Raw genomic sequence first — 115,343 nt, forward strand, 5'->3', positions numbered from 1 at the left:
AAAAACGACGAGGTCCCGGTGCTGGCAAAGGTCGCGGCCATCTTCCGGCCAATATGACCAGATTTGCCCATCCCTTACAAGAAATTGTACACGAGCTTGATGTGGGTTGCCAACACCGTAACAGCATCCGGACACGACTTCATGGAGTCAGATGTTCGCATGAAACTGCGTGTGAACAAGCAGTACGCAGATTACGCGGCAACGGGTAATTATGGCGGACGTCCGACTTACGGTTGGTCAATGAATGATCTTCAAACAACGACAGCGAGCAGAGATGTACTGGCAAGTGCATTGGATCTGATCAATGTGGTTCCGAATCCATACTATGCGTTCTCTGAATATGAGCGTAACCGTATCGATACACGAGTGAAGATTGTGAACTTACCAGACCAGTGTACGGTAACCATCTATAACGTGAGCGGAAAATTGATCCGCCAGTTCAAGAAAGACAACCAGGTGACTTACATCGATTGGGATTTGAAGAACACAATTGGGGTTCCGATCGCAAGTGGTGTTTACCTGATCCACGTAGAAGTACCTGGAGTTGGTGAACGCATTGTGAAGTTCTTCGGAGGAATGCGTCAGGTTGACCTTGAAACAATTTAATCATCCTGTTAAGCAAAACGTATGAAATCGATTAATAAATTAATTAAATATACAGCGGTTGCTGGAGTAGTGTTAAGCTGCTCCAGTGCATTCGCTGGAAATGAAGATCGCGTTGGTTCTGCCGGAGCTACTCAATTATTGGTGAATCCATGGGCAAGAAGTATCGGTATCGGAGATGCAGGTGTATCTCACGTGAACGGGCTTGAAGCTACATTTACCAACATTGCTGGTTTGGCTTTTACAGATAAGACTCAAATCAAGTTTAACCGCACAAACTGGATGGGAAGTGCCGGAATTGCATTGAATTCTGCCGGGATTGCTCAGCGAATTTCTGCTTCTACGGTAATCGCCGTTTCAGTTCAGTCGATGAATTTCGGTGATATTGACAAAACAACTGTCGAGTTGCCGGAGCCTACACAGGGGACTTTCTCTCCTCGTTTGAATGTATTCAACGTAGGTTTTGCACATAGCTTTTCATCAAGTATCTACGGAGGGGTAAACTTCAAAGTGATCTCTGAAAGTATCTCCAACCTGAAAGCGAACGGAGTTGCATTTGATGCAGGTATCCGTTACGTGACAGGAGAACAGGATCAGATCAAATTTGGTATCGCCCTGAAAAACGTAGGACCGGTAATGAAATACAAAGGTGACGGATTGTCTGACCAGGTAAATTACCTGGTGAATGGTAACCTGGCAACTTTGGAGCAGCGTGCTGCAACTTTCGAATTGCCGTCATTGCTGAACATCGGTGCTTCTTACGACTTCAACTTCAATGAGAAGAACAAGTTGATCTGGAGTGCTGCTTTCACTGCAAACTCTTTCCAGAAAGACCAGTACCGTATGGGATTGGATTACGGATTGACAATCGAAAAAGCAGCATTTAACCTGCGTGTTGGATATGTAGCTGAAAAGGGAATCTTCAAAACAGAGAACCGTTCAAATGCATTGGTAGGACTTACTGCTGGTTTCTCAGCTGACGCTTTAGTTGGTAAAAAGAAATCTGCTTTAGGACTGGAATACGCCATGAGATTGGCAGGTCAGTTTGGTGTGATTCACACATTCGGAGCTACAATCAGCTTGAAATAAAAGCATCGTTGCTTCAGGCAACACCATATTTTGGAAAGGAGGACTGAAAAGTCCTCCTTTTTTTTGTTTTGGACATTTTATTTGTTGATTGTCAATTTATTACCAACCTTTTCTTAGCGGTTTTCGTTCATTCTTTTATACTACTTAAAGGACCACCTCATTTCATTCTTATTGAAGTGACCACCCGGGAGTCGGATCAATTGAAGGAAGAGTTTGAGCTTTTTTTTACGATTAAAAATAAAAGTATGAGACGAATAGTAAACTACTTATCTCTCACACTCGCGATGTGTTGCGCCGGCCATGCCAGTGCCTACAATCATGATTTTGAGAAAAGTGGAAAATCGGGAGGAAAACCGAAACCCACAACAACGACCAAGGCGGCAAACTGTGCGCCTGCGAATTACCGGTTGACCATGGACTTCAATGACGTAAGTTGCCAGTTGGAAACGGGGGGACTGCTGTTCCTTGACCGGGCGAACGGTTTGGCAACATACACCGTTCCGAAGAAAAAAGGAAGCGAAACCGCCGTAACAGCAATTTATGCAGGAGCGCTTTGGATGGGAGGAACCGACGTGAACGGCCAGCTGAAACTGGCGGCAGTTAAATTCCGGGAAGGAAATGATTTCTGGCCCGGCCCATTGACAGTAGACTACCAGACATCCATCTACGATCCCAACGTTCCGCAGGGAGACGATACACACCGTGCTTACGGATCTGCAAACATCAACCCGGATCAGTGTTTGTTGTATGACAACATTTTCACGATTTCCAAAGCGGGAGTTATTTCATTTATTATCTACAATGAATGTACGACCGGAGACTGCCCGGTACCAAGTAATGAAACCATGGCACAGATCAATGCCTGGCCCGGAAACGCAATTGTCGGGCAGGGGCAGGATCAGTTTCTGGCTCCGTTTTACGACAATGACCAGGACATGATTTACGAGCCGGAAGATGGAGATTACCCCTGGTATGATGACATCTTAGGTCGTGATGATGTTCAGTGTGGCAGCGATCGCCGGGTGACCTTGTTTGGTGACCAGACTTACTGGTGGGTTTTCAACGATAAAGGGAACATCCACACAGAATCCCAGGGTGAACCGATCGGGATGGAAATCCATGCGCAGGCTTTTGCTTTTGCAACGGATGACGAGATCAACAAAATGACATTTTACAACTACGAGTTGATCAACCGTGGCACACAGACCTTGTACAATACCTACTTCTCACAGTACATCGATGCCGATTTAGGGAATCCCAATGACGATTATGCCGGCTGTGACGTTACCCGCGGATTGAGCTACATGTATAATGGAAACCTGGTCGATCAATCAAATGCCGGACATGTGGGCTTTGGCCCGAATCCGCCGGCTATCGGTGTTGACTTCTTCGAGGGCCCTTACCAGGATGCAGATGGAATCGATAACCCGGGGCCGGTTTGGGACACGCTGACAGGAGAATGGATCATTCCTGCGGTGGCAACTGCTATTGCAAACAAGGGAATTGTGTACAAAGGTCTGGGGATCGGTTACCAGGACGAAATCGTGGATAACGAACGCTACGGGATGCGTAACTTTACGATCTATAGTGGAAACGAAGGCGCTCCTGATCCGCAGAAAGACCCGACAACAACTGTTCAGTTCTACAATTATATGCGTGGATTGTGGCGCTACGGCGATCAGCTTTATTATGGCGGACCTGGCTTCTCCGGTTTTCAATATGCCACTTCGATTGAAACGAACTACATGTTTCCCGGAGATTCCGATTCCCTGCATTGGGCAACGGATGGAACTGATCCGGGGTTCAACTGGTCGGAGTTTGAACCGGGAGGTTTGGGAACAACACCAACTCCTGCAGGCGACCGTCGTTTTGTGCAGTCAGCAGGGCCGTTTACCTTACGTCCCGGAGCGGTAAACAACATCACAGTAGGGATTGTTTACGCAAGAAGCTATGAAGGACAGGTCTTGTCTTCGGTCAACATGCTGAAATCCGCAGATACGAAAGCTCAGGCATTGTTTGACAAGTGTTTCCGGATTCTCAACCCTCCTAACGCTCCCGTGATGACCATCCAGGAATTGGGGAATGAATTGATCATTATGCTGGACAATCCCGGAAATTCAAACAACAAGAACGAAACCTATGAGGAGGAAGACGATATTAACATCATCGACCCGACAGGCCCGGGAGACACATTGGATAACGGAGACCCGATCATTTACGACAAATACTACCGTTTTGAAGGATACCAGATTTTCCAGATGAAAGATGCTTCAGTCAGCGTTGCGGATCTGGACGATCAAACAGTTGCCCGATTGGTAGCGCAATGTGATATCAAAAACGGAGTGAAGCGTTTGGTCAACTTCGAATTCGATGAAGAATTGGGATATTCCTTCCCGGTTGAAAAAGTGAAAGGAGCCGATGAAGGAATCAAGCACACATTCCGCGTAACGGAAGATTTGTTTGCAACGGGAGACCGTCGCCTGGTCAATTTTAAAACATATTATTACATCGCGGTGGCTTATGGTTACAATAACTACAAAACGTACGACCCGACTGAAGCAAACAGCTTAGACGGACAAAAGAAACCGTATTTGCGTTCCCGTATCAATGCCGATGGATCTCCGCTGATTGCATTGTCGGCTATTCCACACAACATTTCACCGGAATTGGGCGGATCTCAGGCAAATTCAATTTACGGACAAACTCCGCGCATTACCCGCCTGGACGGAACTGGAAACGGTGGTCGTGAACTAAAACTGACCACAGCATCGGAAAATGCCATTGTCGCAAACGGATTCCAGGGAGAATTGGAATATGACTACAATGGTGGGCCGATTAACGTGAAAGTGGTGGATCCGCTGAATGTGGTGGGCGGTTATTTCGAATGCGAATTCAAGAACTATGCGGGGCCATCCGGAAACGGAACAGCTGCAACCGAATACAAGGGAATTGATACGGCTGGCTGGGTGGTTTACCACTACGATTCCAAAGGCCCGGGAGCGAATCTCATTGATTTTGTAACCTCGAACATGACGATCAGGCAAGGAAACGAGCAAGTCGTGCCGAAATGGGGTGTTTCGATTGAAATCATGCAAGAGAAATACTATTTCCCTTCTGCACCGGCGTCACAGGTCTATTTGTATACCGATCCGCTGTCGGCAAGTATTTCCTATACGGATTCGTCCAAACAGTGGCTCGACTTTGTCAAAGACGATGCTTCCTTTACACCGCGGAACTGGATTCGTTCAGGAACCTATGTTCCGGATGCATTGGCAGAATGCAGCACTTTTGTAGGACCTCAGTATTTGAGTCCGTGTGCTTACCCGGATGAGATCGGTCGTGATCCGAAAGAACAATACAACAAATTGCTGGGAGGGGGAATTGCGCCGCATAAGCTGACCGGTTACCAGAAAGATTTCATGCCTTTGGCTTATCCGTCTAATTACACCGGAATGTCAGTGGCTCGTTTGAATGCGTCGATCAAATCGCTGCCGAGCGTTGATATTGTCATCACCAATGATCCGTCGAAATGGACACGTTGCGTTGTCATTGAACTGGGGCGTGATGCGAACCTGAACCAGGGTGGAGGACAACCCGGGCGTTTGAGAGCAGCACAGTCTGTCGACAAGAACGGTAACCCTGACGGAACAGGAACAACCGGTATGGGATGGTTCCCGGGATATGCCATCGACCTGGAAACAGGAGCACGTTTGCATATGGCATTCGGTGAAAACTCATTTCTTGGAGGAGATAAGGGAGCCGATATGATTTGGAATCCGACCGATCGCCAGTATGACGGCAACGGCCTTCCGGTATTTGGAGGAAATCAGCCGATCTGGGTGTTCGGTGTAAACATCAACAACGAAGGTTGTCCGTACTACGACGGAGTGAACAATTGGGTATACGATCAATTCCAGCTTGGAACATCTGCTTCCTACAAGAAATTGTACACCAGTTTGATGTGGATTGCGAATACTGTAACGGCTGCGGGACACGAATTGCGCGAAACAGATGTGCGGATTAAACTCCGGGTGAAGAAACAGTATGCGGAGTTTGCTGCAACCGGAACAAACGGAGGTCGTCCGAAATATGGCTGGTCGATGAATGATTTGCAGACCACAACTGCAAGCCGCGATGTACTGGCGAGTGCTCTGGATCTGATCAATGTGGTTCCGAATCCATACTATGCGTTCTCTGAATACGAACGAAACCGTGTCGACACCCGCGTGAAGATTGTGAACCTTCCGGATCAATGTACGATCACGATTTACAACGTGAGTGGAAAACTGATCCGGCAATTCAAGAAAGACAGCGAAGTGACTCATGTGGACTGGGATTTGAAGAATACGATCGGTGTTCCGGTGGCCAGCGGTGTGTACCTGATTCACGTGGAAGTACCGGGGGTGGGCGAACGCATTGTGAAGTTCTTCGGAGGAATGCGCCAGGTTGATCTTGAAACCTTTTAGTCTGTTAATCCATTGAAAAAAGGGTTGTTTCGAACACCGGTTCTACCGATTTGAATCGGATCAATCTGCGGGTAAAGACACCGAAATAAGCGGTTTACACTTGTTTCGATGGATTAAAAAACATATATTTGTTGCAACAGGAGAGTCCTATGGGCTCTCTTGTTGTTATTTATAGCTTACAACAACAAAAAGAATTATGTCAGATTTCGCATATTATACAGAAGAAGGACTGAAGAAGTTGAAAGATGATTTGCATGAAATGAAAACGGTGCAGCGCCCAAGAATATCCGAGCAGATTGCTGAAGCACGTGACAAGGGAGATTTGTCTGAAAATGCGGAGTACGATGCAGCAAAGGAAGCTCAGGGCTTATTGGAAATGAAAATCGCCAAGATGGAAGAATTGGTTTCCAAAGCACGAATCATTGACAATACCCTGATGGATAACTCCAAGGTGTTCATTTTATCACGCGTAAAGATCAAGAACGTGACCAACAACATGGAAATGGAGTACACGCTGGTAGCGGAAAGTGAAGCGGATCTGAAAGCAAAAAAGATCTCCGTTGATTCCCCGATCGGAAAAGGATTGTTGGGTAAGAAAGTCGGAGAGATTGCAGATGTTCAGACTCCTAACGGAATCATGAAGTTCGAAGTAATTGATATTGCAAGATAATGGCAACCATTTTTTCAAAGATTATTGCCGGAGAAATCCCGTGTCACAAGATCGCTGAAAACGATGATTTTCTGGCGTTCCTGGATATTATGCCTTTGAGAAAAGGACATGCCCTGGTGATTCCTAAAAAGGAAACGGACTATATCTTTGACATGGAAGATGAGGAACTGGCTGCGATGATGATTTTCGCCAAAGCGGTTTCCCATAAAATCAAAAAAGTATTTCCATGCCGTAAAATCGGTGTAACTGTAATCGGATTGGAAGTGCCTCATGCGCACATTCACCTGATTCCGATCAACGGGATCGCTGATATGAATTTCGCACAGGAAAAATTGAGTTTAAGCCATGAAGAACTGGCTCAAATCGCAGAAGAGATTCAACAAGCATAATCAAGGAATGAGTAAAGCAGTTTTAGGCTGTTTTACTCTTCTTTTAGCCTTATGTCTTTTCTCCTGCTCCGAAAGCAGGAAAACAACCCGCATTTTATTTGTCGGTAACAGTTATACCTACCGGAATAACATGCCGAAACTATTCGAACAGATTGCCAAATCGAAAGGCGAGAAACTTCGTGTTACGCACATTACCCGCGGAAAATATACCTTTTACCTGCAGTCGAAACGACAAAAGCTCTACCGGGCACTGAAAAGCGCGGATTGGGATGTGATCGTGCTGCAAGGTTCTTCGAGAGACATGCTCCGGGATTCGACCCGTTTCAAAAAACGCACGTATCCGGCTTTGGACAAAATGCTGGGAATGATCCGGGAAAACCAGAAGCATGCGAAGGTCTATTTCTACATGACCTGGCCCTACCGAAAGGGAGACCGGATGCATCAACAGTTTTCCAATCCAGATACGATGTTACGTGCTGTGGCTTCGGGCTACCGGAATTTGAAAAAACGCTATAAAGTTCCTGTCATTCCCGTAGGAAAGGTTTGGCGGAATTATGCGCTCACTTACCCGGAAACCGATCTGTACACGGCAGATAATTCCCATCCGTCGTTTGAAGGCTCCTATCTCGTTGCGTGTACGATGTATTCGGCGATTTATGGAAAAACTCCTGTAGGAGCAGACCGATTGGCGATCTTTAACCCCGGAGAATCCACCCGGATTCAGCAGTTCACTGGGAAGCAAATCGGGAAGAAGTACTTCCGGGATTTGGTGAGGGATTCGATTTGACAGACAAACAAAATACCTGTTTCAAAGGTTCAATGGAATTTTTGAACCTTTTTGCTTATTTCTTCTGATTGGCTTTCTTGACCTTATTGGAAACCGTGACGAGCTTCTTCAGTTTGAAATTGTTACAGTTTTGCTTCATGTGCAGTGTAACAGTATACGTTCCCGAGGTTTTGTAATAATGCTTCGGATTCTTTTGCGTAGAAGTCGTTCCGTCTCCGAAATCCCAGTAATAATCACCGGCATTTTTGCTTTGATTATTGAACTGTGCCGCCAGCCAGGTTTCTTTGATTTTAAAATCCAGAACCGGTGTTTCCTTGATGTCGAACACACGTGTTTGGTTCAGTTTATACAGATTCAGGTTTTTGAGTACCACGTTTGCCGCAGCTTGTTCGATGATCGTCCAGTAAGTACTGTCAACGCGTTTCGGAGCTGTTCCGCCAACCGGTGATTCTTTGTAAATGGAAGCAAAAGCAGTACACGCAGCGGTGAAACTTCCCAGTGCATTCGGATGGTAACGGTCGGTGAAATACAAATCAATTTCAGGGTGTGTTTCGCGGATCGTTTTCCAAACCATTCCAACAGGGATCACCGGGTAGTGCAGGGAATCGCTCATCAGCATGTAGCCGTTCCAGATGCGTTGCTGCATTTTGGGGTACGTATCATTTGCAGGCTGTTCCGGGTATCCTTTTTCATATCCCCAGGTCATGTAGAAATAAATCTGTGCACAAGGACTCGTTTTCAGTACGCTGTCGATCAAAATTTTGGCATACGGAATAGATTGCGTCAGAATCACGCTGCTGTCTTCCGCAAATTCGCGGGAAAATCCCTGGATGAGTACATAGTCCCACTGGCGGGTTTTCATTTTCTTGTAGGTACTCGGACGCTCGCTGTGCGCCTTCAGTGTACTACCACTTACTGCAATGGAATCCGCAAACACGTTTTTACCTTTTGACTTCGCCAGGTGCTCGAAAATCTTCGGCATGTTGTTCATGTGGGTAAAGCTATTCCCGATAAACAACACATTGGTGGGCTGTTGAGCAAAAGAGATTCCGGTGATAAAAGAAAGCAACAGGGCTAATTTATTCATTGCGCAATTTTTTTCGTTTAGGATAGAAAATTCCGAATACTTTGTAATACAATTCTGTTAATGGCTCGATGTATTTCACCATGATCACAAACACGGTAATGAAGAATGCTGAAATGGAAATCGCGCCCCATGGTGAAAACTGGTGATGGTACCATGGTTCCGGATCAAGTCCTATGCCAATAATTCCGGCGTAGAGAATAATGACGTGAACGATGTATACCGGGAAAGTCGTTTGTCCCATTTTGAGGAACAACGGCGCGTTGATTTTAAAGTTGGCATCTACCAGCATCAACGTTCCCAAAAGCATGGCGACCTGACCCATGCGGGCAAAACCGGTAGTATTGTTTTCAAAGCATCCCTGAGCCGTTAACCCGATCCAGTCGGTGAATTTATCCAGTTCGTGGAACATCATTTGTCCGGCTACATTGAACAACAACCCAACCAGGATAAAGGTTACCCCGAACCACCACTTGCGCACATTGCGTTCGTAGAGGCGGATAATGGCTCCGATCATACCTCCCATCAGGACGTAACCTGAATAACGCACGAAACTAAAATCGGAGAATTGCCCGTAGATCATGTTCTGGATAAACTTCGGTGCTCCCTGCGGAACAAATGCTGCCGGATCTTTGATGGTAACACCTCCCTGAACCACTTCATGTAGTTTGATGTGTTGTTTTAGGTACGCGTAGAATACAAAAACGATCAGTGCCGCAACCAGGTAATAGAGGTAAAGCGGTCCTTTTTTGATGAGTTTGTAGACTCCGAAAGTCATGAGCAATAAGAAAATCCCGACTCCGATGGATTGCAGGACGTGAAACGCCTGAAACCAGTCGAGGTGATACACGAAACCACGGTCTCCGCCTTTGAATAAATCTTCAAAGCCGTAATACGTATCGCGAACAAAGGTGATCAAATCAAACTGGATCAAATATCCCCAGAACAAAAGCATGCGCACACGCCCGAATCCTTTTTTGACGCGTTCGTTCCCGAAATAGGACCCGTCCGTATTTCTGCTGAGCAGGTAAACAAACACCACACCGGTTACGGCAAAGAATAAAGGGGAGGTCAAACCGTGCAGGTTGTGCCAGAAGCTAAAGAGCCAATTGTTGTCATCCCGGTATTGATCAGCAAGTGCCGAACCGGTGAAATGGCCTTCAAGCATCATCAGAATGGCTATCGAACGAGCCATGTCTATAAACTTCAATCTGGGACGAGCCGCTAGCGGCACCCCAGCATTTTCTCCTGACATAGTTTGATTTTAATCACACAAAGATACATTTTCTCCCGATTCCGTTCAATAAATTCTAATGAGGTGTTTCTCCTAACATCATCAGGCGGATGGGGGTAGGATATCCGTCAAAATAAATCAGGATCGGGAAGGAGAAGATCCCGTCCGGAAGTTTCTTCCCGGTAGTTGCCTGAACCAGCACATTTCCTTTAGCTGAGAGATTGCTCCCGAAGCTGAAATTGACCAAATCTCCTTCTGTTTTGATCGCTGCAATTTTCAGATTTTTGTCGTGGTTGTTGTGAATCGAAAACTGGAAGTGCGTTTCTCCCTGTGGAATTTTTCCCAGGGTAATAACATTCGGAACGCAGTCGACGAAGAAGAAAATGGAATCGGTTTCGAGGTAACTCACGCTTTGAATCTCGATTTTACGTTCCCGTGCCGCTGCACGAGAGAAAATGGAATTTTTGATGTCGTTCGGATTGTCGCTCGTAATCTGGTTTGCGGTATATTCTCCGTATGGAATTCCTACCAATTCCAGCTTTCCGCCATTTTTTGAAGTTCCGTCCAGGTAAGGAGCAAAGACACCGTTGTCGAAAGCGCGCAGGTAATTGCTGAGCGACATGATCCGGCGCTGGGTCAGTGCCACGTTGTATTCCGTTTTTGCAAGCGGTGAAGCAAAACCGCGCACATTCAAACGAATTTGAAATCCTTTTTGTAATTCTTCCAGTAAGAGGGTTTGAAATAACACCAGGTCTTTCACTCCCTGTTCGACGTATTGAAGGAAGAAACTTTCAATGTCTTCCTCCGCTTCAACGGCTTTTTCTCCGCTCAGGCCTTTGGCGTATTCCTTTTTGTATTCCGGTAACATGGCGATGTAATCGCTGTAGCTGTTGATGTAATTGACTTTGGTGGTCGTTTCTTTCGATCGCGGATCGGGAATGTCGTTGTGGAAGTAGAGTGTTACCGGCAGGCGCTTGTTCAGTTCTGCCAGCGTTTCTTTCTTGGTTTCGGGAATCACGATGCGCGGATGCTTGAATCCGAAAATATCGCTGCAACAGGTGGGGTTTTTCACATACTGCACTCCAAGCCGGTTGCTGGACACATACATGCTGTCGCGATCCTGGAAATAATACAGGTCGTTTGCCGGGCTGTTGATCGGGAGTCCCGCATTTTTAGGTTCTTCAAAACGCCCGTTTTTGAGTTCGGAGTAGAACACATCGTACCCGCCGAACCCGTCGAACCAGGAAGAGGAGAAGTAGAGGCGTTTCTTTTCCGCGTCATAGAACGGACTGATATCGTTGTCGAGGGAATTGGCAGCATTCAGCGGACGGACTTTGGAAAACTGGTTTCCGTTGTTTTTGATCACGGTGAAATACAAATCCATCGCGCCTTTTCCGTCTTCCCGGTTGGAAGAAAAAATCAGCCATTCTTCGCCTTCAATCACTGCGATGGTCGGGGTAGTGGTGTTTGTTCCCGGTTCGTTGACAATTTCTCCGAGTGGGTTCGGGCCCGACCACTTTCCGTTTTGGTAAGCAGCAACCCAGATTTGACAATTGAACTGAGCTTCCGTTCCACCACAACGACTGTAGTAAAAACGTTTGCCATCCGGAGAAAAACATCCGTTCCCGGTGTTGAAGGCTGGATCATTCAATGCTTCAAGGAGTGCAGGAGAAACTTCTGGCACGCTGTCTTTCCAGGGGGTATAATACAAACGGTTTTTGTAATTGTCGTCGAGCATTTCTTCGCCCACGTTTTCTTTTTTGCTCCGCATGGAAGATAATACAAACTGACCCTGCGAAATGGTGTGCCCGAATTCCGAATTGACGGTGTTTAGACCTTTCGGTAATTCGACCTTTTCGAGATTAGCCGTGTCTTTGAGTGCCGCCTGTGCCCACAAACACGATTCCAGTTCGCGTTTGGATTTCAGGTAATTGTAGGTGCGTTTGTCTTTCGAATATTTCTTCTTGGCGCGTTTGAATAGTTCGATGGCTTCGTTGTAGTTTCCGTTTTGCTTCTCCATGAGCGCCCACTGTAATAAACTGGAAGGGAACATCGACGTTTCTTCCTTTTCATATACTTTCCGATAGTAGTAAGCGGCTCTCCGGTAATCTTTGTAACTGCGGAGTGCTTCGGCATATTTCCAGAGAATGCTCACGCTGTTGGAATCCAGTTCCATCGCTTTTTCATAATACTGGAGTGCATAGATGTAATCTCCCTTGGCGTATTGTTCGTCTGCAAAGTCCAGGTATTTCCCCAACAGGTTCTGGCTGAAACCTGCAGATGAAATCAACAGAAAGAAGATCAGATATAGTCTGGGCATATGCGGTGAATGACTTTTTTGGGTTTGAAACGCGTGATGATGTATTCGGCAGAAATTTCCAATCCGCCTCGCGCGGAACTAGCCGGGATCAATTTCGAAATGTTGGTGTCGTAGCTGGCCGCCACCGACCAGTTCTGCATCGCTAATCCGAGCCGCACAACGACTGCATCTTTGGAACGGAACCACAAACCGCCGTCTACTGCGCGGTAGGTTCCCAGTTTGTTGATGAGGGTATAGCGAACCTGCGATCCGAGGATCAACTCACGGTACTTTCCCTGGAAATTCAGTCCGATTCCGGGAATGACGGCAATTTCCTTGTTGATGGCGTGATCCAGTTGGGAAAAGAAGCTTAGGCGGATATCGCGCAACACTTTCTCCCCGTAAAACCCCTGGTTGGGGCGGTTGAGGTTGTGTCCGCTGATCCCTGTTTTGAGTGAATTTCCTTTTCCGTAGTAATAACAATGCACGATTCCTGCTGCGCTGGTGAGATTGGCCCGGCTGTCGTTCTGATAGGCTTCATTGGTTGGGAGTCCGGCATCGAAGATGAGTCCGTTGAACTGGTTGTCGAAATAGAATTTGTCCATGTTCACTTTCCGGTAGTTGAGTCCGACCTGCACGCCCACACTGATCGTGTGTGAGGAATCCGATGTCAGTTTCAGGTTTTTGGCAATGCTTCCGAGGAATTCGAGCGTCTGATAAAAACCGTCTCCTACGTTGTCGTGAAACAGCATGGCTCCGAAATTGATTCCTTTGGCTTTCCATTTGGCATCTCCTGCGATGGCAAAAGTCTGGAAGGGAACAGTCACACTGCGCCACTGATCTTTGTAATTTCCTGTCAGGCGAATATCTCCGTTGAATAAGCCTGTATTGGCAGGGTTTTGGTAGAGTGGTTGACGGTTGAGGTGAGAGAAATGGATATCCTGAGCAGTCACACGAAAGGTGCAGCTTACCGCAAAAAGAAAAATCAGCAGGAAGTAGTCCGGTTTTCTCATTGAATCAAATATACAATAAAATCAATCATTCGTGAACTTCCCTCAGCCCCGGATGAAAGATGGAATAAATTGGGTATTTTCGTTTTATGAAGCAAAAGCGTTTTTTAGTCATCGGCCTCGTGGTGTTTCTCTGTTCGTTTAAAAGCGACGGATTGATCGAACGTGTCTATCCGCAGTTATTAGGAGACTACAAATACTACAAATCGGTTGCAGACCGTTCTGTTTCTTATGCCAAAGACGGCAAAGATGCGTTTTCGGTGACGATCAACCGGAAAGACCAAATTCTGTTTTTTAAAAACGGGAAGAAGGAACGGAAAATGACGTTTACGGAAATGACGATGCCTTTCCTGGAGGATGAAAATCATGTGCTGTTCGGTACGAAGAATAATTATGAACCGATGTTCTACCGGGGAGATACAATTGTGATTCAGAGTTATCCGGTGGAGTATCAGGAGAATTATTTTGTGAAGAAAAAAGAATGATTCGGATCCCGGTTTGAAACACAAATTTATAAAATGGTGTGAAAAGCCTGTTTTTAGTGGGGGCAGCCCGATTTAAAACACTCAGGGCCGCTCAACGGTAAGCGCCCGCTCCGGACTAAACACCACATATTCCCCGTTCCGGGATGAAGCGGTCATCCGCTTGATTCCCTTCGCAGTCACAACCTTCACTTTTTGTTCTTTCCCTACATATTTTTCAGGAATGATGAATACGTGTTCCGTTTGGTTGATGATGAAATATCCGGGGATCATTTTCGGATTGATCTTCTGTTTCAGGTTCAGGACGTACCGGATTTGTTGTGGTGTCCGTTTGATGATGCGCAAGCTATCACCGGGAAGCCGTACAACGAAATTGGTTTCCAGTTGGCTTTGAATCTTTTTAGTCAGTTTAAATGAAGCATCGGCCGTTACGTTGACCTTTTTCGAATGGTAACTGATCAAAGGCTGATTTTTTCGAACATAATCGCCCGATTTTGCGAAAGATTCCACTATAAAACCACTTTCGGTGCTCATCTGGAAATAATTCCGGATTTCAGATTCCTTTTTCAGCAAGGCGTTGTATTTGTCTGCCAGGTGGATTTCTTCCAAAGCTCCGGCTTCTTCCTTGTATTGGTAGGCAGGTAGGGCAGGAAGGAGATTGCCCGGCCCGATTTTATTGGCAAATTCCCGCCATTTTTTATCCACCGGACGAAGAGCAGGGGAAAACTGATCGATTTTGTTGAGCAGTTCTTCCTTCAGACTTTCCTTTTCGCCGCTTAGGGCAACAAACACGTCGTAGTCGTCAAATTGCACCAGCAGACTGTTGCGGGAAAATTCCGGTTTTTCGACCAGGCGTTCCAGTTTTCCGGTGCGCTGTGCACGGATTGTTTTTAGTTTGAGATCGAAATGCAGAAAAACGGTGTCGCGTTGCTGGATTCCGGCAATGGTAATGGTTTGGGGCAATTGATCGGAAGGATCCTTCTCATTTTCAGCTGAACAGGAAGTGGCCAGAATGAATAAAATGGCTAAAAAGACAACGAGTTGAATCTGCTTCATAGGGCGCTTTTCATAAAGGTACAATCAAAAAGGGAATTCGTTGAAATTTTGTGAATACTTGAACTTAGAATGTTAATAACTTAGTTAACATTTAAATAACATGACTTAAAAATAACAAGTGCCTACCACCTAAATTTGTAAGAACGAATAATGCAGGCCTATGCTAGGGACACTATTAAAAAAGAGATTGTCGGACACTCAGTTGGCGAATGTTTTCCTGAACGGAATCTTCGAGATTGTGGACAATGGCTTCGTGGAGGTTGTAGACCTGATCAACGAAGATTTAGCTTTCGTTTCTTCGCCTTCCATTCCTGCGGATCGCAACGGAGAATTTACAATGATTGTAGTGGTTGCCAATATTTCCACGTTGGAAACCACGTTTGAAACCGTTCAGGCAAGTCGAATCGAAAAGATCATTTTTGAGCAATTGGGCTCATTGATGGGGGTATCTGCTGTGGATGCAGAAGCAAAAGTGAGAGAATACCAGAAATTTATGCAGCGGATCAATCATCCTTCCAAGAATATGATTTATGCGATGTCTAAAGCTGTTTTCCAGAAATACAACCTGAACGATTGCCAGGACGAATATTTCAAACGTCTGCAGTCGCCGAATCCCTTGTTCCTGAAACGCATGGATCAGGTCATGAACAACTTCCTCTGGGATTGGGATTCATTCTTTAAGAAATACAAAATCGATGAATAACTGAAAACCCTGGCAAACGTCAGGGTTTTTTATTTCCTTCTCCTGAGGGCTGAGCGGAGTCGAAGCCCGGGATTGTTGTAAAGAAGTCTGAGCGGAGCCGAAGATTGATTTTTGCTAAATTAATATAGCTTTACAAAAAATGTATATTCTGTAATAATTCCTTTGTTTTAAATTGTTTTAGTGTATGCATCTTTTCAATTCTAAAATTTTTCATTCTCAATTTTCAATGGAATGATTGTTAAATAAGGAAAATATACCTTGACCAATTAACTATATCCATTTTTGAAATACCTGAGCTTTTTCGTCTCTTAGCTGAGCTATCCCGGTTATTAACGAAAACTCAAAAAAAGATGAAACATCTACTACTTTTTGGAGCTATCTCATTATGCGTGAGTAAGGTTATTGGTCAAGGATACCCCAATTACGACATTGGGTTGAAAATTAAATTGAACGAAGACGGATCCAAATACATCCGCTTCATTACCTGGCACCAGGTCTGGATTAAATACAATCAAAACAACGACGGAAGTACACTGGCTGGAAAACCGATCAACGAATCATACGATATTTCACTGCGAAGATCCCGTTTCCTGACCTATTCCCAGCTGGGAGACCGCTTCCTGATCCTGACACACTTCGGGATCAACAATCAGAATACGTTTAGCGGTGGTGTTTCTTCTGCAAACGGTAAGAAACCGCAGATGTTCCTGCATGATGCATACGTGGATTACACCGTGTTCAAGCGTTACCTGAATATCGGAGCGGGGCTGCATTACTGGAACGGAGTGTCCCGGATGGCGAATGCGAGTACGTTGAACTTCATGTCGCAGGATGCGCCGATTTTCAACTGGTACAACATTGATAAAAGCGATCAGTTTGCGCGTTACCTCGGAATCTTTGCAAAAGGAAAAATCGGGAAACTGGATTACCGTCTGGCTGCAAACGATCCGTTCCAGGCAAACGAAGCAAAAGCGATTGCAACAGATGTGTCGGATTATAACCCTTATTGCCGCACCTGGAGCACGGCAGGATACATCCATTACGAATTCTGGGACGAGGAAAGCAACCTGCTTCCGTACATGGTGGGAACGTATGTAGGAACGAAGAAAGTTTTCAATATCGGTGTTGGTTTTGATCACTGGAAAAATGGAATGTGGCACCGCACGGCTGCCGGAGATACTGTGACACAGGATCAATTGCAGTTGGGAGCAGATGTCTTCCTGGATATGCCTTTGAGCGCGAAAAAAGATGCGATCACCTTCTACGGAAGTTACATGAATTACAACTTCGGGAAAAACTACGTGCGCAGCATCGGGATTCTGAATACGGCTGACGGAGGTGGAGCGCTGCGCGGAAATGCCGTACCGACAATCGGAACGGGACAAATTTTCTACGGACAGCTGGGGTATTTATTGCCAAATTTCGGATTGACAACGCGTTTCCAGGTTTACGGAGCATACTCGCATTCGCGTTTTGAAGGATTGCGCAACGCAGCTGATCGTTTGGTTCCTGTGAATACAATCGATGCGGGTTTGAACGTGTTCCTGGCGGGACATCACTCCAAAATTACATTGAACTATCGGGCACGTCCTGATTTCACCAATATTGAACGAATTAATTATAAAAACGAACTGACGCTCCAATTTATGATCTACTTATAAATTGGTATCTTTCAGATTAAAAGACAACATGGATAAACGTAAAATACAAACGAGTTACTTTTTGCTTGGGTTACTTGGCTTCGTTTTATTTAACTATCCGGTCATAAATCTGATGGAAGGACAGGTTTGGTTGGGAATTCCGGCTTTGCTGATTTATTTCTCTGGGGTAGTGTTATGCATCAGTGTGGTCGGTTTTCTCATTGCCAAACGAAACAAGGAATGAAAGAGGATTAAAAGTGAAAAGAGTTCAAAAGTTCAAATGCGATGTGAATGGATTCTCGGACCTTTTAAACTCTTGAACTATTTTGGAAAAGGATAGAATGGAATGTTGAATGAAATCAAGCGTTCATCCGGCATTCGTAATTCGCAATTAAAAGAATGAGTGGCTTAATTGTTTTGGTCATAGTGGCTTACCTGGCGATGCTGTTTTTCGTGGCATACAGGATTGATGCGTCCACCCGACTGAGATTAAGAGTAGCCAATTCTCCTACGATTTATGCGCTTTCGCTGGCGGTTTACTGTACTGCATGGACCTTCTTCGGAAGTGTCGGCGGAGCTTCTGCATACAACATCCAATTTCTGACAATCTACATCGGGCCGGTGATCTTAATGCCGTTCCTGTGGATCATTTACCGCAAATTCATCCGGATTACCCGTGCACAGGGAATTTCGTCGTTTTCAGATTTTATTGCCAACCGGTACGATAAAAGTATCGGGTTGAACCGCCTGGTGGCTGTGCTGTTAATGTTTGGGATTATTCCGTACATCGCGCTTCAGATTACCGGTATCGACAAAGCGATCGAAACAATTGTGACGCACAACGGAACAGAGCAAAACGACTGGTTGAGTTACATCGATACGAGCTTGCTGGTGACGCTTGGTTTGGGGTATTTCATCATCATTTTTACCACCAAGCGTTTCCAGGAAAAAGAACAAAACACCGGATTGGTCGGAGCAATAGCCATTGAATCGGTGGTGAAGTTGCTGGTGTTCCTGCTTTTTGGATTGTACATCGTATTGTATGCGAATGACAAACCGGAACTGTATGCCGATTTCGATCCGCAAAAAATCAAATTGAATCCGAATAACGATTTCGGACAGTGGTTCGGGATGATTTTCCTTTCTGCTTTGGCGTTCTTGTTTTTACCGCGCCAGTTTGAATTGGGGGTAGTAACCGGAGCGAATGAACAGAAGGTGAAACGCGCCATCTGGTTGTTTCCGTTGTACCTGTTGCTGATCAATCTTTTTGTGATCCCGATTGCAATTATCGGGAACAACATGTTTGCCGGACATAAAATGAACCCGGATATGTACATGCTTTCCATCCCGATCCAGATGGATAAAGGATGGATGGCGCTTCTCGTCTTGCTTGGAGGATTTTCTGCAGCCAGTGGAATGATCATCGTGGCAACGCACGCTTTGAGTAAAATGGTGTCGAATGCGATCCTGATGCCGAGTTTTATCAATAACCGGTTTGTCTTGAACCGCTTCAAGGACCGGAACCACCGTATTCCGGTGTTCTTTCGTCGTCTGAGTATTTTCGTGGTGTTGTTGCTGGCATACCTGTATCACAAATTTGTGGTTGCAGATTTCACCCTGATTTCCATCGGGTTGGTTTCATTTGTGGCGGTTGCCCAGTTTGCGCCGGCTATTTTGGGTGGAATCTTTTGGAAGTTGGGAAACAAATACGGAGCTATTTTGGGAATTTCGCTTGGCTTCTTCGTGTGGCTTGTTTTCCTGATCGGTCCCACTATTTTAAACGTGGATTTGCACAGCCTGTTTTCGGGCGGTGTTTCCAGGTCCGGTAAGAGTCCGGAAGGAGATTTGATCACGACTGTTTTGTTCTGGAGTTTATTTGCAAATATCCTGGGGTACATCGTTGGGTCCTTATTTACGAATCAAACGGCATTGGAGCAAAACCAGGCTACGATTTATGTCGACATCATGAAATACTCCGCGGAAATGGATTCCGGAGTGGTGTGGAAGGGAAAAGCATTCTTCCCGGATATCAAATCGCTGCTTTCGCGTTTCCTGGGAGAGCGCAGGGTGACGGCAGAGTTGAATCATTTCGCGCAGAAACAGGGAATCAACCTCGATAATCACGACGAGCTGGATCCGCGTTTGATCGGTTACTCGGAAAAAATGCTGAGTCCGATCGTGGGAGCTTCTTCGGCAAAAATCCTGATCTCTTCCGTGGTAAAAGAAGAAAAGCTATCGATGGAAGATGTGGTAAACATCCTCGAAGAATCACAGAAAATCATTGCGGTCAACAAGGAATTGCAACAGCGCACCGATGAATTGAAACGCGTTTCGGAAGCCTTGAAACTGGCTAATGCACGGATGAAGGAAAATGACCTGTTAAAAGACGAGTTTTTGTATACCGTGACGCATGAAATGCGTACGCCGCTCACTTCGATCAAAGCGCTCAGCGAGTTGCTTTCGGATGAAGAAGACGCGATGCCGGAAGAAATCAAAAAAGAATTTCTAAATACCATTCTGAAAGAGTCGAATCGCATGACGCGACTCATTTCACAGGTGCTGGACCTGGAGAATTTCGAATCCGGAAAGCATCAGCTGATTATTGATCAAGTAGATATTTCAGAATTGATTCAGCACTGTTTACAATCGCTCGACGGAGTGTTTAAGCAGCGGAATATCAATGTGTGCATCGACATCGAAGAGCGCCTTCCGAAACTGGAGGCTGATTCGGACCGGATCACGCAGGTGGTATTGAACTTATTGGCAAATGCTGCCAAATATTGCGATAAAGAAAGTGGGAAAGTGTGGGTGGATGTCAACCGCGTGGGAACGATGCTGCAGGTGAAAATTGCAGACAACGGGCCAGGAGTCATTCCGGAACTGCGGGAGATCATTTTTGAGAAATTTTTCCAGGCTAAAAACCAAACGATGAGAAAACCGAAAGGAAGTGGTTTAGGATTGGCAATTTCAAAAAAAATTATCCAACTTCACGAAGGGAAAATAGGAGTGAGTAACAATGATCCGGAAGGATCGGTTTTCACGTTTAGCATTCCCTTCACCCAGAACAGAACTTAATTATGACAGGAAAGAAGATTTTAATAGTGGACGATGAGCCGAATATTGTGCTGTCGTTAGACTATTTGGTGAGGCGGAAAGGGTTTGTTCCATTGATAGCCAGAAATGGAACCGAAGCATTGAGTGCGGCAAATGAGCATGTTCCGGATTTAATTATCCTGGATATCATGATGCCGGATATCGACGGGTATGATGTGTGTCAAACCATCAAGTCCGATCCGCGTTTTGCGCACACCAAAATTATCTTTCTTTCTGCAAAATCGCGACCGGAAGATATTTCGAAAGGTCTTAAGATGGGGGCTGACAAATACGTCACCAAACCATTCAGCACAAAGCAATTGCTGGTAGAAATATTGGAATTGTTATAACTAAAAACTGTATAAAACTGGAACTATGAATAAGATGCAAATTAAAACCCTGGAAGAGTATCATGAAAAATACGCACAAAGCGTTTCTGATCCGGAAGGGTTTTGGGAAGAGGTTGCCAATGAATTTCAATGGATGAAAAAGTGGGATAAAGTTCTTGAGTGGAACTTTACCGAGCCGGATGTGAAGTGGTTCAAAGGTGCACAGCTCAATATCACAGAGAACATGCTGGATCGCCACCTGGAAAAGCGCGGAAACAAACTGGCGCTGATCTGGGAACCAAATGATCCGAAACAACGCTTTGTGCGCTATACCTACCGCGAATTGTATGAACACGTATGCGTGTTTGCGAATGCCTTGAAAGCTCAGGGAGTGAAAAAAGGAGACCGTGTGTGTATCTACATGCCGATGATCCCTGAACTGGCTATTTCGGTGATGGCTTGTGCGCGTATCGGTGCAATTCACTCGGTTGTTTTTGCCGGATTCTCAGCAAATGCATTGTCAGACCGGATTGAAGATGCTCAGGCAAAAGTGGTGATCACAGCCGACGGATTAAACCGCGGGCCGAAGCAGATTCCGTTGAAACGGGTAATCGATGAAGCATTGGAAGATAACACCTGCGTGGAAAAAGTAATCGTTTATGACTGCCTGGGCTGGCTTCCGTATATGAAAGAAGGCCGCGATATCTGGTGGGCAGATGCCATTGCCGGACAAGAGAAAAAATGCGAACCGGAACCGATGGATTCGGAAGATCCGTTGTTCATTCTGTATACATCCGGATCAACCGGAAAACCAAAAGGAGTGGTGCATACCTGTGGTGGCTACATGGTTTATACAACCTATTCCTTCCAGAATGTATACCAGTACCAGGAAAGCGATGTGTTCTGGTGTACGGCTGATGTGGGCTGGATTACCGGCCACTCATACATCGTTTACGGACCTTTGCTGAGCGGAGCAACCACGGTGATGTTTGAAGGAATCCCGACTTACCCGGATGCGGGACGTTTCTGGCAGGTAGTTGATAAATATGGCGTGAACCAGTTTTTGACTGCGCCTACAGCAATTCGTTCCCTGATGGCTTGTGGAGAAGATCACGTACTTTCATACAGTTTGGATTCCCTGAAGGTCATCGGAACGGTAGGTGAACCGATCAATGAAGAAGCGTGGAAATGGTATTACCAGCACGTTGGAAAAGGACGTTGTCCGGTGGTAGACAACTGGTGGCAGACAGAAACCGGTGGGATCATGATTTCCGGGATCGGGAATATTTCTCCGTTGAAACCGACCTTTGCGGGATATCCGCTGCCGGGAATTCAGCCGGTATTGCTCAACCAGGAAGGAAAAGAGATTGAAGGGGCAAACGAAGAAGGGTACCTGTGTATCAAATTCCCGTGGCCTTCTATTTTGCGCACAACTTATGGTGATCACGAACGTTGCCGCATCAACTACTTCTCGCATTACGATGGATATTACTTTACCGGTGACGGGGCGAAACGCGATGAAAACGGCATGTACCGCATTATCGGACGTATTGATGACGTCATCAACGTGTCGGGACACCGTTTCGGAACAGCGGAAATCGAAAATGCGATCAATACGAGCAACCTGGTAGTGGAATCTGCGGTGGTAGGTTATCCGCACCCGGTAAAAGGACAATCGATCTATGCTTTTGTGGTGTGTGAGCACGAAATCTCGGAAGAGAACAGGGATTTTACCCGCGGAGAAATCGTTGAAGCAGTGGTCGCTGAGATCGGCAAGATTGCCATTCCGGAGAAAATCCAGTTTGTTTCCGGCTTGCCGAAGACACGTTCCGGGAAGATCATGCGCCGAATTTTGCGAAAAGTAGCAGAAGGAGATGTTTCCAACCTGGGAGATACTTCGACCTTGCTGGATCCGCTGGTAGTGGATGAGATCGTTGAGAATGCGTTGTAGGAATTAAGCCTGCTAATCCCGCTAATTGCGCGGATCATGGTTTGATTGATGAAATGTTATACTATGTGTTCTATGTGGTTAAATTTTTCCTGCAGACCGGTTCTGTGTTCAGCCGAATGATCTCGCAGAAGAACGCAGATAAATCATAAAATCATTCGATAAAAGAAGGGCTCGCTTTTAAAGCGGGTCTTTTTTTTGTTGGCAGTCAGATTGGAGGCTCTGCACGCTCAGCTCCTTTGCGTTTCCAAAAAATCTCAGTTACTTAAACTTGTTCATTAATTCGAGTACCACCTGATCCGTTTTTGCAAAGCGTTGTTCCCGTTCCAGTAGAGTGGGGGCTGCTGCGCGTTCCTGGCAGTCGGCAATCGCACATTTCTCACAGTTCACGCCAACCAGTTTGGATGGAATTCCGGGGTCGCCCAGGAATGAAATCCGGTTTTGTGCCTGGTTCGAGATCAGGATTCCCAATGCAATGCTACGGTAAAATCCGCCGCGAATCGGGTCTTTGGTTGCAGAACTCAAAACGAGGTATTGGTGGTTCGAATCAACATACGAAGAAATCTGTGCTTCGATGAGGTGTTTGCTTTGGGTTTCAGGAATTTCAGAAAGTGTTTTAATCGCAACCCATCTTCTGCAATAATGCAGGTTATTCTCGTTTCCATGTGGTTCCTGCGATGAAGTGATGTGCAGTTCTTTCGTCATCTGGAAACCTCTTCCCGGTTTGTGCCGGAAGCGGAGAAAGAATAAGTTTTTCAGGTTGAAATCTTTTGGAAGCACGTTGGTGAGTCGCTGGTAGAATGTTTCCGGCGAATCGGTGAACCGGTTGATAATCCGGCGCAGCTCCTCGGAATCGAACTGTTTCTTGTCAAAGAAAGCCTTCAGTTCTTCAACGAGTATTTTGCGCGGAATGATCATGGCTCCTGCAAAATAAGAAGCGTAGAAATTGTTCAATACCTGGTCGAAAGTGTCGAACTTGATCCACGAAAACGTATACAAGCGATCTGTGATATTCAGGAAATTGTATGCAATTTCTTTCGCGTAAATAAAGGTGCGCTGTGATTGATCCGTTTGCTTGGAAATCAGCAGCGTTTTGCTGTTTGGAATAAAAACCGAACGCAGGTTGGTCAATTCTTCGTGCTGGCTCAGTTCGTCATTATTAATCGTGTAGCCGTATTCTTCGATTAATATTTCCTCCAGATCCTGAGCCGACACTTTTTTATTCTGGTCAATGGAATAGGCCTTGCAGAATTTTTCCGCAGCCACTTCAATTTCTTCGAAATAGTTGTTGTTCGCTTCCTGGTAAGAACGCAAAGCGGCGAGGTAAAAACTTTCCTTGCTCAGGTTGTAATGCTTGGAGATCTCGATCAGTGTCGAAATGAAAGCATTCACCTTAACCGGCGCTTCGGCAATGATATCGATCAGGTCGCTTTCCCGGATTCCGAATAATTCCAATGGAATTTCCTTTAAAAGACGGGATTGCAGGATTTCCCCGATTGGAGCCAGGTTCTTGTCTAGTTTCAGGGAAACCAACTGATCGTAACTCGTTTCCAGGGCTTCGGCCAGGGCAATGATTTTATCGCGCTTCGGGTATTTCTTTCCCTTTTCAATCTCGTTCAGGTACGATTTGGACAATCCGGTGGCTTTTGCCAGTCCGAAAAGGGAGAGGTTTCTTTCGGTTCGGATTTGTTTCATCTTCAAACCAAAAATCAACCGGATGTAATCTTCTTCGATCATTTGTAAACGCGTTTCAAGGGTGATAAAACCTGCAAGATACAAAGTTGCGGAAACTTTGCGGAAATGGGTTAAATAAATTTATTTAAAAAAATAGCGAACGTTCGCTGAAATTGTAAAATTTAATTTGTAATATTGTTCCGAAACAACAGCTAAGCTATTCAGCATGACAACGATTACGAGAAACAAGATGATTGAAGTACGGAATTCCATGAATCCGGAAGAAGTACTTACAAAGGAAGCATTGCTCTTCCTGTTTTCACTTCATAAAGAATTTAATCAGCGGCGAAAAGTCTTGCTTGAAAACCGGCAGCTGGAACAGCAGGTTTTTGATAAGGGAGGTTCTCCTGATTTTCCGAAAGAAACACGGTTGATCAGGGAAAGTGACTGGGTGGTGGAATCCATTCCGGCAGATTTACAGGACCGCCGCGTGGAAATTACCGGGCCGGTAGACCGCAAAATGGTCATCAACGGATTGAATTCGGGAGCGAAAGTGTTCATGGCTGATTTTGAAGATGCCTGCAGTCCGTCGTGGAGCAACCTGATGAACGGTCAGCAGAACCTGAAAGAGGCGGTCGACCAAACCATTTCACTGGAACAAAATGGAAAACACTACCGCTTGAATGAGCAAACAGCTGTTTTGGTCGTGCGGCCCAGAGGGTTGCATTTGGAAGAGCAAAACCTGGAGTTTGAAGGTGTTTCTGCTTCCGGATCCCTGGTCGATTTCGGATTGTATTTTTTTCATAACTGGAAAACACTCATTCAGCGTGGAACCGCTCCGTATTTCTACCTGCCAAAACTCGAGCATTACCGCGAAGCGGCCTGGTGGAACGAGGTGTTTAACTATGCGCAGGAATACGTCGGATTGCCAAAGGGGACCATCAAAGCTACCGTTCTGATCGAAACGATTACGGCAAGTTTTCAGCTGGATGAAATCATTTACGAATTGAAAGATCATATTGCCGGACTGAATTGCGGGCGCTGGGATTATATTTTTTCCTATATCAAGAAAATGAAAAACCATTCGGGATTTATGGTTCCGGATCGCGACCAGATTACGATGACGAGTCCGTTTATGGATGCCTATTCGAAGCGGGTGATCGAGGTGTGTCACCGGAGAAATATCCTGGCGATCGGCGGAATGGCGGCTCAAATCCCGGTTAGAAATGATGAAGCGGCAAATGACCGTGCTTTTGCGAAGGTCAAAGAAGATAAACTCCGGGAGGTGAAAAACGGACATGACGGAACCTGGGTGGCTCATCCGGCATTGGTTCCGCTGGCGAAAGCCGTTTTTGATGAATTTATGCCGACGAGTAACCAGCTGCACCTGCACCGCATGGCGGAAGTCGTTACGCAGGAGCAGTTGCTGGAACTTCCGCAGGGAGCAATTACGGAAGCAGGTGTGCGAAAAAATCTGAATGTAGGCGTTTTGTATTTGGAATCCTGGCTGAACGGAACGGGAGCGGCTGCTTTGTATCACTTGATGGAAGATGCGGCTACGGCTGAAATTTCCAGGGCGCAATTGTGGTTGTGGCTGCAACGGTCGGTGGTTTTGGAAAACCGGCGTGCCTGCACGGCTGAATTGTACCGGGAGTACCTCGCTGAAGAGTTGATGAAGATCAAATCGTATGTGGGGCCGGAGCGATTTGTTTCCGGGAAGTTTGACCTGGCGGCGGATTTGTTCCTGCAGATGGTAAGCGCTGCTCAGCTGGACGATTTCCTGACGCTGATTGTCTATCCGTATATCGCGCAGGAATAAAAAATGGAAAAATCCCGAAAAGGGACAATTATAAAAAGGGAATTGCCGAACGCTGCAACATCCGGCAATTCAGTTAAAAACAATTATCGAGTAACTATTTAAAACAGTGTAAAGTTATGAAAACACAAGAAAGAATCAATGCTTTGGTAGCGGATTGGGTATCGAATCCGCGTTGGAAAGGTGTCGTGAGACCATATACGGCCGAAAAAGTAGTAGAGCTTCAGGGATCGTATGTGATTGAGTATTCGGTTGCGCGTCGCGGAGCTGAAATTCTTTGGAATAAATTAAATAATCAGTCCTGGGTGGCCGGATTGGGGGCGTTGACAGGAAACCAGGCGATCCAGGAAGTGGAAGCCGGTTTGGAAGCGATTTACCTGAGTGGTTGGCAAGTGGCGGCAGATGCGAATCTTGCCGGGGAAATGTACCCGGATCAGTCGCTTTACCCGGCAAATAGTGTGCCGCAGGTTGTGAAGCGGATCAACAATGCCTTGCTTCGTGCGGATCAGATTCAAAGTGTAAATAAAGTTGAAAACAAGAAAGATTACCTGGTTCCGATTGTAGCAGATGCCGAGGCGGGATTTGGGGGAAACCTGAATGCATTTGAGTTGATGAAAGGAATGATCGAGGCTGGTGCATCCGGTGTTCATTTTGAAGATCAGCTTTCTTCAGCTAAAAAGTGTGGTCACTTGGGTGGAAAAGTACTGGTTCCTACACAGGAAGCGATCAATAAACTGATTGCGGCTCGCTTGGCGGCAGATGTGATGGGCGTTCCGACTTTAATTGTTGCCCGTACAGATGCAGATGCGGCAAACTTGCTGACAAGTGATATCGATGAGCGTGACAGACGGTTTGTAACAGGCGAGCGTTCTCCGGAAGGATTCTTTTATGTAAAGAACGGCATTGAGCAGGGAATTGACCGGGGACTGTCTTATGCTCCGTATGCAGACTTGATCTGGATGGAAACTTCAACTCCGGATTTGGAGCAGGCACGCCAGTTTGCACAAGCGATTCATGCAAAATACCCGGGAAAACTACTGGCATACAATTGTTCGCCTTCATTTAATTGGGCTGCAAAATTATCAAAGCAGGAAATGGAAACCTTCCGTGAGGAATTGGCTGAAATGGGGTATCGGTTCCAGTTCATTACACTGGCTGGTTTCCATGCTTTGAATACGTCGATGTTTGAGTTGTCGCTGGCGTACAAGCGTCGCGGAATGGCTGGATATTCTGAATTGCAGGAGCGCGAATTTGCACTGCAGTCGGAAGGATTTAAGGCCGTGAAACACCAGGCTTTTGTTGGTACAACCTATTTTGATGCAGTTCAGAATACGGTGATGGACGGTGTTTCATCAACAGTTGCGATGAAAGATTCGACGGAAACGGCTCAGTTTTAAGTGTTGATTTGTTTAAGAGTTGCCACCTTCGTGAAAAGCGGAGGTGGCTTTTTATTACTTGCCTTTTGAAGTGGATTGACTATCTTGCTGCTGTAATTCCTGAAATCATGCATGTTCAATGTTTCCTTTCCATCGCGTTAACACTTTTTTCTTGTAATCTTTTTGCGCAGCAGGAAACGGATTCACTTCGGTTAAAAGGTCATTTTACCAATACGGCTGAACGACCTTTTGTAGGTAAGAGTCGGGGGGATACGCTGTCGAAGGTTTCATTTTCAAGATATTTGATTGGTAAGCCGGATATTTCGAAAATCCGATCCGATTACAATGGTTTGGTCGTGCTGAAAATAAAAGTAGATTCCTCCGGCAAAATTGTCGGGGTGCCGGTGGTAGATAAGAGTCGGTCAACCATTGCGGATAGCCGGGTGGTTGATGATGTTGTCCGGGTGGTTGTGGAAGGGTGTTTGTATAATTCTTCCGAGAAAGCGTTAGAAGAGTTGAGCATCACTGTTCGCATCATTGCGAATTAGGGAACCGGTTTTTTTATACCATTTTACAAATCTATAAAATGGTATAAAAAGCCTGCTGTCGCTGGGCTAATAGATGGATGTCTATCCATGTTTTTCTGCCGAAATCCCCTAAAACCAAAAAGCACTTCCGTTTCCGAAAGTGCTTCCTGTTAAACAGTATAAAAATAAACTACTCGTCGTCGTATTCTCCCTTGATGGCGTAATATCCGAAGATCGCCAGACCAAGAACAATTAACGGAGTAAGAATAAAGAGGATGATGATTCCAAATACCAGGTCATCCTGGCTTCCTGTTGAAAACTTCGGAATTCCGAACTTCACTACACAGAAGTATGCTGACAGCGCGGCAAGCAAAAGCCATAAAACGCCTAAAACTCTTTTAATGATATTCATGTCGCTGTTTTTTTAATTGTTAATAACGTTGGTCGGTTTCTTGTCCTTCACATAGATCAGTCCGATGACAAAGCTCACGGCTGCAATAATAATCGGATACCACAAACCGTCCAGGTAGAATTCCGAATTGCCACTGTCTTTCGACTGGGTTACGAGATAAGTAGAAATGGCAGGTAAAAGCCCTCCGAAGATTCCGTTTCCGATGTGGTATGGAAGCGACATCGAAGTGTAGCGGATTTGTACCGGGAACATTTCGACCAGGAAGGCTGCAATCGGGCCGTAAACCATCGTTACGAAAATCACCTGGATGAATACAAGGAATGTCAGGAACCACTTATCCGAACTTGGAATGCTGATCGAAATCTTGTTGTCGATGCGCGGTTTCCCTGCTGCTACGATCACTTTTTGATCTTTGTCCAGGTGAACCGTTTTCTTCTGAGTCCAAACCGTTCCGTCTGAATAGGTGTTCACAGTCGTGTAAAGTGAATCCGTTCCGGCTGCTACGGCTGTTGCTGAAAGATCGGTTTTCGTCGAAACCAGGAGTTCTTTTTTATGTTCTACATTGGTTCGTTCGTACATGATGCGGTAGATTGGCCGGTAGCATACAATGGCCAGCAACATTCCGGCAAGCATGATTTTCTTTCTGCCAATTTTGTCCGACATCCAGCCGAAGACCACGAAAAACGGAGTTCCCATCAGAAGGGCAATTCCCATCAGGGTGTCGACCTGCTGTGCGTCAATGTTCATCACGGTTTTAATGAAGCTCATGGCGTAGAACTGTCCGGTGTACCAGACAACACCCTGTCCCATCGCAACTCCGAAAAGTGCAAGCAAAACGAATTTGAAATTCAGTTTGTTTCCGAAGCTCTCTTTCAACGGATTTTTAGAGATTTTTCCTTCGCTTTTTGCTTTTGCAAACTCAGGAGATTCGTGCATTTTCTTACGGATAAGGTATGAAACGGCTACCATCAGGATGGAAACCCAGAACGGTACGCGCCATCCCCAGGTATCGAATTGTTCTTCTGTTAAACTTCCGCGTGTGATCAGGATGACAACCAGGGAGACAAACAAACCGAAGGTGGCAGTTGTCTGAATCCAGGAAGTCCAGTATCCGCGTTGTCCTTCCGGAGAGTGTTCTGCGACATACGTTGCAGCACCACCGTATTCACCTCCGAGAGCAAGTCCCTGGAGTAAGCGGAGTAATAAAATGAGGATTGGGGCAAAGACCCCGATGCTTTCGTAGGAAGGAACACATCCGATCAGGAATGTGGCTCCACCCATTAAAAGCAAGGTGACCATGAAGGTGTATTTTCGTCCGATCAAATCACCCAGGCGTCCGAAGAACAAAGCTCCGAAGGGTCTGACAACGAAACCGGCAGCAAATGTTGCCAGGGTGGATAAGAATGCGGCTACAGGATTGTCTGCCGGGAAAAATTTGGTCGAGATGACAACGGCCAAACTTCCGAAAATGTAAAAGTCGTACCACTCGATTAATGTTCCGACGGAGGAGGCGGAAATGACTTTCCAGATTCCTTTTGATGATGTATTGTTACTCATGTCCTTTCGAATTACGTTTTATAAGTTCGTAGCAAAACGACTGCTGAGTTCCGGAAGCTCGTGAGCCGTTTTCGTTTCTCCAATATTCCGTAATTCAGGTTAAAGAGTAAAAAGAGTTATATATTTTTGTAAATGATATAGCTAATCCCTGAATCGTTCCCATTTAATGAGCATAAATTTATCGCCGAGTTCCGTGATAATCATTCCTGCTCCGGTAAGAAAATCCTTGTTTTTAAGTTGTTCCACCAATTCATGATGTGTGATGATGCGGTAGGTGGGATGGTAGTTTCCGTCGTTCAGCCGCTTGATTTTGTAGTGTCTGACCCAGTTGGAGACTGTTACGTGCGAGACCCCGATAATGCGTTCGATCTCCCGGTAACTCAATCCTTCCAGGTAAAGCTGAAGCGCTTTGGTGATGTAGTAATCGTCAATTTTCTTCCCGATTTTGTCTACGGTGAAGTTGTAAGAGCATTGTTTGCAGGTATAACGCTGCCGGTTGTTGACAATACCGCTTTTAATGATTTTGGGGCTTCTGCATTTGGGACAGCTTTCAATTTTCATCAGATGCTATTTTATTTTTGCATAAATATAGTATTTTAGCGATATGATCAGTCGTTTTTCAGAAATTTTCCTTGAAAACCAGTGAAATAACCGGATTTCTTCTGAGAAAAAGCGGTTCTCAAAATGGAATTACCGGAAGATCCGGTCAATTTCCCAGCGATTCCCTGTCCTGGAAAGTTCATAGGTTAGGATGTTTCCATGCGGGAAACGAATCTTAATATAAGCTCGTTTTTCAAACACGAATTGTATGAGCACTTTGGCTTGGTCGAGGTCTTTCAAATCATCTTCATAGTCCTGCGAGAGCATTATGAAATCGTATTCGAATCCTTCCGGAGGGCCGTCGTTTGCAGGATTTTTCCGAAGTGCCTGTGTGCAGGTTTTGAAATAGGCTCTCCAGTGATCCCGATATTTTTCTGAAACGAATCCTGTTGCTTTCAAAGCGCCAAGGTATTTTTCCGTTTCCGTAAAATTAACTGCGTAGAATCTGGTGGAATCGAAAGGTGTGTTATCGGTATTGTCGACCAGTTCGAACGTGTTGATTGTTTGGTCAGTCCGGTACCAATGGAGAAAATCAATGATTGTTTTAGCCGGTTGTTTCCGGATTGAAGGGTTTTCGCTGTTCAGCACGTCGCTGGTATGTGGTTTTTTGTGCCAAATACAGGAGCTTCGGAAATTCCGGCTATGAGGATGAGTGCAATGCATTGGAAGATGAACAGATAAAAATATTCCCGGGTTCCGGTTCGTTTTTCCACTTTTCGTTCAATCAGGAAATTAATTCCTGTTAAAATGAGGAGCAACAACAGGTAAAATGGAAGTAATCTGTTGATGTTGGATGCAATAACATCACCCACATAAGAGCAGTCCGGAATATACGCAATGAGCTCATAAGAAAACACGGTGAGATACAGCATCCAGGTTAATCCCAGCAGGTTTAAAGCGTATTTGATGATACGAAGACCAATACTTCCTTTCATGTGTTGATCATATTGTACAGGTGGATGAAAACGTCGTCGGGAAAGATTGAAACTTTCTGTGAACCTTTTCAATTTGTTGAAAGTTACGGCTGAAAAATCAGCCGTAACGTTTGATTATCCTCTTCTTCTTTCCAGCAAAATCATCATCATCAGCGAAAGCACGATGCATTCGTCTTCACTGGTATTGTTTGTGGGGCCGATTTTATCGAGGGTGAATTTTCTTCCGAACATAGATGGGTTTTTCTTCAGGCGCATCACTTTTGAACCGTCCGGTCTCCCGACAATGTATTTCGGGTTGAAAACATACCCGGTAAAGATTCCCAAAATCGGAATTTCGCTAAACATGCTGTCAAAAACCTTGGTCCAGGCATTTTCTTCCATGATGTGGAAAGCCAGGTGCTGATTCTGATCGTAGACATCATAGCGTGCTTTCCAGATCGAGGCCCAGCCTTTTCTGGCAACACGGCCTTTTTCGATCCCGTTCTTATCGGTGAAAACATAGGTTGCCGAAAAATCAATCCACTTGTTTGCTTTGATCGTGAATTCCAGGTTGGTTTTACTGGTATCTGTAAATACCTGGATTTCATCAATGAATTTGAACATCTTCTGGCGAACATAAGCCAGTGTGGAAGATCCGGAGTCTTCAATCACAAAGTCATTCGACATGGTTCCGATCTTGAATGTAAACTTCAACGGGTAATTCAAGTTCTTCAAATCCACGTTTTTCTGAGCAAAAAAGCTCATGTTGTCAAGAATATCACTCATAGTTTATTTTGTTGATTTAAGGTTCTTTTCGTACAAAGCAATCCACTCTTCTGCACTTATTTTAGAGACCAGTTCCCCGATAAGACCGAACGGAATCTGATCCGGTTTTTTGAAGCGGACACAGCTTTTTCCCATGTCCAGTTTGGTTTTACTGACTTTTGTATACTCGGAAACAAACCAGTTCAGTAGTTCCTGGTTGGCATACAAGCCCATGTGGTAAAACGCAATGAAGTTCTTCTGAGAAGCAAAACTCATGAAAGGAAGCGGAAGTTTGGGATCGCAGTGATACCCTGCCGGATAGATCGTATGCGGAACCACGTAGCCAACCATTCCGTAATTAAGACACTCCTTAAAACCTCCGGGAAGATTGTCCAGGATCGTCTTTCTCAACTTGTTTAATGCCGCTTTTCGCTCTTCAGGAGCGTTGTTAATCAATTCATCTGGAGTTGTACCCGGGTTTTGCATGGATTAAAATTTTCTCCAAGTTAAAGGTTTTTACTGAAAAGTGTGATTGGAACAATCTTCTTTTTATCGTTGACTGCTCAGCTTGTAATGATGTTGACTGAGCGGCCTGTAGTAATGTTGACTGAACGGAGTCGAAGGCAACGTTAAAGGCAACGATAAAAAAGGCCGGCAAAATTTGCCGGCCCCCAAAACTGATTCTCATTAAAGAAAATCACTCGATGACGATCTTATGCGTCGCAATATTTTTTCCGTTCTGAGAAACCGTGAGCAGGTAGAACCCGTTCCGGAAATCAGAAACGTTGATAGAAGCGTATGTTAATCCTTTCTGAACCGTTTGATTTCCCTTGAAAACCTGCTGTCCGTTCAGGTTGGAAAGTGAGAGTTCGTAGGAAGCATCTGTTTTGGAAGCCAGGATAATATTCAAATCCTCAGAAGCCGGATTCGGATAGGTCTTAACGATTTCCACATCTTTGGAATACTGGCGTTCCAGTGTCAGCGTATTGGAGCTGGATGAACTTCCGTTTTCGCGGATCAGTCTGACACGATAATAAGAAAGGTTATTGGCAGGTTGCAGGTCTTCAAACTGGTAAGTAAGTGATTCCATGCTCAAACCTTGTGCTTCAACCGTTCCGATTTCCGTATAATTCATTCCGTCGTCACTGCGTTCAACAAGGTATTTGTCTGCATTGAATTCGCTGGAACTAACCCATTCGAGTGCATTGTACCCGGCTTCGTTTTTTCCGGTCAAACTCACGTTCTCCATTCCCAACGGCGAACAGCTGACTACTGCCGTTCCTCCGAAAGACAACGGAACAGTGGTGATTGCCGAAGAGTAGTTGGACAAACAGATCAGGTATTGAGTATAAGAACCTACGGTAATCGGAGATTCCCAGTTGGTCATGGAAGTTGCTCCTGTAGGAAGAGCGCTTGCCAAACCGGTGAATTGCTCACAGGAACCGTTATAGTTACAACGAACAGGGGCCTGGGTTCCGGCCAGGATACTGGCACAGGTTGTTGCGGTATAACTCCACATCGACCAGTCGAGGCAGTTGAAAGTTCCCGAATTCGGTGTTCCCATCTGGAATGTCAATGTTCCTCCTGTCAATACGTTTACGATCATCCAGGTACTGTTCAGCTCTCCGGAAAGCAGGCAGCCGGGGTTTGAGCTAGAAACGTTTGTACTTGGGTTTGCAGCACAGGTTCCGGCGGTACAAATCTCATTGGTTGCTCCATAGCCGTTAGGCTGGATCGAAAAAGATGCATTGGAACAAACGTTTGCTGCTATCCCGCAGTCTCCCGCCACGGTTGGCCCGCCGGAAGGACAGGTCAGTGAGAAGGTAATCCCGGAAGCGGCGGTTGAAGTGGCATCCATAATAAAATAATAAGTTGTTCCGGAAGTGAGAGCGATTGTTCCCACAGATCCCGGAGCAGTTGCTATTCCCGCACAAGTCCATCCGGTCGCAGAACATCCCCCGGAGCTGGCTTTCCACCCGATGGCGTAACCGCCTCCTGTTACGGAGGTTACGTTGAACGAATAGTTCCCGGTAGACGTTGCTGTGTAGGTATAAACCTGTTCCAGTCCCGGAGTGGAAGTCGAACAAAAGGTTGAGATAAAAGATGAGGCTCCTGTCGTTGTTAAGTTAAATGACTGACCGCAACCCGGGATGTTGGAGACACTGGCGCAAGGTCCTGTTCCGCAGGAGTTGCAGGTAATGGTTGTTGTGAGACAGGTAGTTCCCGTTCCACACCCGGTACAGTTTGCATTCAGTGTCATGTAATACGTTCCGGATGAGGGAGCGGTGAATGAAACAGATGAGCTTCCGTAAGCAACCACAGTTCCGGTCGGAGAACCACTGTGAATGGTGATACATGCAGCCGGGCTGGTGGTGAGTGTATAAGTACTTCCCGAAACAACCCCGGTAATGGTGTTGTAATCCCCGGCCCAGTTGCAACTGCTGATAGTCGTAGATGCTGTTCCTGTTGGAGCAGCTACTGATGCAAATGAACTTCCTCCCGAACATTGTCCGAAGCTGCTTTGAGTAAAAGAGGTGAGGGTGAAAGCGAGTATAAGAATGTTGTTGGATTTCATAGCCGGCAGTTTAATCGATGATTAAATAATTCATTCCATTCAGAATCTGTGTGCGTCTGGTATCTTCCAGGTTCTGCCACTCATGAAAGCGAATATGCATCCGGTTGGTGTCCGCTGTCAACTCCAGGTAAGCTTCGGGATAATCTCTTGCCCAGTCCCAGACTTGTTTTTTGTAGTTCTCGAAATCAGATTCTGTAAAATTGACGGCTGTCCATTCCGGGAAAGGTCGTAGTGGAAGCTCGTGCAGCAAAGCATCAAGGTCGTAACCCTGAAGCAGTGCATTCAGTTCCTGCCCGGATTTGAGCGTAATGTGAATACTTCCTCTGAAGATAAACTGGACAGGTGCATTGTCTTGCCTCAGGTGCTCGTATTCCGAGACATCAAAATGCTGGATATTGAGCAACTCTTCAATCGTGAAATTGGATTCCGGTGCGGAAAATGAGAAGCTATTGCTGAAATAATTCCACAAAACCTGGAGTCTTGCAGGGTCAATCTGAGCAATTTTGGCAACGGTTGCCGGAAGGTGGTGTTTTTGAATGATCCTATTGGAGGCTATGGTTGAGTAGTTCGTTTGTGCAAACAAGTTGCCGGAAATGCCTGCTGACAGGCATAGTAGTAGGTACAACGACTTCATAAGCAATAGGGTTTATACACAAGTATACTAAATAACAGTTGGTTAGGAGAAAAACCAACGACTCAATGTATAAATCGCGACTTTCGTCGATTATTTAACAGCGTTCGGCGAATATTTAATGTAAAATTAACAGATGGTGAAATTTATGGTTTGTTAAGTAGCTGTTTCGTAGTGAATTGCAGAATTACACCTTCATTTTTACGTAAACTACGGCTTTCGTTTCGAAAAATTCTCCCGGGAAAATCGGTTGAAGCGGGTGGATGGTGTAAGCTTGTTTGACAGAAGCAAACTCTTCAGTCAGATCGCCGCCTTTCAGGTAGAGAATTCCGTTTGGAAGCGGGTTTTTGTTTTCGGAAAGAAACTTTCCTTTGGTCCATGGAAGGAACGCCGGCATCGCGGTCACGGCGCGGCTTACGATAAAATCGAACTGCTCTTTGATTTCTTCCGCCCGGGCGTGTGTTGCGCGAACGTTTTGGAGGTTCAGAGCTGCTGCAACTTCTTTGACGACTTTGATTTTTTTTCCGATGGAATCTACCAGGTGGAACTGAACTTCCGGAAACAGGATTGCCAGCGGAATACCCGGGAATCCTCCGCCGGTACCGATGTCAAGTACGTGTGATCCGGGAGCAAACGCCATGATTTTGGCAATTCCCAATGAATGCAGTACGTGGCGTTCGTAAAACTCATCCATATCCTTTCTCGAAATCACATTGATTTGTGCATTCCAGTGTTCATACAAATCCTTCAACTGCCCGAATTGAGCGCGTTGCACATCAGTAAGATCCGGGAAGTATTTTGAGATGAGTTCCATTTATTTTATACTTTAATTAACAATTATAAATTATCAAGGGGTTTACTCGTTAACCGGAAACCCCTTGATCATTAAATCAATGTATAATTGATAATTATTTTTTATCCTTCAATGAGTTTTCCTAAAGCATTATCGTAAATCTCTTTTGCTTCAGAGATGAATCCGAAATGCTCGTCGTCAACCATCATTTTTCCTTTTGTTACATGGCCAAGCAAGGTGTAATTCACGCCGCTTCCCATCATGTATTCGATGAATTCTTCTTCGGTTTCTTCCGGAACGGTTACGACTACACGGCTTTGAGCTTCTCCGAACAAGAAAGCATCTTCACGTACTTCAGAATCCGTCACGATGTCGAATCCAAGTCCGCGCGGCATAGACATCTCAACCAGGGTTACAAACAAACCTCCGTCAGCACAGTCGTGTGCCGCATTGATCAGTTCCAGCCCGATCAATCCTTTGATGGATTGCTGCAGGTCGTATTCTTTGTCCAAATCGAAGTGTGGAGCCGGTGAGGCATCAATTTTGTGGTATTTCGCCAGGTATTCGGAAGAAGAAATACAGTCAACTGAATCTCCCAAAACGAAGATCAAATCTCCTTTTTGTTTGAAATCCAAAGACATGATTTTTGATTTATCTTCCACCAAACCGATCATTCCGATGGTTGGAGTTGGGAAAACCGGAATCTCTTTTCCGCCGATATTACTTTGGTTGTAGAAGGAAACGTTTCCTCCCGTTACCGGAGTTTCAAATTTCAAACATGCTTTTGACATTCCCTTGATCGCTCCGACAAACTGCCAGTAGGATTCCGGGTTGTACGGGTTCCCGAAGTTCAGACAGTTCGTGATTGCACTTGGAATACCGCCGGACACAACAATGTTTCTTGCTGCTTCAGATACTGCGATTGCCGTTCCCACTTCCGGGTCAGCGTTTACGTAGCGTGAATTACAGTCAACAGTCATCGCTAATGCTTTCTCGGTTCCCTTCAGGTTCACGATCCCTGCATCTGTAGGACGGTTTGTCGACATCGTTTTTGTCCCGACCATGGAGTCGTACTGTTCGTAGACCCAACGCTTGGAAGCGATATTCGGCTGTCCCAACAGGAAGAACCCTACTTCTTTCAGGTTTTCAGGTTGTTCTACCGAATGGATATCGAATTTTTTGTATTCCTGGAAGTAAGCAGGCTCGGAATACTCACGCTGGTATTGCGGTGCTCCGCCTCCCAGTACCAAAGACTCAGCAGGAACGTCTCCTACCAATTCTCCGTTCATGTAGTAACGGATGCGGCCATCGTCTGTTACCGTTCCGATTTCTTCTGCATGCAAATCCCATTTCGTGAAAATATCTTTTACGATCTGCTCTTTTCCTTTGTGAATCACCACCAGCATACGCTCCTGGGATTCGGAAAGCAGAATTTCGTATGGAAGCATATTTTCCTGGCGGGTTGGTACACGGTCCAGGTGGATTTCCATTCCTACACCACCTCCGGCACTCATTTCACAGGTAGAGCAAGTGATTCCTGCTGCTCCCATGTCTTGCATTCCGACAATAGCATCGGTGTTTGCCAGCTCCATGGTTGCTTCCAAAAGCAATTTTTCCATGAACGGGTCACCCACCTGAACGGATGGAAGATCCTGTGCAGATTCTTCCGTAATATCTTTCGATGCAAATGCTGCTCCGGCAATTCCGTCTTTACCTGTTGCAGAACCAACAATGTAAACCGGGTTCCCCGGACCTTTCGCTTTTGCGGAAATCACTTTTTTCGTATCGATGATTCCTGCAGAGAATGCATTCACCAACGGGTTTTGGTTGTAAGATTTATCGAAGAATACTTCACCTCCTACGATCGGAATACCGAATGCGTTCCCGTAATCCCCGATTCCTTTTACCACTCCTTTTACGAGCCATTTGGTACGCGCTTCTTCAATGTCTCCGAAACGCAATGAGTTCAATTGAGCAACGGGGCGAGCACCCATCGTGAAAATATCACGGTTGATACCCCCAACACCTGTTGCAGCTCCCTGGTATGGCTCCAGAGCAGAAGGGTGGTTGTGAGATTCGATTTTGAACACACATCCGATTCCGTCACCCAGGTCAACCAATCCGGCATTTTCTTCTCCTGCTTTTACCAACATGTGAGGTCCGTCTTTTGGAAGTTGTTTCAGCCAGTAGATGGAGTTCTTGTACGAACAGTGTTCAGACCACATCACAGAATAAACAGCAGTTTCGGTGAAGTTTGGTGTGCGGCCCAGAATGCCTTTGATCATTTCAAATTCATCTGCGCGCAGTCCTAGTTCAACTGCCTGTTCAAGTGTCGCTTCTTGCTTAAGGGAAGTACTCATTTTATAAAAACTTTGACGCAAAAGTAATCATTCCTGTCTAATTCCGAATGCCTAATTCTGAATTCCGTATTGAAAATTCGGAGGAAAAAAGTTCAAAGAGTTCCCGTTTTTTTTAACACAGATTCAAACTGGCAGATGAGGATTAAAGATTCATGCTGTTCAGAAAGTTCAATAGTTTGAAAAGTTCGAAAAAACAGCTGATTGAACTTTTGAACTATTTCTAACCATTTGAACGGAGAAAATAGGAGCCTTCGATGAAAAAAACGAATGACCCGTAGTCTGTGATAAAGCTTAAACCCGGAAACGTGCTGAAACATTTTTTAAATTCGTTTCTTCGTGGCTGACGGCATTCGTAATTTATGAATTAACTTAGAGCCCGCATGGTATTCTCGCTTGTTTTCATTGCTTTGACCTGGTGTGTCTGGAAATTCAGAACGGAAGGGCTGTCGCGAACCAATCTGCTGATTGGCTGGGGGGTGAAACTGCTTTTCGGGATTTTGTTCATGGTAATCCACACCAAAATTTACGGAGTTGGAGAAATCACAGTCGATTGGGAGGAATACATGGACGACAGCGTGACGCTCAACAAAGTGGCCTGGCAGTCGGTCGGTGATTACCTGAAGTTTTTAACCGGCCTGAATTCCGAGTGGGATGTGCAGCATTACCTGGCTAATACACATCACTGGTCGGCGGGAGACCTGGATTTGATGAATGATTCCCGCAATGTACTCCGGATCAACAGCCTGATTGTGTTCCTGTCGGGAGGAAATGTTTATGTGCACGTACTTTTCTTTTCCTTCTTCTCTTTTGTCGGATTGCGGGAAATATTCATGGCTTTCAAAGAGCGGATTTTTTACGATAAACGCCTGTTCTGGTACGCACTCATTTTCTTTCCGAGTCTCAGTTTCTGGACCAGTTCGGTATTGAAAGAACCGCTGATGATTACCGGTTTTGCGTTTATTCTTCATGCCATGCTGGGGAATCTTTCCGGGAAAAGCAGGTTGTGGCGTTACGTATTGGGTTTTGTACTGATGCTTGCTTTCAAGCCGTATGTTTTGGGATGTTTGTTACTGGCTGTTCCCGTATATTTACTGGGGAAATATGTCTTCCGGAAACACGTTTTGCTGGCCCCTTTGAGCGCATTGGTTGCTGTTCTGATCATTTTTACGGTTTTCACCGATTTCCGGAAAACAGTGACACACCGGCTCACGCGCATGCAGTTTGATTTCGTCAATGTGGGACGGGGAGGAATTCACGCCTACGCCGATTCGTGTTTTTATTATTTCCGGAGGGATCAATACCCGGACATCCGGTTTTTGGCTTACGATACCATTCAACTGAGAAAACCGCTGGTGGCGAAGAAAGTAACCTTCGGGATGAATTATCCTTTTGACGATATCCGGCTGAAACCGGCCGATGGCCCCTGGTATGTGGTGTTTAAAGGAGAGTCCTGCGGAAGTTATGTTGAACTCACCCCGATCGGGAATGATTTTGGTCAGTTGGTGCGGAATATTCCCGAGGCGTTGATCAATGCATCATTCAGGCCGTCACCGTGGGATCCGGGAGGAAAACTGAAGATTGTCAACTTTGTAGAAGCCTGTGGTTTGTTCGGATTGCTGGTATTCGGCTTGTGGTACAACCGCGGAAGAAGAACACCGGAAGAGAAGAATATCCGGGTGTTTCTGTTCACCTTTGCACTTATTTTGCTGGTACTGATTGGCTGGACAACTCCCGTTTTGGGGGCGCTTGTCCGCTACCGGATGCCGGCTTACCTGGCTTTATTTTTAATAGCGGTAATGGGTTCCAGGCCGTTCAAATTTAAATTATGAAAAAGTACGTTTTAATCACAGGAGCAACAGCAGGTTTTGGAGAGGCAACTGCACGCATTTTTGCCGATAATGGATGGAATTTGGTGCTAACGGGCCGAAGAAATGAGCGTTTGGAAGCGCTTAAAGGAGAATTGAGCGCGAAGCAGGTAGACATCGTGTTGCTGAATTTTGATGTGCGCTCGGAAGAAGCAGTCAACAGGGCGGTGGCTTCCCTTTCGGAAGAAGTGAAGGCAAACCTGACAATCCTGATCAATAATGCGGGGTTGGCAGTTGGCCGCGGGCCGATTGATTCGGGAGATACCGATGACTGGAACCGCATGATCGATACAAATATCAAAGGATTGCTGTATGTGACACGCGCAGTTTCACCGATCCTGAAACAGAATGGCGGCGGACACATTGTGAATATTGCCAGTATTGCAGGAAAGGAAGTCTATGCAGGCGGAAACGTATATTGCGCTACCAAACACGCGGTGGATGCACTTTCACGCGCCATGCGTATCGACCTGGTTCACGATCACATCAAAGTAACGAATATTGCTCCGGGTGCGGCAGAAACCGAATTTTCACTGGTTCGTTTCAAAGGAAACGAGGAAACAGCGAAATTGGTTTACGACGGATATGATGCGCTGATGGCAGAAGACATTGCCGATGCGGTTTATTATGTCTGCTCCCGCCCGAAACACGTATGCATCAACGATTTGGTAATTATGCCGACAGCTCAGGCAAATTCAACAACATTTCACAAAACACATTAATTCAAAGCGATGAAAAAAGTTCTGTTCTTCTGTTTGGCGATACTGCTTTCGGTGTCCTGCATGAAAGGAAAGTCGGTTGATCTGGTGATCCACAATGCCAAAATCCATACGATGGATGATCAAAATACCATTGCCCAGGCCATTGCAATTAAAGATGGAAAAGTAGTGGAAGTAGGTCCCGACAGGCAGATCATGAATAAATATGCAGCCGATGAATTTATCGATGCGCAAGGGAAAGATATTTTTCCGGGTTTTGCCGATGCACACGGTCATCTGATGAGCCTGGCACGGATGAAACTCTCTGCCGACCTCACCGGAACCGGGTCGATGGATGAACTGCTGGTGCGGGTAGAGAAATACGCTCAGAAGAAAGAACGTCCGGTGATAGTGGGTCGTGGCTGGGATCAAAGCTTGTGGGGAAGTAAAGAACTTCCTACGAATGAAGAACTGAACAAACGCTTTCCGGATAAACCGGTGGTGCTTTACCGGATCGACGGACATGCGGTTTTGGTCAACGACGCAGCATTGAAAAAGTACGGCGTAAACGAAACAACCCACGTTGAGGGAGGCGAAGTATTGAAAAAAGCAGATGGAAAACCATCGGGTATTCTATTGGATAATGCGATTCCATTGATTGGAGAGAAACTGCCCGATTTTCCGGATGCAGAATTGTCGCAGGCGCTGCTGGAAATTCAAAACGAATTGTTTGGATATGGAATCACCGATGTGCATGAAGCCGGTTTAACCCCGCATGATTTTAAACTGCTTCGGAAATTGGTTCAGACCAACAAACTGACGCTCGGAATTTATGGAATGCTTTATCCTGTGAAAGAAAATGCGGATTTTGCGAAGAAACACGGTTTTTTGAAAGAGAAAAACCTGTTGGTGCGCTCGTTTAAAGTAATCGGAGACGGAGCGCTCGGGTCACGCGGAGCTTTGCTGAAACAGGCTTATTCGGATGATGTGCACAATCACGGGTTGCTCACCACTTCACTGGCAGATATGAAACGCTATTCGGCTTTGGCTGAATTAACCGGGTATCAGCTGAATATTCATGCGATCGGAGATTCGACAAACCGCCTGGTACTCGATCTGATTACGGAATATGCAAAACGGAATCCGGACCACCGTTGGAGAATCGAGCATGCGCAAGTGGTCGATGTAGCCGATTTTGATCTGCTGGCAGCTTCGGGAGCATTTCCGTCCGTACAACCGACACATGCGGTGAGTGATCAGCGCTGGGCCGAAGCGCGTTTGGGGAAAGACCGCCTGAAAGGAGCTTATGCCTACAATTCCCTGTTGCATAAAGCCGGAATGCTGGCAATCGGTACGGATTTCCCGGTAGAAGGGATGAACCCGTTCCTGACCATCCACGCGGCAGTGAACCGTAAAAATGCAGAGGGCAACCCGATTGAGGGTTTTTTGGTAGAAGAAGCGTTGACGGAAGAAGCCTGTCTGAGAGGAATGACAATCTGGGCGGCTTTTGCAAGTTTCCAGGAAGAAACGAAAGGAAGCCTGGAGAAAGGAAAAGATGCAACGCTGGTAATCCTGGATCGTCCGTTTCGCTCGAAAGGAACCTATCAGCCCAATTTCTCCTTTATGACCTTTATCAAAGGGAAGTCTGTTTTCTCAATGGAGTGACTTGGTTGCTCCCGTAGACTTCATAGGTAAATACGATGTGCTCTCTGTGTACTATGTGGTTTGTTTTCTCCCGCAGACCCATTGGTGTATTTATTCTGTAATGATCATCGGGTAATATATCTCTTCGCATCCTTTGCGGTTTTTACCGTTTGGCTTCTCATTTGTCTGATAGCCCGTATTTTCGGTTGTGAAGAGTGCTAAAATAAAAAAGGGCTCGCCGGCAAACGAACCCTACAAACCAAAAAACCAAAAACGATCAAACGCAAGTCATTTTTTTTCGTAACTTTCCAACTAGTTCATGAATTGCACTTGATCGAAGTTAGAAACTATATTCCCACAACATAAATGTAGGAACTAGATTCTTAACAGATGGGTGTGAAAAAACAAACAAGGGTTTTGGATGAACATTTTTGCACTATTGCTTAATTTTTAATACATATAATTGTGAGTGCTATTACAACTGATATGAATGAAGTAAGACGACTGTTTGACGTGCCTACTTATCAATTGAAAAATTTTCCGAATGCCTCCATGTTTGTAACGAAAATGGACGGTGTCTGGACACCTATGACGACCGAAGAGTTTGTAGCACTTACAAATCAGATTTCCAAAGGACTAGTGGAAATCGGCGTTTCAATTGGTGAGCGTGTGGCTCTTGTTTCACCCAACCGCGTAGAGTGGAATGTCATGGACATTGCCATCCAGCAGGTAGGTGCAATCGTAGTTCCTGTTTATCCGAATATTTCGGAACACGACTACGCGTATATCTTTAACGATGCCGGGATCAGGCACGCTTTTGTGAGCGGAGCGGATCTGGCTCATAAGATCCAGGGAGTTTCCTCCCAGATCAAAAGTCTGAAGAAGATATACACTTTTGATAAACTGGATGAATTTCCCCATTACCGCGATCTGATCGATCTGGGGGCAGATGTTCCCCAGAACAAAATCACGGAATTAAAAGCCAATGTCCGAAATGAGGATCTGGCAACAATCATTTACACTTCCGGAACCACCGGGAACCCGAAAGGGGTGATGCTTTCGCATAACAACCTCTTGTCGAATGTACTTTCCTGTAAATACAGTATTCCTGCGGATGAGCATTCACGCGTGCTGACCTTCTTACCAGTCTGTCACGTGTACGAACGCATGCTGCACTACCTGTATATGTATTGTGGTTCGGCAATCTATTTTGCGGAATCGATGGATACGATCGGGCCGAACCTGGTGGAAGTGAAACCGCACGTGTTTACAGCTGTTCCGCGTTTGCTGGAGAAGGTATTCGACCGGATTATGCTCAAAGGGGAAGAACTGACCGGGTTCAAACGCCGCATTTTCTTCTGGTCTGTTTCCGTTGCAGAAAAATACGATACAGGAAAATTGGGATTCTGGTATAAAATCAAACTGGGAATTGCGCGTAAACTGGTATTCTCCAAATGGCAGGAAGCTTTAGGAGGAGAAGTAAAAGCTATTGCTTCCGGCTCAGCTGCGTTGCAGCCGCGTTTGGCTCAAATCTTCCTGGCGGCAGGAGTAAATGTACTGGAAGGTTACGGATTGACGGAAACGTCGCCGGTGATTTCGGTAAACTGTCTGAAGAAAGGAATTAAGATCGGAACAGTAGGTCCGTTGATTGACGGAGTAAAAGTAAAAATCGCAGAAGACGGTGAAATCCTGGTGAAAGGTCCGAATGTCATGATGGGGTATTACAACCTTCCGGATAAAACGGCCGAAGCGATTGACGCTCAGGGATGGTTCCATACGGGAGATATCGGGATGTTTGTAGATGACATTTTCCTGAAGATCACAGACCGCAAAAAGGAGATTTTCAAAACGTCGGGAGGAAAGTATATCATTCCTCAGGCGATGGAAAATACCTTCAAGGAATCACGTTTTATTGAACAGATTATGGTGTTGGGAGAAGGACAGAAATTCCCGGCAGCACTCATCGTTCCTGCTTTCCCGTTTGTGAAAGAATGGGCGAGTCGTAAAGGGATCAAGATCGGTGATTCTCCGGAGGAAATTGCGAAAAACGCAGATGTGATTGCCCGTATTCAGCAAGAAGTAGACCGAATCAACACCGGTTACGGAAACTGGGAGAAGATCAAGAAATTTGCCTTGCTAGCAAAAGAATTCGGAATCGAATCAGGAGAATTGACTCCGACGTTGAAACTGAAGCGGAAAATCATCCTGGAGAAATACAAAACAGTCGTGGATGGCTTTTATGAAGAGCATCACCACGAGTAAAGTGAAAATTGATAATGGAAAATTGAAAAGCCGGGATGATTCCGGCTTTTTTGTTTATGCGAAATTCTTTGAGTTCATGCCGAAGTCTGCGCCTTGGCGTTGAAAGCAAATAAAATCTCAGGTATCTTTTTCTTCGTAAGGAAGCTTTGCTCGTAATTAGCGTTTAAATCGCGTCTTTCGTCTGCTCCATCATTTGAGCGAGAAAATCCCGTGCGCGGAATAACTGCGCTTTGACCGTTCCCAAAGGAAGGTTCAGTTCATCCGCAATCTCTTCGTAGCTCAATTCTTCGAAATAGCGCTTCTCGATCAGTTCGCGGTAACGTGGTTTCAATTTGCTCACCAGCTGGCGCATGTGCTTCACCTTTTGGTTGTGGATGATGTTTTCTTCCGGGTCGCGGGTTTCCGAACGGGCATCAATACCAATTGCTTCACCGTCTTCGTTGGTGTAGCCACTATCCATCGAAGTGAGCTTGATACGCTTTTTGCGGATAAAATCGATACAGTTATTGGATGCAATTTTGAATAGCCAGGTCGAAAATGCAAAGCTTGGAGAATATTGATCCAAACGGCTGAAGGCCTTTCCGAATGCTTCAATCGTGAGATCGTCCGCGTCATCGGTATTCCGTACCATTTTCATCATCATGAAGTAGATGGATTCACGGTAACGGTCCATTAACTGCGCGTAGGCACTCTGGTCGCCGTTTCGGGCCTGATCCACCAAAATAAGGTCGATGCGGGCCTTGTCCGATAAGTGATCTCCAACTACTTCCATCTCGAAGAATTTTTTTGCAATGCTGAGTAATAAAAAAATGGAAGTACCAAAACATATGCCAGGTCGGTCAGAGGCAGTAAAGCAATAAATCCGGGCGACTTGAGTTTTTTAAAACAAACTCCGAGCAGCCACCACTTTATCAGTGTTACGAAACCAAATCCGGCCAGGGCATGTATCCACCATCCACTTTGTAAGATCAAAAGAACGAAAGATATCAGCATTAAAATCAAGCTCGCCGGATATATTCCTAACATTACTTTCTTGAAAACCTTGTAGCGCGGAGAAGTGGTGTAATGACGCGATTTTTGTAAAACAAATGATTCCCAGTTGTCTTTGGCTTCGCTGTATTGAAACGATTCCGGGTCGAGCTGGATCGTGTAATTGTTTTTACGTGCCGCTTCCTGGATGAACAGGTCATCATCTCCCGACATGAGTGAATAATGCGATTTGAACCCATTGGTGGATTGAAAAACGCTTTTGGTGTAAGCCATGTTACGACCTACTCCCATGTATGGTACGCGGTTGATTGCCATCGAGAAGTAATTCACAGCAATCATTGTGGTATCGAAACGGATAATTTTATTGAGGAAGCCTTTGCGCTTGTTGTAGGGCCCGTAACCCAAAACAATCTGCTTTTTGTCGCTGAATTTCTCCACGATTTTACGGAGCCACAGGTCGCTTGCCGGCACACAGTCTGCATCGGTGAATACCAAATGTTCGTAGCGGGCCTTCTTGATTCCCATCGTGAGTGGAAATTTCTTGCTTGGAGCCAAATGTTTGCTTCGTTCCACTTCCATGACCACCAGGTTGGGGTATTGACGGCTCAGGGCATCAAGCAGGTACTTCGAATCATCCATCGACTGGTTGTTGATCACCACCACTTCAAACGGAGCCGGGTAGTCCTGTTCCAGGATTTTCGGGAGATTCTGATACAAATTGTCCGACTCATTCCGTGCGGCGATTACGATGGAAACCGGTGGTAAATCCGAAGAAACGGATTTGTTTTTCCAAAAAGCCAGTCGTCCGAAGAAGAGTATGCTGTAGAGTAATTGTATGAATGCCAGACCGGCAAAAATCCAATAGATGTAAAATACGACGCTGTCCTGTAATTCGGGGATTATTTTCATTAATGTGTCTTCTTCGCGTACAAAGATGGGGCACTTTCCGAAATCCCCGTTATCTTTGCAGCGTTTATTTTTCAACAGAATTATGCACTTCGAATTAAAGCATACCGATCCGCAGTCCAAGGCAAGAGCCGGATTGATTCATACTGACCACGGTACGATTGAAACCCCGATTTTTATGCCGGTAGGAACGCAGGGAACGGTAAAAGGAGTGCACCAGCAGGAATTGCGGGATGATGTTGAAGCTCAGATTATCCTGGGAAACACCTTTCATTTATACCTGCGTCCGGGACTGGAAGTACTTGAGGGAGCGGGAGGATTGCACCAGTTTATCGGCTGGGAACGCCCGATTCTGACCGATAGCGGCGGCTACCAGGTGTATTCACTGGCAAAAAGCCGGAAAATCACCGAAGAAGGTGTGCGTTTTCAATCGCACCACGACGGAAGTTACCATTTCTTTTCCCCGGAACGTGCCATCGATATTCAGCGTACGATCGGGGCAGATATCATTATGGCATTCGACGAGTGTACACCGTACCCGTGTGATTACAACTATGCGAAGCGCTCCATGCACATGACGCACCGCTGGTTGAAGCGTTGTATTTCCCAGATGGATGCTACGGAGCCGAAATACGGTTATTCCCAGGCCTTGTTCCCGATTGTTCAGGGAAGTGTTTACCCGGATTTGCGAAAAGAATCTGCGGAGTTTATCGCTGCGCAAGGGGCCGTAGGAAACGCAATCGGTGGATTGTCTGTCGGAGAACCGGATGAAGACATGTACAGTATGACGGATTTGGTTTGTTCCATTCTGCCTGCTGATAAACCGCGTTATTTGATGGGAGTTGGAACACCGGTGAATATTCTTGAAGGAATTGCGCTGGGTGTAGATATGTTCGACTGTGTGATGCCGTCGCGCAATGCACGCCACGGAATGTTGTTCACTTCCGAAGGAACGATTAATATCAAAAACCAGAAGTGGAGTATGGATTTTTCTCCACTGGATACAAACGGCACGGCTTATGTAGACCAGGTTTACACGAAGGCTTACCTGCACCATTTGATCAAGGCGAAAGAAAATCTGGCGATTCAAATTGCGACCATTCACAATTTAGCCTTTTATTTGGCGTTGGTTAAGGAAGCCCGCAGACGCATCCTGGACGGAACTTTCAGAACCTGGAAGGACGAGCAGGTGAAAAAACTGGGAAGAAGGATTTAATGCTCAAAATTTTAGACCGATATATCATCCGGAAGTTCCTCTCGACATTCTTTTTTATGTTGGGGGTGATTATGCTTTTGGCGATGGTTTTCGATGTGGCGGAGCGCTTACCTGAATTTATTCATAACCAGGCTCCTTTGCGGGCAATTGTGTTCGATTATTACTTCAATTTCCTGTTGTATTACGGGAATACCTTTTCGTCGATGATCATCTTCATTTCGGTGATCTGGTTTACGGCAAAAATGGCCCAGGAAGCGGAAATCATCCCGATGCTCAACAGCGGAAGGCCATTTACGCGGATTCTGCGTCCGTACATGATCGCTGCAACAATCCTCATGCTGATGTCGTTGGTTCTGAACCATTTTGTGTTGCCGCGTGCAAACCGGGTGCGCCTGGATTTTGAGGAATCATTCTATCGCGACCGTTTATTGGTAGAGAATTATCATGCCGAATTTCCGGGGAATGAGCTGGTTCATTATGGAAGTTACAGTTCGACCGAATCGATTATCAATGATTTTGTGATTGAACGCTACGATAACAAAAACCGCCTGATTCATTTCCTGAAAGCACGTACGGCAGAAGTGGATTCCGGGACAACAAACTGGCATCTGACAGATGTCTTTGAACGGAAAATCACGTATCTCGACACGCTAAAGCCGGATTTGAAATTGCACACCAAGGCCTTTGATCAGAAAATCCAGCTCATTGAAGAACACAAAAAAGACACCGTTCTGCCGTATCATATCGATGACATGGCGATTCGCGAGAATATTGCCGAAGCGATGACCTATACGGAGCTGCGGGCCTTTATCCGCAAGGAGAAAGAGAAAGGAAATTCGAATGTGCCGTCATTTGAGATAGAACTCTACCAGCGAACCAGCTACCCCTTTGCAACTTACGTCCTGACATTGATTGGGGTGAGTGTTTCGAGCAGGAAAAAGCGCGGCGGAATCGGGATTAACATTGCGATCGGGCTTTTGTTCGTGTTCATTTATATCTTTGCAATGAAAGTGACCACGGTTGCTGCTACGACAGTTGGTTTTCCTCCGGTTGCAGCTGTTTGGCTCCCGAATGTTATTTTTGGCATTTTAGCCATATTCTTATACCGTATTGCTCCAAAGTAACGAAATGAAGCAGATCATCAGCTTACTTCTTTTCTCCCTGATTGTTTTCGGTGCGCATGCGCAGATCGTGAACATTGAAAACCGCCGAATCTACGAAGATACTTCGGGGTGGAGCGGTTCGTTGGATGCCGGGATGTCGGTGACACAAAACTCTTCCGATGTATTGTATTCCGGGAATTTCCGTCCGCGGGCGCAGTATAAGACGCGGAAGAATTTCTACCTGATGATCGCTGATCTGAACTATACCGCTTCGAATAAAACGACGTATGCCAATTCGGGGATGGCGCATTTCAGGTATGCCCGGCGGATTCATAACAGTCCGTGGAAGTGGGAGGCTTATACACAGATTCAATACAATCAACTGCTGAATCAGCGGGTTCGCTACCTGATCGGAACGGGGCCGCGCTGGAAGTTTATCGATACGAATAACGTGCGTTTTTTTGTAGGAACATCGACTTTTTGGGAATACGAAGAACTGACGCAGGATGGGATTATCAACAGTAATTTCCGCTGGAGTAATTACCTGAGTTGGTTTATCCGTACGAAAACCGGGTTTAGTTTTTCTGCAACTACTTACTACCAGCCGCGCTGGGACAAAATAAAGGATTTTCGTTTCTCCGGACAGTATCAAATTGCCCAGGCAATCACCAAAAGATTGGATATGCGGATTGAATTTAACCTTTTTTACGATAGTGCTCCACCGGTCAATGTGCGCAAAACGGTATTCAGTTCTTCAGCCGGGTTTCGCGTGCGGTTGGGCGAATAAAAGGCGCTTGTTTTTTTAGTGAATTTCACCGGACTTTTGAAATTGTTAATACTTTTTTAACAAAAAATGATGCCTGCTTTGATTTATTTCTGTTTATATTGATTGAAGTTAAAACACAAAAGTAAGTAATATGAAGAAGTTAGTTTTAGGAGTTTCAGCAATGGCATTGCTGTCCCTGGCATCGTGTAAGAAGGATTACAATTGTGAATGTACCTACCAGGATACTGGCAATACCACTATTACCGAGAACAAAACAATTAAGAACGCAACGCTCAGTGATGCGAAAAAAACATGTGATAGCTATGAATCACAAGGTACTGTCACTAAGACCTGTACACTTTTATAGTGTGGAAGGTTTTTTATAAACAAACTGGCTAAAGGCTGTCTTCGGGCAGCCTTTTTGTTGGGGGATGAGTTTTGGATTTGTTCGGAAGCCTCTGGAAATGGACTTTTTACACATTTCGATAGACTTCGGCGTGAGCTCAGTCGAACGTCAGCGGGATTATAAATTTGTAAAATGGTATCTAAAACTCGTCCAGATGATTGTGAACCGCATCCTTCTTCCGCGTCAGCAAGAATAAAATCAACACGGTGAGTGTGCAGAAAAAGAAACCGGCCCCTGACACAATCGCCATCACCAGGTAGTTTCCGTCTCCGATTTCATCAAAGAGTTTATTCCCGATAAACATGGACAGAAAGCCGTATGCCGACAAAGCGAGCCCGCTGAATGTTCCCATGAGTTTCTGCGGTGAATACTGAAGGATAAGGCTCAGCAGGGTAGGCACGATCATGATTTCTCCGAGGAAATTCAGAATGATGAACGTACTCATGAAAACCGGGCTGTCGGTTTGGCTGTTTTCCAGCGTTAAAATCGCTGCGAAGATGGAGATTGTTGCGAACCCGAACCCGATAACCACTTTCAGCAGAGAAGGAAACTTGAAGCGGTTCCAGAGGATTCCGAAAATCAGGTATCCGACCAATGGGATCAGCGCGGGGATCAGGGAGACAAACAAGTTGACACTTCCGGATCGGAAACCGCTGTAAGTGGAGTAGGTCATGGAGCGGTTGGTAAGCTGAATGAACAGCCAGTAGAGGAATAACCCGAAAATCGAAAGGAAAATGGTTTCGTTGACGCGGTTGTTTCCGGTGTCTTGCACGGAATCGTCTATCGCAGAGTCAGGGCCTGCTTTTTTCACAAGGAAACTCAATCCGGCAATGACCGCAAAGCAAATGATGCAGGAAATGAATCCGGCACGGAAGGTTGATGCCAGCTCCAGGTAGTGGAATGCGAGCGGGGCCAGGAAAGATCCGAGATTGATTGCAAAGGTGTTGAGACTTACTGCGCCGTCTAGTTTATGTTTCCGGCTACTGTATAACAAACCGATCGATTTGAGTATAGCGGGCGAAAAGAGCGATTGTCCGGCGATAAACACAAACATTCCGAGATAGAACAAGCCCAACTTTTCCTGCATGAACAGGACGATTCCCAGGATTTGCAGACCACAGCTGACCAGGAATGCAATCTTGTTTCCGAAAAGAAAATCGACCATCAAACCGCCGAAAATGCGTGCAAATAGCAGGGCAGACGAAAACGTGAAGAGCAATTCCGTTGCATCATCACCATACAGGTTCATAGCTTCGCTGATGAGGTAGCTGTAAGCAAAAGTCTGCAATCCGTAATAAACGAAACGCTCAAGGAAAAGCATGCTGTTGAGCACGCTTGCCTGTTCTAAGAAGTAGTATTTATTGTTTGTTGGCATAGTTGTTATTTCAGTCTTTAGGGTTTTCAGTAAAATGAAGGTGTTCAGAAAGTTCAATGAATAGCATTCGATTCAAAAATTGAACGTTTGAACCATTTTAACTTACTTAATCCACATCAGTTTTTCGCGTTCCACTTTTAGGCGCATAAATCCGAATACCACGGTTAGCAGATGTCCTTTGATTTCTTCAACGGTTCCGCTTTGCTTGGTTTCAATCATTTTAACGGTTGAACCGACCACAATTTTATCCCGTTGGTAAAGATCTTCTTCCTGCTTTTGAGTTTTTCGCTTTTTGGCAACGGGTTTCTGAGGTTTTTGCTGCATCAGTTCCACCTTGCGTTTTGCTTCCTCGATTTTTGATTTTTCAACCATCAGGTATTTACGCACATCTTCCATCAACGCGCTGTTCGCTTCTTTCTTGCGGGTTTTGGTCTGGTACCGGTCGATGAAGGCCTTCATCTTTTTCCCCGAGTTGATATACACGTTGTTCTTTTCGGCCAAATCTTGCTGCGCGCGCAGGCGTTCGTCAATGCGTTTCTTCTTCTCAATGAATTCTTCACGTGCCGAATTAGCCAGTTCCTGTGCTTCGATGTGTTCCTTGTTCAGGCGTTGCAGGTACATTTTTTCGCGGTTCAGCTCATTCAGCAAGTGATCCATTTTTACCCGGTTCTGATCCAGTTTTCCTTTGGCCTGTTCAATCAGATCCATTGGGATACCATTCATTTGGGCAACTTCGAACGTAAAGGAACTTCCCGGTTGTCCCATAGAGAAACGATATAGAGGTTCCAGTGTTTCGGTATTGAAGAGCATACAGCCGTTTACCGCATTCGGAAGCCGGTCTGCCTTGAGTTTGATATTAGCGTAATGTGTCGTGATGACCCCATACGATTTCTTGTTGTACAATTCCTCGAAAAAGACTTCAGCCAGCGCTCCTCCGAGTTCCGGATCCGATCCTGTTCCGAATTCATCCAGTAACAAAAGGGTTCGTTTATTGGAAACCTTCAGGAAGAACTTCATGCGTTTCAGGCGGTAGGAATAGGTGCTCAACTCGTTCTCGATAGACTGATTGTCGCCAATATCGGTTAATACCTGCTGGAAGAAACAGAATTTGCTGTTTTCGTGCACCGGTATGAGCAAACCTGCCTGCAACATGATTTGCAGCAAACCGATCGTTTTCAGCGTAATGGATTTTCCCCCGGCATTTGGCCCGGAAATAACCAGCATGCGGCTGTTCGGATCCAGGATCAGGCTTTGCGGAAGCGTTGTTTTTCCTAATGCCTTATTGGTTTTCCAGAGAATCGGGTGGAAGGCATCAATCAGTTCGATGCGCGTATTCCGCACAATTCCAGGTAAATTTGCGTTTAAATCAAGTGCCAGTTTGGTTTTGGCATTGATGAAGTCGAATTCGGTGAGCAAATGCTGGTATGCTTCGATCAATGGAAGATGATGCGCAATTTCGCGGGTCAACTCCTGCAAAATCCGGAAAATCTCCTTGCGCTCATCGTCGAGTGTCATCTCCAGTTCGTTATTCAGTGGAATATTGATTGCAGGTTCAATAAAGGTCAGACTTCCCGTTTTGGAAGAACCCATAACCATTCCGCCTACTTTCCGCTTGTGACTCGATTGAACGGTCAATACCCGCCGCTCGTTGACGAAGGTTTCCTTGGTGTCGCCTAAAAGTCCTTCTTTCAGGTAGCGACGCATTTCTTTATCGAAATTGCGGTTAATCTGGTTGCGCAGTTTGTTGATCTGCTGGCGAATGACAAACAATTCCGGTGAAGCATCGTCTTTGATCTGTCCGCGCCGGTCGAATACTTTATCGATAGCCTCGATCAGTTCCCGGGTAAAATAGACCTGTCCCAGCAGGGCAAAGAGATTCGGATAATCCTGTGAACGCTTGTCGAAAAAATGGAGGATTTGATTCACCAGGTCTGAAGCACGCGTAATACGAACAAAGCCTTCCTGCTGTAAAACGGCATTGCGGATCGGGAGCAGGCGAATTTCAGTCAAGAGCTCTTCAAAATCCAGCGCAGGAAACGATTCGCCTTCCACACGAATGCTTTTGAACTCGTTGAGGCGGTGTAATTCAAATTCGATGGCACTGAAGTCGTTGTTCGGTGCCAGGTTCTCCAGGCGGTTTTTCGCCGTGTCTCCAATACTGAATGCAGCCAGCCATTCTCTGATCTGGTTAAACTCCAGGTCGCGAAGTGTTTGCTGATCAAATCCTTTCATGATGTAAAAATAAGGGCAATTTGGAAGCTGGCAAGAGACTACTTCGGATTAATTCAAAATGAGACGTAAAATAATGGAAGTCGTTAGTGAATGTCATGGGGTAAAATCAGAAGAATCATATCAATCACCAAATGATCGTTCGTAAAAAACGCAAAGGCGAGCCGAAGCCCGCCTCTGTGTTTTGAAGATTCAAAAAGAGTTAATCCTGTTTAATAAACTGTACCATTTCCACGGTTTCGTTGTCTTCTACTGCGATGAAATATGCTGCAGAAGGAAGGTTTGAAACAGTCACTTTGTTGTCTGTGATTTTTCCTTTGGAAATCATTTTTCCGTAAAGATCATAGATGGTGTATGTGGCTTGGGTAGAGACGTTAGAAATGTTTAGTGTTTCCATTGTTGGGTTTGGATAAACTACCAATTTCTGTTTTGCACTATCCGTAAGGCCCAAATCCGTATGACTGATCACATTCGAACTCCCTTCGCAGCCACTTGTATTTGTAACACGAACAGAATAATCGCCGTTTTGTGTTGGGGTGTAAGTGTTAGAAGTTGCTCCGGGAAGATCCGTTCCGTTTCGCATCCATTGATACGTTGCAAAACCGGCGTCCGCAGAGAATACATTTCCGCTTACTGTAATGATTGGTTCAGGAAGTGCATTCACTGTTACCGTCATGGTTTCCGTTGTGGCACATTCTCCCGCAGCTGGCGTAAAGGTGTAAGTCGTTGTTGCCGTTGTGTTAATCGCTGGCGACCATGTTCCTGAGATTCCGTTGCTGGAAGTCGTTGGCAATGTAAACGCTGTTCCTTCACAAACCGCTGCTACTTGCGTAAACGTTGGCATTGTTTGCGGATTCACCGTTACGGTCATTTGTGCGGTTGTGGCACATTCTCCCGCAGCTGGTGTAAAGGTGTAAGTCGTTGTTGCCGTTGTATTAATTGCTGGCGACCAGGTTCCTGAGATTCCGTTGCCGGAAGTTGTCGGCAATGTAAACGCTGTTCCTTCACAAACCGCTGCTACTTGCGTAAACGTTGGTGTTGTTGGCGCATTCACCGTTACGGTCATTTGTGCGGTTGCAGCACATTGTCCCGCAGCTGGTGTAAAGGTGTAAGTCGTTGTTGCTGTTGTGTTAATCGCCGGCGACCATGTTCCGGAGATTCCGTTGCCGGAAGTTGTTGGCAATGTAAATGCTGTTCCTTCGCAAACCGCTGCTAATTGTGTAAAGGTTGGAGTTGTTGGCGCATTCACCGTTACGGTCATTTGCGCGGTTGTAGCGCATGCTCCCGCAGCTGGTGTAAAGGTATAAGTCGTTGTTGCGGTGTTGTTAATCGCCGGCGACCAGGTTCCGGAGATTCCGTTGCCGGAAGTTGTTGGCAATGTAAACGCTGTTCCTTCGCAAACCGCTGCCACTTGCGTAAACGTTGGTGTTGTTGGCGCATTCACCGTTACGGTCATTTGTGCTGTTGCAGCACATTGTCCCGCAGCTGGTGTAAAGGTGTAAGTCGTTGTTGCCGTTGTATTAATTGCTGGCGACCATGTTCCGGAGATTCCGTTGCCGGAAGTCGTTGGCAATGTAAACGCTGTTCCTTCGCAAACCGCTGCTACTTGCGTAAACGTTGGTGTTGTTGGCGCATTCACCGTTACGGTCATTTGTGCGGTTGTAGCACATTGTCCCGCAGCTGGTGTAAAGGTGTAAGTCGTTGTTGCTGTTGTGTTAATCGCCGGTGACCAGGTTCCGGAGATTCCGTTGCCGGAAGTTGTTGGCAATGTAAATGCTGTTCCTTCACAAACCGCTGCTACTTGCGTAAATGTTGGTGTTGTTGGCGCATTCACCGTTACGGTCATTTGTGCTGTTGCAGCACATTGTCCCGCAGCTGGTGTAAAGGTGTAAGTTGTTGTTGCGGTGTTGTTGATTGCAGGTGACCAGGTTCCGGAGATTCCGTTGCTGGAAGTTGTTGGCAATGTAAACGCTGTTCCTTCACAAACCGCTGCTACTTGCGTAAACGTTGGTGTTGTTGGCGGATTCACCGTTACGGTCATTGATGCGGTTGTAGCACATTGTCCCGCAGCTGGTGTAAAGGTGTAAGTCGTTGTTGCTGTTGTGTTAATCGCCGGTGACCAGGTTCCGGAGATTCCGTTGCCGGAAGTTGTCGGCAATGTAAACGCTGTTCCTTCACAAACCGCTGCTACTTGTGTAAACGTTGGTGTTGCCGGAGATGTATTTACATTCATCGTAATGCTGTTGCTGGTAATTGGCGATCCTGATACAGTCATCACACACGTAACCACATCGCCGTTTGCAGGCGTGTAAGTATAAGTAGTGCTGTTGGTTCCAACATCGGCGCCGTTTACTTTCCATTGGTAAGAGGGGCTGGTAGCTCCTGTAGGTGTTGCGGTAAAGGTTATAGTTGTTCCGGTACATAGATTATTTTCTGATGCAGCAATGTTAACCGACACCTCCGAAAGTTTTACTAAGAAAATATCGTCACCGCCGTTAGAATATAAATTAGTGCTTCCATTCGGATTAAAATTTGCCAGCCCTGCAAACGATCCGGTTAGGTAAATATTTCCTGAGGCATCCAGGGCAATACCCTGTCCGTAATCATGACTTGCCCCTCCGATGTTTTTTGCCCATACGTAATTTCCGTTGTTGTCGAGCTTACTCACAAAAATGTCGTTAGCTCCGGCAGATGTTAAATTGGCGGTTCCGGCAGGGTTGAAATTTGCGGTTCCTGGAAAATATCCTGTAGTATACACATTTCCGGTAGCGTCTAAGGCCATGGAAGTTACATAATCAATGCCTGTTCCTCCCATTCCTTTTGCCCATAGGTAACTTCCGTTGTTGTCTAATTTGCTCACAAAAATATCATTAATTCCCGCAGAGGTTAAATTGGCTACTCCCGATCCGGGATCAAAGTCACGGGTTCCTGAAAAAAAACCGGTGGTATGCACATTTCCTGCGGCATCGATGGCAATAGAACTGCCTTTAGTTCCTCCCATTCCTTTTGCCCAAACATAATCTCCATTGTTGTCCAGTTTGCTCACAAAAACATTGGCACCTCCGGCAGAAGTTAAATTGGTTGCACCTGATCCGGGATCAAAGTCAACGGTTCCTATAAAAGCTCCGGTAGTATAAATATTTCCGGCAGCATCGATAGCTATCGAATTGCCCTGATCATTAGCTGTTCCGCCGATGTTTTTTGCCCATACGTAATTTCCGTTGTTGTCGAGTTTGCTCACAAAAATATCGGTCCCTCCGGTCGATGTTAAATTGGCTACTCCGGCTCCGGGGTCAAAGTCCACCGTATTCTCAAAATATCCGGTGGTGTACACATTTCCAGCGGCATCCAGGGTTATAGAATTGCCATAGTCATCTTTCGTCCCCGTTCCAATCATACTTTTAGCCCAAACGTAATTTCCATTACTGTCCAATTTACTCACAAAAATATCTGAGTATCCTCCGGAAGTTAAATTGACTACTCCGGCTCCGGGGTCAAAGTCTACCGTATTCCAAAAATATCCGGTGGTATACACATTTCCTGCGGCATCTACGGCTATGGAGTTACCTACGTCAGAGCCAGCTCCACCCATGCGTTTTGCCCAAACGTAATTTCCGTTGCTGTCATATTTGGCTACAAAAATATCACCCAGGTCGGCAGATGTTAAATTGGCTACTCCGGCTCCGGGATCAAAATCAGCAGTTCCGTAAAAAGTTCCGGTTATATAAATATTTCCGGCAGTATCTACGACGGTAGCTTGGCCCAGGTCAGCACTCGTTCCCCCCATGTTTTTTACCCATTGCAGATTCACCTGGGCATTTGCTGTTGCTGAGGTTATCAACAGTGCACCACCCGCTAATGCGCTTTTTAGAAGGCTTCTGAATGTTCTTTTTTTCGCGGCATGCGTGCTGCCTTTTGTATGATTCATAGATTTATATGTGTTAAAATGTATCTTGTTAAGTGAAGTGATTTTCAGGTAATTTGAGGCCGCTTTTTGTGGTATATATTGGGTTGTTCTTAAGTGGGGGGCTGTTTTTTTGGTGCAAAATTAAGCAATTTGCCTGTTCTGTAATTCGCCGAATTCATATCCGCCAATACTTAATTGATAAGCGTTTTATATCCAGATACCTCCGAATTTTGGCGCGAATAAATTGTATGAAACAAGCCTTGCTGTTCCCGCGCGTTTCAAGCCCGAATTCTCCTCCATCAAATACTCTTTTTTACATTGAATCATCCCGTAAAATTCTATTTTTACAATCGGGTAAACTGAAAACGCATATCTGGCAAAATCCGGTCGCTATTCCAGTTTTACCCGCATAAATAAAACGCAGATATGAAACTTCTTTCTTTTAATGTAAACGGAATCCGTGCCATTGCCGGAAAATCATTTATTACGGACATGCAGCAGGTGGATGCCGATGTCATTTGTTTGCAGGAAACCAAAGCAACGGTGGATCAGGTGAAAGATACCGTGGCTCCTTTGGGATATGGGTATGTGTATGCCAATGAAGCCGGAAGAAAAGGGTATTCCGGGACGGCTTTGATTTCAAAAATAGAACCGCTTTCCGTGGTGTACGATATGGGAATTCCGGAGCACGACGAAGAAGGGCGCGTGATTTGCGCCGAGTACGATCGTTTTTTCCTGGTAACGGTGTATGTACCGAATTCGGGAAGCGAACTGTTGCGTCTTCCATACCGCCAAACCTGGGATGCTGATTTCCTGGCTTACCTGAAAGGATTGGAGGCGAAGAAACCGGTCATTGTTTGCGGAGACTTCAATGTGGCGCATAAAGCAATCGATTTGGCACGTCCGAAAGAAAACTACAACAAATCCGCTGGATTCATGCAGGAAGAAATCGACGGAATGGATGCGTTTGTTGGAAGCGGACTGGTTGACTCCTGGCGCGTTTTGAATGGTGAAGAAGTAAAATACACCTGGTGGAGCTACCGTGCGGGAGCAAGAGGGAAGAATATCGGCTGGAGAATCGACTATTTCCTGGTTTCCGAAAGTTTCATTCCGCAATTGAAAGCAGCAACCATTCACAACGAGATTATGGGATCAGACCATTGTCCGGTTGGATTGGAACTGGCGTTGTAGTCCCGGAGTAAGAATAATAGATCTTGAAGAGAGCCGTATTGATTTCAATGCGGCTTTTTGTTGTTTGTAAGAATCGGATGTAAGTAGTTATATAAAAATCCCTCTGTGCCTTTTGCATCTTTGAAGGAAAGAAGCGATTTAAAATCTTTGCGTTTATAACACGATACTCCATTCAAAATGGATAAATATTTCCAAAATGAAAAGCTGTTTTTCAAAATGAAATAAAATAGCCTTTTTTGGCATTTTGCCTGTTTTTAAGGATCCCTCCTGAATCCCTTGCTATTTCTCGTGTTTAAGTTTTTTTAAGAAGTTGAAAACCCTCCCGGGGCATGGATTTGGGCATATGGTTTTCGAATACAAACTATCAATCATGAAAAAATTATCGACATTGCTTTTAGCAGCTTGTTCATTGTTCGGGATGAATGTGAACGCACAGGAAGACTTTAGAGAGAATTTGAAATTCGGAATCAAGGCCGGGGTAAACTACTCGAATGTGTGGGATGAAAAACAGGAAGATTTTCAGGCAAATGGGAAGGCCGGATTCGCGGGCGGAGTATTCCTGCACATTCCGATCGGGAAATATTTGGGAGTGCAGCCCGAAGTGTTGTTTTCTCAGAAAGGTTTCCAGGGATCGGGAGTACTTTTAGGACAATCTTACGCTTTCAAACGTACAACCAATTACCTTGATGTACCGTTGTTATTCACTTTCAAGCCGGCATCATTCTTCACAATCGTAGCTGGTCCGCAATATTCCTTTTTGATGAGTCAGCAGGATGATTTTACTTCCGGGCCTTACACATCTTCTGAATTCAGGGAATATGAAAACGACAATATCCGCAAAAACACCTTGGGTGCAGTAGTCGGATTCGATGTAAATGTTAATCACTTCGTAGTGTCTCCGAGAGTTGGATGGGATTTTCAAACAAACCATGGTGACGGATCCTCATCCACTCCACGCTATAAAAATCAATGGATTCAATTGACATTGGGTTACAGATTCTAGTTGTCAAATTTGGATTTGAAAAGAGCTTGTCTTCGGATGAGCTTTTTTTTGAATCAATTACGAATGTTTTGTTTAGCAGTTTTCATTTTGTTTTCTGTTGATTTGATGATGGCAGTCAGAATTTTTAATAGTTCCTCACATAATATAATTAATTTTTGAGTCCTTTCTGCTGACAGGTAGTCGGTTACTTCAAGAAGTTTTATCCAATAAAGTGTTTCATTTGCTTCTTTTCTGGAGATCTGAAGTTTGTGAATGAAATCTTTGGTAGATTGTCCGCGAACGGCTTCAGAGATATTTGCACCGATTGATGTTCCGGAACGCAAAAGTTGTTTTGAAAGAATAAACTCTTTTTTCTCTGAAATGAGTAGTTTGTATGTTTTAATGATTTGAACGGCAAACTCGAAACTTTTAGTTTGAATAGTATTTTCTGACATAATGAATAGCGTTTCTTATTTAAGATAATAAAAATGATCAAAGATTTAACAACGAGTACCGGATTAAAAAAGATTTTGTTTAGGAATTAGGAATTAGGAATTAGGAATTAGGAATTAGGAATTAGGAATTAGGAATTAGGAATTAGGAATTAGGAATTAGGAATTAGGATGATGTTTATAACCTGTTCATTAACTCTTCGTAACTAAATCTTTGCATTTCGTTTTAAGGGCATGCTTTGATTCCCTATCTTTGTTACATGGAAGAACAACAACCAGGCAATTCCCGCCGAGTAGGTGCGCGCACCAGAAATACCATTTCACCGCTGGCAAACGAAATGGGGAAAATTCCTCCCCAGGCTGTTGATGTGGAGCAGGCGGTTCTCGGGGCGATGATGCTGGATAAGAATGCCGTAACAGATACCATCGATATGCTTTCGGAAGAGAGCTTTTACGATCCGAAACACACCTATATTTATGGGGTTATCCGTGAATTGTTCGGTACTTCGAATCCGATCGACTTGCTGACCGTTGCTGAAAAGCTCAAACAAAAAGGAGAACTTGAAGCTGCGGGCGGAGTGGTTTACCTGTCTTCCCTGACCCAGCGTGTAGGTTCGGTGGCACACATTGAATACCATGCGCGGATCATTGCCCAAAAACACATTCAGCGCGAAATCATCCGCATGTGTTCCGAAACCTTGCGTGATGCTTACGACGAAACAACAGACGTATTCGAATTGTTGACCAAAGCGGAAGGGCAATTGTTCGGAATTGCTGAAAATAACATGAAGAAATCGGTTGCAACGATGAACATTGTTGTGAGTGAAGCAATCAAGGAAATTGAACAAGCAGCTAAAAACAGCGACGGACTTTCCGGAGTTCCTACGGGATTCCGAAAACTGGACGAATTGACTTCCGGCTGGCAGCGTTCGGATATGATTGTTATCGCGGCACGTCCGGCGATGGGAAAAACGGCATTCGTACTATCCATGGCCAGAAACACGGCCGTAGATTTCAACATGGGAGTAGCAATCTTCTCCCTGGAGATGTCCTCGGTACAGCTGGTAAAACGTTTGATTTCGGCAGAAAGTATGATCTCTGCTGAAAAATTGAGAAAAGGAAAACTGGAAGAATATGAATTCCAGCAATTATATTCCCGCGTAACGAAACTGGCGGAAGCACCGATTTACATTGACGATACTCCCGGTTTGAGCGTATTTGACCTGCGGGCAAAATGCCGCCGTTTGAAAATGCAGTATGATATCCAGATGGTTATCATCGATTACTTGCAGCTGATGTCGGCCGGAGGTGGAAAAGGAACCGGAAACCGGGAACAGGAAATCTCCACGATCTCGCGATCCATCAAGGAAATTGCCAAAGAGCTGAACGTACCGATTATCGCACTTTCCCAGCTTTCCCGTTCGGTAGAAACGCGTGGAGGAGATAAACGCCCGGTGCTATCGGATTTGCGTGAATCCGGAGCGATTGAGCAGGATGCCGATATCGTAGGCTTCCTTTACCGTCCGGAATATTACGGAATCACCACGGCGGAAGATGGTTCGTCGAATGAAGGAGTCGGTGAGATCATCATTGCAAAACACCGGAATGGTGGATTGGAAAACGTGCGGATGCGCTTCGTTGGAAAATATGCGCGTTTCGAAAACATGGAAGATCAGTACAATTCCTTTGGCGGCGGTGGCGGAGCGGATTTCAATCCGAATTCCATGAGTGCCGGAATGTCTATGAACCGTGGATTTGACGATATGCCGCGAACAATCACCCTGGGAAGTAACATGAACAACGTGCCGGATGAAGATTTTAACGGACCGGATGAAACGCCGTTCTAGACAGATTCACAATTTATGTTGTAAATCAGGCGTTATTTGTAAAATGAATTACTTTTAATGTCTATCACAAGATTACTATGAGATTTTTCCTTGCCCTTGCATTTTTGTTCCTGGCTCGATCAGTTTCAGCCTCTTCTATCCTCGTTCCGATGGATGAAAGACAAACCAATCACCTGAAAGCATACGGAGTTTCTTTCTGGGTGCTCGAAAACGGCATCGTGATGGAATGGCTGTTGAACTACCGTGGAGGTTCTTTTTTGTTCCCGCATTTGCAGGGGATTGAAGAAGAATTGATTATCCGCGGCGTGAGCTACGAAATTGTTGCAGACGGACAAGTTAACGCGATCCGGACAGAAATTGCCAACCCGGAAGTCAATATGGAAGTGGTGCAGCTGGAAAAAGCGCCGAAAATCGCAGTATATACCCCAAACAGTGCCCTGCCATGGGATGATGCGGTGACCATGGTACTTGACTATGCGGAAATTCCCTACGATAAAATTTACGATTCAGCCATTGTTATGGGCGTTTTGCCGAAATACGACTGGCTGCATTTGCACCACGAAGATTTTACCGGGCAATACGGGAAATTCTATGCTTCGTTTCACCGGGAAGCCTGGTACATCAACCAGGTAGCCGATGCGGAAAGAGATGCATCCAACCTGGGATTTGCCAAAGTATCGCAGTTGAAACTGGCAGTTGCAAATAACATCCGCAACTTCGTCATGGGTGGCGGCTTTTTGTTTACGATGTGTAGCGGAACCGACAGCTTCGATATTGCCCTGGCGGCACACGATACGGATATTTGTGAACGGATGTTTGATGGCGATCCGCGTGATCCGAATTGCCAGAATAAACTCGACTTTAATCTCACTTTTGCATTCAAGGATTTCACACTCTACCAGGACCCGATGGTCTACGAATATTCCAATATCGACGGAACGGATTTGCACCTGAGAACCCCGGAAAACCAGGATAAATTTACCTTGTTTGAGTTTTCGGCCAAATGGGATATTGTTCCTGCCATGCTGACACAGTGCCACACCGATGTTATTGACGGATTCATGGGGCAGACAACCGATTTCCGCCGTGATTTGATTAAATCCAACGTGCTGGTGATGGGAGAAAACAAAGCACTGAACACAGCGCGCTACATTCACGGGGAAATGGGACAGGGAACCTGGACATTTTATGGTGGTCACGATCCGGAAGATTACCAGCACCGCGTTGGAGATCCACCCACGGATTTGAACCTGCATCCGAATTCTCCGGGATACCGTTTGATCCTGAATAACATCTTATTTCCGGCAGCGAAAAAACAAAAACGGAAGACCTAGGTTTGCGCAGAGCTGTGACTGCTTTTTGAAAATTCATTCCTGATTTTTGAATGCTGCAGGCTCGTTTATCCCATTATCTTTGTAGTATGTGGAGAATTCTTGCTCTTATACTGGTTCCTGTCAGCGTGCAGTCTCAAACCAATTCGTTAAAGAATTGCATGCAATGGTTTGATCATCAACAAACGGATTCACTCGTAACGATGTGCCAGAAGAACGGGTATACCCTGTCCGGACAAAAAGACTCTGCCAATTATCATTTTCGTTCACTGTTTGCTCAGACAAGCGATGGGATTGCACGAAACTACCAGTTCGCTGCAAATGATTCGGCGCTGATGTTCATCTCCTGGGATAACTTCGGACATGCGGAGCAGGGGGCAATGGAGGCACAGTTACAGACACTTCGCTTCAAAAGACTGGATGCCCGTGTAGACGGGAATTTTATCACGACCACGTTCGACAATGGGACTTTTATCGTTGAACAGCAGTATGAAGCAGTCGAGATTCCCGGAACCAATAAGCATGCGTCACTTTTTCGCCACCGGTTGTATCGAAAATTCGGACCTTTCGATCACCTCAACGGGATCAAAGAACGGTATGAATCTGATTCGAATGGAAACCGCTTTTTAGCCTGGAAAGAAACGGTTCGAAATGGCGTGCTGGATGGCCCTAGAACCGGGTATTATCCCTCCGGGAAAATTCGTTTGGAAGAACATTATGCAAACGGAAGATTGTCGGGTAAACAACATGAATATACCGAATCCGGGATGTTGAGCCATTCGGCGACGTATAGCTATAACTGGCATTACGGTCCGGAGAAATGGTACAATAAAGACGGCGAAGTGATCCGCAGTGTCAACTGGCAGCGCGATTTAAAGACAGGACAGGAAATAGAGAAGAAAAACGGAAAAACAGTTCGTTTAATCACCTACAAACAGGGAGTGGCGAATGGAAAAGCCATCCTGCCGGTCTACGGCTATAAACAGGATTCGTTGAATGATTTTCCGGAAATGCTGGAAGAAACCAACTTCGTGAAAGGGCAAAAGAACGGTCCTTTTATCCGGTATATTTCCGATACAAAAGTTACGATTCTTGCGGGAACGTATGTGAATAACCAATTGCATGGCCCCATTCGAATGTATGGTACTGACGGGAATTTATGGCTTTTGGAAAACTACGCCAATGGATTGAAAGACGGAGAGTCTTTCAGATATGAAAATAGTGGAGATACTAAAGGGATCATGCTGTACAAACAACATTGGAAGCATGGTGCGCAAGACAGCGTTCAACTGGTTTTTGTAACGACGGGAGAACATGCCGGTGACACTGCAAAAATCCAATACTATCAAAACAACAAACCTCACGGCCCTTCCAGGGGATATTATTATCCCGTATACGAACGGAATCATGCCGTAACCTGGTTTCCATATACGCAACGGGCAAACTACAATGAATATGGCTTGACCGGAAACTACCTCTTGGATTACCCGGATTCGCTACATGTGGAAGGTGAATACAACCTCAATAATAAACAGGGATTGTGGACTTCGGTTCGGAAGCTGCAGGATCACACGGACAGCACCATCAGTAACTATGAACGTGGCGCATTGAATGGCGCCTTCGAACGACGGATCGGGAATCGTTATTCAGAAAAAGGACATTATGTTAATGGATTCCGGGAAGGAAGTTGGGAAACGGCCGGCGATACCCTGGAACATTCGGAATTACAGCTGAAAATGAATTACCGCAAGGGAATGTTAGACGGAATTCGTACGTATACTATCGGTGGTAACTGTGTCCGGGAAGATTCCTTGTCACGCGATGAATTGGTTCGGGTCAGGTTTAAAAATGATTCCATTCAAACAACCTACCAGTTGACGGAACTTAACCTTGAGCATCAGAAGGCCTTTTTTACGTTTCAGCTACAAGGGCATGACTCCCTGATTTCGTGCAGGCTTAAGGTGGAAACGTATGAAACGTTAAATTATCCTGTTTTTTTCAAACACTGGATCGATTACTTTTCTCCGGATGTGTTGCCACAGGCATTCGTATGGGGGCCGGTGACGATTGAAACGGATTCAGTGATTTATACCGCGGATAGAATCGCTTCGCCCCGGGCAATCTCTTCGATTAAATACAAACAATCCGGGATTGTTCAGGAGATCGAAACCCGTAACGGAGCACCATATTATTATTTTAGCTTGAATGATCAGCCGTTTTCCGGGAAATTGTATTCCGAAATGGAGCATTGTGAATACCAGGTGAAGAATGGTTTGCTGAATGGGTGGATCCTATACTCAGATACCGGCGGGAAGCCTGTTAAACGAGCCAAATTTAAGGCGGGAATTTGCAAAAAGACTGAAAAACAGGATTGATTGGATTCGGGAGCAATGAGGATGAAGCCTGGCTGAATGTTTTTTTTTGGTTTTCGAAATCCGGAAATCCAGATCAAACGTATATGTAATTGAGATTCATTTCAGACAAAGTGTTGTAGCGACATGATGTGATAAATTTTAGGGTTTAGGTTTAGAATGTGGACTCCGGGTGCTGAAAATACGTATCCGGAGTTTTTTATTCGTGGAAACAGGAAATCCGTTTGATGGAAATGGGGTAAAACCAGGACTTGTCTTTTGTTCCGCGCTCTTCGGTATTCCATCTTTTTACTATCTTTGTGCAACTTTTTACAAAAACAAACATAGCATGCAACTGTGGAATACATTTAGTAAAGAGGAATTGGAGCAAAAATTGCGTGAAGCGGGTCATGAGTTTGTGACCATTTCGTTCTATAAATACGCAAACATTGCCAATCCTCCCATTTTCAGAGATTATTTATATCAAATGCTGGACAATCTTCGGGTTGTAGGCCGGATTTATGTGGCAAATGAAGGAATCAATGCGCAAATTTCCGTTCCGACGGATCGTCTGAATGATTTCCGTAATGACTTGTACTCGATCGACTTCCTGGATGGTGTTCGCCTGAACATTGCCGTGGAAGAAGAAGGAGCAGAGTTTCCGTTCCTGAAATTGAAGGTCAAAGTGAGAAACAAGATTCTGGCCGACGGACTTTCGGATGAATCATTTGACGTGACCAATATCGGGAAACACCTGAAAGCGGAAGAATTCAACGAACTGACAAACGATCCGGATACGATCCTGATCGATTTCCGCAATCACTACGAGCACGAAGTAGGTCATTTCAAAGGAGCTATTTTGCCGGATGTAGATACGTTCCGCGAGTCCCTTCCGATGATCGAAGAAACCTACCTCAAAGGAAACGAGGATAAAAACATCGTGATGTATTGCACCGGGGGAATCCGTTGTGAGAAAGCATCTGCCTGGTTCAAACACCGTGGCTTCAGAAATGTACACCAGCTGGAAGGCGGGATTATCAAATACGCGAACGAATGCCGTGAAAAAGGGCTTGACAATAAGTTTGTAGGAAAAAACTTCGTGTTCGATGAACGCCGTGGAGAACGTATCACGGATGATATTGTTTCTCACTGCCACCAGTGCGGAGAGCCTGCAGACGAGCACACAAACTGTGCAAACGAAGCATGTCATCTGCTCTTCATCCAGTGCGAAAAGTGTAAGGCGAAATACGAAAATTGCTGTACACCGGAATGCCAGTCGGTGATTCACTTGTCATTTGAAGAACAAAAAGCGCTGCGAAAAGGATTGAACAACAGCAATAAAATCTTCAAAAAAGGACGGGCAGGACATTTGTTCGAGACTTTGAATAAGTAAGCATGTACAACTAAATAAGAAAAAGCGCCGGTATTAGCCGGCGCTTTTTGCTTTTATCTGTTTTTGATTGAGTCCAAATCAAAAAACGTTCGAAGCTTTAAAATACAAGTGATTTAGCGTTTCCGATATGGAAGCCCATTGCTTTAACATCGTCTTCATTGTATTTGACAGCCACCACGTGGTGGCTAAAGGCATATTCCGGTAATGCTTCCGTACTAACGATCCCCGAAATTTTATACACCGGGATCAGTGCCCGCTGCAATTCCGTTGGAGACAAGGCAAAATATCCCAGTTCCATTTTCTTGATCGTTACTTTTGCTGCGCCTTCTTTTAAACTGGCAAAGCGGAAATTTTTTGCATGGATTTCCAATGCCAGTTCCGGATCAATCAAATCCCTGGAGGTTTTCTCTTGTTTGACTTCTCTCCAAAAATGGTATACACCTGAGTTGATCCGGTCTGTCACAAAACTGACCCTCGTTTTTGCTCCCGGCCCGAATACGGGCAAACCGTCGAGCGAATACCGAAAATTCACGTGTACCTCGGTATTGTATTCCTCAGCCCTTTTGTCATCAGGTTTTGCCGCAACGATGGTTGTGTGTGTAACAGAATGAACAGCAGCGTTATCCAGCAGTAATCCGTTTTCTTTTAAAAATTTCTGAGCTTTTTCCTGAGCGGTTTTTGCATCGGGTAGTTTCTGACTGAATTTTTTCTCTTCCCGTGCGAAATAATCATCGTCCTGGAACCAGAAAGAATTGCTTGCCTGGTAAATAGAGACTGATTTGCTTTTTGAAGTCAGGATCTTTTTTTCACCGTCATCGGCAGCTTGTCCGTCTATGCCGAATAGTTTGCTCAATGATCGAAGGCTTTCAGCAGTTTTTCGTTCCCGGGTTTCCGCATCGGTTGCAGAAGTGAAGATGCTGATCTGTTTTCCTACTTTGGGCAATTTTGCCTCCATTTTAAAAAGTTTCGTATTCATAGTCATTTGTGTTAGCTGTTAACAGGATGTTTTTAAGTAAATAAGACTCACAGATCCGGTAGGATCGGCACTTACAAAGCCTTTTCCGTGCCAGTGGTCGGAAAATGTATCTGTGCCGCTGCTGTCGGCCCGGAGGTAAGCACATTCGGTGCTGCTGTCTTCTGTTTCTGCACAGGCATTGATCCAGGCGTTGCGTACAGTTTGGCTGTTGTTCAGCTTGGCTGCAAATTTTTCTCCCCGGTCCTTCACGTCCAGGCAGGTGGTATGAAACCCGAGAATATAATGTAAGCCTTTAAATGCACCGCGTAAGCGATTCGTCACATTGGATTGTGTTAGAAATTCACAGGCATCTACGACCAGCCATTCACACTCTTTGTTTCCAAGCCCCAATTCGGAAGGCCCGGCCCAGCCGTTATCCTTATCACTTCTCCCAAAAAACATTCCTGAGCTTGAACCGTGACCCGAGAAAAAAACGATGTCAACGTTGTCTGCAAAACTGGAGTCCGTTCCGGTCGACGGAGAGCCGGAACCGGATTGTTCAAAGTCCTGATCCCATGCGAGGTCATTTCCGTATTCAAACCGCTTTGTTCCGCTGAGACGGTTGTAAAAACCCTGGGCGTTGTTGTCGTTGTTGGAAAGATCAGAAGCCCTTCCGTGGTACTCATTGACCCATTCAATTCCTTTTGTTGCCATAACATAACATTTATTCATTAAAGCCTACTCTGTTTTGGATTTTTGGCTGACTCCGTTTTTAGTATGTTCTAGCTATTTTTTTCATTCAAACCGAAGAAGGCACATCGTGGTTTTAAAACGCGATGACGCACAACTTTTCCCGGTCGCAAAAACACCTAAACGTTTCGCAACCAGTTGATTGGTTTTAGTTCTGAAAATCAACAAGAAAAATGTTTGAAGGTTTTCAGTGAATAGCTATGGGGTTAACCCCGGCAATGTTACATAAAATTTCACTACTTCATTTGTTTATGTGAATAAATTTGATAATCAATGATTTACAGTGTGTGATGTGCGGAAATTTACCTGTGATTTACATCCGTCAGGTGTAGCCGGATGAGATTTTTTTCGAATCAACCGGAAGACCTGGTTGATTTCAGTTTCGTTCCGATCCGTTTCATATAAAATTCTATCTTTGGGCAACAAAATCAATACGCGTGAAATTAGCAATCGACTGGCATATAGACTCACAAATCATCGACGGATGGTCAACCCCAAATCTTTACGGTTTACTCTTTGTAGGAGGAATGATTCTCGGATACTATGTGATTCGAAAAATGTTCCGTTCCGAAGCGATTCCCGAAAAATACCTCGATAGATTGCTGTTTTATGTGGTTCCGGCAACCATTATCGGTGCGCGTTTGGGACATGTATTCTTTTATGGGCCATATCACGACGGATTCAATGCAAAAGGTGTATGGGAACGAGGCTACCTGGATCATCCGATGGACATTTTTAAAGTGTGGGAAGGTGGTTTGGCCAGTCACGGAGCTGCAATTGTGATCCTGATTATGTTGTACGTTTATTCCCAAAAAGTGGTGAAACGCCCGATGTTGTGGATTTTGGACCGCATTGTTGCACCGATTGCCATTGCCGGATGTTTTATCCGTTTGGGGAACCTGGTGAATCATGAAATTATCGGGATTCCGACAGATCTTCCATGGGGATTCCGGTTCTTTAATGCCGACCCGGAATATTTGGTGAACGGGGAAGTGGTTCCACGCCACCCAAGCCAGTTGTATGAAGCAATTTGCTACTTCATTTCATTCATCATATTGTACCGCATGTATTGGAAAACGAAAGCGAAATTGTCGCCGGGAAAACTGTTCGGAGCGTTTATGATCCTGATCTGGAGTGCGCGTTTCTTTATCGAGTTTATTAAAGTGGGGCAGAACGACAACGACGATATCTGGATGCTGAAAACCGGCCAGTGGCTGAGTATTCCGTTTGTATTGATCGGATTGTATCTTACTTTCCGCAAGGTGCCTGCAAAAGAACAGGAGAAGTTTGATGAAGCAGTGGCAAAGCCGCTTCCGTAATTTTTCTCGCAAGATAGAGTAGAAGTCCGTCGCCTGGCGGACTTTTTTGTTGCGAATAACCAGTGAGAACTTTGTAACCAAAACGGGATGTATCACTTAATGAGCATGAATGATGAAAACCACATGCTTCTTATTGGGCTTTTTTCCGGTGTTCCTTTTTTCTCAAACTAAGGCGGGAAACGTATCGGGAGAACTCATCCAGGCGGATGGTTCCAAATTTTCAGTACGTGTTATCTCCCGGAGTCAGCTGCAAATTACAGGCTGCAGCAACCCGCATGTTGACACACTTTTAAGGACATTGCTGCTTACCCGGATCAGTAGAAAATACCTGCGGCATTTGATTACTTCTGCTTCTGAGACCAGGCTAAACGTTTCAGACAAGATCGGGATTATGCTCCGGGATGGAAAATACCGTTTGATTGCAGGAATTACTGGCCCGGAAAACGATGAATTGACACCATTAATACCTGAAGTATCCAATCTCAGGTTAATTAGCAAAAGAAAAAACAAGGTGTTTTCAAAAAATACCATTGAATTATTTCGCGGATCGATTTTCTATTTTCAAGATTCAACCATGAAGCTGGATTCGACAAATGTGGCATTGTTTGATTTTGAAAGAAACGAACTCATCACCGACTTTTCGATGGATACCATACCAATCGAGCCAATCATGTATCCTGACAAGATGTATCAAAACATGACGGAACTCTATTATTTTGCAGGGATTCATGAAATTCGTCACACCACGCCGTCAAATATTTTTTTGCAGAGAGTCAAAAAAGACCCGGAGGAAGATGCTTTTTTGCTTGAACGGAAGGTATTCCGGAAAAGAAAACAGATTCAGAAGAAAGGCGTTAAGTATCCCGGGTAAAAATACACAGGTGAACCTCTTTCATATTGAGTACGAGTGATGAGCTTGTTGAATTGTATGGAAGTATCAATTAAACAACGTATCTTTGTGCCCCTTTTAGTATTGAATCGAGTTCATGAAAACAAAAACACTTCGAAAAAATAAAGTCAACGTTGTAACGCTTGGATGTGCAAAGAATACCTTTGATTCAGAGGTCATGATGGCGCAGTTGAAAGCCAATAAATTCGAAGTGGAACATGAAGCCGCGCAGGATGATTCCGAAATCGTGATCATCAATACCTGCGGGTTTATCGACAATGCGAAACAGGAATCCATTGAAACCATTCTCCGGTATGCGGAAGCTAAAAAAGACGGATTGGTGGATAAGGTTTACGTGACGGGTTGTTTGGCACAGCGCTACAAAGACGACCTGGAGCAGGAAATTCCTGAAGTGGATGCATTTTTCGGAACAAGAGAATTGCCCCGTTTGCTGAAAACGCTGAAGGCAGATTACAAACACGAATTGGTAGGAGAACGTTTGCTGACAACTCCGTCGCACTACGCATATTTTAAGATTGCGGAAGGTTGTGACCGTCCGTGTTCGTTTTGTGCCATTCCGCTGATGCGTGGAAAACACGTGTCTACACCGATCGATCAATTGGTAGCATCGGCGAAAAGCCTGGCGGCACAGGGAGTGAAGGAAATTTTGCTCATCGCCCAGGATTTGACCTATTACGGACTGGATATCTACAAGAAACGCAACCTGGCAGAATTGCTGGATCAGTTGGCAGCAGTAGAAGGAATCGAATGGATTCGCCTGCATTACGCGTTCCCGGCAGGTTTCCCGATGGATGTGCTGGATGCGATGGTGAAATACCCGAATGTGTGCCTGTACCTCGATATGCCGCTGCAGCACGGATCAACGAAAATTCTTCAGTCGATGCGTCGTGGAATCACACGTGAGAAAACGGAAGCGTTGGTCAATACGATTCGCGAGAAAGTTCCCGGAGTAGCCATCCGTACCACCCTGATCGCCGGATATCCCGGAGAAACAGAAGACGACTTCGAAGAAATGTATGAGTTCGTTGAGCGCATGCGTTTCGACCGTTTGGGAATCTTTACCTATTCACACGAAGAAAATACACACGCCTACAACCTGGAAGACGATGTTCCGGACGAAGTGAAGCGCGAGCGCGCCGATGCGATCATGGAACTGCAGTCGGGAATCAGCTACGAGTTGAACCAGGAGAAAATAGGAAAAACCTTTAAAGTGTTATTCGACCGTATCGAAGGCGATTATTTCATCGGTCGTACCGAGTTCGATTCGCCGGAAGTTGATAATGAGGTGCTTGTAAAGAAGACCGAAGGGTATGTGCGAATCGGTGATTTCGCGATGGTCGAAATTACCTCCGCAGATCATTACGATTTATACGGCAAACTGGTCTGATTCATTGCCTTGTCAACTACATTTTTCAATACAGGGGGAAACCCCTGAATCCCCCCGGGATTTAGCATTTTTTTAGTAAAACTGGTTCTAATGGCTTATTTTTGAGCTTATTAAACCTTTACTATGAAAAGACATTTACTATTCGTAGGGTTGTTCTTAGCAACAACTGTCTCAATTACTTACGGGCAAAATCAGACTAAAAATCTCAGTGAACCTGTGCCTTTCGTTGTATCTTCCAACTCCGGGTTGAGTGCTCAAAGAGCGAAGCTGGATGCCAAAGAAAACCAGATGAAAGAAGCAGCCACTGCTTCGCGTGCGGTCATGAATCAATTGAATGAAGAATTCAGAGTCTTGAAAGAAGAATACCTGAAGATGCTTTCATCCGAAATGCAGAAAACGACCGATTCTCAATTACTCACTCAATTGAAAGAGGAAGCTGCGCGCTATAGTCAAACGACAGGTACCCTAACACGCTAAACTAATTTACTAACAATGAAAACAAGCATTTTAAAAGCGGCTGTTTTATGCGGCCTGTTTGTGTTCGGAGGGATTTCCGGGTACAAAGCGCAATCGTATACTGAAAACTTTGATGATGTCAGCACGCTGGCCGGTAACGGTTGGTTCCAGCAAAATAATAGTTCCGCTATTGGATCTAACCCCAATTGGATCCAGGGAGTGAATACCCCGACCGGTCCATTTGATGCATATAATGGTGCGGCGAATGCATATATCTGCGCAAACTACAACAGTACCACTGGTGCAAGCACGATCAGCAATTGGTTGGTAACACCAAACAGAACCCTCAGAAACGGAGATGTATTTACGTTCTATACCAGAAGACCAACTGCAAACCCAACGGAATATCCGGATCGTTTGGAAGTGCGTCTAAGCACGAACGGAGCGAGTACGAATGTTGGCACCGGTCCCACTGCAGTAGGAGATTTTTCGACCCTATTGCTAAGCGTAAACCCGAACCTGGTAACGGGGGTGTATCCTGCGGTATGGACTCAATTCACCATTACCATTTCAGGTCTTTCCGCACCAACATCCGGGCGTATCGCATTTCGTTACTTTGTGACAAATGGTGGGCCCACGGGAACGAATTCCGATTATATTGGAATTGATAATGTGGTATATACACCCTACGTTTGTCCGGCATTTACGATGACACCGGGAGGAGCCTTGACAAGTGGATCAGCAGGAAATGCTTATTCTACGAGTTTAACACAAACCGGGGCTTTGGGAGCTCCAAGTTATGCCATTACAGCAGGAGCAGTGCCTCCGGGCGTAACCTTGTCCTCAGGCGGAACTATTTCAGGAACACCGACAGCAACCGGAACATTCAACTTCACGGTAACAGTAAGTGATGCAAGCGGTTGTTCAGGTTCTCAAAACTACTCCATTACCGTTGTGTGTCCGTCAAACCCGATTTCGATCGGAACAGCTTCAACTTTGTGTACCAATCAGGGAATAAATTATACCCTTGCAGAAGGATCTCCGGCAGGGGGAACTTACTCCGGAACGGGAGTTTCAGGAGGGGAATTTGATCCGGCATCCGGAACACAAACAATCACCTACGATTACACAGATCCGTACGGTTGTGCTTTCTCTTCCAGCTATACACTTGTAGTTAATGATCCTCCGATCGTAACCATGAGTTTTTTCGCGCCGGTATGTGAAGACGCTGCGCCGGTGACATTGACGCAAGGAAGTCCGGCAGGTGGAATTTACTCCGGAATAGGAGTGAACGCAGGGGAATTTGATCCTGCTCTCGGAAGCCAGCTCATTACCTATACCTACACGGATGCAAACGGTTGTTCGAACGAAGATACAGCGACATTCCTGGTGCATTCGCTTCCAACGGTTACTCAAAGTACTCTCGCAGCAGTTTGTGCTGATGCAGGAGCAGTGACACTGACAGGTGGAAGTCCGGCAGGAGGAACCTACTCCGGAACAGGAGTTACGGGAACCAGCTTCAACCCGGCAGCCGGAACACAGGTAATCACGTATACTTACACAGATGGAAACGGATGTGCAAATTACGATACTACGGTAATGATGGTGAACGACCTTCCGAACGTAACATTTACTTCTCCGGTTTCTACCCTGTGTGAAAACCATGCACCACTGACATTGTCAGGAGGAAGCCCTGCGGGAGGAACCTATTCCGGAACAGGAGTTAGCGGTGGAGTCTTGAACCCTGCAACAGCAGGTGCAGGAAACCACGCAATTGTGTACACATACACCGATCCGAATGGATGTCAAAATGATGCATCATACACGATCGTTGTAGATGATTGTCTTGGATTGAACGAAAACACCATCTCCGGACTGGAAGTTTACCCGAACCCTACAAACGGTAAGTTTGTGATGAATGTAAGCGGAGTGGCAGACTTCTCAATCCTGACTGTGTTTGACATTCAAGGAAAAGAGGTGCGTGTAAATACATCCGGTCTTTCAGCACAAACTATTGAAGTAGATTTGAGCGAACAAGTTCCGGGGATCTATTTTGTAAGTGGTTCTGTAGACGGACAGCGCTTTACAATCCGCGTTCAGAAATATTAATAGAATACCATATTCTATCCTAAATTAAGCCGAATCTGATATCTCCCGGCACGACCAATCTTGCCGGGAGATTTGTTTTAGAGTACAAGCGGAGTTGCAAATGCGTAAGATGGAAGCGCCCCGTTTTGTTAAATAAAAAACAGATAATCAGATTATTGAGTTTGAAGAATTCCATTTTATCCGCAGTCTAATCACTGATTTTCGATGAGATCAATAGTTTATTGATTGAATCCTGCTAAATAGTCATTTTGCTAATGATATATCTAGTTGGAAACTAACTTTATAGAGCTACAACAAACTGAAACAAAATGAATCATTCACTGAAGACGATACAAGTCGTCCTACTACTACTGATTACTACAACTGCTGCCTTTGCTCAAAAAGCTATCCGATATAAGGTTACCGTGCCGCAGATGTATGTTACGAAAGATTATCTTTCCCTTGCAACAGATAATATTTCAAACAAAGGAAGGTATTTGATTCCTGATGGATTCGAATTAATCCTGATGCAGGAAGATGCAGACAACTACGTCCGATCCGTATTTGAATCCGTCGGGATTCCGGTACTGGGTGTCACCAATTCGAAGTATATGGCTTCTTTTGCCGGAGCATATGAGAAAGCGGGAGGAGTAGATTGTGAAGCAGCCAGCTTGCTTTGTTCGAATGGTTCACAGACTGCAAACAGCGGCGGATCAGGAGTTCAGGAGCTAACGACGGCTAACAGGGGGTGTCTGAGTACAGAACACCAATCTTCCTGGTATTATCTCAATGTACAAACGGGAGGAACCCTCACGATGACGATCTCACCATCCAATTCGGGTGATGATTACGACTTTGCAATCTGGGGACCTTTCACGGCTGCAAATGCAGGAGCAAACTGTCCGCCAACTACCGCACCGATTCGATGCAGCTGGTCGGCAGTGACCGGAAACACCGGGATGATGATTCCGTATACCGGGCAAAGTAGTTCGTTCGGTTGTGGATTCCTGGGCTTGTTCTCCTGTACCGGCTTGATCACGTCGACCAATAACCCGGCAGATGTGAGTGAAGGTTCCGGGGGAGACAGCTGGGTCAGCAATTTAACGACTACAGCCAACCAGGTGTACATCTTGCTGGTGGATAATTTCAATAACTCAGGACAGCCGTATACCATGTCATTCGGAGGAACGTCCGTTTTGGGATGTACTCCTGTCGTACTACCGGTTGAACTGACCGCTTTTTCTTCGAAGAAAACATCGAAAGGAAACCTGCTCAACTGGACTACGCAGACGGAACAAAGATCCAATTACTTCACTATCGACTGGACAACAGATCCGGCTTCCGGAAACTGGCAGGAAGTGGCACATGTGGCAGCGCAGGGATTCTCACAGGAAATTTACAATTACAACGCGCTACACGCCAATCCGTCTCCGACAGCGGTGAATTACTACCGCCTGACTTCCACCGACTTGGATGGAACATCCAAAGTGTATGATTCTTACATCGTAAGTGTCAATAATGCACAGGAAGCGAAGAAGGTAGAGAAGATGTATAACCTGATGGGACAGGAAGTCAATGACAGCTGGCAGGGAGTCGTGATATACTATTATTCCGACGGTACAACGGAGAAAGTATACCGTTAACAGAATCACAATAAACGTAAAGAAATCACTACAAAAGCCGTTCTGTTCAAGGGCGGCTTTATTTTTTTGTTATTTTTCCGGCATGGATATTCAAAACCGACTACTTGAACAGTTAAAGGCAAAGTTACCACCTGACACCTCGCTGGGGAAGCTGCTGATGGATGATCTGGAGTTATCCAGGGATTCTGCCTACAGAAGGGCAAGGGGAGAAACGGCATTGAAGCCGGAGGAGATCCACCTGCTTTGTCAGAAATACGAACTGTCTATCGATAAAATTATTGGCGTTTCAGGAAAAAGCGTCACTTTTCAATACAACCCGATTCAGCGCTCCGAATTTTCGTTCGATTCCTATCTCAATGGAATTATGGACGGCTTCAAACGGATGACTGCTCAGCGGAGCCAGGAATTATTCATGTCGACACTGGATTTTATTCTTTTCCAGTTATTGAATTCTCCGCCCCTGATCCGGTTTAAACTGCTTTATTTTGGGAAATGCTACCTGAAACTGCCGCAGCTGGATGATGTGAAATACCACAAAGGGTGGAAAGGTGGAATCCCGGACGATCAGCTTCAGATGATGTCGAATTTTTACATCCGTACCAAAACCACGGAAGTGATCGGGATTGATGCCGGAAAAGGATTGATCCGTGAGATTGTATCGTTTTACGAACTGGGTTATTTCGAATCACAGGAAGATGCTCTGTTCCTGATTGATGAGGTAGTTGCATTACAGGAACACCTAATGAAACAAGCAGAAATCGGCCGGAAATTCATCAAGGGGCAACCCGTTATTTCAGACGAAGGAAACCTGGAAATGTACCTGCATCAGACCTATATCCAGGACAATACCATCATTTCGGAAACGAACGCTTACCGGATGCTGTACATTACGCATAATATGCTTAATTACCTGTATACCATCGACCAGGATTACGTCAATAAATCCTATGCGGTCTTCCATTCGATGCTCAAAAGCTGCATTAAGATCAGTGGCGAAAATCAGCGTCAGCGCACCATTTTCCTCGATCAGTTTAAGCAGTTTGTACAGAAAGCACGTGTGCGGATAGAGGGAACAGATTTGTTTTGATTACGAATGCTTTCCGTTAGTCAATTCGAGTGCCGAAGTGTAACGGAGGTGTATCGGGAATTGACTGGAAGTTACGACTCGTGGTTTCTCGGATGATACGTCAGGATCGCATCGCGCAGGAAACGCTGGTCGAGGTGTGTATAAATCTCGGTGGTCGTGATGTTTTCATGTCCGAGCATATCCTGAACAGCACGGAGGTTTGCTCCGCCTTCAATTAAATGAGTGGCAAAGGAGTGCCGGAAAGTATGCGGACTGATATTTTTGGTGATTCCCGCTTTTTCAGCCAGTTGTTTGATGATGGTAAAGATCATGACGCGGGTTAGTTGTGCTCCCCGGCGATTCAGGAAAACATATGCTTCATGTCCTTTCTTGACAGGTACATTTTCGCGGTCGGTTTGGACATACATTCCCACTTCGTCTACCACACTCGGGCTTACCGGAACGAGGCGTTCCTTGTTTCCCTTCCCGATAACACGGATAAAACCTTCGGTAAAAAAGCAGTCCTCAAAACGTAGTGAAACGAGTTCACTTACGCGCAATCCACAGCTATATAGCGTTTCCAGGATGGCTTTATTCCGTTGCCCTTCGTTGCTGCTTAAATCAATTGCATCAATCAGGGAATCAATTTCTTCGATGGTGAGCACTTCGGGGAGTTTTCGCCCGATTTTCGGCATTTCCAGCGATTCGGAGGGATCGTCTTTACGGATTTCTTCCAGGAGCAGAAAATCAAAAAACTGTTTCCATCCGCTGATGATGCGCGCCTGTGTGCGGGCACTGAGCCCCATGTCATACAGTTCGGCTACGAATTGTTTGAGATGTCCGGCCTGAATGTGTTCGGGAGAAAGTGTGTAAGATTCGCAAAAGTCGCGTAACTTAGCAATATCTTGCTGATAGGCGAAAACGGAATTTTCAGCCAGTCCTCGTTCTATCTTCAGATAATGAACAAATTGTCTAATCGTATGTTCCCAGTGTTTCAATGATGCGTATTCTGATTCTCAATGGCCCGAATTTAAATCTTTTAGGCACACGTGAGCCTGAAATTTACGGAAATCAAACGTTTTTAGCGTATTTCAATAAGCTGAAGACTCATTTTCAGGGAGATCTGGAATACATTCAGAGCAACGTGGAAGGAGAATTGATCAATGCGCTTCATGCTTCGGATCACGACGGGATTATTTTGAATGCGGGCGGCTATACGCATACCAGCGTGGCGCTCCGCGATGCCATTTCGGGAATTCAGATTCCGGTGGTGGAAGTGCATATCAGTAACCTGGCTCAGCGCGAAGAATTCCGCCATAATTCGTTTATTACGGCAGTTTGCGCGGGTTCCATAATGGGCTTCGGGTTGGACGGATACCGTTTAGCGCTGGAGTGGTTTAAAGGGAATGAACGCGGGAAAATCGGGTACTAGCATCTGAATTTATGTCACCACGAAGAGCACGAGGGACACAAGGTTTTTGATTGGAATTGATTCATTTTTAGGGTTTGGGAAATGATAATTTTTCGTAACTTAAATAGAAAACGCTATTCAATGGAATCAAAAAACTATGAAAAAGAAGAAGCATTGATGAAAATGATTTATCAGTGTGCATTAAAAGTCCATTCGGCTTTAGGTCCCGGATTATTGGAATCCGTTTATGAAACCTGCTTATTGCATGAATTGACAAAATACACTTTCATAATCTGATTTTAGTAGCACAAAGTTTTCCATCCTTGGATTTTCCGAATAAATGGTCTTCTCTTTCAGAGAGGATTAAAATTCCCCCAACCCACTGGTGGGATTATTGGGGAGGAATCTCTTTTTTATATCATCCCGACAACCAACAACACAATCCCCACCAAAGCGGGTAATGCCTGCACAAAGAAAATTTTCTTGTCGGCGGTGAAAGCTCCGTAGATACCGGCAACGGCAACGCAGGACAGGAAAAACAACCCGACATTGGTCTGCCATTGCGGATCGCAGATGAAAAAAGACCAGATCAAGCCCGCTGCGAGAAATCCGTTGTACAATCCCTGGTTGGCAGCCAATGATTTTGTTTTGGGGAAAAGTTCCTTGTCGAAGTTCCTGAATGTTTTCGGGCCTTTCGTTGTCCAGGCAAACATTTCGAGCCACAAGATGTAGATGTGGAAGACGGCCACAAGCCCGATGACAATTTTTGCTGCAATTTCCATAGTTCTGACAGTTTAAAGTGATTTGACTCCAACGATTGAGTACATCATCGGAATGTTATTTCCCAAATGCTGAATCCGGAATTTCCCCGGTTCAAACTCGGTGGTGTGTGCGAAGCAATTGTAATTGGAGAAATCATATTCCACGAGGTCCTGGAGCTGAATACCTTGTTTCAACAGGCTGGTGATAACCTCTGCCATGCCGTGATTCCAGCTCACAGAGGTAGCAAGAATGGGGGCGTCTCTGTCGGCATACGTACCGGCAGTGGTTTCAACGATGGGGTCCGACTGAAAATAACGATAGGCGATGGATTGAAAATCGTCGTCGAACATCCAGACCACCGGGTGAAATTCCACGAAAACGAATTTTCCGCCGGGTTTCAGGAAATGGTTTACAACAGCAGCCCAGCGATCCAGGTCGGGAAGCCAGCCGATAGTTCCATAGGACGTAAATACCAGGTCGAATTGCTCGTTGAGATGCTCCGGAAGGTCGTACAGGTCGCAGCAGATAAAAGTAGCGTCGGTTTGTGTAAGCTGCGCCAGCTCCCTTGCTTTATCAATGGCTTTGTCTGACAAGTCTGCTCCGACTACACTCGCTCCCATGCGGGCCATCGAAATAGAGTCTTGTCCGAAATGGCATTGCAGGTGCAAAATCCGTTTTCCGCGAATATCTCCCAGTAGTGCTATTTCGGTTTCTTTGAGTGAGGTATTTCCGTTTATAAATCCGGCAACATCATAGAAATCAGATTCGACATGCGGCTCAACGCGCTGATTCCATTGCTCCCGGTTAATTTCTTTGTAATTCTCCATGAACGTGTTTTTTTCTGTTTTTGACTTCATCGAAAGCGGTGTCATAATCTTCGCGTAGTGTTCCCATCCAGCGGTCCCAGAAAAGAAAATACAAACCGTAATTTCCCTGGAAATGTTTGTGATGCTGGTTGTGAGCTACAGATGTATTGATCCATTTTCCGATCCGGGTACGCTGAAAACCACGCGGAAATAATTCAAATCCGAGGTGTCCGTAGACGTTAATGACGAATTGCCCGAAGAGGAACAAAATCAGTGCGCTCGGGTGTACGGGAAGGGTGAAGGCAATGATCGGAATAATCATCCCCTCGAGAATACTTTCGGTAAAATGAAAAGAGTAGGCTGCAAGTGGTGTCGGGTTGGTAGATTGATGATGCACCAGGTGGATGTGCCGGAAAAGTTTCGGGTGATGAATCACACGGTGCATCCAGTAGAAATACGTGTCGTGCAGCAGGAACATGACCGGAATCGTGAACAGGTAATAAATCAGCCCGTAATCAGATACGGAAGCGTAGAGGTTCGTATACGGTCTGAAAACAACCACCACGAGCAGGAAGATCGTAGAAAAAATCACGGTTGTCTGGACAGAATACAACACTTCCATCAGGATCCGTTGATTCTTGGGAAAAACCTGCTGAATCTTTTGCTGAAACAACCGGCTACGCAACAAAACATAAAAAAGAAGATAAGCTCCTCCTGCAAAAAACAGGTAGCGCAGCGAAATGTAATAAGCAATTCGTGCCCAAATATCATAAAGTGTTTCCATGTGCTTTTGAAATCAATTAAAGTTCGGAATTTTATTTGAATTATTCTTCGACAATAAAATGAAGTCTTCTTTTTCTGTTCTCCGGATCTTAAACGATCACTAAAACGAATCAGTGAAAAGAACCGATCCCACTATTTTAGGGATAGCGCATACCATTCGAAAGGTATTTTGCATCCGTATTATACTAGAACGGGGTATTGATATTCCCTTTCTTCACGGCGTATTTTTGCAAAAAAATTCTGTAAAAGAAAGTAAAACAGACCATTCGTGAAAAATCTCATTCTTTTCATTTTCCTCCTTTTATGTTCGGTTTCCTACTCCCAAAACGGGAGCGTCAGCGGAAAACTAGCGGAGAAAAACCAGGTTCTTCCCTTCGTAACGGTGTCCCTGGAAGGAACTACATTGGGAGCTGCTACGGATGAGAACGGAACGTTTTTCATCGAACATGTGCCTTACGGAAAGTATGTTTTAAAAGTGCAAAGCACCGAACACGAACCGTTGGAAAAATCCATTCATTTGAATCAGCCGAAGCTGGAACTCGGTACGTTGCAATTGGAAAAAATTGCTCAAATCGACGAAGTGACCATCCTGGCGAAAACCAAAGTGCAGGAAATCAAAGAACAGCCCTTCGCCGTTGAATCCATCGATATGAAACCGGTTCAGAACCTGAATATGAACGTGAACCAGGTGTTGAATCAATCCACCGGGGTGCGCATCCGCGAAAGCGGTGGCTTGGGATCTGATTTCGTGTTCTCATTGAGTGGTTTTACCGGGAACCAGGTACGTTTCTTCCTCGACGGCCTTCCGACGGATGTCATGGGACGATCATTCAGCATCAATGCGATTCCTGTAAACAACGTGGAGCGTGTGGAAGTGTATAAGGGAGTTGTTCCGATTACACTCGGAGCAGATGTACTGGGCGGAGCGGTGAATATTGTGACGAATAACAACGTTCGCAACTTCCTGGATGTTTCCTATGGCTATGGTTCGTTCAATACGCACCAGGCAAGTGTCGTAGGGCGCTATACCACGAAGAAAGGATTCATCATGAGCGCGAGTGCATTCTACAACTATTCCGACAATAATTTCAAAGTGGATGTGAACCTGTTTGACAAGGCAACGGGAAAAATTGACGAAGAAACTACGAAAGTGAGACACTTCAACGACGCCTTTAAATCGGCTACAGGAATGGTCGAAATGGGCTTTGTGAATAAGAAATGGGCAGATCGCCTGCTGATCGGTTTGATTGGAAACACCACGTATAAAGAAGTGCAGCAGGGAGCCAATATGACCATTGTTGCCGGAGAAGTGCACCGCACCGAGCAGAGTTTGATTCCGACCCTGAAATATGAAAAGTCGAACCTGTTTGTGAAAAACCTGTCGTTACGAGTTTCCGGGTTGTATAGTTCTGTCAAACAGCAATTGGTAGACACCAGTTCGCGCATCTACGATTGGGAAGGCGGATATACGACCAAACTTTTGTCGAATACTTCCGGAGAATTGAACTGGTACAAAACGCTTTTCACGTTCAACGACCGTGCAGGGTTGGCAGTTGCATCCCTGAACTACAAATTAGGTAAGCACCACCAGTTTACCATCAACAATACGTATTCAACCATTACGCGTGTTGGTCACGACCCGATCAAACAAGGCCCCTTGTCGTTTGAAGACCCAAATACACTGACGAAGAATTTTACAGGAGTTTCCTACCAGTTGAAGTTGTTTAACAACCGCTGGACGACTTCCGTGTTCGCAAAAATGTTCAACATGTGGTCCGAATTATCTAAGGAAGACAACAATACCGGCGAATTGAGCCGGATTCAGAACCGTTTCCAGCTTCCGGGCTATGGAATCGCGACCAGCTATTTTGTGTTGAGCTACCTCCAGCTGAAAGCTTCCTTTGAGAGTGCGTACCGTTTGCCGGAAGGCTATGAAGTATTCGGTGATGGTTTGCTGTTACTTCCGAACCCGGATCTGAAACCGGAAAAGAGCCAGAATTTCAATGCCGGATTCCTCTTCGGAAAACGATTCGGGAAACACCTGGTAAATGTCGACTTCAACTACATGTACCGCCTGCCTGAAAACCTGATCCGGAACGTGGCGATCGGGATTACTTCGCGCTACGAAAACCTGGCTCAGGCAAAGGTGAATTGTTTTGAAGGTGCGGTAAGTTATGCGTACAACGACCTGTTCAAAATCGAGGTAAACGGAACGTATCAGAACATCCTGAATGCTTCGCTCAAAGCAGACGGCTCACCGGATGAACTGTATGGAGACCGCCTGCCGAATGCACCGTACCTGTTCGGAAACGCATCATTCACATTCAACACCAAACCATTTGGAAAATACAAGCAGCGTATCGGATTTAACTGGACAACCTGCTATGTGGAAGAATTTTACCTGAAATGGTCCAGCCTGGGATCTGCCAGCAGCAAATTCATTATTCCAAGACAAATTTACAGCAACGCCTCTGTCAGCTTTACAAGTCACTCGGGACGCTACAACGTTTCTGTGTCCTGCATGAACCTGACCGATGCCCTGTGTTACGATAATTTCCGGATACAGAAACCGGGACGAAGCTTTAACGTCAAATTGCGATACTACCTTCAAAAACAATAAGAAGAAGCATTGCTTCTGATAAACGATCTGCATTGGCGGATCAGAAAGATCATTCACGGATGTGAATAGAGCAGAACTAAAAGAATAAAAACAAGTCAAATGAAAACAAAAAACACCTTGGTGATTGCGCTCGTTGCCCTGTTGGGAATGACAACAATTGTATCTTGTAAGAAGAAGAAAAAAACAGAAGAAGCACAAACGGTTCCTGCTTCAGGATATGTTTTGGGTTTGAAAACAACCAGTGCCGGTGCTGACGCGGAATACCTGATCACGTCGGAAGATTTGATGTCGGGAACGATCTCTGCATCCGGAAACGGAATCGAGCAGATGGGGTGGATGTACTACCACCAAGTAGGTGATAAATACCTGGCGATGGATTACACCAACAACATTTGCACCGGGTACAAAATCTCAAACAACACCTTGGCTTCCGCAGGAAGTTTTGTGTTTGACCGTTTGGACATCCTGACCAATACATCTGACGGAAATGTGCTGGCGATCAGTGCTCCGTGGGGCGGAGGTTCGTACAACTGTAAAATCATGAACCTGAACCCGAATTCCATGTCAATCACATCCACTCAAAATGTGGTGTTCAATGTATTGTATGATGATACCATGGCACAATTGAACATGTGGCCGACAGCGTCCTACATTGCCGACGGAAAATTGTATGTTTCCTACTATCCGCTAAACGGTGCTACCTGGAACACGCCGCGCACGGATACGGCATATGTGAATGTGTACACCTACCCGGGATTGAGTTTAGTAGCAAAAATCAAAGATACACGTACCGGCCCGATCGGGTATTACGGAGGTTCTCCTGCAATCATCGAGGATGAAAACGGAAACCACTTCACTATTTCTACTTGTTCGCTGGCAGCCGGATATACACAAGCTACCAAGCCATCCGGGATTTTGAAAATTGATGCGGGGAGTACGGACTTCAATAGCAGTTACTTCTTCAATACCGAAGCGCTTGGATATAAAATCCTGACCGGTGCATACCTTGGGAACGGGAAAATGATTGCGCGTGTCATCCCGAATTCAGTGGATGCACAAACAGGAGGTTCCTGGGCGGCTTTCGGAATCGATGTTCCAATCCACCGGATTGCAATCCTGGATTTGAATGCTCAGACCTTGCAGATTGTGAATGATGTTCCTGCTCACGGAGGACAGTACTACACACCGTTCCACATCGAAGACGGAAAAGTATATCTGTCGGTGAATACCGGTTCCAACGCATGGATTTACCGTGTGGATCCATCCACTGCAACCGCGCAGCAGGGTGCAGTAATTGCGGGGAAATCAATCCAGTGTTTCTTCAAGTATTAATGATTCCGGTTTTTCTGAATCGCATAGGGACAAAGCTTACACCAAAGTTACAGCGAAGGTGCATAGAATACATCGATTTATCCTGAATGAACCCTTTGCGGCCATTGCTTCTTTGCGTTTAGTTAAACCATTCAGATACGTATATGAATCTGCGGACTTCTGTGTAGAAATAAATACAGGAAAATAGCGCAGATTGACTTCATAAATACATTCAAAGCCATCGGGAAAACCGGTGGCTTTCTTTTATCTGTTAATTTAACACAGACAGCAGAAAAGATTTCTAATTTTGCACCAAAATCAGACACATGAAATCTGTAACATTCCTTTTGACGTTGACTCTGGCTTTTACCACCTTTTCACAAGACAAAATTGAAATCTGGAAACCCAATAAAAAAGGATCGTTCTACATCTATTGGGGATGGAACCGGGATGCATATACCAAATCAAACATCCATTTTAAGGGAAATTCCTATGATTTTACCTTGAACAAAGTGATTGCAAACGATCACCAATCGATTTTCCGCCCCAATCTTTATTTCAATCCGGGAACGATGACCATTCCGCAATACAACCTGCGTTTGGGGTATTACTTCAAGGATAAATACGAAATCTCCTTCGGTTCTGACCACATGAAATATGTGATGAAGAACTATCAGACGGTGAAAATGGACGGACACATTTCAAATTCCGGAACGCCTTATGACGGAGTGTACAACAACCAGGATATGTACCTGGACACCTCGTTCCTGAAATTCGAGCATACCGACGGATTAAATTACCTGAATGTGGAAGTGCGCCGTTCGGATGCGTTGATCAATGTGAAGCATTTCAACTTGAGTGTGAACGAAGGAATTGGAGCTGGATTACTGGTTCCGAGAACTAACACGACGCTTTTGGGAAATCCGCGTCACGATGAATTCCACCTGGCGGGTTACGGAATCGGATTGGTAGGAGCATTGAAACTGAGTTTCTTCAAGTACTTCTTCATTCAAAGTGAAGCAAAATACGGGTTCATCCACATGCCGGATATTCGCACAACGAGAAATCCTGCCGACAAAGCAAGCCAGCATTTCTTTTTCATGCAATACAATGTCGTGTTCGGAGCGCAGTTTCAGCTGACAAACCGTGAGAAGAAACAACATTGATTTTAGGAGTCATGACTCATGACTCCTGAAGTCTTATTTTCCATCCACTTCTGAAAAAAGCAAAATCTTCGGATCTCCGGACTGACCTTCATTGGAAATGTACAGATCGCCGTTCGGCATGATGGCAATTCCTTCAGCCTTATTGAATGTCTTTGGATCCAGTACCTCCAGGTGGCGGATCGCTCCCGTTTTGTCGAATACAAACAAGTAATAATCAGAAGCGCTCAGGACGTACAAAAATCCCGATTTCGGGTGGATGTAGATTCCTGAAATCTGGAATTTGAGTACAGGAACAGAATCTTCCGGGTTTTTCTTGCCGGGTTTGGTCGGAAGCTCGATGTTGTTTTGTTTCGCAAATTCTTTGATCACCTGGATGTCGTAGGTATAAAGCGCTTGCTCCTGCAGGGTATTGCTACGTAAGTCGAATGCATAAATGGTGCGCAGGTGTTTGAATTCCGATCCTTTGGAAATCTTACTTTTCGAACCGATCAGCAAGCGTTTGTTGGTCTTGTCAAAGCACAAACCTTCGTTGTCTTTGTTGGGAATTCCGGTTTGAATGGAATCAACCCGGGGGTGTTTCTTTTCGAAATCGCGAATCCGGAATAAAGTACCGTCACTGCGCAATACATAGAGGTCATTTCCTGCCGGGGTAATTCCTTCGTAGTCGCCAGGTCCTGCAAAATCAATGGTGCGTGTGACTTCCTGTTTTTTGAGATTGTACACGAATACGATTCCTTCTTCGTCCTGGACACAGACCAGTGTTTCGGCATCCACAATACTGATCCCGGAAACTTCACGCAGTTCTGCCGGAAGAATAATCCGTTTGTCCTCCTGTTTCAGGTTGTAGGGAAGCACACTCTGCTGTGCATGCGTCTTGTGCATGATCCCGATCAGAATGAAAAAAACAGTTGTCAGTATATGGTTCATAGTTAATTTCGAATTACAACTTTTGTCTGTTTGAGCCCCGGAGATCCGAGATAGCGGGAATGGCAAAAAGAAGGGCGTTTTTCCAGTTGTTCCCGATACACCCCCGCTACTCGAACTGACAGGAAATTCCGAATTGAATATCTTTTGCATCAGGCATTCGTAATTACAACGTCATTTCGTGGTGAAGTTTGGCGCTGCGGATCATTTCGACCAGTTCTTTTTTCTTCAGGAGTGTTTTGGTGATCTCCACATAACGGGTTTTCTTTCCTGTTCCGGTCAATTGCGGGTATTTATTTGCCAGTTCGGCACCTTTACTGAATGAAAGTTTCAGTCCTTTTTGAGATGGAAGCAGTACACAGACCATTCCTTTGTATCCCTGGCCATAACTGAAAGCCAGCATTTTTGCCGGAATATCCAACTCCTGTTGGCTATTGGGCAATTCACGCTCAAGCAATTCCCTTGTTTCGAGAAATAACTCCCGAACGGTTTTCGGATAAGCTCCCAGGAAAATAGCTAACGAAGAACTCATAATCCGGTTTTTAACGGGTTACCATCCGCTTGATTTTCCGGTATGCGAGCGGAACGTATTTGAAATTGAACAACTGTCCTTTCAGTTTGGATTCGGAGTAACGAATCAGTTGATCGAACAACGGCTCACCGAATTTTTCTTTCCCGGTAAGTGCCAGTTCGGATGCAAATCCGTGTTGATTTAAAATACTGCTGAAAATCCAGCCAAGGTATACTTCCCGGCGGCTTAAATCCGGATTTTTGAAATTATTCAGGAAAGTTAATTCGCCCCATCCCGGAGAAATTTTCCCGGTTGCAAGTAAGAGTTTTTGAGTTTTTTTCTTCGGGATAATCTGGTTCAGGCGTTTTTCGGAAATCTTTTGAGATCCCTTCACGATGAAATCAGATAACCAGAATTGATCGGAAGCATCCATGAATGCCAAAATGCTGTGCAACTTGTCTTCTCCTTTGTATGCGTTGATAATTCCAGGTTCAAATTCGGCTGCAATGACTTTCGAAATGACTGTTTCTCCCAGGCTTTTGAACAACCTCAAATCAATTCCCTGGGAATCTGTTTTAAACCAGTCGATTTGTGCAACGTCGAGGTTTTTCAATACCGTAGGTAAATCCGTTGTTTTGAGTTTGGCAATGCGTTCCACTTCAAACAGGGAAGCGTAAGCCCAGTTTTTCAGACTCTCCAAATCCGGTTCAAGCAAACTGGAGCAATGCGGGGATTTGGTCAGGTAGAAAGGTGCTTCTTCCGATACCTGGTCCGATACGATGCAATTATACATCACCAATTCCCTGAATCCGGAATTTTCCTGTTTCTCAAACTGGAAATCCCTGTCATCCGCGTCGAAGGCAATGCACTTGGAATACTTTGCTATCGGTGCCCACTTTTCATGGATTCTCCCCGAAGCTCCGATGTCCATTAAAACAGGAGGATTATCAATAAATTCCTTTTGCGTTAAAATCGTATCAATGAGTCTTTGCATGCCAGTAAAGATAATGATTTCGAAAGGAAAGCGATCAGATCAGTTAATTTCTTTGCATCGCATTCCGGTTTTCAGAAATGTGTTTTCAGTTGTCGAACTTCCGCTGGTTCAAGTCTTTGAATTTCGTTACTTTTTGAATGTGAAGTGCCCAGAGAATACTTCCCCTGTAGAGCGGAATCGGAACGTGCGTATCACGTTTTTTCCATTCTCTGCGTTCGCGCATACTCGAAGGAATGTGTTTGTAGAATGACATATGCGCTCTGAAAACGGCCCAAAAGTGAGGGAATTGTCCTTTGAACAAGAAGACAAAAGCCGCAAGTCCGTCAAAGCAAAGTCTTCTGAAGAGCACATAAGCCAGCCCTTTCCGTTGATTTTTGTGAATCATGAGCAGGCTGTTCCGGAAATTCAAATACGTTTTGCGCGGGTTCATGTAGTTCAGTGTTCCGCCGCCTACGTGATACACCACGCTTTTCGGGTTCACTTCGAAATGGAAGCCCAAACGCTGGATGCGCCAGCACAGGTCGATCTCCTCCATGTGAGCAAAAAAGCGCTCGTCCAGTCCGCCGGTTTCGTGGTACAGATCTGCCCGAATCATTAAACACGCTCCGGTTGCCCAGAAAATACGTGCAGGATAATCATATTGGCCTTCGTCTTTTTCTACGTGATCCATGATTCTGCCGCGGCAAAAAGGGTAGTGGTACTTATCGAGGAATCCGCCCGAAGCACCCGCATGTTCAAAATCGCCTTTGAAGCGGAAGGAGTGTACCTTGGGCTGACATCCGGCAACCTTCGGATCTTTCATGGTTTCTATCAACGGCAAAAGCCAGTTTTCACTGACTTCCACATCGCTGTTCAATAAGACATAATAATCTGCCCGGATCCTTTTCAATGCATCGTTGTAGCCTTTTGCAAAACCGCCGTTCGATTCATTGACCACAATTTCCAGGTCGGGAAAGTGTTCTTTGGTCCACGCAACGGACTCATCGGTTGAGGCATTATCTGCCAGGACTACCCGAAACGGCTTCGAATATTCAACGACTTGAGGAAGGAATTGTTCCAGGAAATGCTTGCCATTCCAGTTCAGAATGACAACGGCTACGTCAGGATGCTGCACAGATCGATTTAATCTTGTTTGTAATAATAACCACTGTTTGCACCGTACTGACTTGTTCCTGTAGAACTGTCGACATTCATGTTGGAGCTGTTTCTTCGCACCAGCATTTCCTGCCATTTGTAGTTCTGTTGTTCTCCAACCATGTCGGAATGAAGTAAACGGTAAGCGTTATTTACTAAATCCGGGTTGTAGAATACAAAGCGTTTGTTGCTGAATGTTTTGATCTTATAGTAATGCCAGATTTCATACGGATATTCGGATGGAGAAGTCTCTCTCACGATAATCGTATTCGGCTGTCCGTATTGCAGGAACACACGTCCGCGATCTGTTTCGAATCCGCTCTGGAAGTTGTTTCCGTAATTCGCCTGCACCAATTGCACGTTCTTCTTGTAAGTCATCCATTGGTTGTAAGCGTTGTTTGCAGCAGTTTGAATCCAGAATTGCTGAATGTGCTTGCGGCACAAATCCGGGCTGTTTGCTTTCAAGGTTTTCATGATGGATTTCACTTCTGCCGGACGCGCGATCGGAATCAAACTCGCCAGGTAGTACTTCAGGGAATCATCCGTAATAGACGACTGGAATTCCGGATTCAGAACAATGTCTTCCACCTCCATATCCAATTCGATGTCGTTGATGCGCTCAAAGAAGTAATCCGCCGGCTGACCGATGGATTTGCTATTCCGGTCAAGAATCTCCAGCGTCAGGTGGTAAGAACCTGAAGGAAGTTTGGAGATATCCATATTTCTGAAAATCGGAACTACCGGTCCCGGTTTGATTTTCGTAAAGCGTGAAAAGCCCGGCATCGGCTGGTTGGTAGCGGTTGAAATCACCTGCTGTCTCAATCCGAAAGTACTGTCCTGAATTTGATCCGTATTGTAAAGCTCCACGTAATACGGAATGCGCGTCATCGTCTGACTGTAGAAATTGGAAATGCGCGGAATGATTTCATAACCGCTTTTGTGGAACGGAGACTCCGGGTTAGTACTTGGCGTTGCAACTTCTGCAATCAGGATGTCAGAAGTAGATGCCAGAGCTGTTTTTTCAGGAACATGAATTTCCAGTTTTCCTTCCAGCGATTTTCCTTTCGCAAAAACATCCATCAGGTTCAGGTGTGCGGTATAATTTCCCGGTTGAAGCGGAATATGAATATTGTCAAAGAAATCTTCCACGATGGAATCACGCATTCTCGGACTTTCGAGAACAAATCCATCCGTGTAAACCGTATCTCCGCTTGGTTCGCTGGTAATTACTGTTGAAACAGCCACTTTCGCCTGCAAAACAGAATCAACCGGTGCAAACTGGATGGTATAGGCAACGAACTGGAACTGCAGGTCGACATAAGGACCTTGTTCCGGAGAATAATAATTTTTGTAATCGATGAACGCTTTCATTTGGTTTCGCTGTCCGAAGGAACTTGAAACAAGCACAAACAAGGGGACGATCACCAATAATAATTTTTTCATAATGCGCAATATGTCTCGTAAAGTTAATGAATTTACAGGATTTTGTAAAAAGCATTGCCCTGAAATGAAAAATCATTGATTAAACGGTACTGATTCTCAGGTAACAAGTAAATAACTTTTATTTTTTTTTCGTTTAACACTTGCCAAAAAGGAAAATAGCACTACTTTTGTCGCGGAGAGTTGGCAGAGTGGTCGATTGCGGCGGTCTTGAAAACCGTTGTACCGAGAGGTACCGGGGGTTCGAATCCCTCACTCTCCGCAGGAAATTGAATCCCGGCACGTCTTAGACGGTCGGGATTTTTTCGTTTGTTGCATTTGGAGAATTTTGTCTGGTAGTTTGGCGCAATGAAAAGGGATTTCACCTCCTCTTTTTCCGTGAATAAAACGGAACCAATCTTTCTCTTATCTTTAATGTGCTTTAATCATCCGGGAGAAGAACAAACATGAAACCAGCAGCTCTGATTGCTTTGATAGAAACCAACGGCTTAAGTGAGAAAACGCTCACCGTAGAGCGTAATGCCTTTCTGAAACAGGCCGGAACCTGTGATACGCAGATCTATTTTGTGGAAGAAGGAAGTTTGCGTGTGTTTGTAGTGGACGACCTGGAAGAACGAACCATCCGTTTCGGTTACAAAAACAACATTCTTGTATCGCTGGATTCCTTTTTAACCGGAGCGCCATCCGATTTTGTCATCCAGGCGATCAAAAAGACCCGGGTGAAGATCATTCCGAAAGAACGCTTCATGCAGTTCCTGAACCAGGATGAGAACCATCTGCGTTTGTGGGTCGGGATTTTGGAAGATTTGGTGATCCAGCAGATTGAGCGTGAAAAGGATTTGCTGACAGCTTCCCCGAAAGAACGTTACGAACGGGTGTTGAAGCGCAGTCCGCAATTGTTCCAGGAAATACCCAACCGACACATTGCCAATTACCTCCGAATGACTCCCGAAACCTTATCACGCCTCAAAAAGTCTTGATTTGAATCAATGTTTTCTGAAAACAGATTCGGGAACTTTGCTGAAAAAAAACAGATGAAAATTGCAACAGACGAATTGATCACAGATTTGATGAAACGCACTAGGAAATGCCTTGCCAAAGGAGAACAGTTGCGCGATCTGCCGGAAGCGGCATTGAATCTCAAACAAAACGAAACAAGTTGGAGTGCACTGGAATGCCTGGAGCATTTGAATTTATACGGACGGTTCTATATTCCCGAATTAAGCAAAAGAGTCGCTGAAGCAAGGGCCGGATCGGAACCCGTATTCAAAAGCGGAAAATTGGGGAATTACTTTGCCAACAGTATGCTCCCGAAAGACAAGCTCAACAAGATGAAGACGTTTAAGAATATGAATCCGTTAAACAGCCGCTTAAACAAAGATCAGGTCATTGCTGAATTCTTGGAACAACAGCAAGAACTACTTCGTTTATTGGAACATGCACGGAAAATCAGTCTGAACAAAACCAAAACCAGTATCAGTATTTCGAAATGGATCAAATTGAAACTCGGAGATACCTTCCGCTTTGTGATCTACCACAATCAGCGCCATTTGGTACAGGCAGAACGGGATTTATAATTGTCACTTGAGAAAGGGGTTATCCGATCCGTGTTCCGTTTTTTACGGGTCTCTCAGGCTGTAACAATGTTACGTCTTTGTTGTCACCGATCCCTCCCAAAACCAGGCACTCGCTCATCATATTGGCGATTTGTTTCGGAGGAAAGTTGATTACCGCAACGACTTGCCGGCCGATGAGTTCTTCTGCCGAATACAGAACTGTTACCTGCGCGGATGTTTTCCGGATACCATATTCCCCGAAATCAATGGTGATTTTGTATGCCGGATTGCGGACTTCTTTGAATAGTTCTGCTGTGATAATCGTCCCGACACGCATTTCTACGTGCATGAATTCGTCCCAGGTGAGTGTGTTGCTCATGTTGTATGATGTTTTATTTCCATTATCAATTGATTTTCTTTCCTGTTTTATCGATGTAAAACCAATGTTCACTTTTCGATGTGGTGTGGTCACCATCACTGACGGATTCACAATCGAGTGCAACCCGTGCTTTTCCGTTTTCGAACGGGTCGGCACAACTATATATTGCAGGGATAACCACTTTTCCTGTCGGATCGGCATACCCGATTTTCCCGTTTCGCTTGATCCGGAATAAGCCTTCGTTGATGTAATCCGGACCGTTGTCGAAGAGATATGCGTCAAAAATCAGTTCCTTGTTGCGGTTCACGGCAACCATTCCGTCCCCGAAGCGCTCGTCGAAAACGTAGGCAAACGTGGTGAAAATAGTACTGAAACAGTTGTAGAATTCGCCCTCCCGGATCACCGTGTCTCCGGCTTTGTTGGTATAACCATAAGGTTTTCCGAATTCGAAATCACCTCCGGAAGTACAATAAAGCGTGTCTTTTACCGGGATGATGTCAGCATATGTTTGGCTGGCTTCGGGTTCGCTGGGTTTCGCAGGAGTTTCAGTTTCAGGAGTACTGCATGCAGCTGCAATGAACAAGAGCAGGAACAAGACGTGTTTCATGTGTGTCGATTGTTGGGTTTTTTAGTATCGTTTGGTAAAAATAAAAAATCCCCGGTCATTTTCCGCCAGGGCGGACTCAATGACCGGGGATTGTGATATCCCGGGAGCTGTTTTTATCTTCCGAGTAGTACGTCTACTGCTTTTTTCAGCTGCGCGTCTTCACCTTTCAGCATGGTATTGTAATCGTTGGCTACTTTCACATCCGGTTCGCACTGGTTGTTCTCGTAGTACTTTCCGTCCATGGTCATGACTCCGACCTGTGGAATTCCGAAAACGAGTGAGTTGTCCTGCAGACCTTCCCACCAAACAGCCGTTCCTGTTCCCGGTACCGGCATTCCGATCAGTTTCCCGATTCCCAGTGTTTTGTATACCACCGGGAACATGTGTGCATCGGAGTAGTTTCCTTCGCCCATTAAAACACAACTTGGTTTGGTCCATTTGGAACCCGGCTCAATCCCGATTTTTTGACCTCTCGGTACAAAATTGATGTATTGTTTTCCCGAAAGGAACGTTGCCAGATCGTCATGCAACCAGCCGCCGCCGTTGAAGCGTGTATCTACGATCAATGCCTGTTTGTTGATGTATTTCCCCATTACCTGGTTATAGAACTCACGATAGCTGCGGTCATCCATACCACGCACGTGCATGTAGCCCAGTTTTCCATCAGAAAGTTTTTCGGTCATGGCCTGCATGCGTTTTACCCAGCGTTGGTAAAGCAGTTCATTCTGCAATCCGGCAGAGATGGGTTTGATGATTTCTTCCCAGCGTTTTCCGCTTGCAGGATCGTAGATAGAAAGTAAAACCGGTTTGCCCGTTTTCCTGTTCAGCAACGGGTAGTAATTGGATTCCGGTTTGATTTCCACGCCATCAATTTTTTCGATGATCGCTCCCGCTTTGATTTTTGTTTCGGAACTTACGAGGGGTCCTTTATCCAGGATTTCTGCAATTTTCAACCCGTTTCCGGTGAACGTGTCGTCGAGGATTACTCCCAGTTGAGCAGTTTCATCACCGTTTTCTTTGCGCAGGTAGAAACGGCACCCGGTGTGGGAAGCGTTCAATTCTCCGAGCAATTCACTACACATTTCTGCAAAATCGTAGTTATTATTGATGTGAGGCAGGAATTTCGCATAAGTCGTTTTGTAGTAATCCCAGTCGGTTCCCTGTAGGTCTACCACGTAGAATTTCGCTTTCACCTGGCGCCACATGTGCTCAAACAGGTAGGCACGTTCTGCGTAACCGTCGTATGTGCGTTCCGCGCGGAACGGAATGTTTTTCTGTTCTCCCTTTTCGAGGTCCAAACGCGTCAAACGTCCGTCGATAATCGCGAAGATGTTTTTTCCGTCTTTATCCATAGATGCGCCCCAGAAGCCGTTTGCTTTCAATGGAATCAGCATTTTGGTTTCATGTTCCTTGAAGTCGCGTACATACAGGTTTACGCCGTCTTCATTCGGAGCAAGGTAGTATAGTTTCTCACCTTTCGGATCCATAAAAGCATCGTGCAGGAACGAAGAATTTTCAGTCAGTCGCACCTGGCGATCCTGTAAACCTGCCAGGTCGATTTTCAATGGATCTGTTTTCTTCGTAGAATCGGCTTTTTCCGTTTTCCCTTTCTTGGCAGGAGTTTCGGATTCTTTGGCTTTTTCTTTCTCTTTATCGTTCTTTTCTTTTTGTTCCTTCCACAATTCGTAATCCGCCTTTTTCATTTTGAACAGGTCAAAGGCATTCTGATCCAGGAACAAACCGTAAGCATCCTGCTGTGATCCGTGGCTTGCTACGTTTTTCATTCCGTCTCTGTCGGAGAACCATAAAATCAGTTTTCCGTTCATCTGGAATTTCGCTCCGCCGTTGGAGAACCCGTTTTGCGTGAGTTCCAGCATCGGTTCTTTTCCGCTCACATCGATCAGGCCAAGCTGGTCGTGCCAGTTTCCGTCCTGTAAGTAGGATACGAGGATGTATTTGCTGTCCGGTGACCAGTTGAATGTCTGGTCTCCGTCGCTGTAAGAGTAATTCTTCGTTTCAGGCAATACGTTGCGGATTTTTTTGCTCGCGATGTTGTAAACGCTCACCCCGGTTCTGTTTTCCAGGAAAGCGATTTCCTTTCCGTCCGGCGAATACTGCGGCTGGAAAGATTCATTGGTCGTTACAATCAGCGGTTCTTCTTTCAGCAAGGTAGAAGCGTAGAAGTAGCTTTCTTCTTTTCGCACCAGGGTTGTTTGGTAAATTCCCCAGATGTTTTTGCGCTCGGAGGCATACAAAATAGCTTTTCCGTCCGGTGAAAAACTCACGTTGCGCTCTTCTTCCGGTGTATTGGTGATTTGTTTGGTTACTCCGTTTTCCAGTGAAACTGCGAAAACATCTCCATGATTGGTGAAGACCACTTCTTTTCCGTTCGGAGAAACTGCAATCTCGGAAGCATTTCCGGATTCCGCTACGTTTTTGATATCGGCATTACGGTCTTCTGCATGAATCTGAATACTTACTTTTTGCGGGTTTGAACCTTCTTTCTGTGTGTAAATTTCACCGTCATAACCATAGCAAAGTGTGTTGTCATTTGAAATGGACAGGAAGCGCACCGGGTTTTTGTCGAATTTCGAAACCTGTGTTCCCGCACCCGGACTATTCGGATTCATTTTCCAGACGTTGAACGAGCCGCTTTTTTCACTTAAATAATATAACGCAGATTCATCGCTGTTCCAAACCGGGTTCCGGTCTTCACCTGCAAAATCAGTTAATTGGGTAAATTTATCACCGCTTTTTTCATACATCCATACATCACGCGTTACGGAAGATTGATGGTGTTTTCTCCACGGATCTTCGTAGCCTTTTTTGTCGTGGAAGATCATCTTGGTACCGGCTTTGTTCCATTTGATGTTCTCAGCAGTAATGGACAATTCTTGCTTTTCGCGTCCGCCGTCAATTCCTACCGAGTAGATTTCACCCAAAGCTCCGTATGGAAACTGCGACATGGCTGCATTGTCCATACGCGTTGCGGTGAAAATGATACGTTTTCCGTCTGCAGAAAGACATTGCGGGTAATCACTGCTTGAATGGAACGTCAGGCGCTTGGTATTTCCGCCTTCCAATGGAATGGAAAACACATCGAAATTTCCGTAGCGATCCGATGCGAAATAAAGCGTTTTCCCGTCGGCTGAAAACACCGGCATGAAATCGTATGCATCACTCAATGTGATGGGAGCGGCTGTCCCTCCTGTGGATGGAACCTGGTATAAATCGCCCTTGTATTCAAATACGATGGTTTTTCCGTCAGGAGAAATAATGGGATATCTCATCCAGAGCGGTGTGTCTGATGTTCCTTCAGGAGGTGCGGGCATCCGGAGACTCATCCCCATGGCGCCAATCATGACCCAAGCAAATAGTTTCTTCATATTTCGATTTTAGTGATTTTAAAAATAGCGAAATATTGCAGAGCAGGCCAAAATCTTATGAAGGACGGAAGAAAAAGAGGATGAAGGAGCAAGAGGCGCATTTTCCGGTCAACCTTTTGGTTAATTTATGGTAATAAATTCAGGAATCTGGATAAAGTGTTGTACCTTCCATAAAAACACAGACTTATGAGAAAAAAAACGCTACTGTTCATGACGTGTTTGTCATCACTCACTTTTGGACAAACAAATCATCAGGTCGATGCCCAGGCGATGTCCTGGTCACCCAATGATCTGACTATTGAGGTCGGAGATTCTGTTACATGGATCAATAACAACAACGGAACGCATAATGTCAACGGGACAACTGCGACATATCCGTCCAATCCCGAGTCTTTTTCGATGCTCACATCGGGTTCGAACTGGACCTTCGGAAAACGCTTTAATGTTCCCGGAATCTATATGTATCGCTGCGATATTCACTCGTCTATGATGACCGGAAAAGTAACGGTTGTGGATCCGAGCCTGGGTCTCGACAACATCCAAACCGCTTCGGGAATCATTTTTGGCCCGAATCCGGCGGGAGATCAGATTACCATCCAGGCAAATACAACGGATTTCACTGTTTCGATCTACGATATGGTCGGACATTGTATGATCTCGCAACGGATGGTGGGGCAAACGCACTTAAGTGTGGCATCATTGAACCCGGGAACGTATTTGGTAGAAATTAATGTGGAAGGAAAACGAGTGCTGGAACGGTTGATGAAAAACTGATCCTGGCTTGTTTGGTACGGAAATCCCATCGGTCAGTCTGAAACAGTATCCCTGTCAAAAACTGGCTGACGGGATTTCTTTGTTTTTTACCGTTCAGAAAAGTGATGATACCTTTCACACATTACTTCTCTTATTTTAACCTATTTTTCATCTTCCTTCCGGATTAACCCTGAATTGTGTCTATTTTTGCATCAACAATTTTTAAGGGATCATGGATACTAAAAACGAACTTTCGACACCGCAGGTTTCCAAATTGGCGGAACACATTATCGGTTCTGAAATCATCAAACTGGCTGCCGAAGTCAATGAGAAGATCAAGCAGGGAGAGAAAGTATACAATTTGACTATCGGAGACTTTAATCCGAAAGTTTTTCCCATTCCTGCTGAGCTGAAGCAGTACATTCAGGAAGCTTACGAAGATGATCAGACGAACTATCCTGCTGCAGACGGAATGCTGGAATTGCGCCAGGCGATTTCTCAATTGCTTGCCAAAAGAGGAAACCTGAATTATGCGGCTGATGAAATCGTCGTTACCGGAGGAGCCCGTCCTGCAATTTATGCTATTTTCAAGGCTATTGTGGATCCGGGAGACGCGGTTATTTTCCCTGTTCCTTCCTGGAATAACAATCATTACACGTATTTGAACAACGCCCGCCCGATTTTGATCGAAACGAGCGTTGAGAATAATTTCATGCCACGCGCGTCGGAAATTGCACCATTCCTTCCGGAAGCGAGTTTGTTGGCGTTGTGTTCACCGCTGAATCCGACGGGAACCGTTTTCTCGAAAGAAGACCTCACGGCAATTTGCGACCTGGTATTGGCTGAAAACAAACAGCGCGCTTTGTCAGGAGCAAAACCGCTTTATGTGATGTATGACCAGATTTACTGGCCTTTGACTCACGGTGAAATCGAACATTACAACCCGGTTTCACTGCGTCCGGAAATGCGTGAATATACCTTATTCGTAGACGGGATCTCTAAATCACTGGCTGCAACCGGAGTACGTGTGGGCTGGACGATGGGGCCGAAATTTGTGGTTAACAAAATCAAGTCTATCCTGACTCACGTTGGTGCGTGGGCTCCGAAAGCGGAACAAATGGCAACGGCAAAGTATTTAAACGAACTGAGTTTGTATGACACCTACCTGGATCATATCAAATCTGAAATCAATGCCCGTTTGCTTGGTTTCTACAACGGGTTCCGGTCGTTGAAGGCAGCAGGACACCAGGTGGATGCCATTGCTCCGGAAGCAGCGATTTACCTGACCGTTCAGTTCCAGCTTCATGGAAAGAAAACACCTTCAGGAACCGTATTACAGACAACACAAGATATTACGAAGTATATCCTCGACGAAGCGAAAGTAGCGGTTGTGCCGTTCTACGCTTTCGGATCTTCCAACGATTCCAGCTGGTACCGCTTGTCAGTGGGAACCTGCCGACTGGAAGATGTGGACGGAGTGATCTCGAATCTGAAAGCTGCATTGGAAAAATTAAGCTAAAAATAACCAGGGGAGAGGTTCTTTCGGAGCTTCTCCCTCTGGATTTAAAGTTTTGTGCTCTCTGCTTCTTTGCGGTTCTATTTAAATTTAGAACGCAAAGAATTGGGGAGTGTTGAGCGTGGTTCAGCAGGTTTTTTATCCGACCTCCATCCAACTAATCTTACCGTTTTTTCTTTCCTTAGAAAAATCACGGTTTTCATGTGAAAAAATCCCTTTGTTTCATTATTTTTTGTTTGAAAAAAAGTCTTGAAAAAGGACCGGAAATGATTTTCGTTGCAAAACTATCTGCTCATAAAGAGTCGTTTAGAATAAATTTTATTTAAATTTCACACCAGAACTATAGAATCTCTATTTCTAAACAAACTACGCTTATGAGAAAATTAACGGTCTTTTCTATGGCCTTGCTATGCGGATTTATATCCTTTTCGCAGGTCACACAATCCAAACCGCAAAAATTTGAAACCGCTCCGGAAGAGGAGAAATGTAGCCAGCATGTTCACATGCAGGAAATGAAACAAAAAGATCCGGAACGCTATGCAACGGTTTTCAGAGGAGAAACCAATGTCCCACAGGCAAAAGTCAAAACGCCGGTAACAGAAAAAGCGACAGGGATTGAATATACTGTTCCAGTCGTATTCCACATTTTGCATAACAATGGAACGGAAAATATTTCCGACGCACAGATTGCTGATGCATTGGCTATTCTGAATCGTGATTACAGAAGGCTGAATGCCGATGCAAACAACGTATATACTTCTTTCCAGGGAATGCCGACCGATGCGGAGATCAACTTCGTATTTGCAACGGTTGCACCGAACGGAGCTTGTTTTTCCGGGATTACACGTACAGTGAGTACGCAGACCACCAACGGAGGCGACGGACAGGCTCAGGTGAATGCGATCATCGCTGGAAACAACGTATACCAGGGAGTATGGCCGCACAACCGTTATTTGAACGTATACGTTTGTAAAAACCTCGGCGGTGCGGCAGGATATACCTTCTTACCGAACGGAGGTTCTGCGGCAAATGCCACCAATATGTATTACAACGGAGTTTTCCTCCTGCATAATTACTGTGGTTCAATCGGAACGTCATCCGTAACGACCAGCCGCGCACTGACACACGAAGTTGGTCACTGGTTCAACCTTTCTCACGTTTGGGGAGATGACAACAACCCGGGAGTAGCATGTGGAGACGATTATGTATCTGACACGCCGCTTACCAAAGGATATACTTCTTGTCCTACTGCTGCGAATGCGAAAATCTGTAATGCAAGTATTGTAGAAAACTACGAGAACTACATGGATTATTCCTACTGTTCCAAAATGTTTACTCCCGGACAGGTTACCCGCATGCGTAATGCGATCGTAAGTTCAACAGGAGGACGAAGCAATGTCTGGACCACTTCCAACCTGAACCTGGTGGGCGGAGGCCCGGGGACGTCACTTTGTGCGATCGATTTCAGTGCTTCCCAAACAACGATGTGTGAAGGAACAACTGTTACTTATACAGCAAATACCTCCAACGGAATTGCTTCCTATTCCTGGTCATTCCCGGGTGGAACACCAGCTACTTCAACAGCTGCGAGTCCAACGGTGACCTACGCCACAGCAGGAACTTACAACGCAAGTTTGACGGTAACTGCTACTTCGAACGGGAATACGTATTCCAAGTCAAAAACAAGCTACATTACCGTGAATTCCGGAACATCGGTGAGTTTGCCGATTTCAGAAGGCTTTGTTTCCACAACGTTCCCTCCGGCAGGTTGGACTATTCTGAATACGAACAGCAGTGCAACCTGGGCGAGAAGCACTGCGGCAGGAAAAGCACCTACGACAGGAAACTCCGTGAAATTCGATAACTACAGCGTGAATGATGCAACGGATGATGAATTGCGTCTGCCGAAACTGGATATTACAGCTTACTCCAGTGCACAATTGACCTTTGATGTGGCTTACGCACCTTACAATGCAACGTATTATGACGGACTGGAAGTATTGGTTTCTACAAACTGCGGCGGAACATTTACCTCTGTTTATTCCAAGTCATACACCACGTTGGCAACTGCAAATGCAACAACGAGTGCATTCACTCCTACAACGGCACAATGGCGATCTGAAACCATTGATCTGACTCCATACGTGGGGAATGGTTCGGTATGGATCGCATTCAGAAACATCGCCGGAAACGGAAACAACCTGTATCTGGATAACATCAACGTAACAGGTGTAAGCGGAACTCCTCCAACTCCGACAGCTTCCTTTACTTCAACAGCTACTTCTGTGTGTGCCGGACAAACGGTTACCTATACCAGTACATCGACCGGTTCGCCGACTTCTTACAGCTGGTCATTCCCGGGGGGAACTCCTTCGTCTTCGACATCTGCAAGCCAGGCGGTGACTTATTCCACTGCAGGAACATACAGTGTTTCACTGACAGCGACCAATGCGGGGGGATCCAATGTGGCGAACCAAACGAATTATATCACGGTGAATGCCTCTCCTGCGGCACCAACGATTACGGCAAGCGGCGCAACGACTTTCTGCCAGGGAGGTTCCGTTACGCTAACATCTTCTGCAAGTTCAGGCAACTCCTGGTCTAACGGAGCTACCGGATCTACTGTTTCTGTGACAGCTTCAGGAACGTATACAGTGACGCAAACCGTTGCTTCTTGTCCGTCTGCGGCTTCAAATAGCATTTCAGTGACTGTGAATCCAAGTCCTGCGGTGACTTTCGGAAGTTTACCGCTGGTTTGTGTCTACGACAGTCCGATTACTTTAACGCAGGGAAGTCCATCCGGAGGAACCTATTCCGGAACAGGAGTTTCAGGAAACCAGTTCAACCCGGCAGTTCCGGGAGTTGGTTCTACTTCGATTACGTATAATTATACTAACTCAAACGGATGTTCGGGATCTGCACAGACTACGGCAACGGTTGATCAGTGTGCATCGATCGGGGAAAATGAACTGAGCTTTATTTCCGTTTATCCGAATCCTTCTTCCGGGGTGCTGACCGTTTCTTCCGGAGATGTGAACCTGAGCGGAATCCAGGTATACAATGCCGTTGGACAACTTGTTTTCGAACTGAAAGGACTTCAGACTCTGAAGCAGGATTTGAACCTGAGCGCCATGGCAAAGGGAGTTTATACCCTTCGAATTCTGTCGGATATGGGAACCAAACATGTTCCTGTGATCCTGGAGAAATAAAGAATACCATACATGATGAAAAGGCTGATACCACTGGTGTCGGCCTTTTTTTGTTGCCGGAAATGACCGGATGACCGTGGCTTATTCCTGTACGGAAAATCGCAACTGGGTGAAATCGGTTGGCGTAATTCCGTTTTCAAGTGTTATGCATACCTAGCAAATTTGTCCCGAAACTTAAAATTGAAACCATGAAAAAAGTATTCATAGTTTGTTTGGGGCTTTGCGCTTTTCAAACAATGGCCCAGGTAGCCCAACTACCTTCAATGGTCATCGCCGGAATTGAAGTCAGGAACATTTCATCCAATGAAGACATCCTTCGCTCCGTCATCTATAAAAGCCTGGTAAACTCCAAAAAGTATGTGGTCAACGACCGGTATGATGTTGCTGAAAAACTGGGTAGCAAGAAAATGGAAGAATGCATGGGAAAAGAATGCCTCGGGAAAGTGGGGACACAGTTGAGCGCAGATTTTGCCATGAGTGCCAGCTACGAAGGTTTGGGAGACCGGATTTTGATCGCGATGAAGATTGTGAATGTGAAAACCGGGGAAATTGAACGAAACGAGATTGAACAATTTGAAAACCAGCCGCGCGAATTGAATCGGATGACGGATATCATGATCTACAAACTCCTGAAAATGGACGTGGATTTCTCGGTCTATAAAGCCTTGTTTTTCAAAGACGGACCAACTGCCAGCACGGGACTGGGAAAGATGAACAATTCCGGGCCCCGGATCGGTTTTGCAGTTGCTACCGGTCAAAACGGAGAGTTCTTCACGCGAAAAGAGCGCGACGGCGGAGTTGGAACGCTTCCGGTGCTGTTCAATATCGGTTATCAGCTGGAAGTTCAGTATGCAGGAAGTGAGAAATTCAGCGGATTGTTTGAGTTTCTCGGCAATGTAGCCGGAATGGAACATGGAACACCAATTCCTTCCCTGGCAATCATGCACGGCGTGCGTTTCGGGAAAGGAGCCTGGGAAATTGCCATGGGGCCTTCGTTTACCATCAAGCGTCTGGTTTCCGGAACAACCGATTACGACGGAAGTTTCCGAACCTACCAGGAATTGTCCGATATGGGCGTTGCCAATGCAGTACATATGTCCTATTTCAACCGCCCGGATACGCGGGGTGCAACTTATTTCTCTACGAATTTCATTTTTGCTTTCGGGAAGACGTTCCGCCCGGGAGCGTTGAATGTGCCGCTGAATTTTTATGCGAGCATGAATAAGTACGGAACAACCTACGGAATTTCCTTAGGAATCAACATTACCCGTTCACGAAAATACACCTACACCAAGTAAATCACCTAAAATTCTCCCTCCCGGTATTTCGACTCCGCTCAATGACCGGGAGGAGGAGAATTTTTTCAGTTTGTTACACCTGTAAGCGGCGGGTAAAGCTCATGATTGCAGCAAGAACCATAAACAAGCCGATACATCCGACGATCAGGGCATATGTTTCCAGGTTCACGAGTACATACAGGAAGCAGTAAAGTAGCGAAATGGCAACGAGCACCGTCAAGGCAAATTTCAGCGACCGGAGAACTGACCATGCATACCAGGAAAGCAGGGTGAGGATGCTCAAACTGGCAATCAGGTAGGAGACCGCAAATCCGAATTGTTCAGAGAACGAGAGCAGGATGGCATAAAACAGGATCAGCGATAATCCGATCATGAAGTAATGAATCGGGTGAATGAGCATCTTTCCGATCAGTTCGATGAGGTAAAATATGGTGAATGTGAGTAAAATGACCAGGATTGCATACTTGACTGTCCGTTCATTCAATTGGTAGTGATCCACATTTTCCAGGAAATCGACCGAAGCCTGGTGAACCGTAATGTTGTGATCCGGCCCAAAGGTGCCTTTTTTCGCGTTTTGAGTGATGTTCAGCATATTCCAGGAACTGGTGAAGCCGGCTTTTTTCACGTCGAAGGAATCGGGATCAGGAAGCGAATTTCCCGAAAAAGAAGGATTTTTCCAGTTGGAAACCATGTTGAAGCGGTTCTTTTTTGCATGTCCCTGCAGGGTAATATTCCCGGAACCGTTTACGGAATAATGCATACTAACGTTGATTTGGGTGGTGGATTTGTCGATAGCGAATGGAGCGGTGGAGTAAAATAATTTGGAGCTGCTGGTATTGGAAAACGTTTCTTCCTCAATCTCCAGTGGTTTTCCGTTGATCATGATTTTCCCGATATCGGAAAGGCGCGTATCCGGGTAGGCGAGTAAACCGATTTGGATGCGGCTTAAATCCAGGTCAGGGTTGTTGAGAACAGGTGTAAATACGGAAGAAGAACTCACTCCGCATTGAAAAACAGGAAAATGGTAAATCCCTCGTTTCTTGGTGTTGACTTCTACCTTTAGGTTGCTGTTTTCCGTTTCGGGAGAGAAGAAGAGGTAGGAGTTTTTTTGTTCTTTTTTGAAGGGAATCCGCATGATGATCCCGGAATAATGAAAATTGTTTCCCCATTCGGAACGGATTTCGGTTTTGATCTCTTCGGCTCGTTCTTTTCGTTCTTCGATGAGCAGGATCACCCGCACCAATGGCGCTAATAGCAGCAGGGTAATGAACCCGATAAGCAGGAATCTTCCGAAAGAAGAATTCAGAAACTTCATAAAACTGCTTGTTTCCTTGCTGTCTGCCGCACCCGGGCTTTCCGGGGGCAATTTCTGTTGATTTTCCATGTTGATTGATTTAAAAGAACTTTGAATTTCAAAGTAAATGAATAAAAAAATAGCTATTTGCTTGTTTTGATTAGTTGCTCAAGCGCGGCCAGATGCTTGGCAAATGTCTGTTTCCCCAACGGAGAAGCTTCATAGGTTGTATTGGGTTTTTTCCCGATAAATTGTTTTTTGATGATGATGTATTCCGACTGTTCCAGTGCCTTGATATGGGATGCCAGGTTTCCGTCCGTCACTTCCAGCAATTCTTTCAGCCGGTTGAAGTCCACGGAGTCATTGACCATCAGTACGGACATGATTCCCAGCCGTATCCGATGATCAAAGATCTTATTGATATCCGAAATAATACTTGTCATGGTTTTTTGTAATCGTATTTCAGGTACATGAATGCGCCGTAAATGATGTGGCAGACACCGAAACCGAACATCCAAAAATACAAACCATATTGGACAAAAAGCGTATTGAGTAATCCCAAAAGGATGAAAACAAAGCCCAGGTTCCGAAGTGTTTCAAAGGAATAGCGACTGGCATTTACCAATCCGATTCCATAAAACAACAACGTGACAGGCGAAACAAGTGCGAATTCCCGTTTGCTTACCAGAATGATCGCAAACAAACCGCCAGTGATCAATGGAACCAGGAAACTCATGAGAAATAAGCGGGAAATTTTGTTCCAGATCAACTCGTGTTTTTTGCGTGCTTTTCTCATAGAAAAAAAGACTCCTGTAACGAAAGAAAAGAGCAGGATCAGAGCGGCGATGATTGTTACAAGCAGGAACTCCCGGGAATCAAAACGGATCGGATAAGCAAAATCCTTCTCCATGAAGAATACAATCCCGGAACCGATCAAAGCGTATATACCAGCCAGGATTCCTGAAAGTCCGGACAAAGACAAAAACTTCGATGATTTTTGCATCATGTTTTGAATCTCATGCAGCTGTGCCAAATATTTTTCACTATCCATAAAAAGAACTTTGAAATTCAAAGTAAAATAAAAAGAATGAATCAGGCAATATTTTTTTGGATTTTTTTAGAAATCTCCTGGTGATTGGGCTGGACATCTTGATACTACGGGGTTTTATATAGCACGCAGATCTCGCAGATCATGTTTTCAACTGGATGCAAAGAAACAGTACTATGTTCTCCTATGGATCTATGTGGTAATTAAATGCTATCTATTTTTAAGTAACATAAACAATACGCTGCACAGGGTAAAAAAATACATAGACCACAGAGCCTGCTGTTTATAAAACGTTATACAATACAACATCCCTTAGACACGGTTCTATTGTGTACTATGTTCCTATGTGGTTTATATTCCCTGCAGACTTTGTCGTGAGCTCAGCTGAAAGATTTCACGGATTCCTGCAGATAGATGATTCACCGAAAGAGCCTTTGCGTTCTTCGCGCTTTTGCGTTTGATTTAAGCCCGGAAATTGATGTGTCTTACTCCAGTTTCGTCGTAATTTCAATCGGATTGGTCAGAATTTTGTGAACCGGACAGGCATTTGCCACATTGAGCAATCGTTCGCGTTGTTTTTCGTCGAGGTTTCCGAACAACTGAATGCTGCGTTTGATGATCGTTTTGTTGGCTTTTTCATCCCGGTCGAGGTCAATTTCCAGCTTCACTTCCTGCAAATCCCAGCCTTTTTTATCGGCATACATTCTCAGTGTTGCGCTGGTACAGGCTCCAAGTGAGGCGATGAGCAGTTCTTTGGGCGAAAATCCCAGGTCTTTCCCTCCGCTTTCCAATGGTTCGTCTGCAATAACTACGTTTCCGGTCGGAGATTCGATTTCAACCCGGTAAAGTTCCTTTTTGATATTTGCTGATATGGTTGCCATATGATTTCTGTTTCGTCGATTTAGCCTGTTGTCTGAATCGTTGTCGTTCGAACTAAGATACGCATTTTTGAAGGCCAAACGAACTTTGAGAATTACCTTTTTCGTTCCTGCAACCTATTCGTAATTCGGAATTAGATCATTCGTAATTCATTATGAATGGTGTTTACACCGGTGTTTTTTCTCCGGAACGGGATCGTAACCATGCCCGCCCCAGGGATGGCAGCGGCTGATCCGGCGTGTTCCCAGCCAAAGTCCTTTGATGGGACCGTGAATTTTCAATGCTTCGATCATGTAGGCCGAACAGGTTGGTTCGTACCGGCAGGAATTCGGAAGAATAGGACTAATGACCCATTGATAAATCTTCACGGGAACAATCAGAAGGGAAACGAAAAACTGCCGGATGTATTTCATGATCATATCGGATGCAAAGTTACGTAAGAAAGCAAAGCGGATTTCGTTAATTTTACTCAACGTTTATGGATGAAATTCAAAAGAAACGAAGCAGAAGTATTGCTTTCCGGTTGGGAAACAGTTATTTGAGTCGGAAAACTGCCGGAATCCGGCGGGAAGATATGCACGGCTATACCCTGAGTGAGCAACAAAAGAAGCAGTTGAAACAGCTGGAACTGCAGGTATATCTCATTGCCGGGACTATCGGAGCCTGTGCGGTGATGATCGTTATTTTCCCGTTTCATTTCACAACATTACTGGATGCGGAGCATTTCAACGTATTCGGCTATGAATTCGATGTGGAGATGTCGTACATGCTCTACGCTGTGCTGATGATTTTCCCGGAAATCTGGTTGCTCAATATGCTGAATCTCTATGCTGTCCGGCGGATCTGTGAAATCTACCGTTTCCCTTCTTCCTCGAATAAAGACTATTCCGAACAGGTTGCCTTACTGACCGAAGCGGGATTGGAAATGCCGGCGAAGCATATGCAATTGCTGAACATCAACCCGTATGTGGGATTGACGAAATTTTCCTATTATTCCCTATTGATCGGGATGAAGTTGCGGGCAACGCTTTCCAATGTACTGATGAAATTCCTGGTGCGGCGTTTCCTCGGAAGGTATGCGCTACGTATCGTTACCGACCTGGTTGGAGTACCGATTTTTGCTTTCTGGAATGCATGGGCGAGCAGGGGAGTGATGAAAGAAACCCGCATGCGGATTGTGTCCAACGCGGCGACGGAAGATTTTTTGCGCGATTTTTCGACGGAAGAGTTGGAGTCGGTACAGGACAAATTGACGCTCCTGGTGCATTTTGTGGCGCAGCAGAAAAGACAATACAATTTCGCACTGTATTCCTTCGTAAAAGGGCTGTTGGAAAAAGTTCCGGGGTTGAACCTGAAACATCCCTTTGAAGTGAACATAGAGGAGTTGTTCGGAGCGAATCCGGACGAAAACCGGTTGGTTGCGCGTTTGCTGATCTTCGGATTACTGGTCGACGGAACCTTGTCTGTCAAAGAACGGCTCACGATCCGGAAAGTGGTTAAAGAAGAGTGGTTTCCCATGAGTATGGAAGAAATGGAAGTGGTGTTGAAGGCGTATGTAGACGGAGAAGGATTGAAGAAGTTTTGACAGTGACTTTGTAGTCGTTCAAAAGATGTAAAGAGTTCAATGCGAATCTTCTGCCCGAATCCGGAAGAAAAACGAATAAAATAAAACACATGGAATTGATTTTTTTAGTAGGAGGATTGATTGCCGGAGCAGTAGTTGCGGTACTTTTTATCCGACAGAAACATGCCGGTACTGTTGCAACGCTTGAAAACGAATTGAAAAATTCCCAGGGGCGGATCACGGAGCTGACGGCTGAACGGGAGGATTACCAAAGAGAACTGAACGACATCAGTGCTCAGAAGAATCATGCAGAAATGAAACTCGTGGAAGCAAACCTGAAAGCGGAAAGTATTGCGCGTGAATTGGCTTCTGCAACAGAAAAACAGAAGGAAGTTCAGGGAGAGCTCACGGACAAAACGAAAGAATTCAACGCCGTGAACAACGAACTGGCAGCAGCCAGAGCGGGTGTGGTATCGATGACTGAAAAACTGGAGACCCAGAAGCAGGAAATTGAAAAACTCAACGAGAAATTCAGCCTGGAATTTGAGAACATCGCGAACCGCATTTTGGAGGAGAAGACCGAAAAGTTCACTAACGCGAATAAACAAAACATCGAATCCCTGCTGAAACCGCTGGGCGAAAACCTCAACCAGTTCAAAGCAAAGGTGGAGGAAGTGTATGACAAAGAATCCAAGGAGCGATTTTCGCTCGGGCAAAAAGTGAAAGAGCTGGCGGATTTGAACCAGGTGATCAGTGAAGAAGCCAAAAACCTGACCCGCGCTTTGAAAGGAGAGTCTAAAACCCAGGGACGCTGGGGTGAAATGATCCTGGAAAGCATTTTGGAGAAATCGGGATTGGTAAAAGACCGGGAATACTTCATTGAACACCAGTTAACGGGCGAAGACGGGAAAGCCATTTTGTCGGATTCCGAAGGGAAAAAAATGCGTCCGGATGCAGTCGTCAAATACCCGGACAACCGCAGTGTCATCATCGATTCGAAAGTTTCGCTAACGGCATTTACCCGCTACCTGGACGCCGTGGATCCGGAAGAACAGAAAACACAACTGGCGGCGCATCTTGCTTCGGTGAAAGCGCATATTGTTTCATTGAGTTCCAAAGGCTATGATGATTATGACCAGGCGCTGGATTTCGTGATGTTGTTTATCCCGAGTGAACCGGCTTATATTGCGGCGATGCAGGGAGATCCCGAATTGTGGAATTTTGCTTACGACAAACGCATCTTATTGCTGAATCCAACGAACCTGATTACTTCCCTGAAATTGATTGTCGATCTGTGGAAACGTGAATATCAAAATCAGAATGCGATTGCTATCGCCGAGCGCGGTGCAAAACTCTATGACAAGTTTGTGGGGTTTGTCGATAACCTGAAAGTCGTGGGAGAGCATTTGTCGAAAGCACAAAACAAATACGATGATGCATTCAAGCAATTGTCGACCGGGAATGACAACCTGGTGTTGCAGGCTTCCAAATTGAAGAAACTGGGATTGAAACCGAAGAAAGAACTCCCGAAGGATTTGGAGAAAACGGCATCGGAAGATGAAACAGATGATTGATAAGGTGTAACCTCTGGCTTTTTCAGCGTTATACGCGAAGAATGAAACCAGGGAAATGAAAACCGGATTGTTCATTAAATCCGGGAGCTGTATTGCATCTTTCATGCACTTTGGTTAATTTGCAACATCGAAAACCCACGGCAGCAATGAAACGCAAAACTCTCCTGGCGCTCTTAGCGTGTATTCCTTTCCTATCCTTTTCGCAAAATTCCGATTGGGAACCTGAAATGATTTCCGTTACGGAAGGTTCATCCGAACATGTCATTATGGGAGCGGCGGGAATCCAGGCTGCCCAGTGGGATCAGTTGCAGCACCCGAAGTTCTGGCAGCAAATCATGATTCTTTCCCCGGATTCGGTATTGGTGAATGTGGGGTCTACCCGCCAGATTATTGCGAAAATGGCGAACAAAGACTGGCATGCACAAACGGAAGCTCAGAAAACCCTGTTTAAAGACAGTATCCGCAGTTTATTCGGTTTAAATGCCGATGAACGGATCAACGTGACAACCGGGAAAAACGATTTCTACCGCTTCGACCTGGTGTTTGAAAGTTTGCCACAGGGAGTTTCTGCCTTTGAACAATTCGGGGTAGATCCGTGGTATGCACAATCCATTTTGCTGATCGAAAGCCCGGGAAGAATGCAGAAATCGTCTGTCGGTGCTTACGGCCCGTTCCAGCTGATGCCGGGAGTGGCGCGTTCCATGGGATTGACGGTTAACCGCACGGTAGACGAACGCAAGGATTTCATGCGTTCGGCATACGCGGCATCCCAATTATTGAAGCGTATTTGTATTCCATCGGCAAGAGGAATTGCCGAAGGCGCAGGATTAACGGTTGATGAACATGCAATCTGGTTCCGCCTGCTGACCATGCACGTATACCACGCGGGAGCATTGAATGTGAAAGCGGTCGTGAATGCAATCGGGCAGGTGGCAAGCGGGGAAGAACTCATTCAGAAAATGTGGGTAACCAGTGCAGCGAGCTTCGGCAATGCTTCTCAAAACTATTCGCAGCTGGCTTTGGCGGCACACATTCAGCTGGCTAAAATGCTTTCGGAAAAATCTGCTTCCATTTATCAGTGCAGTGCGGCATGGAACATGGATTGAGACAATCCTCACCAGGGAATGCAGTAAGGATTGCCATATGAGTTATTATTAGAATTCAAAAATGACTCCCAGTGTCGGAGTGACTGTTGCAGATTCATTTTTCAGGATCACAGGAATACCATTTGAACCGTCTGCTTTCAATGGCTGCCCATCTGTGGTGACGAAACCACTGTTGTCTTCAGTTCGTTTGAAGGTGTAATAGGGTGTTCCCTGCTGCTTGGTTCCCAATATGTTTTGGACGTCAATAAAAAAGATGACACTTGTTTTCCTGAAGTTCCAGGTTTTGTCAATCCGCAAATCCAGCTGACTGTATGTTTTCAATCGTTCCGAATTCGGATTGGAATAATCCAGGACTCCGTTTCCGGTTACCGGATAAGCTTGCTGAGAAGCTGCCAGGTTGTAAGGAGTGTAAGGAACACCTCCTGCCAGGCGGTATTTCAGCCCAAGCTGCCAGCTTTTTTTGAATTTATAACCCAGTGTTCCGGAGAGCAGGTGCTGGTTGTCCCAGGCAGAAGGAAGCAGGATGCCGTTTAAGCCGGAAAATTTACTTCTCACATAGGTGTAACTCACGAAATAGAAGATTTTTTTGACCATTTTTTGCTGGATAAAGACTTCGAAACCGATTGCACGTCCTTTTCCGCTGCTTTGAACGGCTTCATTCCCTACCGCTCCGAATTCCTGCCCCTGGTTGGCCAGGGAGATGCCATTTTTCAGTGACACAGTATAGTTGGAGTACTCTTTGTAGAATCCTTCCAGGGTAATGCGCAGGGCTTCGTTTGGCAAAAATTGTCCTCCGAATACATAATGAGTGGAACGGATGTAATCCACGGACTTGTTTACCAGTTGATTGCTGCTGTCGCGGTAGCCCAAAACAGTGTAAGTCGGTATTTTGTAGTAAATGCCCACACTTCCGGTTAACTCGAATTTCGGAGTCAGGTGAACAGCTGCGGAGAGGCGAGGAGAAAGTGTTGAAAGCGGGTTTAATCCGTTTTGGGTAAACGTGTTGATGTCGGAGCGGATTCCGGCTGAAACCAGAAGTTTGTCAGAAAAGAATGTTTTTGAAACCTGACCGAAGGCTCCAAATTTGAAGAATTCGATAGCACTTTTGAACCTGATTTCTGTTGCGGGAATCGCGGTGTTTCCATTGGAATCAAGGACTGCACTGCTGAGTTTGGAATACAGGTCGGTATTGTATTTGACATATTGTCCGGAAATTCCGTAGGAATATTTCCAGCCGTTGACATATTTGTTGACATCTGCCCGGAATTTGTTTTCAATTTCCTGTGACTGGAGTTTCAGGTTGCGGTATGCTTCGTCATCATTTCTGGCATCTTCAAACTGATCCAGGCGGTTGTTAAACATATTCCGGCTCAATGCCAGATTGATATAGCCTTTTTTGATCAGTCTTTTCAGTGTGACACCGGTGGTATAGCTCCATTGATTGATAAACGGGAGGGAGCGGCGGAAGTATTCGTTTTCCGGGCTTGCTTTCCGGGTCGCACCGAAGTTAAAACGATCGATGGATCCCAAACCGATGAATGTGAGCGTCGTTTTTTCATTGAGCTTTGTGGATGTCTTGAGCTGGTAATCCTGGTAGCGCGGCCGGATAGGGAGGTCGATCAGGGTGAAGAGCAGGTCGAGGTAGGAAAAACGTCCTGCGGCAAGGAAATCCGTTTTTTTACCCAGCGGTCCTTCCAGTGTTAAAGCCGTTTCCGTCAAGCTGGCCCGCGCATTTCCCGAAAATTTCGATCGGTTTCCCTGGCGCTGTTTGATAACGAAGGTAGAGGCCAGTGCATTGTCGTAACGTGCATCAAAGGCCGAAGAGGAAAGTTTTAGTTCTTCAATGAATGAGACATTGACGATTCCTTGTGCGCCTCCGGAACTTCCCTGCGTCTGGAAGTGATTCAGAACGGGGATTTCAATACCGTCGAGGTAGTAGACGTTTTCATTCGGAGCACCGCCCCGGATAATGATGTCGTTTCTGGCTGCTCCGCCGGTTGCTCCTCCCACACCGGGAAGGGATTGTACGACTTTTGATACATCGTAGTTACCGCCGGGGTTACTTTTGATTTCTTCCGTTGTCAATCGTTGAACAGAAAGCGGAGTAACCATATCGGTGGCATCGGCGCGGGTGGCGTTGGAGTTTGAAATCACCACTTCATCAATTGCTGTTTCAGCCGGAACCGTTTCAAAGTTGACAATCTGGGCGTTACCGGAAGTGACTGAAATATTGTATTTCGTGATGTTTTCATAGGTTGCGATGCTGAAACTTACGTTGTAGGTTCCGGTGGGAACTTCCAGCCTGTAATTCCCATCTGTATCGGTTCGTGTAGCAAAGGAGGTACCTACTACCCGGACGATTCCGTCGATGAGAGCTTCCTGAGTATTTTTATCCCGGGCAACTCCCTGGATGATTCCGGTTGTTTGAGCGGTCGCATGCAGTTGGTGAAGCAGTAATACTAAAAAGAGTAGAACCGTTTTTTTCATATGTTTTCGTATTATTAACCGCTAAATTAATACGTTTTTGTATTAAAAAGCAATTGGATAATACATTTTTGTATGAATTATTGTAATTTCGTAGGAATAATGCGGTGAAGATGGAAAGTACGTTGGTTCAGATAATCATGCAATATGAAGCATATCAGGCTGAAATAAAAACGGATATGCAAGAGGATTCCCTGGCGGGTTTTCTTTTGTTCATGAACAAGCGTTTGGGAAAATTAGGAGACAATGGTCTTGATTTCGGACGTTCTTCCTGGAGTAATTTTAATCGTCAGACCTTGATTGAAATTGCGGGGGCTTATGTTGGGATGATGGGACGTTACATCGATCATTATGCCAAAAAGTCTATGCCCAAGACTCCCATTACCTCCCTGGAAGAGTTTACTTACCTCATTGTTTTGCTCCAGGAAAAAAGCATGACGAAAACAGAGCTGATTCAC

General features: G+C 45.4%; 94 protein-coding genes and 1 tRNA gene (1 of these 95 running past the window's edge). 52 read left to right on the top strand and 43 right to left on the bottom strand.

Annotation, left to right across the window (positions count from 1 at the left end):
• Positions 1-240 precede the first annotated feature (240 nt).
• From ABDV94_RS15095 to ABDV94_RS15120, 6 genes are all read left to right on the top strand, one after another.
• Complete coding sequence (locus tag ABDV94_RS15095; protein ID WP_343748198.1) at positions 241-606, top strand: T9SS type A sorting domain-containing protein; 366 nt, start codon at positions 241-243, stop codon at positions 604-606.
• A 21-nt stretch (positions 607-627) separates the two neighbouring features.
• Positions 628-1,692, top strand: a complete 1,065-nt coding sequence (locus ABDV94_RS15100) for a PorV/PorQ family protein (protein WP_343748041.1) — start codon at positions 628-630, stop codon at positions 1,690-1,692.
• 245 nt (positions 1,693-1,937) lie between these two features.
• Positions 1,938-6,158 carry a T9SS type A sorting domain-containing protein gene (locus tag ABDV94_RS15105; RefSeq protein WP_343748042.1) on the top strand — a complete coding sequence of 1,407 codons (4,221 nt, stop codon included), beginning with the start codon at positions 1,938-1,940 and terminating at the stop codon, positions 6,156-6,158.
• A gap of 196 nt (positions 6,159-6,354) precedes the next feature.
• Positions 6,355-6,828, top strand: a complete 474-nt coding sequence (gene greA / locus ABDV94_RS15110) for a transcription elongation factor GreA (protein ID WP_343748043.1) — start codon at positions 6,355-6,357, stop codon at positions 6,826-6,828.
• Positions 6,828-7,217, top strand: a complete 390-nt coding sequence (locus ABDV94_RS15115; RefSeq protein WP_343748044.1) for an HIT family protein — start codon at positions 6,828-6,830, stop codon at positions 7,215-7,217. Before greA ends, ABDV94_RS15115 begins: the two co-directional genes overlap by 1 nt.
• A 7-nt stretch (positions 7,218-7,224) precedes the next feature.
• Entirely contained in the window at positions 7,225-8,004 is a 780-nt protein-coding gene (locus tag ABDV94_RS15120; protein WP_343748045.1) for a DUF4886 domain-containing protein, read from the top strand.
• Between the two features lie 55 nt (positions 8,005-8,059).
• On the opposite strand, the gene ABDV94_RS15125 is transcribed toward ABDV94_RS15120, so the two are convergent.
• Genes ABDV94_RS15125 through ABDV94_RS15140 form a run of 4 tightly spaced genes read right to left on the bottom strand, consistent with a single transcriptional unit; the run spans position 8,060 to position 13,634 of the window.
• Positions 8,060-9,091, bottom strand: coding sequence for a DUF4886 domain-containing protein (locus ABDV94_RS15125; protein WP_343748046.1), 1,032 nt, complete (start codon positions 9,089-9,091; stop codon positions 8,060-8,062).
• Positions 9,084-10,343, bottom strand: a complete 1,260-nt coding sequence (locus ABDV94_RS15130; RefSeq protein WP_343748047.1) for an acyltransferase — start codon at positions 10,341-10,343, stop codon at positions 9,084-9,086. The genes ABDV94_RS15125 and ABDV94_RS15130 overlap by 8 nt, the downstream gene beginning before the upstream one ends.
• Positions 10,344-10,398: 55 nt before the next feature.
• Positions 10,399-12,642, bottom strand: coding sequence for a tetratricopeptide repeat protein (locus tag ABDV94_RS15135; RefSeq protein WP_343748048.1), 2,244 nt, complete (start codon positions 12,640-12,642; stop codon positions 10,399-10,401).
• Positions 12,624-13,634, bottom strand: a complete 1,011-nt coding sequence (locus ABDV94_RS15140; protein WP_343748049.1) for a PorP/SprF family type IX secretion system membrane protein — start codon at positions 13,632-13,634, stop codon at positions 12,624-12,626. Before ABDV94_RS15140 ends, ABDV94_RS15135 begins: the two co-directional genes overlap by 19 nt.
• A gap of 86 nt (positions 13,635-13,720) precedes the next feature.
• Between ABDV94_RS15140 and ABDV94_RS15145 the strand changes: the two genes are divergently transcribed.
• Positions 13,721-14,116, top strand: a complete 396-nt coding sequence (locus ABDV94_RS15145; protein ID WP_343748050.1) for a hypothetical protein — start codon at positions 13,721-13,723, stop codon at positions 14,114-14,116.
• Between the two features lie 81 nt (positions 14,117-14,197).
• Here the strand turns inward: ABDV94_RS15145 and ABDV94_RS15150 are convergent, their stop codons facing one another.
• Positions 14,198-15,169, bottom strand: a complete 972-nt coding sequence (locus ABDV94_RS15150; protein ID WP_343748051.1) for a hypothetical protein — start codon at positions 15,167-15,169, stop codon at positions 14,198-14,200.
• Between the two features lie 160 nt (positions 15,170-15,329).
• On the opposite strand from ABDV94_RS15150, the gene ABDV94_RS15155 reads away from it, so the two are divergent.
• From ABDV94_RS15155 to acs, 6 genes are all read left to right on the top strand, one after another.
• Positions 15,330-15,872 (top strand): hypothetical protein, encoded by a 543-nt coding sequence (locus ABDV94_RS15155; RefSeq protein WP_343748052.1) that lies wholly within the window; start codon positions 15,330-15,332, stop codon positions 15,870-15,872.
• A gap of 350 nt (positions 15,873-16,222) precedes the next feature.
• Positions 16,223-17,533 carry a hypothetical protein gene (locus tag ABDV94_RS15160; protein WP_343748053.1) on the top strand — a complete coding sequence of 437 codons (1,311 nt, stop codon included), beginning with the start codon at positions 16,223-16,225 and terminating at the stop codon, positions 17,531-17,533.
• A gap of 28 nt (positions 17,534-17,561) precedes the next feature.
• The gene (locus ABDV94_RS15165; RefSeq protein WP_343748054.1) at positions 17,562-17,756 is read left to right on the top strand and encodes a hypothetical protein; all 195 of its coding nucleotides are present in this window, start codon (positions 17,562-17,564) and stop codon (positions 17,754-17,756) included.
• Between the two features lie 155 nt (positions 17,757-17,911).
• Positions 17,912-20,587, top strand: coding sequence for a sensor histidine kinase (locus ABDV94_RS15170; protein WP_343748055.1), 2,676 nt, complete (start codon positions 17,912-17,914; stop codon positions 20,585-20,587).
• 2 nt (positions 20,588-20,589) lie between these two features.
• Positions 20,590-20,955, top strand: coding sequence for a response regulator (locus tag ABDV94_RS15175; RefSeq protein WP_343748056.1), 366 nt, complete (start codon positions 20,590-20,592; stop codon positions 20,953-20,955).
• A 25-nt stretch (positions 20,956-20,980) separates the two neighbouring features.
• Entirely contained in the window at positions 20,981-22,885 is a 1,905-nt protein-coding gene (gene acs / locus ABDV94_RS15180) for an acetate--CoA ligase (protein ID WP_343748057.1), read from the top strand.
• Between the two features lie 258 nt (positions 22,886-23,143).
• Here acs and ABDV94_RS15185 read toward each other — a convergent pair whose 3' ends face one another.
• The gene (locus ABDV94_RS15185; RefSeq protein ID WP_343748199.1) at positions 23,144-24,616 is read right to left on the bottom strand and encodes a helix-turn-helix domain-containing protein; all 1,473 of its coding nucleotides are present in this window, start codon (positions 24,614-24,616) and stop codon (positions 23,144-23,146) included.
• Between the two features lie 166 nt (positions 24,617-24,782).
• Between ABDV94_RS15185 and aceB the strand changes: the two genes are divergently transcribed.
• From aceB to ABDV94_RS15200, 3 genes are all read left to right on the top strand, one after another.
• Positions 24,783-26,375, top strand: a complete 1,593-nt coding sequence (gene aceB, locus ABDV94_RS15190) for a malate synthase A (RefSeq protein WP_343748058.1) — start codon at positions 24,783-24,785, stop codon at positions 26,373-26,375.
• Between the two features lie 116 nt (positions 26,376-26,491).
• Positions 26,492-27,769, top strand: coding sequence for an isocitrate lyase (gene aceA / locus ABDV94_RS15195; protein WP_343748059.1), 1,278 nt, complete (start codon positions 26,492-26,494; stop codon positions 27,767-27,769).
• Positions 27,770-27,834: 65 nt separating this feature from the next.
• Positions 27,835-28,296 carry a hypothetical protein gene (locus ABDV94_RS15200; RefSeq protein ID WP_343748060.1) on the top strand — a complete coding sequence of 154 codons (462 nt, stop codon included), beginning with the start codon at positions 27,835-27,837 and terminating at the stop codon, positions 28,294-28,296.
• 169 nt (positions 28,297-28,465) lie between these two features.
• On the opposite strand, the gene ABDV94_RS15205 is transcribed toward ABDV94_RS15200, so the two are convergent.
• The 11 genes from ABDV94_RS15205 to purL form a co-directional block, all read right to left on the bottom strand.
• Positions 28,466-28,687, bottom strand: coding sequence for a DUF6814 family protein (locus ABDV94_RS15205; RefSeq protein WP_343748061.1), 222 nt, complete (start codon positions 28,685-28,687; stop codon positions 28,466-28,468).
• 12 nt (positions 28,688-28,699) lie between these two features.
• Positions 28,700-30,244 carry an MFS transporter gene (locus ABDV94_RS15210; protein ID WP_343748062.1) on the bottom strand — a complete coding sequence of 515 codons (1,545 nt, stop codon included), beginning with the start codon at positions 30,242-30,244 and terminating at the stop codon, positions 28,700-28,702.
• A gap of 141 nt (positions 30,245-30,385) precedes the next feature.
• The gene (locus ABDV94_RS15215) at positions 30,386-30,805 is read right to left on the bottom strand and encodes a helix-turn-helix domain-containing protein (protein ID WP_343748063.1); all 420 of its coding nucleotides are present in this window, start codon (positions 30,803-30,805) and stop codon (positions 30,386-30,388) included.
• Positions 30,806-30,934: 129 nt separating this feature from the next.
• Positions 30,935-31,432: a hypothetical protein gene (locus ABDV94_RS15220; protein ID WP_343748064.1), complete on the bottom strand. Its 498-nt coding sequence runs from the start codon at positions 31,430-31,432 to the stop codon at positions 30,935-30,937.
• On the bottom strand, positions 31,426-31,779 hold the full coding sequence (locus ABDV94_RS15225) for a hypothetical protein (RefSeq protein ID WP_343748065.1): 354 nt from the start codon (positions 31,777-31,779) through the stop codon (positions 31,426-31,428). Before ABDV94_RS15225 ends, ABDV94_RS15220 begins: the two co-directional genes overlap by 7 nt.
• A 114-nt stretch (positions 31,780-31,893) precedes the next feature.
• On the bottom strand, positions 31,894-32,544 hold the full coding sequence (locus ABDV94_RS15230) for a hypothetical protein (RefSeq protein ID WP_343748066.1): 651 nt from the start codon (positions 32,542-32,544) through the stop codon (positions 31,894-31,896).
• 3 nt (positions 32,545-32,547) lie between these two features.
• Positions 32,548-33,009 (bottom strand): DUF1801 domain-containing protein, encoded by a 462-nt coding sequence (locus tag ABDV94_RS15235; protein WP_343748067.1) that lies wholly within the window; start codon positions 33,007-33,009, stop codon positions 32,548-32,550.
• Positions 33,010-33,220: 211 nt separating this feature from the next.
• Entirely contained in the window at positions 33,221-35,098 is a 1,878-nt protein-coding gene (locus tag ABDV94_RS15240) for a T9SS type A sorting domain-containing protein (RefSeq protein WP_343748068.1), read from the bottom strand.
• 10 nt (positions 35,099-35,108) lie between these two features.
• Complete coding sequence (locus ABDV94_RS15245; protein ID WP_343748069.1) at positions 35,109-35,732, bottom strand: hypothetical protein; 624 nt, start codon at positions 35,730-35,732, stop codon at positions 35,109-35,111.
• Between the two features lie 184 nt (positions 35,733-35,916).
• Entirely contained in the window at positions 35,917-36,543 is a 627-nt protein-coding gene (gene rsmG / locus ABDV94_RS15250) for a 16S rRNA (guanine(527)-N(7))-methyltransferase RsmG (RefSeq protein WP_343748070.1), read from the bottom strand.
• A gap of 101 nt (positions 36,544-36,644) precedes the next feature.
• On the bottom strand, positions 36,645-38,882 hold the full coding sequence (gene purL, locus ABDV94_RS15255; protein ID WP_343748071.1) for a phosphoribosylformylglycinamidine synthase subunit PurL: 2,238 nt from the start codon (positions 38,880-38,882) through the stop codon (positions 36,645-36,647).
• 380 nt (positions 38,883-39,262) lie between these two features.
• Here purL and ABDV94_RS15260 point away from each other — a divergent pair, with 380 nt between their 5' ends.
• The 4 genes from ABDV94_RS15260 to ABDV94_RS15275 all read left to right on the top strand — a co-directional run bounded on the left by ABDV94_RS15260 (position 39,263) and on the right by ABDV94_RS15275 (position 45,351).
• Positions 39,263-40,711, top strand: coding sequence for a hypothetical protein (locus tag ABDV94_RS15260; RefSeq protein WP_343748072.1), 1,449 nt, complete (start codon positions 39,263-39,265; stop codon positions 40,709-40,711).
• Positions 40,708-41,469: an SDR family NAD(P)-dependent oxidoreductase gene (locus ABDV94_RS15265; protein ID WP_343748073.1), complete on the top strand. Its 762-nt coding sequence runs from the start codon at positions 40,708-40,710 to the stop codon at positions 41,467-41,469. The genes ABDV94_RS15260 and ABDV94_RS15265 overlap by 4 nt, the downstream gene beginning before the upstream one ends.
• Before the next feature lie 9 nt (positions 41,470-41,478).
• On the top strand, positions 41,479-43,110 hold the full coding sequence (locus tag ABDV94_RS15270) for an amidohydrolase (protein ID WP_343748074.1): 1,632 nt from the start codon (positions 41,479-41,481) through the stop codon (positions 43,108-43,110).
• Between the two features lie 444 nt (positions 43,111-43,554).
• Positions 43,555-45,351 (top strand): AMP-dependent synthetase/ligase, encoded by a 1,797-nt coding sequence (locus tag ABDV94_RS15275; RefSeq protein ID WP_343748075.1) that lies wholly within the window; start codon positions 43,555-43,557, stop codon positions 45,349-45,351.
• Between the two features lie 163 nt (positions 45,352-45,514).
• Here the strand turns inward: ABDV94_RS15275 and ABDV94_RS15280 are convergent, their stop codons facing one another.
• On the bottom strand, positions 45,515-46,123 hold the full coding sequence (locus ABDV94_RS15280) for a sigma-70 family RNA polymerase sigma factor (RefSeq protein WP_343748076.1): 609 nt from the start codon (positions 46,121-46,123) through the stop codon (positions 45,515-45,517).
• Positions 46,114-47,250 carry a glycosyltransferase gene (locus ABDV94_RS15285; protein WP_343748077.1) on the bottom strand — a complete coding sequence of 379 codons (1,137 nt, stop codon included), beginning with the start codon at positions 47,248-47,250 and terminating at the stop codon, positions 46,114-46,116. The genes ABDV94_RS15280 and ABDV94_RS15285 overlap by 10 nt, the downstream gene beginning before the upstream one ends.
• Before the next feature lie 82 nt (positions 47,251-47,332).
• On the opposite strand from ABDV94_RS15285, the gene tgt reads away from it, so the two are divergent.
• Genes tgt through ABDV94_RS15300 form a run of 3 tightly spaced genes read left to right on the top strand, consistent with a single transcriptional unit; the run spans position 47,333 to position 50,353 of the window.
• The gene (gene tgt / locus ABDV94_RS15290) at positions 47,333-48,463 is read left to right on the top strand and encodes a tRNA guanosine(34) transglycosylase Tgt (RefSeq protein WP_343748078.1); all 1,131 of its coding nucleotides are present in this window, start codon (positions 47,333-47,335) and stop codon (positions 48,461-48,463) included.
• Positions 48,463-49,587, top strand: coding sequence for an LptF/LptG family permease (locus ABDV94_RS15295; RefSeq protein ID WP_343748079.1), 1,125 nt, complete (start codon positions 48,463-48,465; stop codon positions 49,585-49,587). Before tgt ends, ABDV94_RS15295 begins: the two co-directional genes overlap by 1 nt.
• 4 nt (positions 49,588-49,591) lie before the next feature.
• Entirely contained in the window at positions 49,592-50,353 is a 762-nt protein-coding gene (locus tag ABDV94_RS15300; RefSeq protein WP_343748080.1) for a DUF481 domain-containing protein, read from the top strand.
• A 524-nt stretch (positions 50,354-50,877) separates the two neighbouring features.
• On the opposite strand, the gene ABDV94_RS15305 is transcribed toward ABDV94_RS15300, so the two are convergent.
• From ABDV94_RS15305 to ABDV94_RS15315, 3 genes are all read right to left on the bottom strand, one after another.
• A complete protein-coding gene (locus tag ABDV94_RS15305) occupies positions 50,878-52,113 on the bottom strand; it encodes an MFS transporter (RefSeq protein WP_343748081.1) in 1,236 nt (411 codons plus the stop codon).
• A 102-nt stretch (positions 52,114-52,215) separates the two neighbouring features.
• Positions 52,216-54,345, bottom strand: a complete 2,130-nt coding sequence (locus ABDV94_RS15310; protein WP_343748082.1) for a DNA mismatch repair protein MutS — start codon at positions 54,343-54,345, stop codon at positions 52,216-52,218.
• A 199-nt stretch (positions 54,346-54,544) separates the two neighbouring features.
• Positions 54,545-58,270: an SBBP repeat-containing protein gene (locus tag ABDV94_RS15315; RefSeq protein WP_343748083.1), complete on the bottom strand. Its 3,726-nt coding sequence runs from the start codon at positions 58,268-58,270 to the stop codon at positions 54,545-54,547.
• Positions 58,271-58,675: 405 nt separating this feature from the next.
• Here ABDV94_RS15315 and ABDV94_RS15320 point away from each other — a divergent pair, with 405 nt between their 5' ends.
• A complete protein-coding gene (locus tag ABDV94_RS15320) occupies positions 58,676-59,440 on the top strand; it encodes an exodeoxyribonuclease III (protein ID WP_343748084.1) in 765 nt (254 codons plus the stop codon).
• Positions 59,441-59,810: 370 nt separating this feature from the next.
• Positions 59,811-60,443, top strand: a complete 633-nt coding sequence (locus ABDV94_RS15325; protein WP_343748085.1) for a porin family protein — start codon at positions 59,811-59,813, stop codon at positions 60,441-60,443.
• Between the two features lie 53 nt (positions 60,444-60,496).
• On the opposite strand, the gene ABDV94_RS15330 is transcribed toward ABDV94_RS15325, so the two are convergent.
• A complete protein-coding gene (locus ABDV94_RS15330) occupies positions 60,497-60,877 on the bottom strand; it encodes a four helix bundle protein (protein ID WP_343748086.1) in 381 nt (126 codons plus the stop codon).
• 257 nt (positions 60,878-61,134) lie between these two features.
• Here ABDV94_RS15330 and dnaB point away from each other — a divergent pair, with 257 nt between their 5' ends.
• The 4 genes from dnaB to ABDV94_RS15350 all read left to right on the top strand — a co-directional run bounded on the left by dnaB (position 61,135) and on the right by ABDV94_RS15350 (position 67,796).
• Positions 61,135-62,721 carry a replicative DNA helicase gene (gene dnaB, locus ABDV94_RS15335; RefSeq protein ID WP_343748087.1) on the top strand — a complete coding sequence of 529 codons (1,587 nt, stop codon included), beginning with the start codon at positions 61,135-61,137 and terminating at the stop codon, positions 62,719-62,721.
• A 77-nt stretch (positions 62,722-62,798) separates the two neighbouring features.
• Positions 62,799-64,055 carry an asparagine synthetase B gene (locus ABDV94_RS15340; RefSeq protein ID WP_343748088.1) on the top strand — a complete coding sequence of 419 codons (1,257 nt, stop codon included), beginning with the start codon at positions 62,799-62,801 and terminating at the stop codon, positions 64,053-64,055.
• A gap of 158 nt (positions 64,056-64,213) precedes the next feature.
• Entirely contained in the window at positions 64,214-66,427 is a 2,214-nt protein-coding gene (locus ABDV94_RS15345) for a hypothetical protein (RefSeq protein ID WP_343748089.1), read from the top strand.
• A 325-nt stretch (positions 66,428-66,752) separates the two neighbouring features.
• Positions 66,753-67,796, top strand: coding sequence for a rhodanese-related sulfurtransferase (locus tag ABDV94_RS15350; RefSeq protein WP_343748090.1), 1,044 nt, complete (start codon positions 66,753-66,755; stop codon positions 67,794-67,796).
• A gap of 97 nt (positions 67,797-67,893) precedes the next feature.
• On the opposite strand, the gene ABDV94_RS15355 is transcribed toward ABDV94_RS15350, so the two are convergent.
• Both ABDV94_RS15355 and ABDV94_RS15360 read right to left on the bottom strand, forming a co-directional pair.
• Positions 67,894-68,772 carry a hypothetical protein gene (locus tag ABDV94_RS15355; RefSeq protein ID WP_343748091.1) on the bottom strand — a complete coding sequence of 293 codons (879 nt, stop codon included), beginning with the start codon at positions 68,770-68,772 and terminating at the stop codon, positions 67,894-67,896.
• A gap of 18 nt (positions 68,773-68,790) precedes the next feature.
• Positions 68,791-69,465 carry a DUF6345 domain-containing protein gene (locus ABDV94_RS15360; RefSeq protein WP_343748092.1) on the bottom strand — a complete coding sequence of 225 codons (675 nt, stop codon included), beginning with the start codon at positions 69,463-69,465 and terminating at the stop codon, positions 68,791-68,793.
• Positions 69,466-69,938: 473 nt separating this feature from the next.
• Between ABDV94_RS15360 and ABDV94_RS15365 the strand changes: the two genes are divergently transcribed.
• The 7 genes from ABDV94_RS15365 (at position 69,939) to ABDV94_RS15395 (ending at position 78,391) form a co-directional block, all read left to right on the top strand.
• Complete coding sequence (locus ABDV94_RS15365; protein ID WP_343748093.1) at positions 69,939-70,820, top strand: prolipoprotein diacylglyceryl transferase; 882 nt, start codon at positions 69,939-69,941, stop codon at positions 70,818-70,820.
• Positions 70,821-70,929: 109 nt separating this feature from the next.
• Complete coding sequence (locus tag ABDV94_RS15370) at positions 70,930-71,691, top strand: hypothetical protein (RefSeq protein ID WP_343748094.1); 762 nt, start codon at positions 70,930-70,932, stop codon at positions 71,689-71,691.
• 115 nt (positions 71,692-71,806) lie between these two features.
• Positions 71,807-73,117 (top strand): 30S ribosomal protein S12 methylthiotransferase RimO, encoded by a 1,311-nt coding sequence (gene rimO / locus ABDV94_RS15375; protein WP_343748095.1) that lies wholly within the window; start codon positions 71,807-71,809, stop codon positions 73,115-73,117.
• Between the two features lie 123 nt (positions 73,118-73,240).
• Positions 73,241-73,594 (top strand): hypothetical protein, encoded by a 354-nt coding sequence (locus tag ABDV94_RS15380; RefSeq protein ID WP_343748096.1) that lies wholly within the window; start codon positions 73,241-73,243, stop codon positions 73,592-73,594.
• A 15-nt stretch (positions 73,595-73,609) separates the two neighbouring features.
• Positions 73,610-75,682, top strand: a complete 2,073-nt coding sequence (locus ABDV94_RS15385; RefSeq protein ID WP_343748097.1) for a choice-of-anchor J domain-containing protein — start codon at positions 73,610-73,612, stop codon at positions 75,680-75,682.
• A gap of 308 nt (positions 75,683-75,990) precedes the next feature.
• Positions 75,991-77,304 (top strand): hypothetical protein, encoded by a 1,314-nt coding sequence (locus ABDV94_RS15390; RefSeq protein ID WP_343748098.1) that lies wholly within the window; start codon positions 75,991-75,993, stop codon positions 77,302-77,304.
• An 82-nt stretch (positions 77,305-77,386) separates the two neighbouring features.
• Positions 77,387-78,391 carry a hypothetical protein gene (locus ABDV94_RS15395; RefSeq protein ID WP_343748099.1) on the top strand — a complete coding sequence of 335 codons (1,005 nt, stop codon included), beginning with the start codon at positions 77,387-77,389 and terminating at the stop codon, positions 78,389-78,391.
• Positions 78,392-78,462: 71 nt separating this feature from the next.
• Here the strand turns inward: ABDV94_RS15395 and xerD are convergent, their stop codons facing one another.
• Positions 78,463-79,368 (bottom strand): site-specific tyrosine recombinase XerD, encoded by a 906-nt coding sequence (gene xerD, locus ABDV94_RS15400; RefSeq protein WP_343748100.1) that lies wholly within the window; start codon positions 79,366-79,368, stop codon positions 78,463-78,465.
• Between the two features lie 2 nt (positions 79,369-79,370).
• Here xerD and aroQ point away from each other — a divergent pair, with 2 nt between their 5' ends.
• Together aroQ and ABDV94_RS15410 are read left to right on the top strand one after the other, a co-directional pair.
• Positions 79,371-79,802, top strand: a complete 432-nt coding sequence (gene aroQ, locus ABDV94_RS15405; protein ID WP_343748101.1) for a type II 3-dehydroquinate dehydratase — start codon at positions 79,371-79,373, stop codon at positions 79,800-79,802.
• A gap of 162 nt (positions 79,803-79,964) precedes the next feature.
• Complete coding sequence (locus ABDV94_RS15410) at positions 79,965-80,078, top strand: GxxExxY protein (RefSeq protein ID WP_343748200.1); 114 nt, start codon at positions 79,965-79,967, stop codon at positions 80,076-80,078.
• 116 nt (positions 80,079-80,194) lie between these two features.
• On the opposite strand, the gene ABDV94_RS15415 is transcribed toward ABDV94_RS15410, so the two are convergent.
• The 3 genes from ABDV94_RS15415 to ABDV94_RS15425 are packed head-to-tail and all read right to left on the bottom strand — an operon-like array spanning position 80,195 to position 82,133.
• Positions 80,195-80,563, bottom strand: coding sequence for a DUF1304 domain-containing protein (locus tag ABDV94_RS15415; protein WP_343748102.1), 369 nt, complete (start codon positions 80,561-80,563; stop codon positions 80,195-80,197).
• 12 nt (positions 80,564-80,575) lie between these two features.
• Entirely contained in the window at positions 80,576-81,370 is a 795-nt protein-coding gene (locus tag ABDV94_RS15420) for a class I SAM-dependent methyltransferase (protein ID WP_343748103.1), read from the bottom strand.
• Entirely contained in the window at positions 81,348-82,133 is a 786-nt protein-coding gene (locus ABDV94_RS15425) for a sterol desaturase family protein (RefSeq protein ID WP_343748104.1), read from the bottom strand. The genes ABDV94_RS15420 and ABDV94_RS15425 overlap by 23 nt, the downstream gene beginning before the upstream one ends.
• Positions 82,134-82,400: 267 nt before the next feature.
• Between ABDV94_RS15425 and ABDV94_RS15430 the strand changes: the two genes are divergently transcribed.
• The 3 genes from ABDV94_RS15430 (at position 82,401) to ABDV94_RS15440 (ending at position 87,229) form a co-directional block, all read left to right on the top strand.
• A complete protein-coding gene (locus ABDV94_RS15430; RefSeq protein ID WP_343748105.1) occupies positions 82,401-84,752 on the top strand; it encodes a TonB-dependent receptor plug domain-containing protein in 2,352 nt (783 codons plus the stop codon).
• A gap of 99 nt (positions 84,753-84,851) precedes the next feature.
• A complete protein-coding gene (locus ABDV94_RS15435) occupies positions 84,852-86,084 on the top strand; it encodes a DUF4374 domain-containing protein (protein WP_343748106.1) in 1,233 nt (410 codons plus the stop codon).
• Between the two features lie 305 nt (positions 86,085-86,389).
• Complete coding sequence (locus tag ABDV94_RS15440) at positions 86,390-87,229, top strand: hypothetical protein (protein ID WP_343748107.1); 840 nt, start codon at positions 86,390-86,392, stop codon at positions 87,227-87,229.
• 33 nt (positions 87,230-87,262) lie between these two features.
• Here the strand turns inward: ABDV94_RS15440 and ABDV94_RS15445 are convergent, their stop codons facing one another.
• The 5 genes from ABDV94_RS15445 to ABDV94_RS15465 all read right to left on the bottom strand — a co-directional run bounded on the left by ABDV94_RS15445 (position 87,263) and on the right by ABDV94_RS15465 (position 92,235).
• Positions 87,263-88,156 carry an SdiA-regulated domain-containing protein gene (locus ABDV94_RS15445; protein ID WP_343748108.1) on the bottom strand — a complete coding sequence of 298 codons (894 nt, stop codon included), beginning with the start codon at positions 88,154-88,156 and terminating at the stop codon, positions 87,263-87,265.
• A 163-nt stretch (positions 88,157-88,319) separates the two neighbouring features.
• Positions 88,320-88,685 (bottom strand): hypothetical protein, encoded by a 366-nt coding sequence (locus tag ABDV94_RS15450; protein ID WP_343748109.1) that lies wholly within the window; start codon positions 88,683-88,685, stop codon positions 88,320-88,322.
• 10 nt (positions 88,686-88,695) lie between these two features.
• On the bottom strand, positions 88,696-89,658 hold the full coding sequence (locus ABDV94_RS15455; protein WP_343748110.1) for a hypothetical protein: 963 nt from the start codon (positions 89,656-89,658) through the stop codon (positions 88,696-88,698).
• Positions 89,659-89,743: 85 nt separating this feature from the next.
• A complete protein-coding gene (locus tag ABDV94_RS15460; RefSeq protein ID WP_343748111.1) occupies positions 89,744-90,772 on the bottom strand; it encodes a glycosyltransferase family 2 protein in 1,029 nt (342 codons plus the stop codon).
• Between the two features lie 8 nt (positions 90,773-90,780).
• A complete protein-coding gene (locus ABDV94_RS15465; RefSeq protein WP_343748112.1) occupies positions 90,781-92,235 on the bottom strand; it encodes a GWxTD domain-containing protein in 1,455 nt (484 codons plus the stop codon).
• Between the two features lie 174 nt (positions 92,236-92,409).
• Between ABDV94_RS15465 and ABDV94_RS15470 the strand changes: the two genes are divergently transcribed.
• From ABDV94_RS15470 to ABDV94_RS15480, 3 genes are all read left to right on the top strand, one after another.
• Positions 92,410-92,494 (top strand) — tRNA-Ser (locus tag ABDV94_RS15470).
• A 184-nt stretch (positions 92,495-92,678) separates the two neighbouring features.
• Positions 92,679-93,212, top strand: a complete 534-nt coding sequence (locus ABDV94_RS15475; RefSeq protein ID WP_343748113.1) for a Crp/Fnr family transcriptional regulator — start codon at positions 92,679-92,681, stop codon at positions 93,210-93,212.
• Between the two features lie 54 nt (positions 93,213-93,266).
• Positions 93,267-93,809, top strand: a complete 543-nt coding sequence (locus tag ABDV94_RS15480; protein WP_343748114.1) for a DinB family protein — start codon at positions 93,267-93,269, stop codon at positions 93,807-93,809.
• A 19-nt stretch (positions 93,810-93,828) separates the two neighbouring features.
• Here ABDV94_RS15480 and ABDV94_RS15485 read toward each other — a convergent pair whose 3' ends face one another.
• From ABDV94_RS15485 to ABDV94_RS15495, 3 genes are all read right to left on the bottom strand, one after another.
• Positions 93,829-94,167: a tRNA-binding protein gene (locus ABDV94_RS15485; protein WP_343748115.1), complete on the bottom strand. Its 339-nt coding sequence runs from the start codon at positions 94,165-94,167 to the stop codon at positions 93,829-93,831.
• Positions 94,168-94,192: 25 nt separating this feature from the next.
• Entirely contained in the window at positions 94,193-94,774 is a 582-nt protein-coding gene (locus ABDV94_RS15490; protein ID WP_343748116.1) for a WG repeat-containing protein, read from the bottom strand.
• Positions 94,775-94,887: 113 nt separating this feature from the next.
• On the bottom strand, positions 94,888-98,160 hold the full coding sequence (locus ABDV94_RS15495; RefSeq protein WP_343748117.1) for a S41 family peptidase: 3,273 nt from the start codon (positions 98,158-98,160) through the stop codon (positions 94,888-94,890).
• Positions 98,161-98,346: 186 nt separating this feature from the next.
• On the opposite strand from ABDV94_RS15495, the gene ABDV94_RS15500 reads away from it, so the two are divergent.
• The 4 genes from ABDV94_RS15500 (at position 98,347) to ABDV94_RS15515 (ending at position 104,936) form a co-directional block, all read left to right on the top strand.
• Positions 98,347-98,934, top strand: a complete 588-nt coding sequence (locus tag ABDV94_RS15500) for a plastocyanin/azurin family copper-binding protein (protein WP_343748118.1) — start codon at positions 98,347-98,349, stop codon at positions 98,932-98,934.
• Positions 98,935-99,145: 211 nt separating this feature from the next.
• Positions 99,146-100,432, top strand: coding sequence for an aminotransferase class I/II-fold pyridoxal phosphate-dependent enzyme (locus tag ABDV94_RS15505; protein ID WP_343748119.1), 1,287 nt, complete (start codon positions 99,146-99,148; stop codon positions 100,430-100,432).
• A gap of 371 nt (positions 100,433-100,803) precedes the next feature.
• The gene (locus ABDV94_RS15510; protein ID WP_343748120.1) at positions 100,804-103,638 is read left to right on the top strand and encodes a M43 family zinc metalloprotease; all 2,835 of its coding nucleotides are present in this window, start codon (positions 100,804-100,806) and stop codon (positions 103,636-103,638) included.
• Positions 103,639-103,826: 188 nt separating this feature from the next.
• Complete coding sequence (locus ABDV94_RS15515; RefSeq protein WP_343748121.1) at positions 103,827-104,936, top strand: hypothetical protein; 1,110 nt, start codon at positions 103,827-103,829, stop codon at positions 104,934-104,936.
• Positions 104,937-105,009: 73 nt separating this feature from the next.
• On the opposite strand, the gene creD is transcribed toward ABDV94_RS15515, so the two are convergent.
• From creD to yidD, 5 genes are all read right to left on the bottom strand, one after another.
• Complete coding sequence (gene creD / locus ABDV94_RS15520) at positions 105,010-106,320, bottom strand: cell envelope integrity protein CreD (protein ID WP_343748122.1); 1,311 nt, start codon at positions 106,318-106,320, stop codon at positions 105,010-105,012.
• Between the two features lie 53 nt (positions 106,321-106,373).
• Positions 106,374-106,673: a transcriptional regulator gene (locus ABDV94_RS15525; protein ID WP_343748123.1), complete on the bottom strand. Its 300-nt coding sequence runs from the start codon at positions 106,671-106,673 to the stop codon at positions 106,374-106,376.
• Positions 106,670-107,281, bottom strand: coding sequence for a hypothetical protein (locus ABDV94_RS15530; protein ID WP_343748124.1), 612 nt, complete (start codon positions 107,279-107,281; stop codon positions 106,670-106,672). Before ABDV94_RS15530 ends, ABDV94_RS15525 begins: the two co-directional genes overlap by 4 nt.
• A gap of 482 nt (positions 107,282-107,763) precedes the next feature.
• Entirely contained in the window at positions 107,764-108,159 is a 396-nt protein-coding gene (locus ABDV94_RS15535) for an OsmC family protein (RefSeq protein ID WP_343748125.1), read from the bottom strand.
• A 150-nt stretch (positions 108,160-108,309) separates the two neighbouring features.
• Positions 108,310-108,570: a membrane protein insertion efficiency factor YidD gene (gene yidD / locus ABDV94_RS15540; RefSeq protein WP_343748201.1), complete on the bottom strand. Its 261-nt coding sequence runs from the start codon at positions 108,568-108,570 to the stop codon at positions 108,310-108,312.
• A 65-nt stretch (positions 108,571-108,635) separates the two neighbouring features.
• Here yidD and ABDV94_RS15545 point away from each other — a divergent pair, with 65 nt between their 5' ends.
• The 3 genes from ABDV94_RS15545 (at position 108,636) to ABDV94_RS15555 (ending at position 112,401) form a co-directional block, all read left to right on the top strand.
• The gene (locus ABDV94_RS15545; RefSeq protein WP_343748126.1) at positions 108,636-109,742 is read left to right on the top strand and encodes a hypothetical protein; all 1,107 of its coding nucleotides are present in this window, start codon (positions 108,636-108,638) and stop codon (positions 109,740-109,742) included.
• A gap of 89 nt (positions 109,743-109,831) precedes the next feature.
• Positions 109,832-111,295: a DNA recombination protein RmuC gene (gene rmuC, locus ABDV94_RS15550; protein WP_343748127.1), complete on the top strand. Its 1,464-nt coding sequence runs from the start codon at positions 109,832-109,834 to the stop codon at positions 111,293-111,295.
• Between the two features lie 146 nt (positions 111,296-111,441).
• Entirely contained in the window at positions 111,442-112,401 is a 960-nt protein-coding gene (locus ABDV94_RS15555) for a transglycosylase SLT domain-containing protein (protein WP_343748128.1), read from the top strand.
• 48 nt (positions 112,402-112,449) lie between these two features.
• Here the strand turns inward: ABDV94_RS15555 and ABDV94_RS15560 are convergent, their stop codons facing one another.
• The gene (locus tag ABDV94_RS15560; protein ID WP_343748129.1) at positions 112,450-114,888 is read right to left on the bottom strand and encodes a carboxypeptidase-like regulatory domain-containing protein; all 2,439 of its coding nucleotides are present in this window, start codon (positions 114,886-114,888) and stop codon (positions 112,450-112,452) included.
• Between the two features lie 137 nt (positions 114,889-115,025).
• Here ABDV94_RS15560 and ABDV94_RS15565 point away from each other — a divergent pair, with 137 nt between their 5' ends.
• Positions 115,026-115,343, top strand: partial view of a MarR family winged helix-turn-helix transcriptional regulator gene (locus ABDV94_RS15565; RefSeq protein ID WP_343748130.1) — the 5' portion only. The gene runs 312 nt beyond the window's last position; only the first 318 of its 630 coding nucleotides appear in the window; it begins with the start codon at positions 115,026-115,028; its stop codon lies beyond the right edge, outside the window.

Source organism: Fluviicola sp., from assembly GCF_039596355.1.
Classification (GTDB): domain Bacteria; phylum Bacteroidota; class Bacteroidia; order Flavobacteriales_D; family Crocinitomicaceae; genus Fluviicola.

What these genes read in the sequence shown, in the direction of transcription:
- ABDV94_RS15095 (WP_343748198.1), top strand. Translation starts at nt 241, where the DNA reads ATGAATGATCTTCAAACAACGACAGCGAGCAGAGATGTACTGGCAAGT.
- ABDV94_RS15100 (WP_343748041.1), top strand. Translation starts at nt 628, where the DNA reads ATGAAATCGATTAATAAATTAATTAAATATACAGCGGTTGCTGGAGTA.
- ABDV94_RS15105 (WP_343748042.1), top strand. Translation starts at nt 1,938, where the DNA reads ATGAGACGAATAGTAAACTACTTATCTCTCACACTCGCGATGTGTTGC.
- greA (WP_343748043.1), top strand. Translation starts at nt 6,355, where the DNA reads ATGTCAGATTTCGCATATTATACAGAAGAAGGACTGAAGAAGTTGAAA.
- ABDV94_RS15115 (WP_343748044.1), top strand. Translation starts at nt 6,828, where the DNA reads ATGGCAACCATTTTTTCAAAGATTATTGCCGGAGAAATCCCGTGTCAC.
- ABDV94_RS15120 (WP_343748045.1), top strand. Translation starts at nt 7,225, where the DNA reads ATGAGTAAAGCAGTTTTAGGCTGTTTTACTCTTCTTTTAGCCTTATGT.
- ABDV94_RS15125 (WP_343748046.1), bottom strand. Translation starts at nt 9,091, where the DNA reads ATGAATAAATTAGCCCTGTTGCTTTCTTTTATCACCGGAATCTCTTTT.
- ABDV94_RS15130 (WP_343748047.1), bottom strand. Translation starts at nt 10,343, where the DNA reads ATGTCAGGAGAAAATGCTGGGGTGCCGCTAGCGGCTCGTCCCAGATTG.
- ABDV94_RS15135 (WP_343748048.1), bottom strand. Translation starts at nt 12,642, where the DNA reads ATGCCCAGACTATATCTGATCTTCTTTCTGTTGATTTCATCTGCAGGT.
- ABDV94_RS15140 (WP_343748049.1), bottom strand. Translation starts at nt 13,634, where the DNA reads ATGAGAAAACCGGACTACTTCCTGCTGATTTTTCTTTTTGCGGTAAGC.
- ABDV94_RS15145 (WP_343748050.1), top strand. Translation starts at nt 13,721, where the DNA reads ATGAAGCAAAAGCGTTTTTTAGTCATCGGCCTCGTGGTGTTTCTCTGT.
- ABDV94_RS15150 (WP_343748051.1), bottom strand. Translation starts at nt 15,169, where the DNA reads ATGAAGCAGATTCAACTCGTTGTCTTTTTAGCCATTTTATTCATTCTG.
- ABDV94_RS15155 (WP_343748052.1), top strand. Translation starts at nt 15,330, where the DNA reads ATGCTAGGGACACTATTAAAAAAGAGATTGTCGGACACTCAGTTGGCG.
- ABDV94_RS15160 (WP_343748053.1), top strand. Translation starts at nt 16,223, where the DNA reads ATGAAACATCTACTACTTTTTGGAGCTATCTCATTATGCGTGAGTAAG.
- ABDV94_RS15165 (WP_343748054.1), top strand. Translation starts at nt 17,562, where the DNA reads ATGGATAAACGTAAAATACAAACGAGTTACTTTTTGCTTGGGTTACTT.
- ABDV94_RS15170 (WP_343748055.1), top strand. Translation starts at nt 17,912, where the DNA reads ATGAGTGGCTTAATTGTTTTGGTCATAGTGGCTTACCTGGCGATGCTG.
- ABDV94_RS15175 (WP_343748056.1), top strand. Translation starts at nt 20,590, where the DNA reads ATGACAGGAAAGAAGATTTTAATAGTGGACGATGAGCCGAATATTGTG.
- acs (WP_343748057.1), top strand. Translation starts at nt 20,981, where the DNA reads ATGAATAAGATGCAAATTAAAACCCTGGAAGAGTATCATGAAAAATAC.
- aceB (WP_343748058.1), top strand. Translation starts at nt 24,783, where the DNA reads ATGACAACGATTACGAGAAACAAGATGATTGAAGTACGGAATTCCATG.
- aceA (WP_343748059.1), top strand. Translation starts at nt 26,492, where the DNA reads ATGAAAACACAAGAAAGAATCAATGCTTTGGTAGCGGATTGGGTATCG.
- ABDV94_RS15205 (WP_343748061.1), bottom strand. Translation starts at nt 28,687, where the DNA reads ATGAATATCATTAAAAGAGTTTTAGGCGTTTTATGGCTTTTGCTTGCC.
- ABDV94_RS15210 (WP_343748062.1), bottom strand. Translation starts at nt 30,244, where the DNA reads ATGAGTAACAATACATCATCAAAAGGAATCTGGAAAGTCATTTCCGCC.
- ABDV94_RS15215 (WP_343748063.1), bottom strand. Translation starts at nt 30,805, where the DNA reads ATGAAAATTGAAAGCTGTCCCAAATGCAGAAGCCCCAAAATCATTAAA.
- ABDV94_RS15225 (WP_343748065.1), bottom strand. Translation starts at nt 31,779, where the DNA reads ATGAAAGGAAGTATTGGTCTTCGTATCATCAAATACGCTTTAAACCTG.
- ABDV94_RS15230 (WP_343748066.1), bottom strand. Translation starts at nt 32,544, where the DNA reads ATGAGTGATATTCTTGACAACATGAGCTTTTTTGCTCAGAAAAACGTG.
- ABDV94_RS15235 (WP_343748067.1), bottom strand. Translation starts at nt 33,009, where the DNA reads ATGCAAAACCCGGGTACAACTCCAGATGAATTGATTAACAACGCTCCT.
- ABDV94_RS15240 (WP_343748068.1), bottom strand. Translation starts at nt 35,098, where the DNA reads ATGAAATCCAACAACATTCTTATACTCGCTTTCACCCTCACCTCTTTT.
- ABDV94_RS15245 (WP_343748069.1), bottom strand. Translation starts at nt 35,732, where the DNA reads ATGAAGTCGTTGTACCTACTACTATGCCTGTCAGCAGGCATTTCCGGC.
- rsmG (WP_343748070.1), bottom strand. Translation starts at nt 36,543, where the DNA reads ATGGAACTCATCTCAAAATACTTCCCGGATCTTACTGATGTGCAACGC.
- purL (WP_343748071.1), bottom strand. Translation starts at nt 38,882, where the DNA reads ATGAGTACTTCCCTTAAGCAAGAAGCGACACTTGAACAGGCAGTTGAA.
- ABDV94_RS15260 (WP_343748072.1), top strand. Translation starts at nt 39,263, where the DNA reads ATGGTATTCTCGCTTGTTTTCATTGCTTTGACCTGGTGTGTCTGGAAA.
- ABDV94_RS15265 (WP_343748073.1), top strand. Translation starts at nt 40,708, where the DNA reads ATGAAAAAGTACGTTTTAATCACAGGAGCAACAGCAGGTTTTGGAGAG.
- ABDV94_RS15270 (WP_343748074.1), top strand. Translation starts at nt 41,479, where the DNA reads ATGAAAAAAGTTCTGTTCTTCTGTTTGGCGATACTGCTTTCGGTGTCC.
- ABDV94_RS15280 (WP_343748076.1), bottom strand. Translation starts at nt 46,123, where the DNA reads ATGGAAGTAGTTGGAGATCACTTATCGGACAAGGCCCGCATCGACCTT.
- ABDV94_RS15285 (WP_343748077.1), bottom strand. Translation starts at nt 47,250, where the DNA reads ATGAAAATAATCCCCGAATTACAGGACAGCGTCGTATTTTACATCTAT.
- tgt (WP_343748078.1), top strand. Translation starts at nt 47,333, where the DNA reads ATGCACTTCGAATTAAAGCATACCGATCCGCAGTCCAAGGCAAGAGCC.
- ABDV94_RS15295 (WP_343748079.1), top strand. Translation starts at nt 48,463, where the DNA reads ATGCTCAAAATTTTAGACCGATATATCATCCGGAAGTTCCTCTCGACA.
- ABDV94_RS15300 (WP_343748080.1), top strand. Translation starts at nt 49,592, where the DNA reads ATGAAGCAGATCATCAGCTTACTTCTTTTCTCCCTGATTGTTTTCGGT.
- ABDV94_RS15305 (WP_343748081.1), bottom strand. Translation starts at nt 52,113, where the DNA reads ATGCCAACAAACAATAAATACTACTTCTTAGAACAGGCAAGCGTGCTC.
- ABDV94_RS15310 (WP_343748082.1), bottom strand. Translation starts at nt 54,345, where the DNA reads ATGAAAGGATTTGATCAGCAAACACTTCGCGACCTGGAGTTTAACCAG.
- ABDV94_RS15315 (WP_343748083.1), bottom strand. Translation starts at nt 58,270, where the DNA reads ATGAATCATACAAAAGGCAGCACGCATGCCGCGAAAAAAAGAACATTC.
- ABDV94_RS15320 (WP_343748084.1), top strand. Translation starts at nt 58,676, where the DNA reads ATGAAACTTCTTTCTTTTAATGTAAACGGAATCCGTGCCATTGCCGGA.
- ABDV94_RS15325 (WP_343748085.1), top strand. Translation starts at nt 59,811, where the DNA reads ATGAAAAAATTATCGACATTGCTTTTAGCAGCTTGTTCATTGTTCGGG.
- ABDV94_RS15330 (WP_343748086.1), bottom strand. Translation starts at nt 60,877, where the DNA reads ATGTCAGAAAATACTATTCAAACTAAAAGTTTCGAGTTTGCCGTTCAA.
- dnaB (WP_343748087.1), top strand. Translation starts at nt 61,135, where the DNA reads ATGGAAGAACAACAACCAGGCAATTCCCGCCGAGTAGGTGCGCGCACC.
- ABDV94_RS15340 (WP_343748088.1), top strand. Translation starts at nt 62,799, where the DNA reads ATGAGATTTTTCCTTGCCCTTGCATTTTTGTTCCTGGCTCGATCAGTT.
- ABDV94_RS15345 (WP_343748089.1), top strand. Translation starts at nt 64,214, where the DNA reads ATGCAATGGTTTGATCATCAACAAACGGATTCACTCGTAACGATGTGC.
- ABDV94_RS15350 (WP_343748090.1), top strand. Translation starts at nt 66,753, where the DNA reads ATGCAACTGTGGAATACATTTAGTAAAGAGGAATTGGAGCAAAAATTG.
- ABDV94_RS15355 (WP_343748091.1), bottom strand. Translation starts at nt 68,772, where the DNA reads ATGAATACGAAACTTTTTAAAATGGAGGCAAAATTGCCCAAAGTAGGA.
- ABDV94_RS15360 (WP_343748092.1), bottom strand. Translation starts at nt 69,465, where the DNA reads ATGGCAACAAAAGGAATTGAATGGGTCAATGAGTACCACGGAAGGGCT.
- ABDV94_RS15370 (WP_343748094.1), top strand. Translation starts at nt 70,930, where the DNA reads ATGATGAAAACCACATGCTTCTTATTGGGCTTTTTTCCGGTGTTCCTT.
- rimO (WP_343748095.1), top strand. Translation starts at nt 71,807, where the DNA reads ATGAAAACAAAAACACTTCGAAAAAATAAAGTCAACGTTGTAACGCTT.
- ABDV94_RS15380 (WP_343748096.1), top strand. Translation starts at nt 73,241, where the DNA reads ATGAAAAGACATTTACTATTCGTAGGGTTGTTCTTAGCAACAACTGTC.
- ABDV94_RS15385 (WP_343748097.1), top strand. Translation starts at nt 73,610, where the DNA reads ATGAAAACAAGCATTTTAAAAGCGGCTGTTTTATGCGGCCTGTTTGTG.
- ABDV94_RS15390 (WP_343748098.1), top strand. Translation starts at nt 75,991, where the DNA reads ATGAATCATTCACTGAAGACGATACAAGTCGTCCTACTACTACTGATT.
- ABDV94_RS15395 (WP_343748099.1), top strand. Translation starts at nt 77,387, where the DNA reads ATGGATATTCAAAACCGACTACTTGAACAGTTAAAGGCAAAGTTACCA.
- aroQ (WP_343748101.1), top strand. Translation starts at nt 79,371, where the DNA reads ATGCGTATTCTGATTCTCAATGGCCCGAATTTAAATCTTTTAGGCACA.
- ABDV94_RS15410 (WP_343748200.1), top strand. Translation starts at nt 79,965, where the DNA reads ATGATTTATCAGTGTGCATTAAAAGTCCATTCGGCTTTAGGTCCCGGA.
- ABDV94_RS15415 (WP_343748102.1), bottom strand. Translation starts at nt 80,563, where the DNA reads ATGGAAATTGCAGCAAAAATTGTCATCGGGCTTGTGGCCGTCTTCCAC.
- ABDV94_RS15420 (WP_343748103.1), bottom strand. Translation starts at nt 81,370, where the DNA reads ATGGAGAATTACAAAGAAATTAACCGGGAGCAATGGAATCAGCGCGTT.
- ABDV94_RS15425 (WP_343748104.1), bottom strand. Translation starts at nt 82,133, where the DNA reads ATGGAAACACTTTATGATATTTGGGCACGAATTGCTTATTACATTTCG.
- ABDV94_RS15435 (WP_343748106.1), top strand. Translation starts at nt 84,852, where the DNA reads ATGAAAACAAAAAACACCTTGGTGATTGCGCTCGTTGCCCTGTTGGGA.
- ABDV94_RS15440 (WP_343748107.1), top strand. Translation starts at nt 86,390, where the DNA reads ATGAAATCTGTAACATTCCTTTTGACGTTGACTCTGGCTTTTACCACC.
- ABDV94_RS15445 (WP_343748108.1), bottom strand. Translation starts at nt 88,156, where the DNA reads ATGAACCATATACTGACAACTGTTTTTTTCATTCTGATCGGGATCATG.
- ABDV94_RS15450 (WP_343748109.1), bottom strand. Translation starts at nt 88,685, where the DNA reads ATGAGTTCTTCGTTAGCTATTTTCCTGGGAGCTTATCCGAAAACCGTT.
- ABDV94_RS15455 (WP_343748110.1), bottom strand. Translation starts at nt 89,658, where the DNA reads ATGCAAAGACTCATTGATACGATTTTAACGCAAAAGGAATTTATTGAT.
- ABDV94_RS15465 (WP_343748112.1), bottom strand. Translation starts at nt 92,235, where the DNA reads ATGAAAAAATTATTATTGGTGATCGTCCCCTTGTTTGTGCTTGTTTCA.
- ABDV94_RS15475 (WP_343748113.1), top strand. Translation starts at nt 92,679, where the DNA reads ATGAAACCAGCAGCTCTGATTGCTTTGATAGAAACCAACGGCTTAAGT.
- ABDV94_RS15480 (WP_343748114.1), top strand. Translation starts at nt 93,267, where the DNA reads ATGAAAATTGCAACAGACGAATTGATCACAGATTTGATGAAACGCACT.
- ABDV94_RS15485 (WP_343748115.1), bottom strand. Translation starts at nt 94,167, where the DNA reads ATGAGCAACACACTCACCTGGGACGAATTCATGCACGTAGAAATGCGT.
- ABDV94_RS15490 (WP_343748116.1), bottom strand. Translation starts at nt 94,774, where the DNA reads ATGAAACACGTCTTGTTCCTGCTCTTGTTCATTGCAGCTGCATGCAGT.
- ABDV94_RS15495 (WP_343748117.1), bottom strand. Translation starts at nt 98,160, where the DNA reads ATGAAGAAACTATTTGCTTGGGTCATGATTGGCGCCATGGGGATGAGT.
- ABDV94_RS15500 (WP_343748118.1), top strand. Translation starts at nt 98,347, where the DNA reads ATGAGAAAAAAAACGCTACTGTTCATGACGTGTTTGTCATCACTCACT.
- ABDV94_RS15505 (WP_343748119.1), top strand. Translation starts at nt 99,146, where the DNA reads ATGGATACTAAAAACGAACTTTCGACACCGCAGGTTTCCAAATTGGCG.
- ABDV94_RS15510 (WP_343748120.1), top strand. Translation starts at nt 100,804, where the DNA reads ATGAGAAAATTAACGGTCTTTTCTATGGCCTTGCTATGCGGATTTATA.
- ABDV94_RS15515 (WP_343748121.1), top strand. Translation starts at nt 103,827, where the DNA reads ATGAAAAAAGTATTCATAGTTTGTTTGGGGCTTTGCGCTTTTCAAACA.
- creD (WP_343748122.1), bottom strand. Translation starts at nt 106,320, where the DNA reads ATGGAAAATCAACAGAAATTGCCCCCGGAAAGCCCGGGTGCGGCAGAC.
- ABDV94_RS15525 (WP_343748123.1), bottom strand. Translation starts at nt 106,673, where the DNA reads ATGACAAGTATTATTTCGGATATCAATAAGATCTTTGATCATCGGATA.
- ABDV94_RS15530 (WP_343748124.1), bottom strand. Translation starts at nt 107,281, where the DNA reads ATGGATAGTGAAAAATATTTGGCACAGCTGCATGAGATTCAAAACATG.
- ABDV94_RS15535 (WP_343748125.1), bottom strand. Translation starts at nt 108,159, where the DNA reads ATGGCAACCATATCAGCAAATATCAAAAAGGAACTTTACCGGGTTGAA.
- yidD (WP_343748201.1), bottom strand. Translation starts at nt 108,570, where the DNA reads ATGAAATACATCCGGCAGTTTTTCGTTTCCCTTCTGATTGTTCCCGTG.
- ABDV94_RS15545 (WP_343748126.1), top strand. Translation starts at nt 108,636, where the DNA reads ATGGATGAAATTCAAAAGAAACGAAGCAGAAGTATTGCTTTCCGGTTG.
- rmuC (WP_343748127.1), top strand. Translation starts at nt 109,832, where the DNA reads ATGGAATTGATTTTTTTAGTAGGAGGATTGATTGCCGGAGCAGTAGTT.
- ABDV94_RS15555 (WP_343748128.1), top strand. Translation starts at nt 111,442, where the DNA reads ATGAAACGCAAAACTCTCCTGGCGCTCTTAGCGTGTATTCCTTTCCTA.
- ABDV94_RS15560 (WP_343748129.1), bottom strand. Translation starts at nt 114,888, where the DNA reads ATGAAAAAAACGGTTCTACTCTTTTTAGTATTACTGCTTCACCAACTG.